This is a genomic window from Nonomuraea sp. NPDC004354, from assembly GCF_053602555.1.
In genome coordinates this window covers 755,052-870,394 of record NZ_JBSGDV010000003.1, presented here as the reverse complement: position 1 = coordinate 870,394, position 115,343 = coordinate 755,052, and the positions used below count along the sequence as shown (strand labels likewise).

The following is a 115,343-nucleotide window of genomic DNA, read 5'->3' as shown; positions in this document are numbered from 1 at the left end:
CGGCTGCCGGGTCGGCGGGCCAGTCGTACCGGGTGAGCATGCGCTCGGCGAAGGTCTCCGCCAGCGGTCCGGCCTGCGGGTCGGCGGCCCAGGTGGGGTAGCCGAGGTCCCCGCGGGCACGCCGCTGGAGTGCCTCGACGATCGGGGGAGCGGTGGCGAAGTCCATGTCGGCGATCCAGCAGGCGATGACATCGGGACCGGCGCTCGCCCATTTCAGGCCGTCCTTGGCGGGCGGGGGGAAGAAGTCGTCCACCCGATCAGTGTCACCCAGACCCGGGAAATGTCCGATGGGCCGGGATTGCCGGAAATCGAACGCATCGGTGTCGCCGAGCGTCGGAGGGTTCTGTGCGACCAGCTCGCGCCCGAGTCCGGATAGCGGGATGCCTGGAAGAGCCCTCGCACCAACGCATGAAGAGATGGCCAGTCCGTTCCCCGAACTGTGGGCTGGGGTTCGGACGCGCGCCCCTCGATGGGTACGGCTCCACCCGGCCCGTCGGCATCCGGCCGCCGACGTGCACGACTGGGCCGCCGGTCGGGTCGCTGCTCCGTGCGTAACGTCGGTCGCGGGTCGGGTGATGTTCCACCCGAAGGCGTCGCTCGCGGGTAGGAGCCGGGATCCGCGCGTGGGCATCGGCATGCGGAGGCGGCGTACAGCCAGGCGACAGGCCATTCCGGGCGTCGGCGTGCGGAAGCGACGGACACTCAAGCGACACGGCATTCCGGACTGGGCAGGGCTGTGTCGGTCCCACCGGCCAGGGCTACGCCGGCTCGATCGACCCTCGGGAAAGGTGAGGGCCGATCGAGCGGCGAGATGCGGTCAGAGGCGGCGCAGGACTGCGACGACCTTGCCGAGGACGCTGGCCTCGTCGCCGGGGATCGGGTCGTAGTTGGCGTTGTGCGGCACCAGCCAGACGTGGCCGTCCTTGCGCTTGAACGTCTTCACCGTCGCCTCGCCGTCGATCATGGCTGCCACGATGTCACCGCTCTCGGCCACCGGCTGCTGCCGTACGACCACCCAGTCGCCGTCAGCGATCGCTGCCTCGATCATCGAGTCACCCGCGACCTGGAGGAGGAAGAGGGTGCCCTCGCCGACGAGCTGCTTGGGCAGCGCGAAGACGTCTTCCACACTTTCCTCGGCGAGGATGGGGCCACCGGCGGCGATGCGACCGACCAGGGGAACGTAGGCGGCCGTCGGCCTGCTCACCTGCGACTCGACCTCGCTGGCATCGGGGTCGACCCACAGCACGGGCTCACCCGGCAGCCTCACCTCAAGGGCGCGAGGGCGGTGCGGGTCACGCCTCAGGTAGCCCTTGCGCTGCAACGCGGTCAGCTGGTGAGACACGCTGGACGTGCTGGTCAGCTGCACGGCCTCGCCGATCTCACGCATGGACGGCGGATAGCCGCGCTGCTGGACGGAGTCGCGAATCACCTCAAGGATCTTGCGTTGCCTGGGCGTCAGGCCCAGTGAGTCGCGACGGCGGACCGCAAGGTCGCTGACGCCGTTGCCGTCATTCGGCTCGCTCATGCTTTCCTCCTCGCCCGGCGGCCTGCCTCACCGGCCCACCCTTCCGGTCCGTGGTCTTCATGTCGCACACAGCGACCGTACCGCCGATGGAGATCAACTTCAAACAATTGTTCGAGTCTTCCTCGAAATCGTCGGTGACGTGGTGTACAACATCGTACGGGAGTTCGATCGACACCGTGTTCGATTCACTGATCTTTGTTTGACCTTTTCCTTGGGTCGACGGTGGCGGGAGGTCATCAGTGCGGGCGACCACGACGACAGATTCGACCGGCCAAGACGAGCAACTCACCCTGATCGCCGACATCACCAGGGAGGAGTGCGGGCGCCCTGCCGTACCAGGAGACCGGCGCCTCCGCCTGGTCCCTCCACCCCGAGGTACGGCAGGCCAGGACAAGCAGATCGGCGGACGGCCCGCGGGGCCGCGCGAGGTTGGGGGTGGACGGTTTGCCGGGTCGCGAGGGGCATCGGGCGGACAGTCCACGGGACCACGCGGGGCAGGAGGCGGGCGGTTGCGGGTCGTCCGCGACCAGGGGGTGGCGGGGCCGGGTGTGCGGGAGGGTGCGCCCGGCCCGGCAGACGACAGCACAGATACGGGGGCGGCGATGAACGGCAGGCGAGAGCGGAAGGCGCGCGCAGACGCCCGGTCGGGCGGGACGGGGCGCGGAGATGGCCGGTCGGGTGGGACGGGTCGCGGTGACGGCCGGTCCGGCGGGACGGGTCGCGGTGACGGCCGGTCGGGTGGGACGGGGCGCGGTGACGGCCGGTCGGGTGGGACGGGTCGCGGTGACGGCCGGTCGGGTGGGACGGGTCGCGGTGACGGCCGGTCGGGTGGGACGGGTCGCGGTGACGTGGCGCGTGGCGGGCGCGAGCCGCAGCGGCTCACGTCAAGGGGCAAGAGCGGCGGCCTGCGTGGCGGGTGGCGGCTTCGGGGCAGGCGGCGACCTGGCGCGATGGACGGCGGTCCTGGGAGGCCCGCGCCACAAGGGCGCGAGGCTCCCCCTGACGCCGCGCACGCGCAGGCCGGTAGGGGTCGGCCGGGCGACACGCCGACCGCGAACCTGCAGACGAAAGAACCGGGACCGGGGGCACGCCGTGTGCGGGAGGCGCTCGCACGCCCTGGACGAGCAGGGGCGACGCGTTCAAGCCGCGATGGTCAGGGGCAGTCGCTCCGGGGTCGGGCTCGCATAGGAGAGATGGCCGCGGCTTCGGCTTGGGAGAGGTGGTCGGTCTCCGGCCGGGTTCGGACGGGAGAGACGGCCGCGGCTTCGGCCTGGGAGGGGCAGCCTGTCTCCGGTCGGGCTCGCATAGGAAAGACGGTCGCGGCTTCGGCGTGGGAGGCGCAGGAGCTCTCTGGCCGGGCACGCACGGGACAGGTGGATGGGGGTTCGGGTCGCGTGGGGCAGGCGGTCGCGGGTCCGGCTCGCCGGGCGCAGGTCGTCGAGGCGGGGGCGGGGGAAAGGCCTGGAACGGTCCGCGCGCAAGAGCAACGGGCGGGTACGGGTCGTGGCAGGCGGCCGCGGTCGGGCGCGCGCCACACGCGGGGAGCGCTTCGGGTGGTCGCGCCGGAGGAGCGACAGTCGAGGAGGCAGACGGGGGAGCGACAACCAAGAAGGTCGGAGGGGGAGCGACAGGCGAGGAGGTCGGCGGCGGAGCGACAACCAAGAAAGTTGGCGGGGGAGCGACAGGCGAGGAAGTCGGTGCGGCTCACGGCGCCCATGAGGCTGACCAGGCGAGGCAGGGTCGCGGTCGTGGGGCTGTTCGCCGTGCTGTCCCTGGGCGGGTTCGTGCTCGGAGCCAAGGCGACCAACTGGGCGATGGCTCAGGAGACGACGAGTGCGGGACACGCGGGCCTGCCGTGGGTGATCGTGGAGAAGGGCGACACGCTGTGGACCATCGCCGCGGCGATCTCTCCGGGCGACGACCCCACCGCCGTCGCCGAGGAGATCAAGCGGCTCAACGGGCTGGAGAGCTCACTCATCCGTCCGGGCGGCCGGCTGTACCTCCCCGACAAAGCTCCCTGACCGACCGGCGATTCCGGACCGGAGGGACGGCAGGCGCCCGCGCGTGCGACCGACACGAACCGCCCCCGTGCCTCCCCGATCGTCGACCACCGACCACCGCCCGCCGACCACCGCCCGCCGACCACCGCCCGCCGACCGCCGACTGCCGACTCAGCGTGCACACACGAGTGCGTGACGGCATCGGACGGACGGAGCGCCAAGCCGCCGACGGCATCCCGTCGCGGTCGGGGTGGCCCGACGCCGTCTCATGGGAATGTCGGCGGCAGCCCATCAGGGCGGCGGCGATGGCATCGAAAGAGCCGCTCGCAGCCGTGGTCCGAACGGCGGTTGCCGGCCCGGAGACGGCCCGATCCACGAGCCGGCGGAGCCGACACAAGCGTTGCTGAAGGCGGTGTGCACGGAGGATCTAGCGACTGATCGCCCCATGCGTCCTGCCCTCAAGCGGCTCCCGGCTGATCGATTGTGGACACGCACACGGTAGCGTCCGCATGACGATCATGAAACGAGGACCGCTGTGACTGAATCGTCCAGGAATGCGCCGGACATGTCCCGTGCCGCCCGCTTGGCTCGCCATAGTGCAGTCTCCACCGCCCTGGGGCTGCTCGCCGACCGACGGCTGGCCGAGCTGGTGGAGGCCGCCCCACCCCTCGGAGCCGGTGTCGGCGGTCCCACCGCGCTCCTGGAGGTCGAGGGCAGGCCGGTCTTCGTCAAGCGGGTCCCCCTCACCGACCTGGAGAGGCGGCCGGAGAACACCAGGTCCACCGCGAACCTGTTCGGGCTTCCCACGTTCTGCCACTACGGGCTCGGGCTGGGGTCGGGGTCCGGCGTCTGGCGCGAGCTGGCCGCGCACGTCATGACGACCGGGTGGGTGCTCGGCGGCCACTTCGACGGTTTTCCGCTGCTGCACCACTGGCGGGTGCTGCGGGAGCCGGCCCGGATGGCGACGGCCGGAGAACAAGCGGCGTTGGAGGAGGCCGCGGCGTATTGGGAGTCCTCCCCGGCGGTGCGCGCGCGGCTGGAGGCGCTCGCGCAGGCGTCGGCCGCGGTCGTGCTGTTCCTGGAGTACGTTCCGCAGGACGTCAACCGGTGGCTGGAGGTGCAGGCCGCCCTCGGCGGCGACGCCGTCGAATCGGCGTGCTCCCTCCTGGAACGGGAACTGGCCGCCGGGGTCTCCTTCATGAACGCGAACGGGTTGCTCCACTTCGACGCGCATTTCGGCAACATCCTCACCGACGGCAGCCGCCTGTACTTCACCGACTTCGGCCTGGCGTCTTCCCCACGCTTCGAGCTCTCCGGCGCCGAGCGCGACTTCCTCCGCCTGAACGCCGGCCACGACGAGTCCTACACGGCCCGGGAACTGGTCAACCGGCTGGTGATCGCTCTGAGCCGCCCGGCTGACCGGGCGGAGCTCCTTGATCTCGTACGGCGGTGCGCCGAGGGTGACAGCCTCCCTGGCGTCCCGGAGCCGATCGGGAAGATCCTCAGACGCCACGCGCCCGTCGCCGCCGTCATGAACGAGTTCTACGGCACGTTGTTCGACGAGACCAGGACGGCACCCTACCCGGCGGCCGACATCCACCGGGCGCGCTCCGCCCTGTCCCGCTGACAGCCCGCCCGCGCGCGCCGCGGCGTCCCCGGGATGTGCCGGGTGAGGCGCGCCGGGATCGCGGACCGACCTGCCGCCGCGCTCATGCGTCATCGTGGCCGGCCACCCGGGACGACACCTGGCTGTTGTGGTCTTCGTGGGGGCGGTTGAGCAGCAGGTCGGCGGCGCGGGCGAGGACCTGGGCCCGGGTGCGGTCGCCGTGGTCGGCGGCGAGGAAGTGCTCCCCGATCGCCACGCAGAAGGCAAGCATGCTGCGGGCCTCCACCTCGTCGGGATCGGAACAGAAGGTGCCGATCATCTCCCGCAGTAGCGCCATGCGCTTGTTGTCCACCCGTCGCAAGCGCTCGGCGACCCCCTCGTCGCGCCGGGCCCAGTCCCGGACCGCGAGGTCGATGGGCAGCAGGCGGTCGTCGGAGAAGGTGAGCACGCCCGCGCGCTCGATCTTGGTTTTCGGGTCGCCGCCTTCGCGCTCGACACGGTCGATCACCTCGTCCGTGCTCTCCCGCTCCCAGGCGTCCAGCATCGCCTCCAACAGCGCGTCGCGGTCGGCGAAGGACCCGTAGAACCCGCCCTTCGTGACGCCGAGTCTCTTCGCCAGGGCCTCGACGCGGACGGCGTCCGGGCCGCCGGCGGCCAGCGCCCGCAGCCCCTCCTCGATCCACCTGTCACGCGGCGTGCGAGTTGCGCCCACGATGTGTCTCACCTCACTTCTCCACCATGTATACGCCCCCGTATAACAGGGGCTATTCTCATTTTATACGGTGGCGTATGAATGAATGGAGACACCGAGATGACCGGCGGTCATGTCGCCTTTCACCACCCGCGGCCCGGGCGCGTCGAGAAGTCCGTCGGACGCACGCACCAGACGCGCGAGACGCTTCTTCGGCCGGCTCCGGCCGCCGCTCGCGACCTGGGCGAACGCATTCCCACCCTGCAAGAGAGGCGGTCACGGCCATGAGGCTCCCCGATACCGCGCACACCCGTCGCTCCTGGCGGATCCACGAGATCTCCGGCGATTTCCGACTTGAGGACGTCTGGGCGATCCGCGCTCCCGGCGCCGGGCTGGATCACTTCCCCACGAAGCTTCGCCGTGATCCAGGCGTCGGGCGCCGGGCGAGACTCCGGCTCCTTCGGTCGCCGTTCGCGGTGCGCTGGAAACTCGGTGCCCTCTTCGAGGGGGACAAGCCCAATGCGGACATCGGGGGACAGGTCCCGTCACTACGCGACCGCCTGCCGAGCAACCTCCGCGCGGCCACACCTGGCTCAGGCGCGGGGTTCGCGCCGTTCACCCCGGTGTACGAGCTCGACGACGAATGCGCTCTCGGACTGGCGAACAAAGACCGTCCGCACGGTCACGTACCTGGGCTGGGTGGCGGGCACGAGCTGCGAACGGCGGTCCTCGTGAACCCCGGCGGCCTGGCCGGACGGCTGTACATGGTCGCTATCGCGCCGTTCCGGCACCTCATCGTCCTGCCACACTCGCTCGGCAGGCGGAACGCGCGTGGCGGGACCGTGGCCGGCCGCGTACGGCAGGCGGCGGCGCGGCCACTGTGGAAGGCGCCGTGAAAGGCGTCGCGGAAGGCGCCGTGAAAGGCGTCGCGAAAGTCTTCGTGAAAGGCGCCCTGGGAGGCACTGTGAAAGGCACTGTGGTAGGCACCGTGGGAACGCGCGACGTCCCCGAGTCCGTTCTCGCTCTCAGCTCGTTGTCCCGCATCGACTACGTCGACCACTTCACTCTCTTCACGGACGTGGACGCCACACCGGAGCAGTGGGCTCGGGCGATGTTCGGTGACGTTCCCGATGCCGCGGAGCGGCTGATCTGGTGTGGTTTCCTCGGTCTCCGCATCAGCCGAGGGCGATCGCCGGACACTGTGGCCGGATGGCGGATCGCCGAACGCGGCGACGACTGGATCCGGCTCGAGGCCGATTCCTGGTTCGTGACCGGCAACCTAGTCGTCCAGGCAGCCGATAGGCGGGTGTCGCTGGGGACGTTCCTGCGCTATGACCGCCGCCTCGGCCGTGCCGTGTGGCCTCCGCTGTCCGCCGTCCATCGCCGGCTGGCACCCGGGCTGCTCCGGGGCGCCGCGGCGAAGACAGACAGGTACCGGCTGCAGCCATGATCCACTGGGGAGATCCTGGGAGGCCGGCGAGACGCTCCGGACAAGACCGCCGGCACGGGCGGGCGCGTGACGTTGCGGGCCGATGCCGAAGGCGCCTCGCCTGCCAAGCCGTCAGGTTTCGTGTACGAGCCCTCCGTTGACCGCTCGAATCCACAGCCTCTGGTGCCATTCGTTGGCGTCAGCGGCGGGCCGGGCCGTCAGCACCGGATTCGGGCCCGTCTCGATGAGATGCAGAAGCGTCCAGGAGACGCCGTAGCAGTCGTCCGGGCCGAAGCAGGCGGCGAGTGCCTTCGCCTCCTCCGCCGTCACCGGTGCGAGGATCGCCCGGAGCTGCCTGTCGCGCCTATCGATCTGCTCTTCTTCGGCGTCCCAGTCAGGGAGGGGGCCATCGGCGATGAAGGCCTGCACTTCGGGTCTCATCCTCCAATGATCAACCGCCGCCGTCCCATGCGGGTGTACGGGTCACGCCGGCCCGACCGTGTCAGGGCGCGGCGGGATCGGCCAGCCTGGACAGCTCGACGCGTTGCAGCATCTGATGGACCAGCGTCACGGGACCTCCCTGCTTGATGGTCACGGTGGCTCGCCGTACGGTCAGGTCCCCCGAGCGCACCTCGTCGTGCTCGACCTTGTCTGCCAGCTGCGCCAGCGGCTTGCCCCCGACCTGGGCCTGCAGGGTGAACCTGGAGGTGAACGTCTGCGTCACCTCGGCGATGCGTGGCAGCACGCACACGACGTTGACCGCCTGGTCGCCCGGCCCGGCGGGACGCCGCAGGCCGACGCCGTACAGGCTGACGCCCGCCGGCTGCTGCGGCGCGAAGACGGTGGCCGTCACGACATCGCCGAGGCATTCGGCGACGGCGACGTGCTCGGGCCTGTCGTCGAGGGAGGAGCCGCCGCCACCCAGGGCGGCGGCCACGGGGGCCGCGGCCGCTCCTGCCACCAGCGCGGACCGCGTCACCACGACCTGGTTGAGCTGGGTCACCAGGCCCAACTCGGCGGTCAGCCTGGTTTGCCTGATCTCGTGGTCGGGAGCGAACGTCAGTCCTTCCTGCCCGCCGATCGTGCGCGGCTTGGCGCCGAGCGCGGTCAGCTTCTCGCTGATCGCCGCGGCGTCGAGGCCGCCCTCCATCCTGACCGCGGTGTCGGGTGGACGGCCGACGGACACCGCCCTGTCGGTCGCGAACGCCTTGATCCCCGTTCGTTCGGGCAGGAGATCGATGCGCGAGGCGAGGTCGCCGAAGCCGTACCCCACGGCAGCCAGCCAGCGCCGGTCGTCTCCCAGCCCGTCGGCCGTGACCACGCCCAGCGCGCGCCAGTGGGCCATGTCACCGTAGTCGAGGTAGGTGGCGGCGGGCCCGTCGGCGGCCAGCCGGCCCATGACCTCGCGCAGCCCGCCGCCGGGCAGCGAAGTCTCGCCTGTGGTGCCGCAGCCCGCGACGGCTAGGCAGGTGATCAATAAAAACGTGTTAATCGCGCGCATGGGGTGATCATAATCTCGCTGTCAGGGGCAGCGGGCCGGTGGCTCGGGCCCCCATGGTGCAGCAGATCGCGCCCACCAGCGCGGTCCACGCCCGACGCGTGGGCCACCCACGCCGGAAGAAGGAACCTTCGCACCCCGCCCCCGCCCGCATCTGTTCTCACCCGTCCGCATCCCGAATCCGCTTCCCACTCAGTCCGCACTCGCCCCGCATCCCCCGCATCTGCCCTCATCGCTTTGCGCCCGCCTCGTATCCGGCTCGCCTGCACTCACTCAGTTCGCACCGCCTCGCATGGGCCTCGCATCGTCAGCGCCCGCATCGCTTCGCGCCCGCCTCGTATCCGGCTCGCCCGCACTCACTCAGTTCGCACCGGCCTCGGATGGCCCTCTCATCCCAAGTGCCGCCCTCATCGCTTTGCGCCCGCCTCGCATCCGCGCCACACGTGTTCTGTGCCCGGCCCGCGTCCGCTCCGCGTCATGCGTTCCCTGGGGCTGTGGTCTGGCTCCTGCGTCTGGTTGACGGCCGTGGTCGGGCGGTAGGGCGCGGTGGAGATCCGACCGATGGGTCCGCTGGAGGCGCGTGACCGGCGGATGCGTGGGTCGCGGTGAGCTCGGCCAAGCGGCGTGGGAGCCCCGTGGAGACAGCCGCAGGAGGTGCGGGCAACTGGGCCCCGAAAATGTCGGTGCCGTCTGATGGGATGGATGCAACATCGCCGAGGCGAGCGGAGGGGCGGCATGAACATCGACGCGTGGCTGCCCTTCCTGCGGCCCTGGACCCTCCCCACGGTGCTTTTCCTGGGGGTCGTGACGCCAGGCATGTACGGCGGGCCGAGCCTGCCGCCTGTCCCGAAGGAGGAGCCGGACGCCGCCCGACCCGTGCGCGGGTGCGCGCCCCCGCCGTCGTTACGCGCGTTCCCTCTGGCGACCGGCCGCTGACGAGTCCGCACGACCTCGGCCAAGCTGGACGGCTGGACGCGGCGGCACATGGCGATCTCCGCGGACGACGGCGATACGGCGATCTCCACGGGCGACGGCGATCTCCATGGAGGGCTGGGACCTCCACGAATCACGGCGATCTCCAGGACGGTGACGGCTATCCGGCCCGCCGCGACTCCGGGGAAGTTCGGGTCGCGGACGTCGCGGCCTGATGCGACGGTAGGTCGCCGCAACCCCGCGCAGTGGTGAGGGCTCTTCCGCGCTCCCGGTGGCGGCGACGAGGCCGACAAACGGGGTCCGCGGAGGCACGGCGGGCTCGCGGAGAGAGGCACGGGCGACCCCTGATCAGCCGTCCGGGACCGTGTGCACAGGGAGGTCGCAGGAGCATCTTCGCGTCACTCGGGTGGGACACGCTCGACCTCTGATCGGCCGTCCGGGACCGCGTGCACAGGGAGGTCACACGAGCATCTCCGCGTCACTCGGGTGCGACACGCCCGACCCCGCGGGGCTGATCAGCGACTTCGATGCCGGGGGCGCCGTCAACTTGCGTTCATGCTCGCTCGCTTCTACGGTTGGACCACAACATCTAGTAGTTACACCGATGTAGTTCACCACAAATTGTGTTTCCGTGACCGCTCCATGGCAGGCCGTGGAGTGGGCGCGAGCATCTGCCGACGAGCATTTTACGAGTGGTGAGCAGGTGGCGTGTCGAGGAGGCGAAGCGTGCACTGTCCGTTCTGTCGTCACCCGGACACCAGGGTCATCGACAGCCGCTCCACGGACGACGGTGCCGCCATCAGGCGACGCCGTACCTGCCCTGAATGCGGGCGCAGGTTCACCACGCAGGAGACGGTCCTGCTGATGGTGAGCAAGCGCAGCGGAGTGACCGAGCCGTTCTCGAGAGACAAGGTGGTGGCGGGCGTGCGCAGGGCGTGCCAGGGCCGGCCTGTCACCGAGGATTCGCTCGCGCAGCTAGGGCAGCGGGTCGAGGAGGCCATCAGGGCCAAGGGTGCGGCCGAGATCCCCTCCAACGAGGTGGGCCTGGCGATCCTGGGGCCGCTGCGTGACCTGGACGAGGTGGCGTACCTGCGGTTCGCATCGGTATATCGCGGTTTCGAGAGCCTGGCGGACTTCGAGGCCGAGATCAAGCAACTGAAAGCCGAGAAGGGGGAGTCATGACGGAGACGGTCAGCGGGTCAGCGACGCGTGGGGGCAGGCGCAAGGGGCTGAAGATGAAGAGGATCTTCACCACGCCCGGTGTGCACCCTTATGACGAGATCACGTGGGAGCGCCGTGACGTCGTCATGACCAATTGGCGCGATGGCTCGATCAACTTCGAGCAGCGGGGCGTGGAGTTCCCCGACTTCTGGTCGGTCAACGCGGCCAATATCGTGACGACCAAGTACTTCCGCGGCGCTGTGGGCACCCCGCAGCGCGAGTGGAGCCTGAAGCAGCTGGTCGACCGCGTGGTCGGGATGTACACCAGGACCGCGGTCGAGAACGGCTACTTCGCCAGCGACGAGGACGTCGAGATCTTCGACCACGAGCTGAAGCACGCGCTGGTCAACCAGGTGTTCGCGTTCAACTCCCCGGTGTGGTTCAACGTGGGCACGCAGAGCCCGCAGCAGGTCAGTGCCTGTTTCATCTTGGCCGTTGACGACACCATGGAGTCGATCCTCGACTGGTACAAGGAAGAGGGTGTCATCTTCAAGGGCGGTTCGGGCTCGGGGGTCAACCTGTCCCGCATCCGCTCCTCCAAGGAGCTGCTGTCCAGCGGCGGTACGGCCAGCGGCCCGGTGAGCTTCATGCGCGGCGCCGACGCCTCCGCAGGCACGATCAAGTCGGGCGGCGCCACCCGCAGGGCCGCCAAGATGGTCGTCCTCGACGTCGACCACCCCGACATCGAGGAGTTCATCGAGACCAAGGCGCGCGAGGAGGACAAGATCCGCGCGCTCCGCGACGCCGGGTTCGACATGGACCTGGGCGGCAAGGACATCGTCTCCGTCCAGTACCAGAACGCCAACAACTCCGTCCGCGTCTCCGACGAGTTCATGCGCGCGGTCGAGAAGGGCGAGAAGTTCGGCCTGCGGGCCCGCCTGACCGGCGAGATCATCGAGCAGATCGACGCCAAGGACCTCTTCCACAAGATGGCCAAGGCCGCGTGGGAGTGCGCCGACCCGGGCGTGCAGTACGACGACACGATCAACGACTGGCACACCAGCCCGGAGACCGGCCGCATCACCGCGTCCAACCCGTGCTCGGAGTACCTGCACCTCGACAACTCCTCGTGCAACCTGGCCAGCATCAACCTGCTGAAGTTCCTGAAGGACGACAACTCCTTCGACGTGGCCGGCTTCGTCAAGCTCACCGAGCTGATCATTACGGCGATGGACGTGTCGATCACGTTCGCCGACTTCCCGACCGAGAAGATCGGCGAGACCACCCGCGCCTACCGCCAGCTCGGCATCGGCTACGCCAACCTGGGCGCGCTGCTCATGGCCACCGGCCACGCCTACGACTCCGACGGCGGCCGGGCGGTCGCCGGGGCGATCACCTCGCTGATGACCGGCGTGTCCTACCGGCGCAGCGCCGAACTGGCCGCGGTGGTCGGGCCGTACGAGGGCTATGCCAGGAACGCCGACGCCCACAAGCGCGTCATGCGCAAGCACGCCGGCGCCAACGACAGCCTGCGCACCATCGGCACCATGGACGCCAAGATCCACACCGAGGCGTCCAAGCAGTGGGCCGACTGCCTCAAGCTGGGCGAGAAGCACGGCTACCGCAACGCGCAGGCCTCGCTGCTGGCGCCGACCGGCACCATCGGCCTGATGATGGACTGCGACACCACCGGCATCGAGCCCGACCTGGCGCTGGTGAAGTTCAAGAAGCTGGTCGGCGGCGGCTCCATGCAGATCGTCAACCAGACGATCCCGCGGGCGCTCAAGCAGCTCGGCTACCAGCAGGAGCAGATCGAGGCCATCGTCGAGTACATCGCCGAGCACGGCCACGTCGTCGACGCCCCCGGGCTGAAGCGCGAGCACTACGAGGTGTTCGACTGCGCGATGGGTGAGCGGGCGATCGCGCCCATGGGCCACGTCCGGATGATGGCCGCGGCGCAGCCGTTCCTGTCCGGCGCGATCTCCAAGACCGTCAACCTGCCCGAGTCGGCGACGGTCGAGGACATCGAGCAGGTCTACATGGAGGGCTGGCGGATGGGCTTGAAGGCCCTGGCCGTCTACCGCGACAACTGCAAGGTGGGCCAGCCGCTGTCGGCCGCCGGCAAGAAGGAGGCGCCTGCCGCCGCCGAGACGCAGGAGCCCCAGGTCAAGGTCATCGAGGTCAACCGGCCCACCAGGCGCCGGATGCCCAACCAGCGCCCGAGCACCACCACCCGCTTCACCGTGGGCGGCGCGAAGGGCTACATGACCGCCTCCTCCTACCCTGACGACGGGCTCGGCGAGGTCTTCCTCAAGATGTCCAAGCAGGGTTCGACGCTGGCCGGCGTCATGGACGCCTTCTCCGTGGCGATCTCCGTCGGCCTGCAGTACGGCGTGCCGCTGGAGACCTACGTCAGCAAGTTCGTCAACATGCGCTTCGAGCCCGCCGGCATGACCGACGACCCCGACGTGCGCATGGCGACCTCGGTGGTGGACTACATCTTCCGCCGCCTGGCGCTCGACCACCTGCCCTTCGACGAGCGGGCCGCGGTCGGCATCTTCTCCGCCGCCGAGCGTACGGCGCAGCAGCGCGGTGACGACCCGGCCGTCGACAAGGAGGCGCTGGCCCAGTCGGCGCCGATCGAGGCCAAGGCCGTGGAGCCGGTCGCGCCCGCTCCGGTGCGGGAGACGACGAAGGAGCTGACGCTGGAGAGCCACCAGCGGTTCACCGCCGACGCGCCGCTCTGCATGACGTGCGGCACGAAGATGCGCCCCGCCGGCAGCTGCTACGTCTGCGAGGGCTGCGGCTCCACCAGCGGCTGCAGCTGAGGCATCCCGGCCTGACCCCATGAGGGTCTGGCCGGATGAAGGGGGAGTCCGGTCGCGACCGGACTCCCCCTTCGCCATGTTCGCCGGTGGGGCGCGTGGCTCGCCGTGACATGTTGAGCAGTCGGTGGGCGCGCCGCAAGCCGGAGCTGAGGGCGCCGCACTCGGCAGGCGCATGGACCGGGCACCAGAACGGCCGGCCGCGCCGGTCAGCGGGCGGGGGACACCAGGCCGGCGTCGTAGGCCGTGATGACGAGCTGCACGCGGTCACGGGCGTCCAGCTTGGCGAGCAGGCTGGCCACGTGCGCCTTGGCGGTGCCGGGGCTGATGTGCAGCCGGGCCGCGATCTCGGCGTTCGACAGGCCGCCTCCGACCAGGGTCAGTACTTCGCGTTCCCGCCCGGTGACGCCCGCGAGCTCGCGTGGCCGGGGAGCCGGGGCGGGGCGGCGGGTGAAGTCCTCGATGAGGCGGCGGGTGACGCTGGGCGCGATCAGGGCGTCCCCGGCGGCGACCACGTGGACGGCGGACAGGATGTCCTCCAGCGCCATGTCCTTGACCAGGAATCCGCTCGCTCCGGCGCGCAGGGAGGCGTAGACGTTGTCGTCGTCGTCGAACGTGGTCAGCATGATCACACGGCAGGCGGGAGACTCGGCGGTGAGGGTCTGGGTGGCCTCGATGCCGTCCATGCCGGGCATGCGGATGTCCATCACCACGACGTCGGGACGCAACTGCCTGGCGAGCTGGACGGCCTGGGCGCCGGTCCCGGCCTCTCCTGCGACCTCGACGTCGGGGGCGGTGTCGATGACCATGCGCAGGCCGGCCCGGATCAGCGGCTGGTCGTCGGCGAGCACGACACGGATCGTCACCGGGCCTCCGTCTGCCCGGCCTCGGCCCGTGCCCGGACGATCGCAGGTTCGGCCGCGGTCGTGAGCGGCAGCCGGGCGGTGACGCGGAAGCCGCCCTCGGGCCGGGGGCCGGCGCTGAAGTCGCCGTTCAGCAGGGCGACCCGTTCCCGCATGCCCGCGATCCCGTGCCCGCTCCCCTCGCCGGCGGCGGGGGAGGCGGCGCCGCGCCCGTCGTCGACGATGTCGATGCGCACGTCCTCGCTCCCGTAGTCGATCAGAACCCGGCAGTGGCCGGTATCCGCGTGGCGGAGGACGTTGGTCACCGACTCCTGGACGATGCGGAAGGCGGACCGGTCGACGGCGGCGGGCAGCAGGCGTGGTCGCCCGTGTCTGCGCACGTCCACGCGCACGCCCGCGGCCGTGGTCGTCCGGGCCAGCCGGTCGACGTCGGCCAACCCGGCGGCAGGACCATGCTCGGGCGAGCCGGGGTGCTCGCGGTCGGTCTCGCGCAGCACGCCGACCATCTGCCGTAGTCCCTTCAACGTCTGCCTGCTGGTGTCCTCGATCGCGCCGAGCGCCTGGCGCGCCTGCTCCGGCCGGGTGTCGATCACGCGAGCGCCCGCACCGGCCTGGATGGCGATGATGCCGATGCTGTGCGCGACCAGGTCGTGCAGCTCGCGGGCGATGCGCAGCCGCTCCTCGGTGACCGCCCGCGCCCCGGCGTGCGCGCGCAGCGCCAGGTCGTACGCGCGCCGCTGCCGGACGACCACCCCGGCCAGCCATGCGATCAGGACGCCCAGGCCGAGCAGGAACGACAGCGCGAGGAAGCCGGGCGCCCAGGCGCGCAGGCCGTGGCGCAGCAGGTCCGCCTGCCAGGTCGTCTCCTGGACGATCAGCGTGGCAGCGGCCGCGACCAGGCCCGCGCGACGCGACCGGGTGGCGGTCAGGAGGCAGACCAGGACGTCGGCCGCCGGGAACAGCGGCCACCACCGCTGCACCGGTTGTCCCAGCACCGCCGCCCCGATGGCGCCGGCCAGCAGTACCGCGAGCACCGCTTCGGGTGATCGCCGGGCCCAGGCCAGCGGAACGGCCATGGCGACGGCGAACGCCGCGTGGGAGGCGGCCACCGGGAGCAGGTCCTCGCCGTCCGTCAGCGTCATGACGTACAGCAGCGGCACCAGGCCCGCCAGCCCGCACCAGATGACGAGCGCCCGTACGCCACGGGGCAGGCGTGCCCAAAGAGGTGGTCTGGGCGTTCTGTCACGCACGCGTCGATCGTATTCGCCTGCTCAGGTGCGGGCATCGGCCCGAAGGCCTATGCCCGCGGGCCACCCGCGCAGCGCGGAAACCGGCCCGCGGACCGATGCGGCGGGGCTGTGACCTGCGTCAACGTTGGCGACGTGATCGAAGTCAATGGACTGACCAAGCGCTACGGCGCGGTGACGGCGGTGAAGGATCTCACGTTCGTCGTACGGCCGGGGCACGTCACCGGGTTCCTCGGCCCCAACGGCGCCGGCAAGAGCACCACCCTGCGCCTGATCCTCGGCCTGAACCGCCCGACCGCGGGGAGCGCCACCATCGGCGGCGGCTCCTTCGCCCGCCATCGGGCCGGGCTGCGTCACGTCGGCGCGTTGCTGGACGCCGGCGACGTCCACGGCGGCAGGAGCGCCGCCGCCCACCTGCACGCGCTGGCGGCCGGCAACGGACTGCCCCGCCGCCGGGTGGCCGAGGTGCTGGACGAGGTGGGGCTGGCCGGGGCGGCGCGCCGCCGTATCGGCGGGTTCTCCCTGGGTATGCGCCAGCGGCTCGGCATCGCCGCCGCCCTGCTGGGCGACCCGCCCGTGCTGCTGTTCGACGAGCCGATCAACGGCCTGGACCCGGAAGGGGTGCGCTGGGTACGCGGCCTGTTCCGGCGCCTGGCCGCCGAGGGCCGCACCGTGCTGGTCTCCAGCCATCTGATGAGCGAGATGGAGAACACCGCCGACCAACTGGTCGTCGTCGGCCGCGGCGAGCTGATCGCCGAGGAGAGCCTGGCCGCGTTCGCCGCCCGCGGCGCCGGCGCGTCCGTCGCCGTGCGCACGCCGGACCCCACGGAGCTGGCGGCCGTCCTCAGCTTGGAAGGCGCGTCCGTACGGCCGGACGGCGCCGACGGCCTGACCGTGATCGGTCTCAGCGCCACCCGCATCGGCGAACTGGCCCATCAGCGCCGGATCATGCTGTACGAGCTCGCCCCGCGCACCGCCTCGCTGGAGCAGGCGTTCATGGAGCTGACCGCCGACCGCGCCGACCACCGCGCCGACCAGGACGCCGCTGACCGCGCCCGCCACCGCGCCGACGCCTTGGAAGGTCGCCCGTGATGACACCGGCCCGCTTCCGCGACCTGCTCGCCGCCGAGTGGATCAAACTCTGGTCCCTGCGCTCGACCTCCTGGCTTCTCGGCCTGGGCACGCTGGCCATCGTCGCGCTCGCCGCCCAGAGCAGCCTGGACGCCTACCAGGGCTGGCCTGGCTTCACCGCCATGGAGAAGGCCAGGTTCAACCCCCTGACCGAGGCGTTCAGCGGCCTGGCCGCCTGCATGCTCATGATCGGCGCGGGGAGTCTGGGGGCCCTGACGATCGTCGGTGAGTACGCCACCGGCCTGATCCGCACCACGCTCATCGCCGTTCCCGTCCGCCACCGCGTGGTGGCCGCCAAAGTCACCGTCACCGCCACCGTCACGCTCGTCGCCGGTGCGCTCGTCTCGGCGGGCACGTTCGGCGTCAGTCACGTCATCCTGTCCGGCCGCGGCGTCGCCGTGTCGGTCGGCGACCCCGGTGTGCTGCGCGTCCTCGCCGCCAACGCGCTGCTCGCCCCGGTGTCGGCGCTGGTCGGCATGGGCATCGGCGCGCTGGTGCGGCACACCGCCGCCGCCGTCGTCAGCGTGTGCGCCGCGCTGGTGATCGTGCCCATGTTCTTCCGTCCCACCGTCCACCAGTGGGTCAACGACCTGTACGCCCTGGTCCCCTTCTACGTCTGGCGCACCTGCCTGGGCCTGCCCCAGCTCCGTGACGACCCCGCCCTGCCCACGGTGGCCGGCTCGTGGGCCGCCTTCGCGCTGTGGCCGCTCGCCGCCGCCGCCGTGACCCTGATCGTCGTCCGTCACCGCGACGTATGACCGTCCCGACAAGGAGAGATCCCATGACAGCACCGACCACCCGGGCCCGTCTGCTGGCCGTTCCGCTGACGGCCTGCCTCGTCCTGAGCGCGGCGACCTGCGCCCCGGCGGCCGCGGCGGCGTCCGGACAACCCAGCCCCACCGCCACGGCGGCCGCCGTACGGCTGGAGCTCCCACGGCCGACCGGGCCCGACCCGGTCGGCCGCGACGTCCTGCACCTGGTCGACAACAGCCGTAAGGACCCCTGGGTGCCCGAATCGGGCCCACGCCAGCTCATGGTCTCGATGTACTACCCCGCCCGCTCGGCCACCGGCGACCCCGCCCCCTACATGACCGCCGCCGAGGCCGCCTCGCTCCTGCAGCGCAAGGCCCCCGGCACCGAACTCTCTCCTGCGATCGTCAGCACCATCCGCACCCACGCCCGCACCGGTGCGTCACCCAAGCACGGCCGATATCCGCTCGTCGTCCTTTCTCCCGGCTTCGGTCTCCCGCGGGCCAGCCTCACCTTCCTTGCCGAGGAGCTGGCCAGCCGTGGCTACGTCGTCGCGCTGGTCGACCACGCCTACGAGTCCTCCGGCACCACGCTTCCCAACGGCCGGACCATCACCTGCGCCCCCCTCTGCGACCAGCCCAAGCCCCCGGAAGGAGGGCAGGCGACCATCACCAGAAACCGGACCAAGGACGTCCGTTTCGTCATCGACGAGCTGACCCGCCGGCACACTGCCTGGAAGCACGCCCGCATGATCGCTCCCCAGCGGATCGGCATGGCGGGTCACTCCCTCGGCGGTGACGCCAGCGCCGCCACCATGGCCGTCGACAAGCGCGTGCGGGCCGGGGCGAACCTGGACGGCACCTTCCACCCCGCGATCACTTTCGACCGGCCCTTCCTGCTGCTGGGCAGCCAGGCCGATCACGTTCCCGGCAAGGACCACACCTGGGACGGCAGCTGGGCCACTTCGCGCGGTTGGAAGCGCTGGCTCACCGTGGCCCGAACCAACCACCTGAGCTTCACCGATCTGTCGATCCTGCAGAAGGCGGCCGGCATGTCGGGCCCCGATGACCTGTCACCGCAACGCTCACTGGAGATCACCCGCAGCTACGTCGGCGCCTTCTTCGACCAGCACCTGAAAGGCAGGAAGCAGCCACTGCTGGGCGGTCCGTCCCCGGTCAACCCCGAGGTCGCCTTCCACAATCCCTGACCTCGCCCCGCGTTCCGACAGTTAAACCAAGGTTGACGTCACGTTAGTCTGGGGGCGTGCAGGAGCCCGCCGCGATCACCAAGGAACTCACCATCGGCGAACTGTCGGAGCGTAGCGGCGTGCCCGCCTCCGCGCTGCGCTTCTACGAGCGGGAAGGTCTCATCGCCAGCCGTCGCACCGCGGGGAACCAGCGGCGCTACCACCGCAGCACCCTTCGCAGGGTGGCCTTCATCCGGGCCTCCCAGAGCGTCGGCATGCCGTTGTCGGTGATCGGTGGCGTGCTCGCCTTCCTGCCGGCGGATGTTCCGCCCACGCGGGAGTTCTGGGTGCGGGCCTCGCAGTGCTGGAGCGAGGAGATCAACGCCAGGATCGAGAAGATGGAGCGGATGCGCGACAGGTTCACCGAGTGCATCGGGTGCGGGTGCCTGTCGTTCGAGCAGTGCGCGCTGGTCAACCCCGGTGACGCGCTGGGCGCGCAGGGGCCTGGCCCCCGCCGCCTGCTGGAGCCCTGATCCCGGCGCACTCGTCGCCGCCCGGGCCGCGGATTCCTGGCGACCGTCGGTCACGGTGACCGGCCCGCCGGATGGCGGGGCGAGGACGATATCGGCCGACCGGCGCCTCCTGCCCGACCACCGACCGGTTGCCCCCGTCGGCTGATCGCCCACGGCGTGCGTTCGGTCGGTCGTCGGGCGGGCACCGGTGATCACGGCCATGCGCCCGGTCCTGGCGTACCCCGCGATGTCCGGGTCCGGCCCGTCAAGGGCCGGACGGCGGCCGGTCAGCCGCAGTTGGTGAACGCGTTGTTACCGCCGTAGACCATGCTCGTCCTCCGGTAGCCGGTGGCCATCGAGCCGGAGAACTTCACGCACATGCCCTTGCCGTCCAGCTTCACCGGTCCGGCGTAGTACTTGAACAGCCCGGAGTCGGAGTCCTTGTGGATGTAGGGGGCGGTGTTGTTGCCGGCCGGGCGCGCCACCTGCAGCTCCACCGTGGTCCGGGTGCTCTGGCCGGCGAGCTGCGACTTGATGGTGACCGCGCAGTTCTGGCCGTTGCGGCGGTTGTACAGCAGGTAGACCGTACCCAGCTTGCCGACCGGCGCCTTGTTGACGACCGCGAAGCCGTTGCCGCAGATCCCTTCGGGGGTGTATCCGGCGGCGTTGGCGGTCGCGGGCACGGCGAGAACCCCACCCATGATCACCGTAGCCGCGAGAACAGACTTGAGCACGCTCTGTTTCCCTTCGTTGAGACTGCCGATCATCATGCCGGACAATCCCTGACAGTGGGGCCGAAACCCCGAAAATGGGGTGGTCAATTCGGCTAGGTTGCATGCATGAATATCGCGATTACCAGCGGATATGTGGTGCCTGTCGACGGTGATCCCATCGACGGAGGCACCGTGCTGATCCAGGATGGCAAGATCGTGGCGGTCGGGCGCGACGTCGAGATCCCCGAAGGCGTGCCGGTCGTCGACGCGGCGGGCGGCTGGGTACTGCCCGGCTTTGTCGAGGCGCACGGCCACCTGGGCGTTCACGAGGAGGCCGACGGATGGGCAGGCCACGACACCAACGAGATGACCGACCCCAACGGTGCCAGGCTGCGGGCGCTCGACGCCATCAACCCCGGCGACCTCGGCTTCGGCGACGCGCTGTCCGGCGGCGTCACCACGGCGGTCATCAAGCCCGGCTCCGGCAACCCGATCGGCGGCCAGACGGTGGCGGTGAAGTGCTGGGGCCGTACGGTCGAGGAGATGCTGGTCCGCGAGCCGGTGAGCGTCAAGAGCGCGCTCGGCGAGAACCCCAAGCGTGTGTACGGTGACCAGAAGAAGATGCCCTCCACCAGGCAGGGTGTGGCCGCGGTGATCCGTGACGCGTTCCGCAAGGCGCAGGACTACCGGGACAGGCGCGAGCAGGCCGAGGCGGACGGCAAGGCCTTCGACCGGGACGGCACGCTCGAGGTGCTGGTGAAGGTGTTGGACGGAGAACTGCCCTGGTGCCAGCACACGCACCGGGCCGACGACATCGCCACGGCACTTCGCCTGGCCGACGAGTTCGGCTACCGCGTGATCATCAACCATGGCACCGAGGGTCACCTGATCGCCGACCTGCTGGCCGAGCGGGAGATTCCGGTGATCATCGGGCCGCTGTTCACCAGCAGGTCGAAGGTGGAGCTGCGCAACCGATCCCTGCGCAACCCCGGCATCCTGGCGCGCGCGGGAGTGGAGCTGGCGATCACCACGGACCATCCGGTGGTGCCGATCCACTTCCTGGTGCACCAGGCGACCCTGGCGGTGAAGGAGGGCCTCGACCGGGACACCGCACTCCGGTCGATCACCGTGAACCCGGCGAGGATCATGGGATTGGACGACAGGGTCGGATCGCTGAAGCCGGGACTGGACGGCGACGTCGTCATCTGGTCGGGCGACCCGCTGGACATCATGAGCAGGGCGCTGCGGGTCTTCGTGGACGGGCGCGAGGTGTACTCCTACTCGACCGAAACCGGCGACGGCACCGTCGCCGACCCGTACTACCGCGAATCCTGAGCTGGACGGGTAAGTCCTGACGCCGGTCAGTGGTCGCCGGCGATCAGCGACCCGGCCGGGGCCGTACCGCCTCGGCGGCGTCACGGTTCGCCACCCTGGAGCGTCCGGAGCCGAGGGCGAGGGCCTGCGGCCCCGCCCTCGGCCTGGTCGTCACCCGAGGGCGTAGGCCCGTGTCGCCGTCTGGGCGACACGGGCCCGGAGGTCACCCGACGGCGTACGCCCGTGTCACCGTCTGGGCGACACGGGCCCGAAGGTCACCCGAGGGCGTAGGCCCGTGTCACGGTCTGGGCGACACGGGCCCGGTCGTCATCCGACGGCGTACGCCCGTGTCACTGTCTGGACGACGCCGTCGCCGGCGGCGTCCGTCACCGTGGCACGCAGCGAGACGAAGCCCGGCGTGCCGGGGTTGGCCAGCAGCGCGGCCCATCCTGACGGAGCGGGAATCACCGGCACCTCACGCCAGCCGGCGCCGTCGTCGAAGGACACCTCCAGCTTGAGGGATCTCACCGCGGCCTGGGCCGCTCCCGGGTTGCGCTCGATCGAGATCGGCAACCGGGTCACGGATCTCGGCGCGGCGCGGTTGAGGCTGTCGAGGCCCTTCGGCGCGTAGCGCACCGCCATCAGCGGCAGCGCCTGCTGCTTCTCCGTGGTCGCCGAACGGAAGGTCCAGACCGAGTCCACCGCCGTGGACAGTGCCGCGTACGGCACCTGCCTGCGCGCCGACGCGTGCAGCGTGTACGTGTGCTCGGCCGCCGGAAGGCGCGCCGACAGCAGGCACTGCGGCGTCTCATACTGCGTGCAGTCGGCCAGATCGGTCTTGGCGAGCACGCCGCCGCCGGTGGCCAGAGTGATCGTTCCGGTGGCCGCGCCGTCGCCGCCGGTCCGTCCGGGCGCGCCGTCCGCGAAGAGCTGGTTGGCGGCGAATCGGAGCTCGTCCCCGGTACGGCTCCCGCCCGAGGTGGCGAAGGCCGGCCCGGTCACCGCCACGTTCCAGGTTTCCTGGACGGGCCCCCGATCGAGCCGCCTTCCGGTGTCACGCACCCACGACTTGCCCGCCCTGACCTCCGTGTCCCAGACGAAGCCCGGCGTCCGGTAGTGGGTGAAGGTGCTGGGCAGAGGGACCTCGTGGGTCGGGAACTCCCAGGACATGCCCGACGCCGGGTTGCGGGCACCCGCCCAGACGGATCCCGTGGTCGCCACGCCCGCGGCCCGGTAGGTCGCGGTCAGCTTCACCAGGTCACGCGTCCGCGCGGTGTAGGAGGGATCGTCCGGAATGCCGTCGGCGTGATAGTCGACCAGGTCGTAGCGGTACGGGCTCGGCTTCACGCCCTTCTTGTGCCACACCGTGCCGGCCATGTAGTGCAGGCCGGGCTGTCGTACCGGAAGCACGAGGTAGTCGAAACCGGGAGTCATAGGAGCGGCCCATCCGAAGCCCCACGAACCATGGGCGAGAAAGACCTGGAGTGAGGGCTCAGGCGCGGCGGTCGGCTCGTCCACGGCGAACTGGATCTTCTTGGCCTTCCGCGCGTCCAGCACCACGTCCTGGTCGGCCTTGCCGACCGTCACCGGAACATGGGCGGTGGTGCCCGAGGTCTCCTCGTACACCTCGGCGTAGAGGTTCCACTGGCCGACCGGCAGCCGGACTGTACTCTTCCCGTCGGCGAGGTAGAACTTGTGCACCGCGCCGGTCTCGAGGCTGTACAGCTCTCCGGCGCCGAAGGCGGGCCTGCCGTTACTGCCGAGGCCGGTGATCGTGACGTCGTAGGACTCCGGCTCGACGAATGCACCGGCCGGCGTACGGACCACCGTGTCACCTGACCTGGCGGTGATCACCCCGGGATGGTCGCCGGGAGGCTTCCGCTCGGCGTTGATCGTCACGGTGACGGACGCCTCTCCCTTCGCCGGCACCTCCAGCCGGGCGGCCGACAGGGACAGCACGTCGCCGTCGGCGGCCAGGTCGAGGGTGACGGGAGTGTCACCGGAGTTGGCGTAGGTGATCGTCCTGGTCGCCTCCCGCTTGCCGGAATCCTTCCAGGGGAAGGCCGCCCAGGCGCTGCCCGGCAGGGCCACGACCTGCTGTGCCAGCGCACGGACGACATCCACTCGGCCCGCGCCCTGGTCGTACGGCCCGGCGTCCGCGATGGGGGTGGCCGAGCCGATCAGCGCCGCCTTGAGCCGCGCACCGTTCCAGTCGGGGTGGCGCTGGGCGAGGATCGCCGCCGCCCCGGCCACGTGGGGGGCGGCCATCGACGTGCCGTTGTAGGAGATATAAGGCCCGTCTGCCTTGCCGGCCGCCGCGGCGGCCGTGATGTCCACGCCGGGAGCGGTGACGTCCGGCTTGATCGCGTGGTCGCCCTGGCGGGGACCACGGCTGGAGAACTCGGCCATCCGGTCGGACTTGTCCACCGCGCCGACGGTCAGCGCGGCCTCCGCGCTGCCGGGGCTGCTGATCGTTCCAGGAGTCGAGCCGCTGTTGCCGGCGGAGATGACGAACAGCGCGCCGGTTCTCTCCGACAGCGTGTTCACCGCCTGCTCGATCGGATCGACCTCCGGCGTGTCGGGGCTGCCGATGCTCATGTTGATGACCTTGGCCTTGACCTGGACCGCGGCCCACTCCATGCCCGCCAGCAGCTGCGACTCGGTGATGTCCTGCTCGCCGACCTTGCCGACCGCGAGTCTGGCGCCCGGCGCCACACCCCGGTACTTCTCCCCGGCGCCGGCGACGATGGAGGAGACGTGTGTGCCATGGCCGACGTTGTCGCGGATGTCCGGGGTGTCGGTGAAGTTGCGCGACTGGGTGACCACCTGCTTCAGGTCCGGGTGGTCGGGGTCGTAGCCGCTGTCCAGCACCGCGACGGTGACGCCCGCCCCGGTCAAGCCCTGCTTCCACGCCTCGGGCGCGCCGATCTGCGCGGCGCTGCGGTCCAGGGTGAACGGGCGGCGCCCGTCCAGCCACAGCTTCGTCCGGCCCGCCGCGAGCGCCCGCGGCCCGGCGACCAGGTCCTTCCACGCCTTGGCCGCATCAGCCTTGGTGACGCGCAGTGCCGTCATGCCGACGGTGCCCAGCCATGCGGTCTGCCGTGCCGCCCGCGGCGTGGATGCGGCTCTCTGGGGCGACTGGCTGATCAGCGGGATGTCGGCCCGGAAGGCGTCGCCGTAACGCCACTGCAGCAGCTGCGTGACGTCGAACAGCCGCTCGTCCAGGACCCCCTGGGCGACCAGCGGCATCGCGTCGGAGGGAAACACGTACAGGTGCCCGTCACGCCGGCGGGTGTGGTACGTGACCTGCCGGTCCGGCCCCGGTTCCACCCGGTGGCTCTGTCCGGTCACCACGACCCGGTCGCCGGTGATCAGTGTGACGGCGCCCTCGGGCGCGCTGTCGTCGAGCCGGGCGCCTCCCCGGTCGGGCGACGGTGACGCCTGGAGCGCCGGCGCCTGGAACGTGGTCATGCCGATCGATCCGGCCAGGACGGCGGCCATCAGTCCACTGCTTAAGTTCATGCTTTCCTCTCCGTCCGAAAGACGATCTACCTCTCTGTTGGTTTCGTACGGAGCAAAAGTTCACGGCCTGGGCCGCCAAGAGCTTCCGACGCCATGAGCTGCGGCGTCGCCGGCCGATGAGTGCGCAGGCCGGCTTGAGGAAGGCCCCGTGGACGTCGGCGCGCACCTCCCAGCGGATGCGCGGGCGCCGGAAGAGGATGCGGCAGGGCGCTCGACGTAGTTCGCTCAGGCCGAAGCCGCGTTCGATGCCGCGGCGGGCCATCAGCGACCGGATCGGCAGCCGGCGGACCAGGTGGCGCCTTCCGCCGGACGCCCTCGATCGGCAGCGGGCGGGCCGGCCTGCGACCCCCTTCCGACGCCTCGATCGGCAGCGAGGCGGGCCGGCCTGCGACCCCCTTCCGGCGCCCTGTTCTGCGAGGAGTCCGTCGCGGCGTGGGAGAAGCCGAGCGCGCCGGCCGCCCGGACCCGATCCAGCAGGACCTCGTGCGGCTGCCGCCACACCCGTCCGGGCCGAGGCGTCGGGGTGGGGAGGCCTGGCTGGGCTGAGGCGTTGAGATGGGGCAGGCCTGGCCGGGCAGCGGCGTCGGGGCGGGGGAGGCCTGGCCGGCCAGCGCCGTCGGGGCGGCGTGGGCAGGTGGTGAGAGGGCCCGTAGCCCCGGTCAACCTGCAGACGGAGACGGGAGATCCACGAAGAGGCCCGGCCGGCCGGTGATGGGCGCGGCGGGCTAGTGGTCGGTACGGCGGGCGCGGTGCAGGCGGACCTTCTCCCGGTTCCCGCACCGCTTCATCGAGCACCACTGCCTGGTGCCCGCGTTCGACCGGTCGGCGAAGCGGATCCCGCAGGTAGGCGAGGCGCACACCCGCACCTGGCGCAGGTCCGGCCCGCCGATCAGTTCGACGGCGTCGCTGGCGATCTCGGCCAGGGCCGCCACCACGGGATCGGCCGGCGGGAGCCGTGCGACGGACAGGTCGGGAGCCAGCTGGACCAGGGCAGGCTGCCGGCGCGCGGCCCACCGGTTGATCGGCTCGGGGAAGCCGCTCTCGCCCGCGATGGCCGCGTCGAGGCACCGGCAGATGGCCTCTCTCAGCTCCCGCGCCTCCATCAGCATCGTCGTCCCCGCCACCGCCGACTCCTGCGGGCTGGTGCCGAACGGCAGGTCCTCGGGCAGCCCGAGCCATTCCAGCAGGTCCTCGGGCTGGAGCAGCAGCTCCCGGCCGCCCGTCTTGCGGTCTCGATAGGTATTGACGAAATCCAGTGCCGGACGCCCGCCGTCCCACACCCAGTCTCGCGCTCGCATGCCTCTAACCATATGATGGGGTTAACCCTGTAACCACATGATGGAGTTACGCCATGGTGGAGTCACGGATGGCCGCGGTCGGCGACCTGCGCATGCACTACCTGATCGAAGGGGAGGGGCCACTGCTGATGCTGCTGCACGGGTGGCCGCAGAACAGCCACTGCTGGCGTCACCTCATCGCCCCGCTCGCCGAGCACTTCACGGTCGTGGCGCCCGATCTACGCGGTTACGGGCTGACCGACAAGCCGCGCACCGGGTTCGACAAGCGCACGATGGCCGCCGACGTGCGTGAGCTGGCAAGGCAGCTCGGCTACGAGAGGGTCTCGCTGGTCGGCCACGACAGGGGAGGGCGGGTCGCCCACCGCTACGCCCTCGACCACCCCGACGAGGTGGAGCGCCTGGTCGTCATGGACATCATCCCCACCAGGGAGATGTGGCGGCGCTTCGACATGAAGACGGGCATCGCGCTCGGCACCTGGCACTGGACCTTCCACCTTCAGCCCGACCTGCCCGAACGGCTCGCGGAAGCCGACGTCCGCGGCTATCTCGGCTACTTCTTCGAGAAGTGGACCGTCCAGCGGGCCGCGCTCGACGTGGAGGAGTACTACCGGGCCTTCTCGCAGCCCGGGGCGCTGCGGGCCGGCTTCGACGACTACCGCGCCTCCTTCCCTGACGACGCGGCGCACGACGACGCCGACTACGACGCGGGCAAGCGGCTGGAGATGCCGGTGCTCGCGCTGTGGGGTTCGGCGGGGCTGCCTGCCCGGGTCGGGGTCGAGGAGGTGTGGCGCGACTACGCCCGCGACGTGCGTGGGGCGGAGATCCCCGACTGCGGCCACTTCCTGGCCGAGGAGCGCCCCGACGTCGTGCTGTCGCACCTGCGCGACTTCCTGAAGGTGTAGCCGACGACTTCCTGAAGGTGCAGCCGACGGCGATCCGGCCCCGGCGCCACGCCAGGCATCGTGGCCGAGCCCCAAGCCAGGGCGAGTCCGGCGGTCGTGGGTTGCGGTTGTGCGTGTGGTCGGATCGGGCGTTGGGATCGGGTGTGGTTTTCGGGCCGGGGTGAGTGGGGGTCGTGGTCGTGGGTTGCGGTTGTGCGTGCGGTCTGATTGGGCGAGAGGGCGTTAATGAGAAATGTCCGCGAGGTCCCAGGTTCGGATGCTGCCGTCGCTGCCGCCGGAGACGGCGATTGGTTTGCCTTTGAGCATGGTCACCGCGACCCCGCTGACGGCACCGTGGTGGCCGGGGAGGGGAGACAGGAGCGGTTCCATCGTCCGCGGGTCCCACACGATCACCGTGCCGTCGTCCTGCCCGGTCACCAGCACCGTCCGGGATCCGACGCGCGTGACGGCCATGGCGGTGGAGCGGATGCTCAGAGCCTTGCCATACGGTTCGCCCGTTGTGGCGTCCCACAAGCGGATGCCGCCCCATCCGGGGGCGTATTTGCGCTGGAAGAAGACGATGGTCTTGCCGTCGACCTGCCCGATCGCCAGAGATTCGGCCTCGCCGCCGCTCGCGATCGGCTTGCCGATCGGTTGGCCGGTGGCCTGGTCCCACAGCTCTATCTGCTTGCCGGAGGCGGTGGCGGTGATCCGGCTGCCAACCGCGACGGCATCCACTCCCGTCGCGTCGACCTGGCGGGGATGGCTTCCCGCCGACAGATCCCAGAGTGCGGCTCCGCCGTCCTGCGTCGCGACGGCCACGACGGAGCCATCCGCCGAGAGCTGGGCAGGTCCGTCGGCGGATGCGACGAAGATCCTTGTCCTGTCCACCCGTTTGCCCGTCGCCGCGTCGCGGGCCACCAGCCCATGCTCGATGTCCGCGTAGACGATGACCGGCTTCCCGTCCCGCGTGGCCGTGGTCATGGGCGCGTGCTCGACGCACGAGCAGGAGATGGGCGCGCGGAATGGCTTGTGCGTGGCCAGATCCCACATGCGGATCGTGTCGTCGTCGCCTGTGGTCACGGCTACGGCCTTGCCTCGCACCTTGGTCACCGCGAGTGTTTCGACGTCCCCGCCGTAGCCGAAGAACGGCTCGCCGCGTTGTCTGCCCGTGCGCAGGTCCCAGATCGTCAGCGTCCCGTCGGGATCGCCGATGACCAGGATCGGCGTGGTGCCGTAGGTGCCCACCGCCGCTACGTGATCCAGGAGATCGTCGCTGCCCCAGCCGTGGCCGATGAGTTCGCCGGTGGCCAGGTCGGCGACCCGCAGGGTGCCGTCCCCTGCGAATATCGTGACCGTTCTCCCGTCGAGCTCGCGTAACTCGACGGGGGAGAACTCGCCCTTGTGTCTCACCTCGGTGACAGCACCGGTGGCGAGGTCCCAGCGTTCCATGTGGCCGTAGAAATCGCCGTCGGTACCGGTGACGACTGCGACGCCACCCTGGATGGCGATGCTGCTGATGTACTCCATCGATGTCACTTTGGCGGTGGCCAGAGCCTTGCCCGTCGTCAGGTCCCATGAACGGAGGACCCCATCCTCGTCCCCGGTGACGGCTACGGTGGTCCCACCCAGTCGCCCGATCGCCCCGGCCCTGGGTTCGGCCTCATGCCCCTTCAGCGGGGCGCCGACCGCGTAGCCGGTGGTCAGGTTCCAGAGCTGGAGCTCGAAGGGGAACTCGCCTTCGGTCAGCGCGACATGCTGACTGTCGTGGGAGCCGACGGCCAGCAGATTGGTATCGATTTGGGTCACGATCGGTGGGGTCAGCGGGCGGCGCGTGCCGAGGTCCCACGCGCGCAGGGTGCCACCGCTCACGACCGCGATGTCCTTGCCCTCCCAGTGGTGCAGCTCGACGTGGTTCACGCCGCCCTGACCCGCGGGGATGGGCTCGCCGATGAGCTTGCGCGTGGCGAGATCCCAGACGCGAAGCAGGTCGTCGTGGCCACCCGTGACGATCACCGGCTTGCCGTTCACCGAACCGACCGCCGGGGAAACAGCCCGGTTGCTGTGCCCGTACATGGCGGGCCCGAGCTGACGGCCGGGTACGGGCGCCGCGTGCGTGGTGATCTCCGGGATCGCGGGGGGCGATGGGGTGGGTGCCGTGCGAGGGTCCGCGCTGCAGGCGCCGGCAAGGGTGAGTAACCCGAGCGCGATCGTCAGTGCCTTGAACGATGCCACCCGAACCCTCCCCGCGATGGCATATCACCGCTGATGGCCGTCTGTCGGCCCATCTTCCCGCGGGGCGACCAGAGGATCAATGGAGGGGAAGAGTCACCAGTTTCGGGCGGTGCCCATGACGTGCAGCAGGGCATCGCGGCGTCCGGCGAACGTGGCCTGCGCCATGCCTTCCCGCTCGGCCCGGATGTGAAGCATGGCCAGCTCGGTCGCCGCGTGCTGGTAGTCCGACATGGCGCGGGACCGTCCAGCCTTCTTGGCCCAGGTGCGCGCGTGCCTGCGCGCCTTCAGCGAGCTGAGCATGCCGATGTCCTGCTGCGTGAGGACACCGGTCGGCAGGTAGCCGGGCAGGACACTGCCGATCTTGGCGAGTACCCGCCTGCGTTCGGTAAGGATCACCACCACGAGTACGACGATCACCGTGAACTCCAGCAGGTAGACTCCGCCCAGCGCGCGAACGCCGCCCAGCGTCGCGGCGCCGTTCCAGAGGCCGTGCAGCAGCACGGCGGCCAGGTAGCCGAGCGGGATGGCCAGCCACCTGGCCGGGTTTCGCCTGGTGGCCGCGTAGGCGACGCCGAGCCCGATCATCGAGGTGTAGACGGGGTGGCCGAGCGGCGAGACGAGGCCGCGCAGCACGAACACGCCCATCGCGTCGTCGGCCCCGCCCTCCATCAAGGCGATCGCGTAGTAGCCGACGTTCTCCACGAGCGCGAAACCGAGCCCCGCCATGGCGGCGTAGATGATGCCGTCGGTCAGCCCGTCGATCTCCTTCCGCCTGCGCAGGAGGAGCAGGAGTGCCGCCCCCTTCAGGCCTTCCTCGGTGACGGGGGCCAGGACGACGGTGCCGATGTCGTTGACCACCGTCTCGCCGTACCCGGCGCGGCGGAAGAGCTCCTGGCCGGCCATGCTCAGGATGACGGCCAGCACGACGGCCACTCCCGCGCCCCAGACGAACGCGAAGGCGAGATGGAGCCTGGGTTCGGGCTCCAGCCGGTCGAGCGCGAGCACGGCGCCGAGCAGGATGGGCAGGGGCGCCACAGCCATGAGCGCCGCCAGGCCGAAGCCCGAGGGTTCGTTGGACATCAGCATCAGGGCCAGCATCAGCAGCGCGCAGATGCCCGAGACCACGAGGCCGATGATGAGAGCTTTGCTGGGGCGCGGTGAGAGCACCGCGGGGCGTGTCACACCAGTCACGCTCTCACATTGAGCTGTCGCGATAGACGGATAGTTGACGCGTGCTTGCGGGCCCTCACAAGGGGTCCCTCCCAAGCACCCCTGGAGGGGTCGGGTACGGCGCGGCTACGGCTGGTCGGCGGCGGCCGGAGGGCGGAGCATCGCGTGGATCCCCACCGCCATCGCCAGGGTGATCCCCGCGACGGCCCATACGACGACCTGGAACGCCGCGGCGAGCTGGGGGCCGCCGCCGGGGCCGCCCGCCGCGATCGTGTTGGCCAGTTCCGCGTCGCCGACCCTGGCGTGGACGAGGCTGACCAGCGCCGAGCCGTACACCGCGATGACGATCGCCTCGCTGCCGATCCGCAGCGTGTTGACGAAGCCGGCGGCCATCCCGGCCCGCTCGGGTTCCACCATGCTCATCGCCAGCCCGTCGCCGACGCCGAAGCCGAGGCCCGCGCCCACCCCGACCAGCAGCAGCGGCGCGACGGGCGGCGCCGCGTCCGTCGTCGCGAGCCAGGCGTTGCCCGCCGCGAACAGCACCACCGCCACGGTCACCAGCGTCCTGGCCGGCACGCCCCTGTTCAGCAGCCAGCCGCCGACCGGCGGGGCGATCAGCACGGGGGCGGTCATCACCAGCATCCACAGGCCCGCCTGCTGGGGAGATGCGCCGTGGACGCCGGCGAAGTAGGTGGGCAGGTAGGTCAGCAGCGTCACCATGCCGAAGCTGGTGGCGACGGGCACGAGGCTGAGCGCGAGGAAGCGCCGGTTGCGCACCAGTGTGAGGTCGAGGACGGGGTGGGGGCTGCGCCGTTCGACGGCCGCGAAGGCGACGAGAAGCGCCGCGGCCGCGGCCAGCAGACCCAGTACGACAGGATCTCCCCAGCCCGCCTGCGGTCCCTGGACCACCGCCACGGTCAGCAGCCCGAGACCGGCGACGAACGTCACCGCGCCCTTGACGTCCACCTGCGGACGGCGCGGGGCGCGCGATTCCCCGATGAACGGGATGCCGGCCAGTGAAAGGGCCAGGATCAGCGCGTTCGACAGGAAGATCGCCCGCCAGCCGAGCCCGCCGACCAGCCAGCCCGAGATCGTCGGGCCGAGCGCGAGCCCGATGCCCGCGACAGTGCCGAGCAGTGCGAAGGCCCGGGTTCTGGCCGGTCCGTCGAACGCGGTGGCCAGGATCGCCGCGCCGCCGGCCATCACGCCCGCGGCGCCGACGCCGGACAGCGCCCTGGCCGCGTCGAGCAGCCAGATGCCGTCGGAGAGGGCGGCCACCACCGACCCGGCGGCGAAGATCGCGGCTCCGGTCGCGAACACCCTGCGGCGGCCGAACAGGTCGGCCAGCGAGCCCGCGACCAGGGTGAAGGAGGCGAAGGTGAGGTTGTAGGCGTTCATCACCCACTGCAGCGGGGCGCCCGCCGCGCGCAGGTCGGCGCCGATTCCGGGCAGCGCGACGGCCGCGCCGGAGATGGACATGGGGACGACGAGGAAGCCCAGCAGGACCACGGCCATGGTCAGGGCGGGGCTCGAGGAGCGCGTTTGAATTGCCACTCGGCAGAAAATGCCACTGAGTGGCGTTAGCTGTCAATCGGCACTTTTGCGTTAGGGTGATCGCATGGATCTACGCGAGCTGCCGCTTCGGGAGCGCAAGAAGGCCCGCACGAGGCAGGCGCTGACAGAGGCGGCGCTGCGGCTGTTCACCGAGAAGGGGTTCGACCACACCACGCTCGACGAGCTCGTCGACGCCGTGGAGGTCTCCAAGCGGACCTTCTTCCGCAACTTCCCGAGCAAGGAGGACGTCGCCCTGGCGGCCGACACCGAGCTGTGGTCGACCTTCCTGGACGAGGTCGACGCGATGGAGGTGGCGGGGCTGGTGCTCGACGCCTTCAGGACGGCGCTGCGGGTGAGCCTCGAGCGGATGGACGAGGGATGGGGCGCCAGGTTCCTGGCCACCAGGGCGCTGTGCGCGGTGACCCCGGCGGTGCAGGCGCACAGCCTGCGCTACTGCGACCAGACGACGCAGGCGGCCTTCGCGAGGATGGGCGCGCGGGCGGGGTTCGACGCCGAAGACGTACGGCTGAAGCTGGTGATCGAGGTCGCGATCGCGGCGTGGCGGCACGCGGCGCTCAGCTGGACGGCCGACGGCGGGCCGGGCGGGCTCGCGGGACTGCAGGAGCGCCTCGACACGGCCTTCGCCGCCATCCCCGACAGCATCGCGCTGACCGGGGCGAACGCCGACCGGTGAGGTGGCCGGCCGTAGGGGGTGTCGCGCGGCGCGATGCGGCGGCCCGGAGCGCCCGCGCCGCAGGAGGGTCCGGCCGTGCTGACGGACGGTGGGTGTCGCGCGGCGCGGCGATCCAGGGGCCCGTGTGTTGGGTGGGGTGCGGTCCTGGGTGCCGGATGGTCAGAGGTGGCCGAACGGTGGGGTCGGGTGGGCGACCCGGTGGTGGCGATGGTGGCGGCATGGTCGAGGATGGGCACGCCAGAGCCGTCCGGCAGAGGGGATCACATGGACTGGGCCGAGATCACGTCCGAGGAAGAGCTGCGCGACCTGCTGGGCGAGGTGATGCCCAGGGCCGCAGCCAAGGATCGGTTCGCGCTGCACGAGCGCGACAAGGAGTGGCTGGCCAACTCCCCGTTCTGCCTGATCTCCACCGCGGCCGCCGACGGCACGTGCGACGTCTCGCCCAAGGGTGACCCGCCCGGCTTCACCCACGTCATCGACGACACCACCATCGCGATCCCCGACCGTCCCGGCAACCGCCGGGCAGACGGGTTCCTCAACATCCTGACCAACCCGCACGTCGGCCTGCTCTACCTGGTGCCGGGGCGGGGCGAGACGCTGCGCATCAACGGCAGGGCCAGGCTGGTGAGGGAGGCGCCGTTCTTCGACGAGATGATCGTCAAGGGCCATCGGCCGCGGCTGGCACTGGTCGTGGAGATCGAGCAGATCTTCTTCCACTGCGCCAAGGCGTTCCTGCGCTCGACGCTGTGGAAGCCGGAGACGTGGCGGCCCGACGCCATGCCGTCCCACGCGGCGATCCTGAAGAGTGTCCAGAAAGTGGAGGAGTCCCTCGAAGAGCTGGAGCGCTACTACGGGGACTCCTACCAGGAGAAGCTGTACAAGTCCTAGGCGGCGGACGGGGGTCCCGAGGGTAGCCGGATCACGTTGCGGCCGCTGTATGCGCTCAGGTCGACGACCGTGGTGTCGGTCTGGGTGTGGTTGCGGCGGCCGGTCTTCCTGATGTCGCGGACCTTGTGTCGCGCCACCCGCGGCGGCACCGCCTCAAGCCTCGTGTTCACTGAGCCCCCCGGCGTGATGTTTTTGTTACATCACATTACTTACAGATTGCCCCATAAGTCCCATGTAAAGATCGCGTCAGTACGGAAGCCGTCGTCCGGACGGCGACCGCAGGTCCAGGTCCTGAGGCCGGCTCGGCTGGCGCTTGGACGGTGTCTTGACGATCCTGGTGCGTCGCATGGTCTGCCCCCTTCGGTTGTCCCCACAGTGCACCCGGCCGCTTGACAGCGGCTTGGCGAGCACTTGCGGCCCGCCGACCAGGTCGTCTCCACGCCGCGCAAGCCCCGAGCAAGCCCGGACGGGCACCACCCTCAGGTCCGGGCGGGCCCGGCGTGGACACAACCGGCGCGAGCACCCCGCACGCGCACCGCAACTTCGCGACAGGGAAGGGCATCTAACCCCCCGTGAATGATCCAGCGCGCATCGGTGGTTACTGGCTGGCCGGACGGCTCGGCGAGGGTGGCCAGGGCGTCGTCCACGAGGCATACGACGGCGAGGGCCACAGGGTCGCCATCAAGGTGCTGCACACCGTCGACGCGCGAGGCCTGGCCAGGGAGGCGACCGCGGCCCAGCGGGTGGCCTCGTTCTGCACGGCCCGGGTCCTGCACGTCGAGACCGAGGGGCCGCGGCCGCACATCGTCTCGGAGTACGTCCAGGGCCCGAGCCTGCGTGCGGCGGGCCGCCTGTTCGCGGGCGACGACCTGTACCGGCTCGCGACCGCCGTGGCCACCGCGCTGACCGCCATCCATGACGCGGGCGTGATCCACCGCGACCTCAAGCCGGACAACGTGCTGCTCAGCCCCGACGGGCCGCGAGTGATCGACTTCGGCATCGCACGGACCGCGGAGATGTCGCTGACCAGGAGCGGTGAGGTCGCCGGCACTCCCAGCTACATGGCCCCGGAGATCTTCACGGGCCAGCGCGCCACGCCGGCGGTGGACGTGTTCGCATGGGGCGCGGTGGTGCTGTTCGCCGCGACCGGCGAGGACCCCTTCCGCGCCGACCACCTCGGCGGCGTCATGCACAGGGTGCTGTCCTCGCAGCCGGACCTGAGCGTCCTGCCGGAACGGCTGGCCCCGCTGGTGGCCGCGGCGATGGCCAAGGATCCGGCCGCCCGGCCGACCGCCCGCGACCTGCTGCTCGCGCTGGTCAGCGCTCCGGTGGCCGGTACCGGGGAGCTGCTGGCGGCCGGCAGCCGCTCGGCCATGGGCCTGCACGTGACGGGCGAAGCCGATCCCGCGCTCGGCACGATCGCCGAGGACGCCTACGGAGGGCTCGGGCCGCGGGAGCGCGAGCTGGTCCCCGAGGTGTTCCTGCGGCTGGTCGCCGTGGACGAGGACGGCCGCGAGACCGTCCGCTGGACGCCCAGGTCGGAACTGCTCGACGGCGGGCGGGACGAGCCGGTCGAGAGGATCCTGCGCGCCTTCTCCTATCTCGTCACCGAGAGGGACGGCATGGTCGCGCTCTCGCGTCCGGCGCTGCTGCGGGCGTGGCCGAGGCTACGCGGGTGGGTGGACTCCGACAGGGCCGGCCTCGCCGTCCTGACCGAGCTCAGCGCGGCCGCAAGGCAGTGGGCCGACCACGGCCGCCGCGACGGCGACCTGCTGCAGGGCAGCCGCCTGGAAAGCGTGCTGAGCTGGGCCGCGACGGGGCGCAAGCACGTCACGCTCACCCCGACGGAGCGCGACTACCTGCGCGCGGGCACCGAGCTGACCAGGAAGCGGGCCCGCAGGCGCAGGCTGACCACCGCGGCGCTGGCCGGCCTGCTCGCCGTCGCGCTGGTGGCGGGCGGGCTCGCGGTGTGGCAGGCCCGGCGCGCCGACGCCCAGCGTGACGCGGCCACGGCCAGGAACGTCGCGATCGAGGCGGCGGCGCTGCGGGCGGGCGATCCGGTCAAGGCGATGCTGCTGACGCTGGCCGCCTGGCGGGTCTCGCCCGGTGTCGACACGCGCTCGGCGCTGGTGTCGTCCTACCAGCAGAGCGAGGTGGCCGCCTTCCACGACCCGCCGGTCGACGGGGTGGCGCTGCGCACGCTCACCCATGACGGGCGCTTCCTGGTCAGCGTGAGCGAGAGCGGCGTGGCGGTCCACGATCTGCGTTCCGGCCGCAGGACGCGCGGCTGGGCCGTACCGGGGATCGGCGGCGAGTACCTGTTCGACGTGTCGGTCAACGGCAGCGGGCGGCGCGTCGCCGTGACGACCGACAAGAGGATCACCGTCTGGGACGTCGCCACGGGACGGCTGGTGGCGCAGAAGGCGATGCCCGAGGGGTCGGGCGGACGCGGCGCCGACTACGGCGACAGCGAGTCCACGCTGGCCGTCAGCCTCACCGACTCGCTGATCTACCTGTGGGACCACGACAGGGGCCGCACGTTCGGCGGCATCCGCGCGCGGGATTCCTTCACGGGCGGCGACCCGCTGGTCGACAGGACCGGACGGCTGCTGCTCGTGCCGGGCGATCCGCCCTTCTCGGCGCTGCGGCTGCCCGCGTGGACCAGGGACGACAGGCTGACGGCCGCCTGCAAGGACCAGCCGCACGCGGCGGCGTTCACCGCCGACGGCACGATGCTGGCCTGCGCGGGACGGGAGATCCAGCTCGTCGACCCCGCGACGGGCAGGCGGCTGCCGCTGCCCGGCGGCGAACACGAGTTCTGGCCCGCGGCGCCGGCGTGCGAGCTGTGCGACGCGGCCGTCAAGGGCCTGCGTTTCAGCCCGGACGGCCGCTACCTGGCCGCGTTCGCCGACCGGTCGCTGCGCGTCTGGGAGGTGGCCGACCAGCGGCAGGTCCTCGCCTACCAGGCCGAGGGCGAGCTGACCGACGCCCGCTTCGACGGCGACGTCCTGCGCTACCTGCTCGACGACACCGTCGTCACGCTCGACCTGCGGCCGCGGGTGAGCGGTTTCCGCACCACCGCCGCCCAGTGGGGCACCGAGCTGAGTCCCGACGGCAGGTGGGCCCTGACCAGGCCGGACGAGAACACGATGGAGCTGTGGGAGCTGGCCGCCCGCCGCAGGGTGTGGCGGATGCGCGCCTCCGGCCGGCCGGTCTTCGACCAGCAGGGCGAGCGGCTGCTCACCATCCCCGAGAGCGGCCGGATGACGCTGTGGGACCTCAGGACGCGGCAGCGGCGGTGGTCGGCGCCCGTGCCCTTCGACAGGCCCGCCGTCCAGGCGGCGTTCACGCGCGACGGCCGGACGCTGGTCCTCACCACCGCCCTCACGGAGACGGACATCAGGATGAGCCGCGTGGACGCGCGCACCGGCCGCGGGCTGGGCACGTCCGCCACACGCGCCGCCGGCGGCGTCCTCACCCCCGACGGGAAGCGGCTGGCGGGCACCGACGGCAGGTTCCACGACGTGGCCACCGGCAGGCCGATCGGCGCCGGGTTCGGCACGGGGGTCGTCGCCGTCAGCGACCAGTCGACGATGGCCGTCAGCGGCGACCGCACCGGCCGGATCGCGCTGCGCCGTCTCGACGGCCAGGCCGCCGCCTCGCCGATGCTGAGAGGCGCGGTCGAGCGGGTCGCGCACATGACCTTCTCTCCTCAGGGTGACCTGCTGGCCACCGTGGGCGACGACCCCGGCACGCTCCAGCTGTGGGACGTGCGGGCCCGGCGGCGGCTCGGCGGCCCGGTCAGCGCGTACGCCGAAGGGCTGCCCGGCGAGGGCGGCCTCGCCTTCAGCCCCGACGGGAAGGCGCTGTACGTCGCCGAGCACGCCGGCCTGATCCACGAGTTCGTGGTGGACCCCGAGCGCATGGCCGGCGCCCTCTGCGAGCGGGCGGGACGCGAGCTGACCGAGCGGGAATGGCGAGAGTCCTTCGAGCAGGTTCCCTATCGCCAACTTTGCAGCTCCTGAGAGCATCCAACACGCCATGGGGGATGCGCTGATCGACGGGGACCCGCAGCGGCTGGGCGGCTACTGGCTCGCCGGACGGGTCGGGGAGGGCGGCCAGGGAGTCGTCTACGAGGGCTACGACGCCCAGGGCGAGCGGGTGGCGATCAAGGTGTTGCGCGGCGACCCCTCGACCCAGCCCCGTCTGGCCAAGGAGGCCGCGGCGGCCCGCCGCGTCCCGGCCTTCTGCACCGCCAGGGTGCTGGAGGCCGACCTGGACGGCCCGCGGCCGTACATCGTCTCGGAGTACGTCGAGGGCCCGAGCCTGCGGCAGGCGGGCCGCGTGTTCGCGGGCGACGAGCTGCACCGGCTGGCCACCGCCATGGCCACCGCGCTGACCGCCATCCATGACGCGGGCGTCGTGCACCGCGACCTCAAGCCGGACAACGTGCTGCTCGGCCCGGACGGGCCGCGCGTCATCGACTTCGGGGTGGCCCGCACGCTGGAGATGTCGCTCACCTCGGCGCAGCTGCTGGCGGGCACGCCCAGCTACATGGCGCCGGAGGTGTTCTCGGGCGAGCGGGCCGGCACGGCCGCCGACGTGTTCGCCTGGGGTGCCACCGTGCTGTTCGCCGCGACCGGGCAGGACCCGTTCCGTGCCGACTCGCTGGGCGCGGTCATGCACCGCGTGCTCTCCCACGAGCCCGACCTGTCGATGCTGCCGGGCCCGCTGCGGGCGCTGGTGGGCGCCGCGCTCGCCAAGGACCCCCGGCAGCGGCCCACCGCCAGGGAGCTGCTGCTGGGGCTGGTCAGCGGGGACGGCCTCGACACCGCCAGGCTGCTGGCCCAGGGCGTGGGCTCGGCCGCGGCCATGGCGGCCCACGGCGGCCGGCCGGCCGCCGACCCCGCGCTCGGCACGCTCGCCGAGGACGCCTACGCCGCGCTCGGCCCCGCCGAGCGGGAGCTGGTGCCCGAGCTGTTCCTGCGCCTGGTGACCGTCACCGAGGACGGCGATCTGGCCGTACGGCAGGCCGCCCGCGCCGAGCTGCCCGACGGCATCGAGCCGGTCCTGCGGGCGTTCGCCTACGTGGTGTCCGGTGGCGACCCCGTCAGGCTGCTGCGTCCGGCTCTTCCGCTGGCCTGGCCGCGGCTGCGCGCGTGGATCCAGGCCGACAGGGACGGCCTGGCCGTGCACCGGCGCATCGCCGCCGCCGCCACGAGCTGGGCCTCCGGCGGGCGCAGGGACGCCGACCTGTTCCACGGCAGCACCCTGGACGCCGCTCAGCGCTGGGCCGCGACGGGCCGCAGGAACATCACGCTCACCCCTGCCGAGCGCGACTTCCTGGAGGCCGGCTCGGCGCTGGTCAGGCGGAGGGGGCGCAGGGTCAGGGCCGTCTCGGTCGCGCTGGCCGTCCTTCTGGTGCTCGCGGTGGCCGCGGGCGGCTTCGCCGTCCAGCAGAGCAGCCAGGTGGCCGAGCAGCGCGACGTGGCCGAGTCGGGACGGCTGGCGGCGCTGGCCGACTCGGTCCGGGCGAAGGACCCGGTGCTGGGCATGCTGCTCGGCGTCGCCGCGCACGACGTCGCGGCCACGCCGCAGGCGATGGCGGCGATGTACCGCGGTCTCACCTCGGCGGCCACCCGGTCGTTCACCGACCCGGCCGCTGTGGCGGTCAGGGTGCTCGGCGCCGACGGCCACCGCCTGTTCAGCGCCTCCGACGGCGAGGTGAGGGTGTGGGACACGCGCACCGGCCGCAGGACGGCCGCCTTCCGGCACCAGGAAGGCGACGTCATCGGGATGGCGGCCAGCCCGTCCGGCCGCACGCTCGCGATCGCCACCGACAAGGAGGGGGTCATGCTGTGGGACGCGGCGACGGGCGCCGCGCGCCGGCCCCGCTACCGGCTCTTCGAGGGCGCGGAACAGATCGACTTCGCCGTGTCGTACAGCGCGTCCGAGGACGTCGTGGTGGTGCGGGTGGGGCAGGGCGCCACGTTCTGGAACACCCGCACGGGAGCGAAGACAGGTGTGCCCACGCTCGGCGGGAACCTGGAGGTGACGCCCGACGGCAGGACGGCGGTGTACACGCTGATGGGTTCCGAGCTGCGCCGCCAGACGTTGCCCGGCGGGCGGGCGGCCACGTTGTCGCGCTGCCCGCGGCTGTGCCAGGACTTCGCCCTGAGCCCGGACGGCGCGAAGGCGGCCGTTCCGGGGCCTGAGGAGGACATCCAGCGTCTGGCCGTCAGCACGGGCAAGGAAACGGACATCAACCTGAGCGGCTGGAAGGGCGGCGCCATCTCCTGGAGCGGGGACGGCAGGCTGATCGCCGCACTGGGCGACAACGGGCTGCAGGTGTGGCGGGCCGGCGACGCCACGATGGTGCTCGACGAGCCCGTCCCGCCCGGCGCCGACCACCTGGCCTTCGATCCCGACGGCCGCACGCTGCGCTACCTCGCCGGTGACACCGTGGTCGGCGTGCCGCTCGATGCGCGCCCGCGCCGCGGCCCGAGCGGGGAGCTGATCAGCCCCGACGGCGGCCGCCTGCTGGCCGGCCGCACGGTGCGCCACCTGGCCACGGGCCGGACGGTCACCCTGAAGGACGAACCCCAGTACCCGCGGGTCTTCAGCGGCACGGGCGCGGCCGTCGCCACGGGCGGCGACGAGAGCGTCTCCGTCCACGACACCGAGACCGGCCGGAGGCTGGCCGAGTTGCCCATGCGCGACGAGGCGCCCCAGGGCCTGGCCTTCAGCCCCGACGGCGCCCGCCTGGCCGTCTCGGCGCAGACCTTCGTCAGCCTGGTCGACCTGAAGAGCGGCAGGCAGATCTGGCGGGCGCCGTCGAACATGGCCGACGAGCTCGCCTTCACCCCTGACGGGCGCCACCTGTCGGTCGGCGACGGCTTCCTGGACGCCGCGACCGGGCGCCCGGCCACCCCGCGGCCGCTCGGCGCGGTGGTGCGAGGGCTGGGCTTCTCCGCCGACGGCACCGTCTTCGGCTGGCCCGACGGCTCGGCCCGCATGGCCTTCTGGCGGCGGGGGACGGCGGGGCCGTCCTCGGCGCCGCTGCGCGACCTGCCCGTCAACCCGGAGCTGACGTTCTCGCCGGACGGCTCGCTCGTCGCCGTCACCGCCATGGACGGGGTGCGGGTGTACGACGTGGCCTCCGGGGTGGTGATCGTCACGGTCAAGGATCCCTCGATCAGCCAGGCGCGGTTCGCCGCGGGCAGGCTGCTGGCGCTGGTCGACGGGAAGCTGGCCGAGTACCCGCTGGACCCGGCCGTGGTGGCGGCGCGGGTGTGCGCGCGGGCCGGGCGGTCGCTGAGCGAGGCGGAATGGGCGGTGTACGTGCCGGGCCTGCCGTACCGGCGGGTGTGCGGGAGGTGAGAGGCGGATGTGCGGCAGGTGAGAAAGGAGCGGCGCCGGGCGACCCGCCCGCATACGCTACGGCCATGACGCTGATCGACGCTCACGCCTTCCCGCTCGCATGACCCTGGCCAGGCTCGTCGCCGTCTGCGCGGCCTGGGGGGTGTTCTGGGGGTCGTGGTCGGCGTTGCTGCCTGCCGTACAGGCCCAGGTCGGGGCGAGCGACGCCGATCTCGGCGTGGCGCTGGCCGGTGTGCCCGCCGGCGCCATCCCGGCGATGGCGCTCACCAGCAGGCTGGTCAGGGGCAGGGAACGCGCGGCGCTGGCCGTCACCACCGTGCTGTTCGCCGTCGCGGTGTCGCTGGTCGGCCTCGTCGGCAGCCCCCTGGCGCTGGGGCTGGCGCTGGTCGGGCTCGGCGCGACCAGCGGGGCGTTCGACATCGCGCTCAACACCGCGACCGGCAGGGCCGAGCGCGAGTCGGGGCGCAGGCTCTTCCAGCCCGTGCACGCCGCCTTCCCCGTCGCCGTGATCGTCGCCGCCCCGGCCACGGGGCTGGCCCGCTCCCTCGGGTACGGCCCCGCGCAGGTGCTGGCCGTCGTCGCGGTCCTGGTGCTGGCCTGCGCGGTCTTCGCCGCCGGCCTCGCGCTCGGCCGGGGCGTCCAGCCGGTCGCCGAGTCCGGGCGGCACGGCGCCTGGCGGCACGCGGTCGTGCTCGGCGCGCTGGCCGCGGGGGCGCTGGTCATCGAGAACTCCGTCGAGCAGTGGTCCGTCCTGCTGCTGGAGGACCATCTGGCCGCGCCCACCCTGCTGGCCAGCGCGGCGCCCGCCGTCTACATGGGCGCGCTCACCGCGGGCCGGCTGGCCGCCCAGGCCCTTCCCAGGCTGGGTCTGCGCACGCTCTACCTCGTGGCGGGACTCGGCGGCGGGGGCGGGATCGCGCTGGCGGGGCTGGCCCCTGTGGCGTGGCTGTCGCTGGCCGGGTTCGGGCTGACCGGGCTGGCGCTCGGGCCGCTGGTGCCGGCCATGCTGAGCAGGGCCGCGGTGGGCGACGAGGACGGCGCGTTGGTCTCGGCCGTGTCCACCTTCTCCTATGCGGGGTTCGTCGCCAGCCCGCTGCTGGTCGCGGCGCTGTCGGCGGCCTTCTCCCTGCCCGTGGCGCTGGCGCTGCTCGGGGTGCTGGCCGTCCCGCTCCTCGGTAGATATTTGACCGATCGTTCTCGATAAGGCATATTCAAGACCACTCGTTCTAGAAAAGGGAGTGGTCATGCGTTTCAAGGGCAAGGTCGTGCTCGTCACCGGAGGCGGCTCCGGCATCGGGCGGGCGAGCGCCCAGGCGTTCGCCGGCGAAGGGGCCACGGTGGTAGTGGCGGGCCGGAGCGTCGAGCCGTTGCTGGAGACGGTGCGACTCGTGGAGGAGGCCGGCGGTACGGCCGGCCACGTGCGGGCCGACGTCACGCGCGCCGCCGACGCCGAGGCGATGGTCGCCGAGGTCGTGGCGAGGTACGGCCGGCTCGACGTCGCCTTCAACAACGCCGGCGTCTTCGCCGGGGGCGCGGTCACCGACCTGGACGAGCGGACATGGGCGCACGTCATGGACGTCAACGTGACGGGCGTGTGGCTGTCGATGAAGTACGAGATCGAGCACATGCGCCGCAACGGGGGCGGCGTCATCGTCAACACCGCCTCCAACCTGGGCGCCCACAAGAGCTACGCCGGACTGGCCGCCTACATCACCTCCAAGGCGGCGGTGAGCGCGCTGACCAGGGCCGCGGCGCTGGAGTACATCGGGGAAGGCGTCCGCATCAACGCCGTCAGCCCCGGCCCCGCCGAGACGGCGATGTCGCTGCGGCCGGGCGAGAGCGAGGCCGAGCGGGCCGAGCGGATGAAGTCGGCGCTGCCGCTCGGCAGGGTGGGCACGCTGGAGGAGATCGCGGGAGCCGTGCTGTACCTGGCCTCGCCCGAAGCCGGTTTCGCCGTGGGCACCGACCTGGTGGTCGACGGCGGCGCCTCCGTCTGACCGCCACCACGTAGATCATCGGCCAAGAGTCGGCGCGGAGGACGAATGCATTCCTCCCTCGGGGTATCTCCGCTGAAGTAACCCCGGGATCGGAGGACCGACATGGCCGTCTGCGAAGTGTGCGGGAACGACTACGACATGAGTTTCGAGGTGCACGCCCAGGGCGCGGTGCACACCTTCGACTCCTTCCAGTGCGCCATCCAGGCGATGGCCCCCATCTGCGAGCACTGCGGACAGAAGATCATCGGGCACGGCGTGGAGGCCAACCGCCGCTGGTACTGCTGCGCCCACTGCGCCCGGCAGGAGGGGGCGACGGCGATCGTCGACAGGGTCATGGCGGGGACGTCCGCTTAGGTGGACACTGGCCTTGTGTCCGACTTTGACGTACTGGTCGTGGGCTCGGGCCCTGGCGGGCAGAAGGCCGCCATCGCCGCCGCCAAGCTCGAACGACGCGTGGCCGTGGTCGAACGCCGCAACATGATCGGCGGCGTGTGCATCAACACCGGCACCATCCCGTCCAAGACGCTGCGCGAGGCCGTGCTCTACCTGACCGGTCTCAACCAGCGGGAGATGTACGGCCAGAGCTACCGCGTCAAGGACGAGGTCACCGTGGGCGACCTCGGCATCCGCACGCAACACGTGATCGGGCGCGAGGTCGACGTGATCCGCAGCCAGCTGTCACGCAACCACGTGGCCGTCCTCAACGGGACGGGCCGCTTCGTCGACCCGCACACCGTCAGCGTCGTCGACGAGCACGGCAACGACGTCAAGGTCACCGCCGACAAGATCGTCGTCGCGGTCGGCACCAGGCCCGCGCGTCCCGCCTCCGTCGAGTTCGACGAGCAGACCGTCATCGACTCTGACGGCATCCTCAACCTGCCGTCGGTGCCCGACTCGCTGGTCGTGGTCGGCGCGGGCGTCATCGGCATCGAGTACGCCAGCATGTTCGCCGCGCTCGGCACCAAGGTCACGGTCGTCGAGCGGCGCGAACGCATGCTCGACTTCTGCGACCTGGAGATCGTCGAGGCGCTGAAGTACCACCTGCGCGACCTGGCCGTCACCTTCCGCTTCGGCGAGACCGTCGCCGCCGTCGAACGCCGTCCCCGCGGCGCGATCACCCTGCTGGAGAGTGGCAAGAAGATCCCCGCCGCGACCGTCATGTACTCGGCGGGACGCCACGGCATGACCGACGACCTGGGGCTGGCGGCCGCCGGCCTGACCGCCGACGACCGCGGGCGCATCACCGTCGACGCGGTCTACCGTACGGCGGTGCCGCACATCTACGCCGTCGGCGACGTCATCGGCTTCCCCTCGCTGGCGGCGACCTCCATGGAACAGGGCCGCATCGCCGCCCACCACGCCTGCGGCGAGCCCCTCGGCGGCCTGTCGACCCTGCAGCCCATCGGCATCTACACCATTCCCGAGATCTCCTTCATCGGGCAGACCGAGGACGAGCTGACGCATTCGCACGTGCCGTTCGAGGTCGGCATCTCCCGCTACCGCGAGCTTGCCCGCGGCCAGATCATCGGCGACACGTACGGCATGCTGAAGCTGCTGGTCTCGCCCGAGGACCGGTCGCTGCTGGGCGTGCACGTGTTCGGCACGGGGGCGACGGAGCTGCTGCACATCGGGCAGGCGGTGATGGGCTGCGGCGGGACGATCGACTACCTGGTGGACGCGGTGTTCAACTACCCGACGCTGGCCGAGTCGTACAAGGTGGCGGCGCTGGACGCGATGAACAAGCTGCGCAGGGTGGCGAAGTTCGAGCTCTGAGCGAGAACGGCACGCGACAGGAGAATGTCGGCGGCGGCGTGACGGAGTCTGTCAGGGTATGGCTTATGGATCTCCATGACGCCAAGCGGCTGGCCCGGGCGCTCGACGAGCTCATCACGACCGCGCGCCAGACGATCAGCGAGGAGAGGGAGCCGCCCGAACTGGTGACCCGGGTCACCGCGCACCTGGGGTGCGATCTGCGGCACATCGTCAACGTCGCCGAGAACCTTCCGGGCTGGGAGCACGTCAACCTCCAGCGCGGTGTGGACTCCTACCTGGCCGCGCACAGCCCGCAGGCCGAGTGGTTCGGCATCGCCGGGCACGGCCGCGAGCACGAGGACATCGTCAACATGCTGGCCGGCGCCGCGCGTGGCTGGGAGCGGTACGAGCCCGGCGCGGTGGACTACGCCACGGCGGCGGTGGGGCCCGACGAGACCACCGAGGTCGTCTCGCTCGGCCTCGTGCTCGCCCGCTCTCCCGACGGCGCCCCGGTGGTGGTCGGCCTGCGCGGGGCACGGGAGCACACCCCGCAGTGCCGGCTCGTCGTGCTGGCGAAGGACCGGCCGAGCGCCACCCGCGCCCGCGACGAGATCTCGCGGCGCATGCGCGAGAACGACGTCTACCAGGGGCAGGTCCTGTCGTTCGAGTGGAGCGAGCATCGCGGCAACGACCTGGTGACGTTCCTGCCCCGGCCCCGCATGACCGCCGATCAGGTGATCCTGCCGGGTGACGTGCTGGCCACGATCGAACGGCACATCGTGGAGATCGGGGAGCACGCCGTACGGCTGCGCGCCAACGGCCAGCACCTCAAGCGCGGCCTGCTGCTGCACGGGCCGCCCGGCACCGGCAAGACCCACACCGTCCGCTACCTGATGGGCCGGATGCGCGACTGCACCGTGATCGTCATGACCGGCTCGGCGATCAGGTACGTCACCCAGGCCGCGGGGCTGGCCAGGCGGCTGCAGCCGGCGATCGTCGTCCTGGAGGACGTCGACCTGGTCGCCCGCGACCGCTCCTACACCGCCGACGGCAACCCGCTGCTGTTCGCGCTGCTCGACGCGATGGACGGGGTGGGCGCCGACGCCGACGTGACGTTCGTGCTCACCACCAACCGCGCCGATGTCCTGGAGCGGGCCCTGGCCGACCGGCCCGGACGGGTCGACCTGGCCGTCGAGATCCCCAAGCCGGACGCCGGAGGCCGTGCCGCCCTGCTCCGGCTGTACGCCGGGGACCTGCGCCTTGAGGCCGACCTGGAACCGATCGTGGCCAGGACGGAGGGCGCCACCGCGTCGTTCTTCAAGGAACTGCTGCGCCGTGCCGTTCTCGCCGCCCTTCCCGGGAGCGGCACGGCGACCGTGCCCACGCTCACCGGCGCGCACCTCGGCCGCGCCCTCGACGACATGCTCGACGAGCGCGCGGCACTGACCAGGGCCCTGCTCGGCTCGGGTGAGCGCGTCCACCACCCCGGCGCGGACGACGACGAGCCGTTCCCCGAGCCCGCGCCTTACCTGCCGGGCCTGCCGGGCGGCCCGCATCCCGGCTCGACCGTGGGTTTCCACGACTTCTGATCCGCCGCCCCGCCGGGGGCGCGGCGGCAGGGCGGGCGGCGGGGACGAGCAGGCCGCGTGCCAGGATGGCGGCATCGCCCGAGACACGGGAAGGAGCGTCCATGACCGACCGCTTCGAGACCTTGATCGACCGGCAGATCCGCGAAGCGCAGGAGCCCGGCGAGTTCGACGACCTGCCGGGCGCCGGCAAGCCGCTGCCGAACAGGGACGAGCTGAACGACGAGCTCTGGTGGGTGAAGCGCAAGCTCGCCGGCGCCCGCCGGGGCGGCGGGTCCTGACGTCGGGGTCGGCGGATTGGTCGGCGGGCGCCGGCTGCGGCATGATGGGGCCAGCCTGGCCGATCGTCGGAGGCTGATCTTGATCTCTTCCTCAGCGGGCCCGCGGCCCGCCGACTTCACCGACGTCAGGGCGACCAACCTCGCCGTCGTCCTCCGCTTCGTGCGTGACAAGGCGCCGTGCTCGCGGGCCGACATCGCCGCCTCGACCGGGCTCAACAAGGCGACCGTGTCCAGCCTGGTCGCCGACCTGATCGAGCGGCGGCTCGTGCGCGAGGTGGGCCTGACGGAGAACCGCGTCGGACGGCCGGCCACCATGCTGGTCCTGGACGGCTCGCCGTACGCGTCGGTCGGCCTCGAGGTCAACGTCGACTACCTCACCGCGGTCGCGGTCGACCTGTCGGGGGAGCGGCTGCTGTCGTGGCGGCGCTCCTTCCCCGGAGCGACGGCGACCGCCGCGCAGGCCGTGTCCGCGGTCGCCGCTCTCACCAGGCGGGTCATCAGCCGCATGAGCCGCGACCGGCGGCAGGTACTCGGCGTGGCGGTCGCCGTTCCCGGCCTGATCGGCACCAGCGGCACGGTCGTGGTGGCGCCCAACCTCGGCTGGCGCGAGGTGGACCTCGCGGGTGACTTGGCCACGGCGCTCCGCGACCCCGGCTTCCCCATCCAGGTCGAGAACGACGCGAACCTCGCGGTCCTGGCCGAGCACCGGTTCGGTCCGCTGAGCGGCACGCCGAACCTGGTCTACCTGACCGGCGAGGTGGGCGTCGGCGCCGGTGTCGTCCTCGACGGACGGCTGCGGCGCGGCGGCCAGGGCTTCAGCGGGGAGATCGGGCACATCCAGATCGACCCCGAGGGGCCCGCGTGCCGCTGCGGCCGTACCGGCTGCCTCGAGGCGGTCGCCGGCATCGGGGTGTTCGTCTCGGCCACCGACCCCGCGGAGGTGGAGCCGGAGATCCGGGAGGTCGTCCGCCGGGCGAAGGCGGGCGACCGGCCGACCCTCGACCTGCTCGCCAGGGTCGGGCGTGACCTCGGCAGGGGCATCGCGATCGTCACGAACCTGCTCAACCCCGAGGCGGTCATCCTGGGCGGCTACTACGTGCCGCTCGCCCCGTGGCTGCTGCCCGCGGCCACGGCCGAAGCCTGCGACCGCACCCTCGCCGGCGACCTGGGCGGGTGCCGGATCGTCGCCTCCACCCTGGGGTACGGCGCGGCGGCCCTCGGCGGGGCGGCGCGCGTCCTCGACTCGGTCGACTCGGGCCGCCTCCCCGCCCTCCAGGCCTCGTGACCCCCGGACGGCGATACGCCCGGGGGTATCCAGAGGTCATGGGCCGGCCTGCCGTACGGCGTTTCGGAGGTCAGGCGCCCGGGGCGGGTCGGCGCAGGCGGGTCATGGCGGCCTCGACGTCGGCGCCGCCCGCCCGGTTGTAGGGCAGCCTGGACAGCAGCATGCCCATGGCGCAGGTGTCGGTGACGGCGGCCACCGCCAGGCCCGTCCCGACGAGCCCGGCCACGACCACCGCGGCGGGGATCCAGAGGCTCGCCACGACGGAGGCGACCACGATGGTCCCCGCGACGAGGCGGACCTGCCGCTCCAGCGCCCAGCGTGGCCGGCCGCGGTTGACCGGCGCGCCGGAGGCGATCCAGGCGTTCATGCCGCCGTCCAGGACCACGACGTCGGCGGGCCCGGCGCCGGCGAGCGCCGTTCCGGCACGTTCGGCGCGGCTGCCGGACTGGCACACGAGGAGCAGGCGGCCGCCCGCGTCGGCGACGATGCGCCGCCGGTGGGCCTCCACCTGGTCGAGGGGCAGGTTGACGGCGCCGTCGATGTGCGCGGAGGCGAACTCGGCCGGGGTACGGACGTCCACGACGAGGACGCCGGGGTCGGCCGCGACCAGCGCTCGGGCGGAGGCGGCGTCGATACGTGACACGGGGTTTCTCCTGTTCTGTCGAAGGTGGGGCGCGGGCGTCAGGCGCTCGCGCGCGTCTCCAGCGCGGCTGCGACCTCACGGACGCCGGCGCCGGTGAGCGCGATCGCCCGGTAGCCCTCGCCGGCGAGGCGGCCTGCCGCGATGCTCGCGCGGCGTCCGGAGACGCAGGCGACCAGCACCGGTCGTGCCGGGTCGAGCTCGCCGGGAACGCCCAGGGTGAACAGCTCGGGCAGGAAGCGCTCGGCCGCGCCCTCCAGCCGCTTCTCCTCCCGCTCGCCGGGCATCCGCACGTCCAGCAGCTGGGCGTCCGGCTGGGCGGCCCGCTCGACGAAGGCGTCGAGCTCCAGCAGCTCGTAGGTCTGCGTGGCGGCCTCGCCGAGGTCGCGGACGACGCCCTGGACGGTGTCGACGCCGATCCTGGCGAGCTGGGTGACGGCCTCGGCGACGTCCTGCCCCGGCTCGGCGACCAGCGTGATCGGCTCCTGGTGGGGCAGCAGCCACCCCGCCCAGCTGCCGAAGTCCTCGTCCAGCTCGATGCCGACCGAGCCGGGCAGCATGCCGAGCGCCTGTGCCCGGCGGGGCCGCAGGTCGACCACGTGAGAGCCGGCGGGGATGTCGGCCACGCCGAGATCGGGAACCGCCACGGACGGCATGGGCGGCACGCCGAACGTGTTGGCCGGCCCCATGTGCGCGTAGAAGGCGGGGATGGGCATGGGGTGGGCCAGCAGTTCGTCGGCGAACCTCTCGGGCTCGTCGATGGTCAGGAGCGGGTTGCCGGCGCGTTCGGCCCCGATGGTGGAGGTCAGCCGGCCGGCGCCGGTGGCCGTGCAGAAGGAGCCCTCGCCGTGCGTGGGGTACAGGCCGACGCCGGGCGGCAGGGCGGCCAGGCGGTGCAGCGAGCGGTGCTGCATGCGGGCCAGCGTGCGGGCGCGCTCGGGGCCGAGCAGGTCGGGACGTCCGGCCGAGGCGACCAGCAGGCTGCCGCCGGAGAACACCGCGACCGGCTCGCCGTCGACCAGCACCAGGTAGCTGGTGTGCTCGGGAGTGTGGCCAGGGGTGTGGACCGGGCGGATGGTCAGGCCCGTCCCGCCGTCGATGTCCTCCAGGTGGAAGGCGGGGGTGTGCCGGTAGGCGGCCGCCGCGGCGGCGGGCAGGACCAGCTCGGCGCCGGTGCGCAGGGCGGCCTGCTCGGCGCCGGAGACGTAGTCGTTGTGCAGGTGCGTCTCCAGCACGAACCGCAGCTCCACGTCGCGCACGGCGGCGGCGCGCAGGAAGCGGTCGATGTCGCGCTGGGGATCGACCAGGACGCCGCGGCCCTCGTGCGACAGCAGGTAGGTCTGGTCGCCCAGGCCGGGCGTACGGAACGACGTGATCTCCATCCCGTCTCCTCTCTGATACCCCTGGGGGTATCCTTCGGGCAAAAAAGTGCGGCCGCGGGCGCGCGGCCGCCGGGCTAGGCGAGGGCCAGGAAGAGCTTCTCCAGCTCGCTGACGCTCATGGGGGGCTGGTCGCCGCGGTTCTGGGCGTCCTGGCAGTGGCGCAGGCCGGTCGCGACGATCTTGAAGCCGGCCCGGTCCAGGGCCTTGGAGACGGCGGCGAGCTGGGTGAGCACCTTCGTACAGTCCTCGCCCGCCTCGATCATCGCGATCACCCCGGCCAGCTGGCCGTGTGCCCGCTTCAGCCGGGTCAGCGCGTCGCCGACCATGCCCTCGTTCAGCTCCATGCTTCGACTATACCCCCGGGGGCATCCGGCAAGGCAAATCGGAGCCGATGGGAGGCTTCGGTGATCCGGATGATTAGGTTAGGCTCACCTTAGTGCGAACCCCCGCGCGCGACGACCGGAGGAACCCCGGGTGCCCTGCGAAGGCCGTGACGTCCTGCGACGTGCCATCACCGGACAGTGGAGACAGACCGCGAGCGGAGCGCTGCTCGCCGCGAGCCATCAGACCGGCGAGGCCCTGGTCCCCGTCGTGGTCGGCGTGGTGATCGACCAGGCGATCTCCGGCGGTGACGGCGGTGCGCTCGCCGGCTGGATCGCCGTCCTCGCGCTCACCTTCGCCGGGCTGTCGTTCAGCTACCGCTTCAGCGCCCGCGCCGCGGAGAAGGCCGCCGAGCTGGCCGCCCACGAGCTGCGCCTGGCGCTGACCAGCCGGGTACTGGCGCCAGGGGCGGGCGCCGAGACCGGCCGGCTGCCGGGCGAGCTGGTCTCCGTCGCCACCTCCGACGCCAAGCGGGTGGGCGCCGTCAACGTCGCCCTGACCGCGGGCGTCGCGGCCCTGGCCGGGCTGGTGGCCGGCGGCGTGGCGCTGCTGATGGTGTCGGTACCGCTCGGCCTGCTGGTCCTGCTGGGCGTCCCGCCGCTGCTGGCGCTGGCGCACCTGCTCGGCAAGCCGCTGGAACGGCGCAGCGGCGCCGAGCAGGAACGCGCCGCGCGCGCCTCGGGCGTGGCGGCCGACCTGGTCGCAGGACTGCGGGTGCTCAAGGGCATCGGCGCCGAGCGGGCGGCGGTCGACAGGTACCGGCGGACCAGCCGCGACGCCCTGGCCGCGACCGTGCGGGCGGCCAGGGCGCAGGCCTGGCACGACGGCGGCATGCTGATCCTCACCGGCGTCTTCCTCGCGATCGTGGCGCTGGTGGGCGGGCGGCTGGCCGCGCAGGGCGACATCAGCGTCGGCCAGCTGGTGGCGGCGGTCGGGCTGGCCCAGTTCCTGCTCACCCCGCTGTCGATCCTGGCCTGGGCCAACGGCGAGCTGGCCCAGGGCCGGGCGTCGGCCGCCAGGATCGCCTCCGTGCTGGCCGCGCCGCCGGCGGTGGCGGGGGGCTCGCGCGAGCTGCCCGAGGTCGTGCGCGGCGGGCTGGTGATCAAGGACGTCTCCCACGGCGCCCTGCGCGGGCTGAGCGCCGAGGTGGCGCCGGGGGAGCTGCTGGGTGTCGTCACGACCGACCCGGCGGTGGCCACAGCGCTGCTGCAGGTGCTCGGCCGGACGGCCGACCCGGGGTCGGGCACCGTCGAGCTGGACGGGGTGCCGCTGTCGAGCGTCGAGCCCGCACGGGTGCGCCGGGCGATCGTGGTGGCCGCGCACGACGCGGACCTGTTCGAGGGCACCCTGCTGGACAACGTCGCCGCGGCCGCGCAGGATGACGCCCTCCTGCCGGAGGACGTCGCCGCCGCCCAGGGTGACGGCCTCCTGCCGGAGAAGGGCGCCACCGCTCAGGGTGACGGCCTCCTGCCGGAGAAGGGCGACGCCGCCGCGCGGTCCGGCCACGGCCCGGTGTCCCGTGCCGTGGTCTCGGCGATGGCGGCGGCGGCCGCGGACCAGGTCGCGGCGGCGCTGCCGGACGGCGCGCACACCCTGCTCACCGAGCGCGGGCTGTCGCTGTCGGGCGGCCAGCGCCAGCGGGTGGCGCTGGCCAGAGCGCTGGCCGCCGCCCCTCCGGTGCTGGTCCTGCACGACCCGACCACCGCGGTCGACGCGGCCACCGAGGCCGCGATCGCCCAGGGGATCAGGACGGCCAGGGCGGGGCGCACCACGGTCATGGTGGCCACCAGCCCGGCGCTGCTGGCGGCGGCCGACAGGGTGATCTTCCTGGACGGTGACCTGGTGACGGACGGCACCCACGCCGACCTCGTCCAGGAGCACGAGACCTACCGGGCGGCGGTGCTGACGTGACGGCCGCGAAGAGCGAGCAGGCGACGACGGAGGAGGCGCGGCACGTGACCGCTGAGGAGAGCAGGCCCGCGCCCGGCGGCGCCCCGGCGAAGGGCGGGGAGCGCGAGCTGCTGCCCACCGCCACCGCGGCACGCACCAGGGCGGCGGTGTGGCGGCTGGCCCGCCCGCACCGGGTCACCGCGTTGGCCGGCTTCGCCGTCCTGATCGTGGCGACCGGCGTCGGCCTGCTCACCGCGCCGGTGCTCGGCCACATCATCGACCTGGTCGTCCAGGGCAGGCCCGCGGACGCGGTCACCGAGCCGGTCGTCTGGCTGGTGGCGATCGCGGCCGGCCAGGGCGTGGCGAGCGCCGTCGGCGTCTCGCTCGTGGCCAGGCTGGGCGAGGGGATGCTCGCCACCCTGCGCGAACGCTTCGTCGACAGGGCGCTGCGGCTGCCCCTGGAGCAGGTCGAGCGGGCCGGCTCCGGCGACCTGACCGCCCGCGTCACCGGCGACGTGGCGGTAATCACCAACGCGGTCCGCGACGCGCTGCCCGCGCTGGCCCGTTCGCTGCTGACGATCGTCCTGACCCTGGCCGGCATGGCGGTCCTCGACTGGCGCTTCCTGCTCGTCGCGCTGCTCGCGGTGCCGATCCAGGCGCACACGCTGCGCTGGTACGTGCGCCGCGCCGTCCCGCTGTACGCGGCGCAGCGGGTGGCCGTCGGCGCGCAGCAGCAGCAACTGCTCGGCACGGTCGGCGGCGCGCCGACCGTCAGGGCGTTCGGGCTGGCCGAGCGGCACGTCGGCCTGGTGGGGGTCGGCTCGCGGGCCGCGGTCGACCTGGCGGTGGCCGGGGTCAGGCTGGTCACCCGGTTCTACGCCAGGCTCAACCTGGCCGAGTGGGTCGGGCTGTCGGCGGTGCTGGTGACCGGCTTCCTGCTGGTGCGCGGCGGCGGCGTCACGGTCGGTACGGCAGGCGCCGCCGCGCTGTACTTCCACAGCCTGTTCACCCCGATCAACATCGCGCTGGGCCTGGTCGACGACGCGCAGGCGGCGGGGGCGGGCCTGGCCAGACTGGTGGGCGTGGTGGAGGCCGCCCCCGCGCCCGCCCCGCCGCTCGCCTCGGGCACGGCCGCGCCTGAGGTGCGCGTCCGTGACGTCGGGTACGCCTACCGCGGCGGCCGTCCGGTGCTGCGCGGGGTCTGCCTGGACATCGCCGCGGGGGAGACGGTGGCGCTGGTGGGCGCCAGCGGGGCGGGCAAGACCACGCTGGCCAAGCTGATCGCGGGCATCCACCCGCCCGGCAGCGGCTCGATCGGCGTCGGGGGCGGGGGCCGCGACGTCGCGCTGCTCACCCAGGAGGTGCACGTCTTCGCCGGCCCGCTCGCCGACGACCTGCGGCTGGCCAAGCCGGACGCCGAGGAGGCCGAGCTGGTCGCCGCGCTCGACCGTGTCGGCGCGCTGGCGTGGGCGCGGGCGCTGCCGGAGGGGCTCGGCACGGTGGTGGGCGACAGCGGCCACCGGCTCACCGCGGCCCAGGCCCAGCAGCTGGCGCTGGCCCGGCTGGTGCTCGCCGACCCTCCGGTGGTGGTGCTGGACGAGGCGACGGCCGAGGCGGGCAGCGCGGGCGCGAGGGCGCTGGAGGCGTCGGCGGCGGCCGCGATCGAGGGCAGGACCGCGCTGGTCGTCGCCCACCGGCTCACCCAGGCCGCGGCCGCGGACCGCGTCGTGCTGCTGGAGGAGGGCCGGGTGGCCGAGACAGGCACGCACGACGAGCTCGTGCGGGCCGGCGGCCGCTACGCGACCCTGTGGGCCGCCTGGTCCGGCCACCGCCAGGGGTGACCGGACCAGGCCGGCGGGTCAGTCCTGCCTCGTCGCCTCGACGAGGCTGCGGGGGCGCAGGTCGGTCCAGTGGGTCTCCACGTACTCCAGGCACGCCTCCCGCGTCTCCTCACCGAACACCACCCGCCACCCGGCGGGCACCTCGGCGAACGAGGGCCACAGCGAGTGCTGCTCCTCGTCGTTGACCAGCACCAGGAATCGGCCGTCCCGGTCCTCGAACGGGTTCGTGCTCATGCGTTGCTCCTCACTTCGGTGTGCAGAATGCGGACCAGCTCGTCCGCCATGGACTGGATCGTGGCCCGGTCGAACAGGTCGGTCGCGTACTCCAGCAGGCACTCCACCGGACCGTCGCCGCGCGGCTCGAAGAAGCTCAGCGTCAGGTCGGCGTTGAGCGCTCCCGTCGGCACGTGCTCGAAGGCGAGCTCGCCGGTGTCGGCCTGCTCGTGATGGACGATCATCACCTGCGGCGGCCGCAGGCCCAGCGCCCTGGCCACCCGGTCGAACGGCACGTCCTGCCGGTCGAGCGCGGCCAGGTCGGTCTCCCTCACCCGGGCGAGCAGCTCGCGGAAGGCCGGCTCGCCGGAGGTGTCGGTGCGCAGCACCACGGTGTTGAACAAGCAGCCGACCAGGCCGGTCAGCTCCTCCTCGGTACGGCCCGCGACCAGCGAGGCGATCGGCAGGTCGGTGCCCGCCCCCCGCCGGGTGAGCAGCGTCGCGAACGCCGCGTGGAGCACCATGAACATGCTGGTGCCGCTCTCGGCGGCGACCGCGTCGATGGCCGCGTGCAGGCCGGCGTCGAGCGTGACGCCGACGTGGTCGCCCCGCACCCCCTCACCGGCCCGGTCGTACGGCAGCGCGACGGCGCGCGGCATGCCGTCCAGCGCCTGCCGCCAGTGCTCGAGCTGGGCGCCGTCGGTCACCTCGTGCGCCCACCGCGTGTAGTCGGCGTAGCCGACCGGCAGCGGCTCCCACGCCGGGGCGGCGCCCCGCCGCCGGGCCGCGTAGGCGGCGGCGAAGTCGCGCAGGAGCGGCACCACCGACCACTCGTCGACGGCGAGGTAGTGCATGGTCAGCAGCAGCGCCCGCGCGCCCCAGCGGTCGGTGAGCAGCCTGGCCCGCAGCGGCGCGCGCCCCTCCAGGTCGGCGGGTTCGCCCGCCAGCGCGTGCAGTCCCTCGTCCAGGTCGGGCACCTCGACGTGTTCCAGCCACTGCGCGGCCGGCACCTGGACGAGCCCGCCGTCCCCGCGGACGACGGCCGTGCGGAGCGGCTCGTGACGCGCTGCTACGTCGGCGAGCGCGGCGGCCGCGGCGCCTGGATCGGGGGAGCGGAGCGCGAAGGCCATGTCGTGCGGCCGCCCGGCCCCCGTCCTGGCGTGCTGCCACTCCTGGGGCGGCGCGGCGGGCAGCTCCCGCCGGCGCAGCCTGGCCCGCTCGCCGAGATCCCTCTCGTCGAGGCGGGCGGCCAGCTCGGCGACGGTGGGCGCGTCGAAGACGGCCCGCAGCGTGAGCCGGGCGTCCAGCGTCGTGCGGATCCTGCCGAGCAGCCGCATGGCCGACATCGAGTGGCCGCCGAGCTCGAAGAAGTTGTCGTGGACGCCGACCTGGGGCAGGCCCAGCACCTCCGCGAACAGCTCGGCGAGCGCGTGCTCCCGCCCGGTGCGCGGGCGGGTGGCACCGGTCAGCGCCGACCAGTCGGGCGCCGGCAGCGCGGCCCGGTCCAGCTTGCCGTTGGGCGTCAGCGGCAGCGGCCGGTCGAGCACCACCACCGCGGACGGCACCATGGCCGGGGGCAGCAGCGCCGCGACGTGCGACCGCACCTGGGCGGGGTCGAGCGGGCCGCCCGCCGCGACCGCGTAGCCGACCAGGCGCGGCTCGGGACCGCTCGTGTCGGTGACGACGGCCGCCTGGGAGATCATCGGGTGCCTGGTCATCGCGCCGGCGATCTCGCCCGGCTCGATCCTGAACCCGCGGATCTTGACCTGGTCGTCCGCCCTGCCGAGGAAGTCGAGGTTGCCGTCGGCGCGCCAGCGGGCCCGGTCGCCGGTCCGGTACATCCTGGCGCCGGGCGGGCCGTACGGGCAGGCCACGAACCGCTCGGCGGTCAGGCCGTGCCGTCCGAGATAGCCGCGCGCCAGCCCGCGCCCGGCGATGTAGAGCTCGCCGGCCACCCCAGGCGGCACCGGGCGCAGGCGCTCGTCGAGCACGTAGGCGCGGGTGTTGGGGTCGGGCACGCCGATCGGCACCGCTCCCGCCCAGCCCGGTTCGGCCGCCCACAGCGTGGAGTTCACCGTCGCCTCGGTCAGCCCGTAGGCGGCCAGCAGGCGCAGCCGGCCCGCCCAGCGCTCGATCACGTCCGGCGGGACCGTCTCGGTGCCGACCAGCACCGTGCAGCCCTCGGGCGGCTCGCAGCCGGCCGGCAGCGCCGCCACCAGCGACGGCGGCAGGATCGCGTGGGTGATCTCGTGCTCGGTCATGAAGCCGGTCAGCTCGTGGCCTGGCACCCTGGCCGCGTCGGGGACGAGCACGAGGCTGCCGCCGTGGCACAGGGCCATGCTCAGCTCGAAGGCGGTGACGTCGAACCCGATCGAGGCGAAGTGCAGCACCCTGCTGTCGGGGGTGAGCCCCATGCGGTCGACGGCCGTGGCGACCAGGCTGCCGATCCCCTCGTGCGTGACGACCACGCCCTTGGGGCGTCCGGTCGAGCCGGAGGTGTAGATGACGTAGGCCGCCTGGTCGAGCGCCACCTCCGGGTAGGCGGGTGCCCGCCACCGCCCGTCGGGCGCGTCGCCGAGCAGCAGCACGTCCAGGCCCTCGACGGGCTGCGCGGCCACGACCACCTTCGCCCCCGAGTCGCCGACCATGTACGCCAGGCGGTCGGCGGGGTGGGCCAGGTCGAGGGGCAGGAACGCGGCACCGAGCTTGAGCGCGCCGAGCATCACCGCCACCATGTCCACCGAGCGCGGCACGGCCACGCCGACCACGCTCTCCTCCCGCACGCCGTGATGGGCGAGCATCGCCGCCATCCGGTCGGACAGGGCGTCGAGCTCCGCGTAGCCGACCGAGCGGTCCCCCTCGACCACCGCCACGGCGCCGGGGCGTTCGGCGACCCTGCGCAGGAACATGCCGTGCAGGGTCTGCTCGGCCACCTCGCGGTCGGTCGCGTTGAAGCCGGTGACGACCAGCTCCCGCTCCCGCGGGGTGAGCACGTCGATGTCGGCGACCCTGACCGACGGGTCGGCGGCGACCGTCCCGACCAGGCCGGCGAGCCGCGCCCCCATGGCCGCCACCGTGGACCGGTCGAACAGGTCGGCGCGGTACTCGACGACGCAGGAGATCGCCTCGTCCTCGACGAAGCTGAACACCAGGTCGAACTTGGCGGTGCTCGCGGACACCGGCGCGGGCAGCACCTCCAGGCCCGCCAGCGCGAAGTCGTCGGCGCCGCGGTTGCGGTAGCCGACCATCACCTGGAACAGCGGGTTGCGGCCGGGCGAGCGGACCGGGTTGAGCTCCTCCACGACCGCCTCGAACGGCACGTCCTGATGGGAGAAGGCGGCCAGGGCCCGCTCCCTGACCCGCGCGACCAGCTCGGCGAAGGTCGGGTCGCCCGACACGTCGGCGCGCAGCACGAGCGTGTTGACGAAGAAGCCCACCAGGTCGTCCAGCGCCTCGTCGGCGCGGCCGGAGACCGGCACGCCGAGCGGCAGGTCGGCACCGGCGCCGAGGCGGTGCAGCAGGGCCGCGACCGCCGCGTGGCAGACCATGAACATGCTCGCGCCCGAGCGCTGGGCCAGCCGCCGCAGCCGCCGGCTGTCCTCGGCGCCGAACTCGACCCGCAGCTCGCCGCCCGCGGCCGCCGGCGCGGGGTGCGGCCGGTCGGTGGGCAGCTCCAGCCGCTCGGGGGCGCCGCGCAGCGTCTCGGCCCAGAAGGCCAGCTGGCGGGCGGCCACGCTGTCCGGGTCGGTCCGCTCGCCGAGCAGCCGCCGCTGCCAGAGCGTGTAGTCGACGTACTGCACGGGCAGCGGCTCCCACGCGGGCGCCCTGCCCCCGCGGCGGGCGGTGTAGGCGGCCGACAGGTCACGCAGGAACGGGCCGTCCGACCACTCGTCGGTCGTGATGTGGTACAGCAGCAGCGCCACCACGTGATCGCGCGCGCCCAGCCGGACCACGGTGGCCCGTAGCGGCAGCTCGGCGGCCAGGTCGAACGGCCGGGCGACGACCGATTCCAGCGTCGGCTCCAGCGTCGCCGCCGTGGCCTCGACCACCTCGACGACGGGGACCGCCTCGGCCGCCGGCACCACCCGCTGGAAGGGGCGGCCCTCCCGCTCGACGATCAGCGTGCGCAGCGCCTCGTGCCGGGCCGCCAGATCGGCCAGCGCGGCCCGCAACGCCTCGACGTCGAGCTCGCCGCGCAGCCGCATCACCAGCGGGAAGTTGTAGAGCGCCGACGGCCCTTCCAGCTGCTCGATCAACCAGAGCCGGCGCTGCGCGAACGACAGCGGCGGCTCGGCGGGCCGGTCGGCCGCGGCCGTCAGGGCGGGCCTGGCGTCCTGCCCGCCGACCCTGGCGGCCAGCTCGGCCACGGTCGGCGCCTCGAACAGGTCGCGGATCGCCAGCTCGGCGCCGAGGGCCGCGCGCGCCCTGCTGACCAGGCGGGTGGCCAGCAGCGAGTGGCCGCCCAGGTCGAAGAAGTCGTCGTCGATCCCGACGCCCGTCACGCCCAGCAGGTCGCCGAACAGCTCGCACAGCACCCGTTCGCGCGCCGTGCGGGGCGGGCGGCTCTCCTGACCGCCGCTGAGGGCGGGTGCGGGCAGCGCGCGCACGTCGAGCTTGCCGTTCACGGTGAGCGGGAGCCGGTCCACCGCGACGAGCGCGGCGGGCACCATGTAGCCGGGCAGCCGCTCCTTCAGCGCCGCCCGCACCACCGCGAGGTCCGCGCCCTCCTCGCGCGGCACGACGTAGCCGAGCAGCCGGCCGCCGTCGGCGACGACCGCCGCGTGGGAGACCAGCGGGTGTTCCTCCATCGCCGCCGCGACCTCGCTCGGCTCCACCCGGTAGCCGCGGATCTTCACCTGGTCGTCGGTGCGGCCGAGGAAGTCGATGACGCCGTCGGGGCGCTGCCGTACCAGGTCGCCCGTGCGGTACATCCGCTCACCCGGCGCGCCGAACGGGTCGGCGACGAAGGCCGCGGCGGTCAGTCCCGGCCTGCGGTGGTAGCCGCGGGCCAGGCCCACGCCCGCGATGTACAGCTCGCCCGGCGTGCCGGGCGGCACCGGGCGCAGCGCCGCGTCGAGCACGTACGCCGTCGTGTTCCAGATCGGCCTGCCCACGGCGGGTGTCGCGCTGTCGTCCGTGGACGCCCCGAGCGTGTTGATCGTGTACTCGGTGGGCCCGTACAGGTTGTAGCCGACGGTGCCCTCGCTGTCGCGCAACGCCGTCCACACCGTCTCGGAGACGGCCTCGCCGCCCAGCAGCACCAGCGGCGGCCGGTGGCCGTCGAGCAGGCCCTGGTCGATCAGGTGGTGGGCGTAGGTGGGCGTGACGTTCACGACGTCGACGCGCTCCCTGTCGCAGTAGGCCACCAGGGCCTCGGCGTCGCGGCGCAGGTTCTCGTCGCAGACGTGGACCTCGTGCCCCTCCACCAACCACAGCAGCTCCTCCCACGACATGTCGAAGGCGAAGGAGACGGTGTGGGCGATGCGCAGCCGCCTGCCGCCCGCGGCGGCGACGGCCGGCCCGAAGATGGCCTCACGATGGTTGAACTGCATGTTCGTCAGGCCGCGGTACGGCGTGACGACGCCCTTCGGCCTGCCGGTCGACCCGGAGGTGTAGATGACGTAGGCGGGATGCTCGAGCCGGTACGGCAGGCCGCGGGCGAAGCCGGGCCGCTCGGCGTCGGACGGCACGCCCGCCGGCAGCGCGGCCAGCCGGGCGGCGGTCGCCGGGTCGTCGAGCAGCATGCGCGGCACCCCGGTCTCGGGCAGCGCCACCGATCCCGTGGTCACCACGCAGACGGGCGAGGTGTCCTCCAGCATGAAGGCCAGCCGCTCCGCCGGGTACTCCAGATCCAGCGGGAGGTAGGCCGCGCCGGTCTGCAGCACGGCGAACAGCGCCGCCACCATGTCGGCCGAGCGCGGCAGCGCCAGCGCGACCACCCGCTCCGGCGCCGCGCCGTGCTCCAGCAGCAGCCTGGCCAGCCTGTCGACGCGGGCGTCGAGCTCGGCGTAGGTCCAGCGTTCGGCGCCGAAGACGAGCGCCACCTCGCCGGGGGTGCGCGCGGCCTGCTCCGACAGCAGCTCGGCCACCGTCACCGGGGGCAGCGGCCGGGCCGGTGCCGCCTGCCGCCGCTCGCCCTCCAGCAGCAGGTCCACGGTGCCGACCAGCGCCCGCGGCGCCGCCACCAGGCGCCCGAGCACGGTGGTGAACCGGTCGAGCACCCGGCCGGCCTCGGCGCCGCCGACCACGTCGGGGCGGTACGACAGCGTCACGCGCAGGCGGGCGCCCTGGGTCACGATGAGCGTCAGCGGGTAGTGCGTGGCGTCGACCGCCGACACGTTCACGATCCCGTGCCGGCCGGTGAACTCCGCCATCCGCTCCTGCCCGCCCGCCTCGCGCAGCACGAAGAGGGTGTCGAAGAGCCGCCGGTGGCCGCTCTCCCGATGCAGCTCGCCCAGCCCGACGTGCTCGTACGGCATCAGCGCCACGCGCTCGTCCTGCACCCGCCGCGCCAGCTCGAGCACCTGCTCGCGCGGGTCGAACCCGATCCGCACCGGCACCGTGTTGAGGAACATCCCGATGACGTTCTCCACGTCGGGCACCGCCACCGGCCGGCCGGCCACCGCCGCGCCGAACACCACGTCGTCGCGGCCGACCGTGGCCGCGAGCACCAGTCCCCAGGCGAGGTTGAGCAGCGTGTTGAGCGTCAGTCCCGTCTCGCGGGCCAGCGCGCGCAGGCCCTCGCCCAGCTCCGCGGGCAGTACGACGTCGAGGTTCACCGGGATCTCCGGGCGCAGGCCGTCGTCGGCCGGCCGTACCAGCGTCGGCTCCTCCAGCCCCGACAGCGCCGCGCGCCAGGCGGTCAGCGCCTCGCCCGCGGGCTGCGTGGCCAGCCAGGCCAGGTAGTCGCGGTAGGTGCCGGCGGCGGGCGCCGCCGCGGCGTCGCCGAGGAGCTGTTCGAGCACCAGCCAACCCGACCAGCCGTCCCACAGGATCAGGTGGTGGCTCAGCACCAGCAGGTCGCGCTCGCCGAGGCGGATCAGCAGCAGCCGCATGAGCGGCGGGGCGGCCAGGTCGAACCGGGTGGTCCTGTCCTCGGCCAGCAGCTCGGCGACCATCCGGTCGCGCTCCTCGCACGGCAGCGCCGACAGGTCGATCTCGCGCAGCGGCGGCTCCACCCCGGCGCCGATGAACTGCACGGGACGCGACAGCCCTTCGGCGGTGAAGCCCGCCCGCAGGCTCGGGTTGCGGGCCAGCATCGCCGCGCACGCCGCGCGCAGCCGGTCGGCGTCGACGGGCCGCGCGAACTCGAAGACGTCCTGCGAGGTGTAGACGTCGACGGCGGCGGTGTCGTAGCTGGAGTGGAAGTGGATGCCCTCCTGCAAGGGCGACAGCGGCCAGACGTCCTCGACCGGGACGGGGCAGACGCGCCGCACGCTCTCGTGCTCCTCGGCGGTCAGCGTTATCAGCTCGGCCGCCCCGTGCTCCTCCGCGGTGGCTTCCATGGTGGCCTCCGCGGTGGCCTCCATGGTGGCCTCCGCGCTGGCCGCCAGCGCGGCGGGCGTCCGGCAGGTGAAGACGTCCCTGGGGCTGACCGCCAGGCCCGCCTTCCTGGCCCGGCCGGAGACGGCGATCGAGGCGATGCTGTCACCGCCGAGGGCGAAGAAGTCCTCGTCGAGGCCCGCCTCGGTGCCGAGCACGGCGGTGAAGATGTCGCAGAACAGCCGTTCCCGCTCGGTCCGCGGTGCCCGCACGGCCCGCGGCGCCACCTCGGGAACAGGCAGGGCGCCGCGGTCCACCTTGCCGTTCAGCGTCAGCGGCAGCCGCTCCAGCGTCACCACCGCGCTCGGTACCATCGGCGGGGGCAGCGCGGCGGCCAGCGCGGCGCGCAACCCCGCCCCGTCGAGGCGGGCGCCCCGCTCGGGGACGGCGTAGCCGACCAGGCGGGTGGCGCCGCCGTGGTCGCGGGCGACGACCACGGCCTGCGCGACGCCGTCCAGGGCCGCCAGGCGCGCCTCGACCTCGCCGAGCTCGACGCGGTTGCCGTGGATCTTGACCTGGTGGTCGGTCCTGCCGGTGTACTCCAGGGCCCCGTCGGGGCGCAGCCGCACCAGGTCGCCCGTGCGGTACATGCGCGTGCCCGGCGGGCCGAACGGGTCGGCGACGAACCGCTCGGCGGTAAGCGCCGTCCTGCCGTGGTAGCCGAGGGCGAGCTGCGCGCCGCTGATGTAGAGCTCGCCTTCGGTCGCCGGGCGCAGGCAGACGTCCAGGACGTACAGCCCGGTGTTCCAGACCGGCCCGCCGATTGGCACGGCCGTGTCGCGGTCCGTGCCGCTGTCCGTGCCGCTGTCCGTGCCGCGGTCCGTGCCGCCGTCTGTGCCGCCGTCTGTGCCGCCACCTTCGTCGCCGTCCCACCAGGTGACCTGGACGGTCGCCTCGGTGGGCCCGTAGCAGTTGTCGACGGGGACGCCGGTCAGCTCCCGCCAGCGGCGGGCCAACCCCGCGGTCAGCGCCTCGGCGCCGCCGAAGACCCTGCGCAGGCTCGCAGCCCAGCCCGGATCCCGCGTGACCTCGTCGGTGGACAGGAAGGCCCTCATCATCGAGGGCACGATGTCGAGGACGGTCACCCCGTGGTCCCTGACGAGCCCGGCCAGGTAGGCCGGATCGACGTGCCCGCCGGGCTCGGCCAGCACCACGGCGGCGCCGGAGCACAGCGGCCAGAAGATCTGCCACACCGAGGCGTCGAAGCTCGCCGACGCCTGCTGCAGCATCCGGTCGGTGCCGTCCATGGCGAACAGGTCCTGGGCCCACGCCAGGTGGCCGACGATGGCGCGGTGCGTGACCACCACGCCCTTGGGCCGGCCCGTCGAGCCCGAGGTGTAGATGAGGTAGGCGGGGTCGTCCGGCGCGGGAGCGCGCAGCGGGCCCCCACCACCGTCGGGACCGCCCTCGCTGCCGCCGGCGCCACTACGGGTGCCGCTCTCGGCGCCGCTCAAGGGGCCGCGGAATGGGTCGCTCGAAGGGCCGCTCAAAAGATCGCTCGAGGGGTCGCTCAAAGGGTCGCTCGAAAGATCGCTCGCGGGGCCGATCGAGGGGCCGCCGACCAGGACACGCTCCACCCCCTCGTGCTCGGGGAAGGACCCGTCGGTGACCACCACGCGGGCGCCGCAGTCGGCCAGCATGTACGCCAGCCGCTCGGCCGGATGGTCGAGGTCCAGCGGCACGTAGGCCGCGCCCGCCCGCAGCACGCCGAGCACGGCGGCCGGCAGGTCGGGCGAGCGGGGCAGCGCCACGGCGACGAACCCGCCCGGAGCGACGCCGCGTCGCGCCAGCCGTACGGCGAGCGCCTGCGCCCTGCGGTCCAGCTCGGCGTAGGAGACCTCCTCCTCGCCGAAGATCACCGCGGTGGCGTCGGGCGTCGTGGCCGCCTGGGCGGCGAACGCGGCGGCCAGCGTCGTGGGCGGTACCTCACGGGGCCCGCCCAGCAGGCGCGCCTGCTCGAGCTCGACCAGGTCGAGCCGCCCCACGGGGCGCTCGCCGGCGGTGACCAGCTCCTCCAGCAGGTGCCGCAGCGCCCGCGCCACCCGCGCGGCGGCGCTGGCGCCGATGGAGTGGTCGAGCCTGAAGGTGGTCCGCCGTCCCGGCACGACGGTCAGCGACAGCGGGTAGTGGGAGCCGTCGCGGACGTCCACGCCCGCGATCGCCCCCATGTCGCCCTCGACGGGATAGTTCTCGACCGCCACCAGCGTGTCGAACAGGGTGCCCCACCCGGTGATCCGCTGGATGTCGGCCAGGCCGAGGTGCTGGTGGTCCAGCAGCCGCGCCTGCGCGTCCTGGAGCCCGGCCAGCAGGTCGGCCGGACGGTCGCCGGGGCGCCAGGCCAGCCGTACGGGGATGGTGTTGACCAGCAGGCCGACCATCGACTCGACGCCCTCGACGGCGGCCTGCCGGCCCGAGACGGTGCTGCCGAAGACGACGTCGTGGCGGCCGGTCAGCCGGCCCAGCAGCAGCCCCCACGCGCCCTGCACGAGCGTGCTCAGCGTCAGCCCGCGCGCCCGTGCCCAGCCGGCCAGGTCCGCGCCGGCCTCGAAGGTGATCTGGCCGGGCGCGCCGGCCCCGTACCGCGGGCCGAGCAGTGTCGGCTCGTCGAGCCCTTCCAGCGCCCGACGCCAGGCCCGCCCCGCCGCCTCGTCGTCGCGGTCGCGCAGCCAGGTGAAGTAGTCGCGGTACGGGGTGACCTCGCCGAGGTGTTCATCCAGCAGCTCCCGCAGCATGATCGGCACCGACCAGCCGTCGGCGACCAGGTGGTGCAGGGTCAGCACCAGCGTCCGCCCGTTGACCAGGGCGGCCCTGAGCAGCGGCGGCGCGGCCAGGTCGAAGGGCCGGGCCCGCTCCCGCGCGGCGATCTCGTCGACGTCGGCGCCGGTGACCTCCGCCCACGGGACCGTGACCCGGCCGGCCACGTACTGCACGACCCTGCCGTCGGCGCGCTGCAGGAACCCGGCGCGCAGCGGCGCGTGCCGGTCCACCAGGCGTTCCACCCGGCGGCGCAGCGTGGCGGGCTCGACGGGTCCGGCCAGCTCGACGACCTGCTGGACGGTGTAGACGTCGGGGTCGGACAGCGAGTGGAAGTACAGGCCCTGCTGGAGCGGCGTCACCGGCAGGACGTCCTCCAGGTCGCGGGGCAGCGCGTCGATCTCCTCCTGGTCGAGCGTGACCAGGGGGAAGTCGGACGGCGTGTGCCCGCCCGCCGCCGGCCCGGCCACGTGGGCGGCGATCCCGCGCAGCGCCTCCAGCCAGGCGCCGGCCAGCTCCGCCACGTCGGCCCGGTCGAGGACCCCTTCGGGCCACGACCAGGTGGCGCTCAGCTCGGGCCCGGACGCGCCGTCGCGGACGATCGCGTTGACCTCGAGGTGATGGGTCAGCGGCATGCCGGGGTCGCGCCCGGCCGACAGCGGCTCCGCCCCGGCGGCCGGCTCCCAGTCCGCGCCGCCGTCCGCCCTGAACCGGCCCAGGTAGTTGAACAGCACCTCCGGTGTCGGCAGGTCGCCCAGCGCGCCCCGCAGCAGCCCGAAACCGAGACCGGCCGACGGGACGGCGCGCAGTTGCTCCTTGACCCGCCCGAGCGCCCTGCCCACCCCCGGGCCGCCGGCGCGGAACTCCTCCCACGCCACGTCGCCGCCGTCGATCCTGACGGGGAACAGGCTGGTGAACCAGCCGACCGTGCGGGTCACGTCGGCATCGCCCGCCACCGCGTCCTGCTCCCGGCCGTGCCCCTCCAGGTCGACCAGCAGGCCGCCGGCGCCCTGACGGCGGGCGAAGGCCGCCGCCAGCGCGGTCAGCAGCACGTCGTTGACGGTGCCGTGGTAGGCGGCCGGGGCGTCGGTCAGCAGTGGCGTCGTCCCGTCGGGGGGCAGGACGACGGTCAGCCTGCGCTCGCGCGCGGCCGTGTCGGTCGCGGGGTCGAGGGGCCGCAGCCCGAGCGACGGCACCGGCCCGGCGAGCGTCCGCCGCCAGACCTGCTGCTCCGCCTGCCGCGCGGGGGTCGGCGCGTCCTCGGCCAGCAGCCGCGACCAGCGCGCGAACGAGGTGCCGACCGGCGGCAGCTCCACCGGCTCGCCCGCGGCCACCGCCCGCGCGGCCTGGGCCAGGTCGGACAGCAGGATGCGCCAGGAGACGCCGTCCACCACCAGGTGGTGCGCCACCAGCGACAGCCGCCGCTCGTCCGGCGACCACACCGCCTGCAGCATCACGCCCGCCGCCGGGTCCAGCCGGCCGACGGCGGCCTCGACCCCGTCGCCGGCCACCAGGCCGCCCGCCTGGACCGTGCCGGGCGGCGGCACCTCCATGTGCCAGCCGTCCTCGCCGCGCAGCAGCCGGGCGCGCAGCATGCCGTGATGGTCGAGGACGGCCTGCAACGCCCCGGTGAGCTGGCCCTCGTCCAGATCGTCCGGCACGCGCACGGTCACCGACTGGTGGAAGCCGTCGATCGGCCCGCCCACCTCCCGCAGCCGGCCGACGATCGGCGTCTCCGGCACCAGGCCGACGCCCGCGTCATGAGCCTGCTCGGGTACGGCCTGGCCGCGCCCCCGCGCCAGCGCGGCGACGGTCCTGTGCTGGAAGACCTCCCGCGGCGTGATCGCGAGACCCGCCCGCCTGGCCTTGTTGACCAGCTGGATCGCGACGATGCTGTCGCCGCCGAGCTCGAAGAAGCTGTCGTGCGCGCCCACCGACGGCAGCCCGAGGACCTCGGCGAACAGCCCGGCCAGCACGCGCTCGGCGGGGGTTTCGGGGGCGGTGTCGCCCGCCTGCGCCGTCCACTCGGGCGCGGGCAGCGCCTTGCGGTCCAGCTTGCCGTTCGGCGTGAGCGGCAGCGGCCCGTCGAGCACCACGATCGTGCCGGGCACCATGTACTCCGGCAGCGCGCCGGCCGCCAGCCGCCGCAGGTCGGCGGGGTCGAGGCCGCCGTCGCCCGTCACGTAGCCGACCAGCCGCCTGACGCCCCGGTGGTCCTCGACGGCGGCGACCGCCGCCTGGGCGACCGCGGGGTGGCTCATCAGGACGCTCTCGACCTCGCCGGGCTCGATGCGGTACCCGCGGATCTTGAGCTGACCGTCCTCGCGGCCGAGGAAGTCGATGGTGCCGTCGGCGCGCCTGCGGGCCCGGTCGCCGGTGCGGTACATCCGCTCGCCCGGCGCGCCGAACGGGTCGGCGACGAACCGCTCGGCGGTCAGCCCCGGCCTGCCGAGATATCCCCTGGCCAGGCCGAGGCCGCCGACGTACAGCTCGCCGGTGACGCCGGGCGGCAGCGGGCGCAGCGCCGCGTCGAGGATGTGGCAGCGGGTCCCCGGGTCCGGCACGCCGATCGGCACGGGGCCCGCCCAGTCGCGCTCGGCGAGCCAGAGCGTGGAGTTGACCGTGGCCTCGGTCAGGCCGTAGGCGGCCACGACCCGCATGCGCTCGCTCCAGCGGGCGACCAGCTCGGCGGGGACCGTCTCGGTGCCGACGACCAGCACGCCGTCCTCGGGCAGCGCGCACCCGGCGGGCAGCGCCGCCACCAGCGACGGCGGCAGGATCATGTGGGTGACCCGGTGCTCGGCCAGGTAGCCGGTCAGCTCCTCGCCGGCCACGCGCCGCTCGGACGGCACGACGACGACGGTGCCGCCCACGCACAGCGACATCACCAGGTCCCAGACGGCCACGTCGAAGCCCACGGAGGCGAACTGGGCGACCCTGCTGGAGGAGTCGACGCCGAGCCGTTCGACGGCGGTGGCGATGAGGGCGCCGACGCCCTCGTGGGAGAGCACGACGCCCTTCGGCCGGCCGGTCGAGCCGGAGGTGTAGATGACGTAGGCGGCCCGGTGCAGCGCGCCCTCGGGCGGGTCGGTGTCGGCCGCCTGCGGGAGGGCGTCCAGAAGCAGGCGGGGCAGCTCCAGGTCGGCGGCGTGGCCCGAGACCGTGACGAGCAGGCGGGCACCGGCGTCGGCCACCATGAAGGCCAGCCGGTCGGCCGGCTGGTCGGCGTCCAGCGGGAGGTAGGCGGCGCCCGCCTTCATGACGCCGAGCAGCGCCACGACCAGGTCGGCCGAGCGGGGCAGCGCCACCGCGACGACGTCCTCGGCGCCGACGCCCTGCGCGCGCAGCGTGTGGGCGAGCCGGTTGGCCCTGGCGTTCAGCTCGCCGTAGGTCAGCCGCTCCGACTCGCAGATCACGGCGAGCCTGCCGGGCGCGTGCGCGGCCTGCCGTTCGAACGCCGCCGTCCACGAGATCTCCGGCAGGTCGCCGGGCAGGGGGACGAACGGGGGCACGGGCGCCAGGTCGATGCCGCCGAGCGGCGTGTCGGGCCGCTCGGCCAGCGCCTCCAGCGTCAGCAGGAGGCGCCGCTCGTGCTCGGCGAGCGCCTCGGGGTCGCACACCGCGGCGTCGGCGTCGAGGTCGATCCGCAGCCCCTGGCCCGCGGGCCGGTCGTAGACGGCCACGGACAGGTCGCCGACCGGCCCGAGGGACAGGTGGTGGATGACGCAGTCGCCGTCGCCGAACCTGATCCCCTCGTGGTACGGCATGACGTTCACGGTGGGCCCGATCAGCGAGCGCAGCCCTTCGACGCGGCCCAGCTCCCTGGCCAGGTCCTCGCCCCGGTAGCGGGCGTGCGCGCCCAGCGACCCGACCTCCTCGGCCACGGCCGCGACCAGTTCGGCACCCGTGGTCCAGGGGCTGACGGCGAGCCTGAGCGGCAGCACGTTGGACATCAGGGCGGGGGAGTCCTCGCCGTGGAGCCTGCCCGCGACGGGCAGGCCCAGCACCAGGTCACGCTCGCCGCTCGCCCGGTGCAGGTAGGCGGCCACGGCCGCGATGGCCAGCCGCGACAGCCGGGTGCCCAGCGCGGCCGCCGCCGCGCGCAGCCCGTCGGAACGCTCCGGCGACAGCTCCACCGTGCGGCGCAGGACGCCGCCGGCCTGGGCGGGCGGGCACTCCACCAGCCTGGCAGGCTCGTCGGGCAGGCCCGCCAACCTGCCGTGCCAGTACGCGGCGTCGGCCGCGTGCCCGGCGGAGGCTCGGTAGCCGGCGTCGGCCGCCACCAGCGCGGGCAGCGACCAGTCGACGCCTGCGTCGGGGCCGCCGCCGTACAGGGCGGCCACGCGCTGGATGAGGCGCAGCATCCCGGCGCCGTCGGTGACCAGGTGGTGGTACCGCTGGTACCACCACAGCCGGCCGTCGCCCAGCCTGAGCAGCGCGTGGGCGAACATCGGCCCGCGGGCCGGATCGACGGTCCGCGCGAGGTCGGCCGCCACCCACGCCCGCGCGTCCGCCTCCGCCAGGTCGAGGACCGGCAGCGGCCAGTCGCCCGCGGGCCTGGTGATCTGGACAGGGCCGGCCTCGTCCTGGGCGAACACCACGTGCAGGCTCTCCGCCTCGGTCACGGCCTGCCTGATCGCCCCGGCCAGCCGCGCCACGTCGGCCGCGAGCTCCACGTAGCCGCCGATGGTGTAGGCCGGGCTGTCCGGCGCTAACTGCTGGGCCAGCCAGATTCCGGTCTGGGCTCCGGTCAGCGGAAGTACGGACATCTGGCTGCCTTTCACGTCACTCTGCGGGAATCAGGGTGGGCCGGGCCGGCCGGGGATCACTTCTTGAGAAGCGGCACGATCTGGTCGATGGCGTAGGGGATGCTCAGCACCGTGTTGAAGGAGAGCGCCGCGCCGATCGGCGGGTCCTGGTAGGTCAGGAAGAGGTCGCGGCCCTGCCTGGCGACCTTCAGCTGCTTGTAGACGCTGTCGTTCCTGATCCGCTCCCACGGCTGCTTGCCGGTGGTCAGCCAGACGAGGCGGTCGACCTCCAGCAGGCTCAGCCCCTCGGAGCCGAACTCGGCCACGTTGGACGTGCCGGCCTGCCTGGTGATCTCCTCCGGGACGGTGAAGCCCAGCTCGGCCAGGAACGCCGACTTGGGGTCGCCCTTCTGGAAGGCCGAGTACTGCCCGGCCTTGAAGCTGTCGGCGGCGACGGCCGTCAGCCCCTTCCACTGCGGGTTGTCGGCCCGGACCTTCGCGAACCGGTCGGCGATGCCGGCGATGAGCCTCCTGGCCGTGTCCTCCTCGCCGAGGGCGCGGCCGGCCAGCAGCGTCATCTCCTGCCACGGGGCGCCATAGGGGTCGAAGCCCTTCGGCTGGGCGACGACGGGAGCGATCTGCGACAGCTTGTCGTAGTGCTCCTTCTGGATGCCGGAGTACATGGCGAAGATGAGGTCGGGCTTGAGCGCGACCAGCTTCTCGAACTTGACGCCGTCCTCGCGCAGGCCGAGCACGGTGGGTTCGGTGCCGCCCCACCTGTCCTTGGTCCAGGGCCAGTCGGAGAACGGGCTGCGCTGGAACCAGTCCACGACGCCGACCGGCTTGAAGCCGAGCGCGAGGACGGGCTCGTGGTCGCTCAGGCCGATGGTGACGATCCGCTCGGGACGCTTGGCGATCTCGGTCGTGCCGTACATGTGCTCGACCTTCACCGGGAAGGCCGATCCGGCCGCCGGGGCGGACGAGGCGGGGGCGGGCTCCGCCGTACCGGCCGGGGTGGGGCTGCCGCAGCCGGCGGCGACGGTCAGCGCCAGTGCGGCGAGCACTGTCGAGAGACGCTTGGACATAGTTTCCTCTTCCGGATCTGAAGTGTCACCGGCACGCAGACTAAGGTAAGCCTTACCTATCTTCAATCGCCGGAAAAGTCTTGCGCGAGGCGAATGAGTGAGGTATGCCTAACCTAAAAAGCGAACGATCGGATCTTCGTGACACAGCAGAGAACCGCCGCGGCACGGCGGCCGCTCCTGATCGCGGCGAGCGCGGGGGTCCTGGTCGTGCTCTGCGCGCTGTCCCTGGCCGTCGGCAGCAGGGCGATCCCGCTCGGCCAGGTCTGGACGGCCCTGGCCGATCCGGCCGCCGTCGACCCCGAGGTCGCGGCCATCGTCGGCGGGACGCGGCTGATCCGCACCCTGGTCGCCGTGCTCGCCGGAGCGGCCCTCGGCCTGGCCGGAGCCGTCATGCAGGGGCTGACCCGCAACCCGCTGGCCGATCCCGGCCTGCTCGGCGTGAGCGCGGGCGCCGCCTTCGGCGTCGTGGTCGCCGCGGCCGCGCTCGGTGTCAGCGGCCTGCTGTCGTCGGTCTGGTTCGCCTTCGGCGGCGCGGCGGTCGCCAGTGCCGTGGTCTACCTGCTGGGCAGCAGGGGCAGAGGCGGCGCCGCGCCGGTCAAGCTCGCCTTGGCGGGCGTGGCCGTGACCTACCTGCTCGACTCGCTGACCGGCGGCATCGCGCTGACCGACCCCGAGGCGCTCGACCGCTACAGGTACTGGTCGGCCGGCTCGCTGACCGGGCACGACGGCGGGACGCTGCTGGTGCTCCTGCCGTTCCTCGCCTGCGGCGCCGTGCTGGCGCTGAGCACCGCGCCCGCGCTCAACAGCCTGTCCCTCGGCGACGACGTCGCCGCCGCCCTCGGCCGCGGCCTCGTGTCCGTACGGCTGCGCGGTGCGCTCGCGGTGACCGTGCTGACCGGGGCGACCGTGGCGGTCACCGGACCGATCGTCTTCGTCGGGCTCGTCGTCCCGCACCTGGTGAGAATCGTCACCGGCCCGGACCACCGCTGGCTGCTGCCCGCCTCGATGCTGCTGGCGCCCTGCCTGCTGCTGGTGGCCGACATCCTCGGCCGCGTCGTCGTGCGCCCCACCGAGCTCGACGTCAGCCTGGTGGCCGCCTTCCTCGGCGCGCCGTTCTTCATCGCCATGGTCCGCCGCCGCAGGCTCGCGGAGCTGTAGCCGATGCCCGGACCGCATCTCACGCGCTCGCGCGACCGCCTGGCCTTCCGGGTGGACCGGCCCGCCGTCTCCGGCGTGCTGCGCCCCAGGCTCGTGCTGACCTGGCTGCTGCTCGCCCTCGTGACGCTCGCCGTCCTCTGCCTGGCCGTCGGCGCGGGCGCGGGCGACTACGCGCTTGCGCCCGCCGCCGTCGTCCGCGCGCTGGCGGGGGAGGGGGAGCGGGCCGACCTGTTCGTGGTGTGGGAGCTGCGGCTGCCCAGGGCCGTGGTGGGTCTGCTGGCCGGGGCCGCCCTCGGGCTGTCGGGCGCGATCTTCCAGGCCGTCACTCGCAACCCGCTGGCCAGCCCCGACATGCTGGGCATCACCCAGGGCGCGGGCGCCGCCGTCGCCGCGGGCATCGTGCTCGGCGCCGGCGCCGGTCTGGGGCTCCAGTGGCTCGGCCTGGCGGGCGCCGTCGCCGTGGGCGTGCTGATCTACCTGCTGGCCTGGAAGCGCGGCACCACCGGCTACCGGATCGTGCTGGTGGGCATCGGGGTCAGCTGGATGTGCGTCAGCCTCACCTCCTACCTGCTGAGCAGGGCGGAGCTCCACCAGGCGCAGAAGGTGCTGGGCTGGCTGGTCGGCAATCTCAACGACCGGGGGTGGGCACAGGCGGGGCCGCTTGCCGTGACGCTCGCCGTCCTGCTGCCCGCGGTGCTCCTGCTGGTACGGCTGCTGAGGACGCTGCGCCTGGGCGACGACGTGGCCGGCGGGCTCGGCACCCCCGTGCAGCGCACCCGCCTGGCCCTGCTGCTGTGCGCCGCCGCGGCGGCCGCCTTCGCCACCGCCGCGGCCGGGCCGATCCTGTTCGTCGCGCTGGCCGCGCCGCAGATCGCCCAGCGCATGGCCCGCACCGCAGGCCCGCCCGCGACCGCCTCGGCTCTCACGGGCTCGGTGGTCGTCCTGGTCGCCGATCTGGTCAGCCAGCGCCTCATGGCCGACTCCGTGCTGCCCGTCGGGGTGGTGACGGGCGTGCTCGGCGCGCCGTTCCTGTTGTGGCAGCTCAGCCGGGCCAACCGGCGGGGCACGGGAGGATGAGACACGTGACGTACCCGTCGCTGCGGGCCAGCGGGCTGACGCTCGCCTATGACGACCGCGTCGTCGTCGACGGCCTTGACCTGGAGATCCCGCAGGGCAGGATCAGCGCCGTCATCGGCGCGAACGCCTGCGGCAAGTCCACGCTGCTGCGCGCCCTGGCCCGGCTGCTGGCCCCCCGCGACGGCGCGGTGCACCTGGACGGCCGCGCCATCCACACCATGCCCACCCGGCAGGTCGCCCGGCGCCTCGGCATCCTGCCGCAGTCGCCCGTCGCGCCCGAGGGGCTGACCGTCACCGACCTGGTCGGGCAGGGCCGCTCACCGCACCAGACCTGGTGGCGGCAGTGGTCGTCGGCCGACCAGGACGCGGTCACGCACGCGCTGGTGGCCACCGGCATGCTCGAACACGCCGACCGGCCGCTGGACGAGCTGTCCGGCGGCCAGCGGCAGCGGGCCTGGATCGCCATGGCGGTCGCCCAGGGCACGCCCGTGCTGCTGCTCGACGAGCCGACGACCTACCTCGACCTGGCCCACCAGATCGACGTCCTCGACCTGGTCGTCGACCTCAACCGCCACCAGGGCCGCACGGTCGTCATGGTCCTGCACGACCTCAACCAGGCCTGCAGGTACGCCGACCAGCTGATCGTGATGAGGGCCGGGCGCGTCGTGGCGGAGGGGCCGCCCGCCGACGTGATCGACGCCGAGCTGGTCGAGCACGTCTTCGGCATGCGCTGCCAGGTGGCGGCCGACCCGGTCAGCGGAACCCCGCTGATCATCCCGATCGGCCGCCACCACGACGGCGGCGTCAGCGCCGGCCCGCGTAGGAACGCGCGCGGCTGATCGAGTGGACGATCTCGCCCACCCGCACGGCGGTGTTCGACAGCAGCGTCGAGGTGATGCCATGGGTGTGCTCGGTGGCGCCCTGCACGTAGATGCCGCAGCGCATCGCCTCCGTCGTGGCGACGCGGTAGTCGCGCTCGATCCGCAGGCCGCCGTCCGGCAGCCGCAGGCAGTGCTCGCCGGCCTCGCCCAGCAGCGTCAGCGGGTCGCCGGGACGGTAACCGGTCGCGTAGACCAGCAGGTCGGCCTCCAGGACCGTGCGCTCTCCCGTCGGCAGGAACTCCACCGTCACCCGGGGCCCTTCGGCGACCTCCACCACCCGGGAGGCGTTGAGGATCCGCAGCCGCTCCACGCCGCGCACCTTCTCCTGGTAGTGGCGCCGGTAGAGCTCGTCGATGAGCTCCAGGTCGACCACCGAGTAGTTGGTGGAGGCGTGGTAGTCCAGCAGCCGCCGCTTCACCTCGTCCGGCGCGGTGTAGAAGTGGTCGACGGCGGCGGGGTCGAAGATGCGGTTGGCGAACGAGCTGTCGTCGGCGGGCGTGTAGCCGTACTTGGCGAAGACGGCGCACACCTCAGCGCCGGGGAAGGTGCTGTGCAGGTGGTCGGTCACCTCGGCCGCGCTCTGGCCCGCGCCCACCACGACCACGCGCCGCGGCTCGCGCAGCGTGGGCAGCCGGTCGAGGAGCTCCTCGCTGTGCCAGACGCGCTCGTCGCTCACCACGCCCGGCGGCAGCACCGGGTCCAGGCCCGCGGCGATCACCACGTTCCTGGTCCTCCTGGTGGTCAGCTCGTCGGAGCAGCCGCCCTGGCGTACCACCACGTCGAGGTACTCGATCACGCCGTCGACGGTCACGGGGGTGACGGCGACGACCTCGGACCGGTACTCCACCTGGTCGGCGAAGGAGGCCGCGGCCCATTCGAGGTAGTCGTGGAACTCCAGGCGCGAGGGGAACATCGTCTTGTGGTTGATGAAGTCGACCAGCCGGCCCTTGTCGCTCAGGTAGCTCAGGAAGCTGAACGGGCTGGCCGGGTTGCGCATGGTGACCAGGTCCTTCAGGAAGGACACCTGCATCGTCGTGCCCTCCATCAGCATGCCGCGATGCCATCCGAAGGCCGGCTGCTTCTCGAAGAAGACCGCGTCGAGCGGGGCGTGTTCCCGTAACGCGATGGCCAGGGCGAGATTGGAGGGACCGAAACCGATGCCCACGAGATCGTGGACGTGGTGCTCCGACGAGGGCATTGATGACCTTCCATGGTTAGGTTAGCCTCTCCTAATTAAGGCGAGCCTAACCTTTTCCGATCCCCCCTACAAGGAGACGCCATGCGGGTCGTGATGTTCGGCTACCAGACGTGGGGCCACCGCACGCTGCGAGCGCTGCTGGACTCGGGCCACGAGGTGGCCCTCGTCGTGACGCATCCCAAGAGCGAGCACGCCTACGAGCGGATCTGGGGCGATTCGGTCGCCGACCTGGCCACGGAGCACGGTGTCCCGGTCCTGGTGCGCGACCGGCCAGGCGACGAGGAGCTGATGACCAGGCTCAAGGAGGCCGACCCCGACCTCGTCGTCGCCAACAACTGGCGCACGTGGATCCCGCCGGAGATCTTCGCCCTGCCCCGTCACGGCACGCTCAACGTGCACGACTCGCTGCTGCCGGCCTACGCCGGGTTCTCCCCGATCATCTGGGCGCTCGTCAACGGCGAGAAGGAGGTCGGCGTCACCGCGCACATGATGGACGCCGACCTGGACGCGGGTGACATCGTGCTCCAGCGCGCCGTACCGGTGGGCCCCGACGACACCGCCACCGACCTGTTCCACCGCACGGTCGACCTGATCGGCCCCATCGTCGCCGAGTCGCTCGAGCTCATCGCCTCCGGCCGGACGGACTGGACGTCGCAGGACCGCTCGAAGGCCAGCTTCTTCCACAAGCGCTCGATCGAGGACAGCAGGATCGACTGGACGTGGAGCGCCGAGGAGATCGCCCGGCTGGTCCGCGCCCAGTCCGACCCGTACCCCAACGCCTTCACCCACTACAACGGCACGCGCATCAGGGTGCTGCGCGCCTCGGTCTCCCGGGGCAGGTACGGCGGCACGCCCGGCAGGGTGTTCATCCGCGAGGGCGACGGCGTGGTCATCGTCGCCGGTGCCGACGCCCGGCGCGGCCGCAGCCAGGGCCTGGTGATCGAGCGGGTCCGCACGGACGACGACGTCGAGCTGCCCGCGACGGAGTTCTTCACGACGATGGGCGGCTACCTCCGCTAGGACCGTCCGCCGGGGCTCAGGGTCTGTCCGCCGTCGCGCGGCCGGCCTGCTCCGGCTGCGCCGGCGTCATGGGATGGGCGGCCTCGGTGCGCAGGCCGTCCAGGAAGAAGGACAGGCACCGCCGCCAGGCCTGGGGTGCCACCCCCGTCGACTCCCTGATCACCTGCGACATCGCCCAGACCAGCGTCGCCACGTCCTGTGCCGTGAAGTCGGCGCGCAACTGCCCGCTTCGCCTGGCCCGCTCGATGACCTGGTCCACGTCCCGCAGGCCGCGGTGGCAGGCGTCGCTCACCTCGGAGGTGCTGGGGAAGCGCCGGGCGAGCGCGTCGTTGAGCCCGCGGTCCTCGGCCTGTAGCGCGAAGAGCCCTTCCAGGAAGCCGGCGAAGCCGTTCCACGGATCGGGGTCCTCCAGGGCCGCGGCGGCGATCCGGTCCAGGGCCGCCAGCCGTTCGGGGAAGATCGCGTCGAAGAAGGCCTCCCTGGTGGGGAAGTGGTTGTAGAGCGTCCCGATGCTGACCCCGGCCGTGCGGGCGATCTCTTCCAGCGGCACGTCGAGGCCGCGTTCACCGAACAGCTGGGTCGCGGTGACCAGCAGCTTGTCGCGGTTGCGTGCGGCGTCGGCGCGCAGGGGTCGTGATCCCGTGGCCATGTTTCCCATCCCATTAACTCGAGGGCGCCCTCAGATTATGTTACCGTCGACATAACCTGAGGGCGCCCTCGAGTTATTTGTCACTGCGACTCGGAAGGCAGCACTGTGTCCTTTTCCACGTCTCAAACCGCCCGCGGGACGGCTGTGGTCATCGGGGTGGGGCCCGGCCTCGGGCTGTCCGTCGCCCACCGCTTCGGCCGCGAAGGCCACACCGTCGCCCTGGTCTCCCGTACCGGCGCCAGGCACGCGGGGTACATCGCCGGCCTGGCCGAGGAGGGGATCGAGGCCGCCTCCTTCCCCGCCGACGTCCGCGACGGCGACCAGCTCCGCTCGGCGCTGGAGGCCGTCACCGCGCGGTACGGCGGCATCGACCTGATCTACTACGGTCCCGGCGCGATCGACGGGCCCCGGCCCAGGCCGATCACCGAGGCCGACACGGCCGGGGTGCGGGAGGCGATGAGCTGGGTGTACCCGGCCATCGACGTGACCGGCACGGTGCTGCCCGGCATGATCGAGCGCGGCGCGGGCGGGCTGCTGTTCGCGGGCGGGCTCAGCGCCGCCGTGCCGATGCCCGCGCTCGGCGACCTGGCCGTCTCCTCGGCGGCGCTGCGCAACTACGTCCTGACCCTCAACGCGGGACTGGCGGGAACGGGGGTCTACGCCGGGATGCTCACCATCGGCGGGCTGATCGAGCGCGGCGACATCCACCAGCTGGTCACGTCGCAGCCGGAGCAGTTCGGCGACGTGGGGGACAAGACGCTGAACCCCGACGCCATCGCCGACGCCGCGTGGCAGATGTACACCACGCGCGACCGCGCCGAGACGACGTTCAGCGCCTTCGCCTGACCCGATACCCGCGGTCGGCCCGCACGTCCCCGCGTGCCGCCCGCATGTCCCCGATGCCGCCCGCACGTCTCCGCGTGCCGCCCGCACGTCCCGGCGCTCGGCCCGCACGCACGTCCTTGTGCGGGCCGACCGGGCTCAGCCGGCCCGCCTGCGGGCCAGCAGGTGGGCCTGCGGGAAGCCCCTTTGGGCGTCCTCCTCCGGGGCCGACACCAGCCGGGCCACCTCGGCGATCCCGGCCTCGCGCAGCAGGCCCGCGATCCGGTCGGGCGGCCACCGGTAGGCCGGGGTCACCTTGTGGTCGAACATCTCCGCCGGCCCCGCCGGATCCTCGTGGGCCTGGAAGGAGACGAGCAGGTGGCCGCCCGGAGCCAGCACCCGGCCGAACTCGGCGAAGATCTCCGGCAGCCGCTCCGGCGGGGTGTGGATGATCGAGTACCGGGCCAGGATCCCGGCGAGGGAACCGTCCGTCAGATTGAGGGCGTCCATCGAGCCCACCTCGAACCGCAGCTCCGGGTGCGCCCGGCGGGCCAGCGCGATCAGCTCCGGCGACAGGTCGACGCCGAAGGCGGGCAGCCCGCGATCGTGCAGCTGCGCCGTCACGTGGCCGGGCCCGCAGCCGAGGTCGGCGACCGGCCCGCCCCCCGCCGCCCGCACGACGTCGGCGAACACGGCGATCATGGCATGGTCGAAGGTCAGGGTCGGGAACACCGTGCTGTTGAACTCGGTGTACGGAACGGCGGCCAGGTCGTAGGCCGCGCGGGTGGCGCGAAGGAAGTCCGGTTCGATCACGGGTGACCACCGTAGTCCTCCGGGGCCGCGGCCGAGGCCTTCCCGGACGGCCGCCGCGGCCCCGAGGCGGCGGGCCGTCAGACGAGTGCCGCTCCGCTGAGCCTGCGCGCGTGCTCCCTGGCCGCGGCGTGCGCGGCGGCCTGAGAGGCGGCCGCCGCCTCCCGCAGCGGCGCCATCGCGGGCGTGGTCTCGGCCAGCGTCAGCTCGGCGGTGATGACGTGGAGGTCCAGGCCGAACACCTCGGTCAGGATCTTGCGCAGGTAGGGGTCGGCGAAGTCCCAGCCCTCCCTCGGCGTGCCGGGGCCGTACGCGCCGCCGCGCGACAGGACGAGCGTCGCCGGACGGCCGGCGACGGGACTGTCGGCCGGGCTCATCCCGAACGTCCGGCCGGGGATCAGGACCTGGTCCAGCCACGCCTTGAAGGTCGACGGGGCGCCGAAGTTGTACATCGGCACCGCGAACAGGTACGCGTCCGCCTCCAGGAGCTCGCGCACCAGCGCGTCCTGCAGGAAGGAGGCCGTCGCCTGCTCGGCGTCGTGGTCCTGGGCGGGGGTGAGGCGGGCGCTGATGCCTGAGGCCGTCAGGTGCGGGATCGGCCGGGAGCCCAGGTCGCGGTAGGCGACGGTGCCCTCCCACGCGTCCTTGAACGTCTCGGCCACCCCGCGGGAGACCGAGCCGGCGGGTACGGCGGAGGCGTCGATGTGCAGCAGATGAGCCACGATGATCCCTTTCGTCTGTTGAAAAGATAATCTGTGAGACAGATTGTCTGTCCATCGGCTTATCTGTCAAGTGAAGTAACATCGGGCCATGAAGACTGAGCACGGGCTCCCCGCCGGATTCGACACCAACCTGGGGTGGCTCATGGGACAGGTCTTCCACGCGCACCTGACGGCCGCGCAGCACGCGCTCGCCGATTTCCCCGGTTCCCAGCGCGGCTACATGGTGGTCCACGCGGCGGTCAACGGCTGCGCCCGCAACCAGATCGACATGGCCAACCAGCTGGGCCTCGACCGCACCGTGATGGTCTATCTGGTCGACCAGCTCGTGGCCGCGGGGCTGGTCGAGCGCATGCCCGACCCCAACGACAGGCGCAGCAGGGTCATCGTCGCCACCGACGCGGGCAGGGCCAGGCTCGAGGAGGCCGCGCGGGTGCTCGGTCTGGTCGACGAGCACGTGCTGCGCGCGCTCGACCCCGACGAGCGCGGGCGCTTCCGCGACATGCTCCGGCGTCTGGCCGCCCACCATCTGGCCAACGGCGGCAACGAGCACGACGCCTGCGTGGCCGCCGAGGCCGTCGCGGACAAATAGGGATATTTCCCTACATCGTGCGCGTGGCTCATCGCTACGCTCATGACCTCGTGAAGAGCACCCCCATGGGCCGCTGGCTGCCCGCTTTCCTGCTGCTCGCCCTCATCTGGGGCAACAGCTTCTTTTTCATCAAGGTGGCCGTCGGCGCCCTGCATCCCCTCCAGATCTCCTTCGGTCGGATGGCCATCGGCGCGGCGACCCTGCTGGCCGCCCTGGCCGTCAGCCGCAAGGCGCTGCCACGCGATCCGCGCCTGTGGGGACACTTCCAGGTGGCCTCCGTGGTGCTCACCACGCTGCCGTTCACCCTCTTCGCCTACGGCGAGCAGTACGTCTCCTCGGTCGTGGCCGCCATCTGGAACGCCACCACCCCGCTGTGCACGCTCGCCTTCACGCTGCTGCTGCGCACCGAGAAGCCGAACGCCGGCAGGGTCGCCGGGCTCGGCCTCGGATTCGCGGGCGTCATGGTGGTGCTCGGCGTGTGGCAGCCCATGGACGGCGGCCAGCTCGGCGGCAGCCTGGCCTGCTTCGGCGCGGCCCTCTGCTACGGCATCGGCGGCTCCTACCTCGGCCGTTTCGTCACCGGACGCCGCACCGAGGCGCCCGTCGTGCTCGCCACGGGGCAGCTGATGAGCGGCACCCTCCAGCTCGCGGTGATCACCTCGCTGGCGGGAGTGCCGCTGGTCGACCTGTCCGCGCCGCCCGCGGTCTGGTGGAGCATGCTCGGCCTCGGCGGGCTCGGCACCGGCGTCGCCTACCTGCTGCTGTACGGCGTGCAGGCCAGGGCGGGGGTGACCACCACCTCGACGGTGACCTACCTGCTGCCGGTGTTCGCGGTCGTGTCGGGGGTGCTCGTGCTGGGGGAGGGCCTCACCTGGAACCAGCCGGTGGGCGCGGTGGTGATCCTGCTGGCCATCGCGATGACCCAGGGGATGGTCCGCCTCGGCCGTACCCCGGCCGCCGCGGCGCCCCGGACCGAACCCGAACCCGAACCCGAACCCACGATCCCCTCCAGGACGTGATGGCGTGCACCGGCCGCGACGGGAAACGACCCATGGGTTCCTTGAGCGGCCGGACGCCGTCGTGGTCGCAGCACCTGGGCGCATGGACGGCGAAGAGGAGGACCTGGTCCGGGCGGTATCCGCCCCGACGGCGGTTACGGCGGGATCGCCTCGATCGCGTCCCGCAGGCGGTGCAACGCCGGCCCGAGCTCGCCCAGTGGTGGCGTGCCCAGCGCCAGCCGGAGCGCGCGGGGACGGTAAGGCCCGGTGGCGAAGGCGTCGGCGGTGGACACGAGGATCCCTTCCTCCGCGAGCACGGCCGTGACGTGGTCGGGACGCTGGTGCGGCGCCAAGCCGAGCCATACCACGTAGGACGCCGGGTGTGCCGTGACGTCCATGCCGGCGAGCGCGGCGCGGGCGATGTCCTGCCGGGCGGCGGCGTCCTGGCGACGGGCCTTCTCCAGCTGCCCGACCGTGCCGTCGGCGATCCAGCCGGTGGCGAGTGCGGTGATGAGTCCCGGCGCGCCCCAAGCCGCCACGCGCAGGCTCCTGGTGACGGCCCGGACGTGCCGGTCGGGGACCACGGCGAAGCCGAACCGCAGGCCGGTCGCCACGTTCTTCGACAGGCCGGCGACGTAGCAGGTGCGTTCGGGGGCCAGGGCCTGCAACGGAGGGGGCGGTGCGGCCTCGAGGAACGCGTACGTGCCGTCCTCGACGATCACGCAGTCGCAGGCGCGGGCTGTGGCGACGAGGCGGGCGCGCTGGTCTCGGTCGAGCACCCAGCCGAGTGGGTTGTGCACGGTGGGGATCGCATAGATCGCGCGGACGGGCCGCGTACGGCACAGCCGGTCGAGCGCGTCGAGGTCCGGACCCGTCGCCGTCACGGGGATCGGAGCGAGGTCGAGGCCGTGCGCCGAGGCGAGAGCCGTGATGCCGGGATAGGTGAGCGCGTCGACGGCCAGGACGTCGCCGGGCCGGGTGAGCGCGCGGAGCACGGTGTCGAGCGCCTGCTGGGTTCCGCTCGCCAGCAGGACGTTCGCCGGCACGGTGTCGATCCCGCGGCCGAGCAGGTAGGTGGCCACGATCGCCCGGTGATGCCCGCGCCCGCCCGGCGGGTCCTGCCGGAGCAGCGACTCCACCTCGCCCGACGTCGCAAGGGCGCGCAGGGCCAGGCGCAGCAGATCGGCCTGCCCGTCGGCCAGCGGCTGATTGAACGACAGGTCGGCCACGCGCGGCACCGGCAGAGCGCGCGATGGCTCCAACCCGTCGTAGCCGGACAGGACCCGGACGAACGTCCCGCGCCCCGGCTCGCCGACGACCAGCCCCATGGCGGCCAGCTCGGCGTAGACCCGGCTGGCCGTGGCCAGCGCGATCCGCCGCTCGCGAGCCAGATCGCGGTGCGTCGGCAGGCGGGTACCGGCGGGGAGCACGCCGGAGCGGATCGCCGCGACGTACTCGTCGACGACGGCCCTGTAGGACGGTGGCCGCATACCGGACCTTGTATCTAGGACAATAAGTGGATCGGTCCTAGATTATGGCTCCTAACCTCGGTGCGTCCACGCGCGAGCGAACGGAGCCCAGGTATGACCGTCCACATCCACCAAGACGACCATCTCGTCACGATCACCATCGATCGGGAACGGAAACTCAACGCCCTGGATTACCCGACGATCGATGCGCTGCTGGCCGCGCTCGACCGCATCGAGTCCGACGACCGCGCCCGCGCCGTCATCGTGACCGGCGCCGGCCACAGGGCGTTCAGCGCGGGCGCGGACATCCCTTCTCTCGCGCGGAGCATCGCGGGCGGGAGCGAGCGCGCCCTGCGCGAGATCGTCCGGCGTGGCCACGGGCTGACCCGGCGGATCGAGGAGTTCCCCAAGCCGGTGATCGTCGCGGTCAACGGCCTCGCCTACGGCGGCGGTTGCGAGATCGTCGAGGCCGCCCCGCTCGCGATCGCGGCCGAGCACGCGATGTTCGCCAAGCCCGAGATCACCCTCGGCTTCCCTCCGCCGTTCGGCGGCTCCCAGCGGCTGCCGCGCCACGTCGGACGCAAGCGCGGCCTGGAGATGATCCTGACCGGCGACCCGATCCCGGCCGCCCGCGCCGCCGAGATCGGCCTCGTCAACGCCGTCGTACCCGCCGACGACCTCCTCGACGCCGCACGGAACCTGGCCGCCCGGATCGTCCGGCACGCGCCGACCGCCGTGGCGGCCTGCCTGCGCGCGGTCACCCGGGGCGTCAACCTGCCGATCGACGAAGGGCTCGCGGTCGAGGCGGCCTGCTTCGCCGCGACCGTGCCCACCGACGGCGTACGGACCGGGCTGCGCCGGTTCCTCGACCGCTCCGCCGTGTCCGGCTAGCCCGCAGGAGACACACCGCGGCGACCGTGTTCCGCGACTGTCCCTGGAATGTCGCGCGAGCACGGCGAAGCGACGGCCGAACGGCCGGCGTCATGCGAGTGACGGTCGTGTCAGGACCCGGCGAGGACGCGCGCCACGTACTCCTGCGACGGCGGCCCGAAGCGGGCGAACACCTCGCCTATCGCGGCGTGCAGGGCGGGCAGCCCCCAGTCGTCAGGCAACAACTCCTGCGGTAGCGGGGGCGCCCGCAGGGTGTCCACCAACGCGCCCCCGAACAGCCGGATGTAGGCCGCCAGCGCTGCGCCGTTCGGCTCGACAGGTGTCATCGGCTCCCGGGCGGCGGCTCGCAGCCGAACGGCGTGCTCGTGGAAGCGGCTGTTCAGTTCGCCCAGTTCCCAGGCGCGATGGGCGACGTCGGCCGCGTCCGCCGTCGACAGCCCGACGCGTCCGTAGTAGACGGTCCCCGCGGGCGGCTGGCCGCCCAGTTCCTCCAGCAGGTGGGCGCGGCGGTCGGCCGGTGAGATCAACACGCCTGGCTGCATGAGCCCGTAACGGGCGAGGGTGGCGGCGCGGCGCAGCCGGTCGCGGTAGGCGCGCTGGGACTCCGGGACGGTGTAGAAGACCGCGTGGAAGTAGCCGTCCCAGACCGGCGGCGGCCCGGCTCGCCGGTCCCGGGCCCGCCGGAAGTCGGCCAGGAAGTTCCCGGCCAGGTGGTAGTCGGCCCCCCGGCCGCGCGGCGTGGCGGCGAGCAGGCCGTCACGCCGCATCCGGGCGATCAGCGAACGCGCCGCGCCCTCGGTCAGTCCCACGTCGGTGAGGAGCCGTGTCAGGACGGTTCCGGGTAGCTCCTCGCGGCCCGCCACCCCATAGAGGAACGGGACAAGTCCAATGTTGGCACCGCGTGAGACATTTGCCGGACCCTGCTGACCTGTTACGCTTTTGCTCACGTTCGTGAGCTTAGTCGACATATGACGAGTGGGGATCGAGATGACACACAACAAGGCGCAGGGCGGCAGAGGTGGGGCGGTGCTGGTGAATCTCGTCCCCTCGATCCTGTTCGGCGTGGTCCTGCCGTTCGTGACCTACGGGATGCTGACCGACCGCGGCTTCGCCCCGGTCACCGCGCTGCTGCTGGCCTCGCTGTGGCCGGTCGGGGATCTGGTCCTGTACCTGGCGGTCAAACGGCGGGTGGACGAATTCGGACTGATGATGCTGGTCCTGCTCCTGCTCGGCGCGCTGAGCGCGGTCGCCTACAACACGACCGAGCTGTTCTTCGTCAAGGACTCGGCGATCACCGGGCTGCTGGGGCTGACGTTCCTGGGCAGCCTGGCCCTGCGCCGGCCGATCATGTTCTATCTGGGCCGCAAGTTCGGCACCGACGGCACGCCCGAGGGTCTCGCCGCCTGGAACGGCCTGTGGCAGTACCCCGGCTTCCGCCGCACCCAGTACCTGATGACGACGGTGTGGGGGGTGAGCTTCCTGCTGGAGGCGATCGTGCGCATCCCCCTGACCTATGTGCTGCCGACCGCGACGATGCTCCTGGTCAACAACGTGCTGCCGATCGCGGTGGTGGCGGCGTTGGTGACATGGACGATCTTCATGGCGAAACGGGGCCGTGCTCGCTCGGCCGCCGCGACGGCGGCCATGACGATCGAGAAGCAGCAGAGCACGGCCCCGATGCCCGCCGGACCCCAGTCGGCCGAGGGCTGACCCGACGGATCGCGGTTGTCCAGCTGTGATGGCGGGCGGTAGGCGGCCGGGACCGCTTACCCGGCCGGGTCGACGCGCTTCCGTGACCGGCCGCGCCCGCCCTTGGTGCCGTCGGTGGCCTTCCGGCCCGCCACGAGGGTGTCGCCCGGCAGCGGCGGCTCGACGGCTTCGGACCCGGAGGAGCGGCCCGGTCGCGGATGCGGCGCGGTGTCCTCGCCGGCCCCGCCGTCCCCACCCGCCGCCAGAGACGCCGGCGGGGATGACGCAGGGGGAGGCACCGGGGACGGCGCCGCGGGCGCGGCGGACCTGGATGCCCGTCCCGGCGCCACGGCCGCGGGACCGCTCGCGCCCGCCGCGCTCACGCCGTGCTCGCGAAAGGTCTCGGAACCGCCCGAACCCTCGCCGTCACGGGCCCCCGCACGATCACGCTGGTCACGGGCCTCCGCCCGGTCACGCACGATCTCGTGGTCACCGATCACCTCGCGGTCACGGCCGGTCTCGCCGTCCCGGCCGGACTCGCGGTCGCGGGCGGTCTCGCCGTCCCGGCTGGACTCGCGGTCGCGGGAGGTGCCGGGCTCGCGCAGGGCGTCGATGACGGAGTCGGCCTCGTTGTCGGCCGCGAACTCGTCGGCCGCCTGGGCCTCCCGGCGTCTGATCACCACCATGTGGTCCACCGAGATCCGCCCCGCTCCCGTCACCGCCAGCAGGACGGACGCCGCGCCCAGCGCCACGACCAGGTTGGTGTCGACCGGGTTCAGCGGCCGGGCGACCAGGAAGACGGCCAGCGTCTCGGCGAACAGCAGCAGCCCCAGCACCGGCGTGAACAGCCCGGCCACCAGCAGCGCGCCGCCGATCAGCTCGGTGAGCATGGTGATCGCCGCCCATGCCCCCGGCGCGGGGGCGCCCTGGGCGGCGAACTGGGCGCCGGTGGCGGTCAGGCCCACTTCGAGCTTGTGCCAGCCGTTGGCGAAGAAGAGCCCGCCGACCCCTAATCTGGCGGCGAGCGTGGCGAGATCGTGGAGGGTCCGTCTCACGGTATTCCTGTGACCTGAGCGGGTCATTCCAAACCTCGGTCACGCCGGATGAGCACGGCCACGGCGGCCGAGGTTGCGGCGAGCAGGACCACGGAGACGATGATCGTCGTGTGCAGGGCGTGGACGAACGCCCACCGCGCCGCCTCGAGCAGCGCGGCTCCCGCCTCGCCGCCCGTCTGCCTGGCCACGTGCGCCGCGGCGGCCATCGACTGGCGCGCCTGCTCCATGGCCTGCGCGGGCACCCCCGTAACGGTGGGCACGCCCGGCGCGTAGACCACCGCGGTGATCGTGCCGAGGACGGCGACGCCGAGCCCGGCGCCGAGCTCGTAGGCGGTCTCCTCGATGGCGGCGGCGCCGCCCGCCCTCGACTCCGGCGCGGCCGACATGATCGTGTCGGAGGCGGCCAGCAGCGCCACCTGCAGTCCGAAGCCGATGCCGACGAAGCAGACCGCCAGCAGGAACGAGTGGGGCTCCACGCCCCACGCCAGGGTCGGCGTCAGCGACACCGCCACCAGCGCGAGACCGCCGCTCATCGTGGCCCGCATGCCGACCCTGCGCAGCACCGCCGCGGCGGCCAGCCCTCCGGCGATCGCCGACAGCACCAGCGGCAGCATCCTGAGCGCCGCGCCCAGCGGGCTGTCGCCGAGGACCAGCTGCAGGTACTGGGCGAGCATGAGCTGCAGCCCGACCAGGGAGAAGACGCCGAGCAGCACGCCCGCCACGCCGGTGGCGAACGCCCTGTCCCTGAAGAGGCCGACGTCGAGCAGGGGATACGGCAGGCGCCGCTGCCGCCGTACGAACCACGCGAGCAGCGCCGCGCCCGCCAGCAGCACGGCGACGGCGCCCGGGTGGCCGGAGCCCGCCTCCTTGATGCCGAAGGCGACGGCCAGGATGCCCAGCACGGACAGGACCGCGCTGGTGGCGTCCCACGGACGGCCCGTGCGCTCCCGCGACTCGGGCAGCAGGAGATGGGCGGCGGGCAGCAGGGCCAGCAGGATGGGCACGTTGATCAGGAAGACGGCGCCCCACCAGGAGTGCTCGACCAGCAGCCCGCCGATCAGCGGGCCGATGGCCGCGCCCGCGGCGGCCACCGCGCTCCAGACCCCGAGGGCGATCGCCCGCTCGCGCCGGTCGGTGAAGACCTGGCGGATGATGGACAGGGTGGCCGGCATGATCATCGCGCCGCCGACCCCGAGCAGGGCTCGCGCGAGGATGAGCGTCAGCGGGGTCGGCGCGAACGCGGCGCCCGCGGAGGCCAGGCCGAACACCACGTATCCCCACAGGACCAGGCGTTTTCGGCCGTAGCGGTCGCCGAGCGTGCCGAACATGATCAGCAGGGGGGCCACGACCAGCGAGTACGCGTCGATGATCCACAACAGCTCGACGGAGGACGGCTCCAGCGCCGCCGTCAACGCGGGGACGGCGATGTGCAGCACCGTGGCGTCCACGGTGATGAGGAGCAGGCTGAGGCAGAGCAGGACCAGAATTGACCAACGGTTGGTCCCGCGCGCCGTTTCGGCCCGCCGCACACCTGGCGCGCTCTGCAGGATCGTCATGCGACGTCCATGACAGGTTCGCCTCGGTCATGGAACATGCGTGGCAGCTTAGGCGATGTCCGGCACGTGGCACACCCGGATCGACTGATCACATGGAGTGGTTCCACCTCTCTAGTGAGATACAGCCATATGTCCTGATCTATCGCAACGACCTGCGCGAACGGATCATGGAGCGGTGGGGAGCGACGGCGAGGAACCGGATTCCGCTGCCGGATGGTGCGCCGTCGCTCTCGCCCACCTGTCCGCCGAGCGCCCCGAGGCCGCGCTGGAGGCCGCGCGGCGAGCCGTCGCCCTCGAGCCCGCCGACGAGTGGCCGCACCGCCTGGCCAGCCTCGCCCTCGAACGGCTCGGCGGCGACACCGAGGCCGTACGGGAGGCGGAGCGCGCCGTGCGGCTGGCGCCAGGCTCGTGGCAGGCGCGGCTGCGGCTCGGCGCCGCCCTGCGCCGCGTCCCCGGGCGCTGGCGCGAGGCCGCCGACAGCGCCGCGGCGGCGGCCCGGTTCGCCCCGGAGGCGCCCGAACCCCATGCCATGGCCGGCGACCTGGCGCTGCTGCGCGGCGAGCATCGACGCGCGGCGGCCGCCTACCTGGCCGCGCTGCGCAGGAACGGCGCGCACGCCCCCGCCCGCGTGAACCACGGGCTGGCCCTCCTGCGCTGGGACCCGCCGCGCGCCCACCACGACCCCGCCTGGACCATCGACCCGCGCGAGACCGGCCGGGCCAGGCGCGCCCTCGAGGTCTGGTCGCGCCAGGCCCGCCTGCTGTCCGCCGTCGCCACCGCCGCCTCGGGCCTGCTGGTGGTCACCGGTCCGGTCCCTGCCGCGCCGCTGGGACTGGTCGGCATCATCGCCCTCGTCCTGGTGGGCGCGGCGAGCGTCCGCCAGGCCCGCAGGGTGCGGATCTGGTCCGTCGTCCCCGTCATGCTCGGCCGCGACCGGTGGTTCGGCCTGTCGGTGGCGACGGCGGGCATCACCGTCCTCGCCTACGCCGCCTCCCTGCTCGTGCCCCTCGCCGACCCGCTCTGGGCGGGGCTGGCGGGAATCGTGCTGCTCAACGCGCCCGTGCTGGCCGTCCTGCGCGTGCTGTCGGAGGCCTGGCGCGGCAGGCCGGTGCTCGCCCTGGCCCAGATGTCGGCCGCCTACGGCGAGCGCGCCGCGCGCCGGGACGTCGCCGTCGCGCTCTGGATCGTGCTGGTCAGATCCTGGTCCGCGCTGGCGGCGCTGGCGGCGGCCGCCATGGTGGCCCAACCCGCGGCGGGGCTGGCCGCGCTCGCCCTGCCGTACCTGCTGGCACGGGTCAGGCGGCGCGGAGGGCTGGCCGGTCTGGCCGCCTCGGGCGCCGACAGGTGGCTGGTGGCGGCGGTCGCGCTCACGCTGACCGCCGCGCTGGCCTGTGCGGCCGGGGGAGCGGCGAGCCTGGTGACCGTGCTCGTGCCTGGCGGCGAGCAGGTGGGCGCGTGGGCATGGCGCCTGGTGCTCGGCGCGCTGGCCGCGGCGGCCGCGGTGTTCGGGCTGCGCGCGGCACGCGCCTGGTGGCGCGGCGCGCCGGGCCCGTGGCGGGCCGCCCTGATCATGGCGGAGCCGGTCATGGAGGGGGCGGGCCCGCCGGTGCGGCTCACCCCGGAGACGATGAAGGCCGTCACGTCCTCCCGTGAGATCGTGCTGGCCTGCGCCGACCCCCTCGGCCCCCGCGCGCTGGCCGTCGGCGCCGTCACCTCCGTCACCGCCTCGGGCGAGCTGCGGCTGATCGCCGGAGCCGAGGCGTGGGAGGCGGTCGAGCGCGACCCGCGCGTCGCCCTGTTCGCCGCCGACGCGGCGCACCGCCGCCTCTGGGCGGAGATCCGCGGCGTCGCCCTGCCCGACCCCGAATCGGACGTGCTGCGCGTGACGCCCCAGCAGGTCCTCGTGGGCGAGTTCCCCGGACGGCACCAGCGCCGGTAGCGGCACTCCGAATCGCCGCGTCCACGCGCGCCGTATAGCGCGGCGGCGACGTCTGTGCGGTATAACCGGGGTCGAACCGGGGAGGCGTGATGCGGGACTCCGACAGGACTCGCTCTGCGGGGCGGGCCGCGGCGCGAGATCTGTTTGAACAGGTACGGCTGCGCTATTTCCGCCTCCCGCCCGCCATACGCAGGGTGATGCACGTCGGCGTCCTGGTCGGCGCGGTCGGTCTGGCGGCCGCCATGGGCTGGGACCTGTTCAAGACCTTCCTCGTCACGCTCGTCCTGCTCGGTTTCGTCGCGCTCACCCTGCGCTTCCCCCGCGCCGCCGCCACCGCGCTCGTGCTGCTGGGATGGGCCTGCCTGCTGCCGGTGTTCGTGATGCTGTTCCCCGCGCCGTCCATGGCGCCCACCCTTCTCATGGTGCTCGCGCTGCCCGTCGCGGCCGGCGCGCACCTGATCCGCTGGGTGCCGCCCTGGGTGACGGCGCTGATGGCGCTGCTTCCCGCGGGCGCGCTGGCCGCCGCGCTGTCTCCCGTCTCCGACGGCATCGCGGTCTGGGCGTCGTACGGCGCGGCCGCCGCCGTCCTCGTGCACCGCTTCGTCCTGGCCCGCAAGGCCCGCGCCGACCTGGTGGCGGAGGAGCCCGTCCGGGTCAGGGCGCGCGAGGCTCAGCCGGGCCATCCGCAGCACGCCGACAGGGCCGCGCCGCCGCCGCCGATCTCGGTGGAGGACGCGCTGGCCGAACTGGAGGGCATGGTCGGCCTGGCCCCGGTGAAGGAGCAGGTCCGCTCCATCGCCGCCTCCATCGAGGCCTCCAGGCTGCGCGCCGAGGCCGGATATCCCGCCGACCGGCCGACCAGGCACTTCGTCTTCGTCGGGCCGCCGGGCACGGGCAAGACCAGCGTCGCCCGCTCGGTCGCCAAGATCTTCTACGCGTTCGGCCTCCTCGAGACGCCCTACGTGGTCGAGGCGCAGCGGGCCGACCTGGTGGGGGAGTTCCTCGGCGCGACGGCGATCAAGACCAACGAGCTGGTCGACCGGGCGCTGGGCGGGGTGCTGTTCATCGACGAGGCCTACAGCCTCATCAACTCCTCGGAGGGGCAGCCCGACAGGTTCGGCGCGGAAGCCGTACAGACCCTGCTGAAGCGGGCCGAGGACGACCGCGGGCACCTGATCATCATCCTGGCGGGCTACGAGCAGGAGATGACCTCCTTCCTGGCCTCCAACCCGGGGCTGTCGTCGCGGTTCGCCACCAGGGTCCGCTTTCCCAGCTACTCGCCCGCCGAGCTGCTGGAGATCACCGACCTGCTGCAGAAGCGGCGCGGCGACCGGCTGGCCGCCGAGGCCAGGCCCGCGCTGCTCGGCCTGTTCGAGGACGTCCAGCGCCGCGGCCTGGTCGACGAGCTCGGCAACGCGCGCTTCGTGCGCAGCCTGGTCGAGGCCGCCGCGCAGGCCCGCGACGTGCGCGTGGTCGGGGCGGGCGGCACGCCGAGCACCGAGGACCTCACGACCACGACGGTCGCCGACGTCACCAAGGCCTTCAACGAGCTGACCGCCCGCTTCCGCGGCTACACCGCCACGCCCACGCTGGAGGAGGCGCTGGCCGACCTCGACCGCATGGCCGGCCTCGAACCCGTCAAGCGGCAGGTCCACGCCATCGCCGCCCAGCTCCAGGTGTCCCGCATGCGGCAGGAGCGGGGGCTGCCCACGCCGCCGCAGATGCGGCACTTCGTCTTCGTCGGCCCGCCCGGCACAGGCAAGACCACCGTCGCGCGCGTCATCGGCCGCATCTTCGCCGCGCTCGGCCTGCTGGCCCGGCCCGACGTGGTCGAGGCGCAGCGCGCCGACCTGGTCGGCCAGCACCTCGGCGCGACGGCGATCAAGACCAACGAGCTGGTCGACCGGGCCCTGGGCGGGGTGCTGTTCGTCGACGAGGCCTACGGCCTGGTCAACCCCGGCTACGCGGGCGGCGACGCCTTCGGCGCGGAGGCCGTCCAGACGCTGCTCAAGCGGGCCGAGGACGACCGCGACAGGCTGGTCGTCGTCCTGGCCGGTTACGAGCGGGAGATGGACCGCTTCCTGGCCACCAACCCCGGCCTGGCCAGCCGCTTCAACCAGAAGGTCGCCTTCCCCAGCTACTCGCCGCGCGAGCTGTCCGAGATCGCCGTGCTGCTGGCCGAGCGCTCGGGCGACCACTTCGACGAAGCGGCCCGCACCGACCTGGACGAGGTCTTCACCTGGGTCTGCGGCGAGCGCCTCATCGACGGCCTGGGCAACGGCCGCTTCGCCCGTTCCCTGTTCGAGCGGGCCGCCATGCGCCGCGACGTACGGCTGGCCGCGCTGGGCCAGGCCGCCAGCGAGTCGGAGCTGACCACCATCACCAGCGACGACGTGCGCGCCGCCGTCGACGAGCTCGCGGGACGCTGACCTCCTCCATATCGATCGCAGGGTGTATCTGTTTGGCTACGATCGGTGATGATGGCGGGGCTCATGTCTCGGGCCCCCGCGTCCATCTGGTCAGCCGGTCTGGGGCGGGAACGTTCCAGGCGGCGTATCGCGCCGCCGGGACGGCCCTCCCGCCTCCGGTGCCGCCCGCCACCACGCCGCCGCGCCCGAGGCGATCCAGGAGGAACAGTGAGAACATCCCGGCTCGTCGCGCTCATGGCCGTGGCAGGTGCGGTGGCCCTGGCGGCCTGCTCGGGTGGCGAACCGGCCGCCGGAGGGCCACCAGGGCACAGGGCGGCCGCGGTCAAGGCCTTCGACATCAACCCCGTCGACCGCGCCCGCGTCAAGGACGGCGGCACGCTGCACTGGGGGATCGGCCAGTACCCGGCCCAGTGGAACGTCCACCACGTCGACGGCGGCCTCATCGACGCCAAGAACGTCGTCGACGCCCTCATGCCCATCCCTTTCCGCAGCGACGAGAAGGCGGTCGTCAGCGCCAACCCCGACTACCTCCTCGGCGGCGAGGTCACCGCCACCGCCCCCCGGCAGGTCGTCACGCTGACCCTCAACCCCAAGGCCCACTGGTCCGACGGCAGGGCCATCACCTGGCAGGACTACCAGGCCCAGTGGAAGGCGATGAACGGCGCCGCCGACGGCTTCCGCGCCGGCTCGACCACCGGCTACCGCGACATCGCGTCCGTCGCCAGGGGCAAGGACGACTTCGAGGTCGTCATCACCTTCGCCAACCGCTTCGGCGACTGGCAGTCGCTGTTCACCCCGCTCTATCCGAGGTCCACCAACGGCTCGGCGGAGACCTTCAACCGCGGGTGGGTGAACCGCATCCCGGTCACCGCGGGGCCGTTCAGGTTCCAGGCTCTCGACAGGACCGCCAAGACCGTCACCCTCGTGCGCGACCCGGCGTGGTGGGGCGAGCGCGCCAAGCTCGACCGGATCGTCTTCCGCGCCATGGACGCCGACGCGCTGGTCGGCGCCTTCGCCAACGGCGAGATCGACACCTTCGACATCGGCCCGTCCGCCCCCGGCTACGCCCGGTCGAAGGCCACCCGGGGCGCCGTCGTACGGCGGGCCGCCGGTCCCGACTTCCGCCACATCACGATGAACGGCCAGAGCGCCGTGCTCGCCGACGCCGGCGTGCGCCAGGCCATCGCCATGGCGATCAACCGCCGCGCGATCGCCGAGTCGGACCTGCGGGGCCTCGACTGGCCGGTCACGCTGCTGGACAACCACTTCCTCATGAACACCCACGAGGGCTACGAGGGCGGCGCGGGACGGGTGGGCGACCACGACCCGGAGCGGGCCAGGGCGGCCCTCGACGCGGCGGGGTGGAAGCTCAAGGGGCAGACACGCGTCAAGGACGGCAAGGAGCTGAACCTGCGCTTCGTCATGCCGGCGGGCTCGCAGCTGACCAAGTCGGAGGGCGAGCTGGTGCAGCACATGCTGATCCGGCTGGGGGTGAAGGTGACGCTGCAGGCGGTGCCGGCCGACGACTATTTCCCGAAATACATCATTCCCGGCAATTACGACATAACGGCTTTTTCATATCTCGGGACGCCGTATCCGGTTTCCAGCGGGTACGGCACGTACGCCGACGCGACGACCGACGCCAAGGGCGCCCGGCAGTGGAACGCGAACGTGGCCCGCATCGGATCACCCGAGATCGACCTGGCCATGCAGCGGGCCACGGAGGAACTGGACGCCGGCAAGGCCCGCCAGGCCACCATCCTGGCCGACCGGCTGATCTGGGACGAGGTCAACGTCCTGCCCCTCTACCAGCGGCCGCAGATCGTGGCGACGAAGGCGGCGCTCGCCAACATGGGGGCGCGGGGGTTCTACGACCTGAGATACCAGGACATCGGCTTCACCTCCTGACTTGCCGCGCCTGGCGCCCCGCCCTTCCCGGGGCGGGCGTCCGGCGGCATGCCGTACCGGCCGGCGGTTGTGTCGGTGGCGCCGTGTAGAAGTGGATCCGTGAAACTGACCTGGCCCCAAGTCCTCTCCTGGCGACTGCGCCGCCAGTTCGTCGCCGCCGCCGACGGCCCCGGCGCGGTGGAGATCGCCCGCAGGCTCTGCGGCCTGCAGAACCAGGTCGCCTCCTCCACCCGGCAGGCCGTCGCCGTCCGCAGCGCCACCCCCGACCCCGGGCAGCTCGATCGTGCCCTCTGGCAGGACCGCACCCTGGTCAAGACCTGGATCATGCGCGGCACCCTCCACCTCGTCCCCGCCGAGGACCTGCCCGACTACTGCGCGGCCCTCAGCACCCTGCGCTTCTGGGAGAAGGGGTCGTGGCAGCGCGGCCACGGCGTCACCCCGGCGGAGACCGAGGCGATCATCGACGCCGTCCCCCGGGTCCTCGGCGGCGCCCCCCTGACCCGCGACGAACTGGTCGAGGCCGTCGTCGACCGCACCGGCGACGACCACCTCCGCGAGGCCCTGACCTCGGGCTGGGGCGTGCTCCTCAAACCGCTGGCCCGCCTCGGCGAGCTCTGCTACGGCCCGCCGCGCGAGGGCAGGGTGACGTTCACCGCCCCGCGCGCGTGGCTGCCGTCATGGCCCGCCGCGCTGCCCTCCTTCGAGGAGGCGGGCGTACGGCTGGCGCGCGCGTTCCTCGCCGCCCACGGCCCCGCCTCGCCGGAGGCCTTCGACACCTGGCTGTTCGGCGGCGTGGCCAGGAAGGGCGTGCTCAAGGGCTGGTTCCGCGACCTGGCCCCCGAGCTCACCGAGGTCGACGTGGAGGGCACTCCGCTGCTGGCCCTCACCGAGCACCTCGACGACCTGGCGGCCACCGAGCCTTCGCAGGCCGTGCACCTGTTGCCCGGTTTCGATCAGTACATCCTGGGCGCGCCCCGATCCCTGGAGCCGCTCATCCCCGCCGGCGTCAAGTCCAAGGTGAGCCGGGCGGCGGGGTGGATCTCGCCGGTCGTCATCTACCAGGGCCGCGTGGCGGGCGTCTGGGAGAGCAAGGACGGCGAGCCGGTTCTCGAGCTCTTCGAACCGGTCCCCGAGCAGCCGCTCGCCGCGGCCGTCGCCAGGCTGCGGGCCGCCACCGCGCAGGATCCCGGCGCCTGACGAACCGGGAGGCGACCAGCCGTCGGGGAAGAGGGCGGCGCGCCGAAGGGGCCCTGGTCCGCGGCCCCGGCCGGGTCAGCGCCGCACGAGCCTGAAGGTGAGCGCGTCGCCGGGACGGGCCTGGGCGGCGACCGGCAGATCGGCGTCCAGCACGACGCCGATCACCGGGTACCCGCCGGTCGGCGGATGGTCGGCCAGGAAGACGATCGGCTGCCCGCTCGGCGGCACCTGTATCGCCCCCGTCACCACGCCCTCGCTCGGCAGCTCGCCCCGGCGGGCCCACTCCAGGACGGTGCCGCGCAGCCGTACGCCGACCCGGTTGCTGTCCTGGGTGACCTCGTAGGGCCGGGCGCACAGCCCGGCCAGCGCGCCGGGCGCGAACCAGTCGTCGCGCGGCCCGGCCAGCACGCGCAGCACCGGCGGCGGCAGCGCCCCCGCGGACGCGTGGTCGGCGCGGATCGGCGCGAGCGCGCCGGTGGCGCCCACGGGCAGCCGCGTGCCCGCCCGGAGCGGCTCGGGCCCGAGCCCCGACAGCGAGTCGGTCGAGCGGCTGCCGAGCACGGGCTCCACGTCGATGCCGCCGCGCACGGCCACGTACGTCCGCAGCCCCGCGGCGGGCGCGCCGACCCGCAGCTCGGCGCCCGGCGGCAGCCAGAAGGGCACCGCCATCCCGTGCGCCCCCGTCCCTGAGACCACCGTCAGCGGGCAGGCCGCCCCTGTCACCGCGATCCACGCGCCGCTCAGGAAGCGGAGCCTGGCGCCGCCGAAGGTCAGCTCCAGGCCCGCGCTGCCCTCGGGGTTGCCGACCAGGCGGTTGGCCAGGCGCAGGCCGGCGGCGTCGGCGGCCCCGGAGCGGGGCACGCCCAGGTGCGCGTAGCCGGGCCGGCCCAGGTCCTGCACCGTGGCGTAAGGCCCGGGGGCGAGCACCTCGATCATGTCGCCTCGAAGCGTACCCGGGTGCCGGGCGGCAGCAGCGACGGCGGGTCGGCGCGGACGTCCCACACCCGCAGCGACGTGCGGCCGAGCAGCCGCCACCCGCCGGGCGAGGCCGTGGGGTAGACCGCCGCGTAGGGACCGGCGATCGCCACCGAGCCCGCGGGCACCGACGTGCGCGGCGTGGTCAGGCGGGGCACGTGCAGCACGGGGTCCAGCCCCGTCAGATAGGCGAAGCCCGGCGCGAAGCCCAGCCAGCCGGCCACCAGCTCGGTGCCCGTGTGCCTGGCGATCACCTCGGGCACGGTCAGGCCCGTCTCGGCGGCGACCGACGGCAGGTCCGCCCCGTCATAGACGACGGGAATCGTCACCACCTTCTCGGACAGCGCCGGGGAATCGCCGCCGGCAGAGGCGAGCTCGGCCAGTTCGGACAGCCGGGCGCGCAGCCGCGACTGGTCGCCGCCCCTGGCCACCACCAACACCGTCTCGGGCCCCGGCACGATCTCCTCGACCTCGGCCGGCCGTTCGGCGCGCAGCAGCGCGTTCAGCCGGTGGGAGGCCGCCAGCGACCCCGTCTCCACCAGCAGTCCGTGCTCTCCGGCGGGCCTGACCAGGCTCATGCGAAGGACTGGATGGCCACCCCGGCCTCCAGGAGGCCGTCCCGTACGGCACGCGCCAGCCGTACCGCGTCGGGGGTGTCGCCGTGGACGCACACCGACCGCGCCTTGACCGACACCTCCGAGCCGTCGATCGCGGTCACCGTGCCGTCCACGGCCATGCGCACCGCCCGCGCCGCCACCTCGCCGGGGTCGTGGATCACCGCGCCCTCCTCGCGGCGCGAGACCAGCGTGCCCGCCGGCGTGTAGGCGCGGTCGGCGAACGCCTCGGTGACCGTGGGGACCCCCGCCTCGGCCGCCGCCGTGTGGACCACCGAACCGGGCAGGGTCAGCACGGGCAGGCCGGCGTCGTAGTCGAGCACCGCGTCGACCAGCGCGGCGGCCTGCACGGGGTCACGCACGACCCGGTTGTAGAGGGCGCCGTGCGGCTTGACGTAGGCGACCCGGCCGCCCATCGCCCGAGCGATCCCGTCGACGGCGGCCAGTTGATACAGCACCTCGGCGCACAGCTCCTCCGGCTCGACGTCCATCTCCCTGCGCCCGAAACCGGCCAGGTCACGGTAGGACACCTGCGCCCCGATGGTCACCCCCCTGTCGACGGCCGCGGCGCAGGTGCGCCTGATCGTCACGGGGTCGCCCGCGTGGAAGCCGCAGGCGACGTTGGCCGAGGTGACGATGTCGAGCAGGGCGAGATCGTCACCGAGCCGCCAGATGCCGAAGCCCTCTCCGAGGTCAGCGTTGAGGTCGATCACCATAGGTCATGACGCTACAGGCCGTCGGGGATGTCCGCGATGTCATCCAGCGCGGACGCGAGCTCCTCGGGGTCGGCGCCGATGCGCTCGACGATCTCGATGAGGACGTGGAGCACCTCGTGCCGGTCGTGGCCCAGGTCGAGCAGCCGCTGCGCCGCCTCCCACAGCTGCGGCGGATCGCCCTCCCACAGCCGCGTGGCGATCTCCTCGTGCCAGGCCAGGTGCTGCTCGTCGATCTCGCCGACGTGGTCGATCTCCAGCAGGATGCGCCGGTCGGCCTCGTCGGCGGGGTTGAGCGTGTCGAGGTCGATGTCGCCGTGCCTGCCCTGCAGGATCGGGAACGCGAACACCCGCCTGGCCAGCGCCGACAGGTCGCCGTCCGGCAGCAGCCGCTCCATCAGCGCCATGTCGAGCCCGAAGGAGGCCGGATCGCGGTAGGCGTCGGGGAAGCGGGCGGTGGCCTCCCACACCCCGTCGAGCGTGGCCGCGATCCCCTGCTCGGGCAGCCCGGTACGGCGGGCGGCGAACCGCACCCACGCCGCCAGCACGTGCGGCATCGCCTCCTGCTCGGCGTGGCTGAGCATGACCTTGCGCGGCAGCCAGTCGAGCAGGAACGTCTCGCACTTGGTGGGGCTGACCCGCAGCGGGCGGTCGAAGTCCTGCTCGCAGCCGTAGTCGATGATGTGGTCGGCACAGCGTGAGGCGGCCGACGGGTCGGACAGGTGCTCGGCCGCGTCGGAGGCCAGGAACTCGGCGGCCAGCATCGCCCTGCGTTCCCTGCTGTAGGGCGCCTCGCTGTGCAGCGGGGCGGGCCGCCTGCGTCCCGGCGGCAGCGCCTTCAGCCTGGACCTGGCGAAGGCGTGGTAGGCGCTGTAGCTGTCGCTGACCGGCGGCGGGTTCTTCGGCTCGCGGGTGGCCCGCATCGCCGACTCCAGCAGTGCCCTGGCCTGCTGCGGCTCGACCTCCTCGAACAGCAGCATCGGGTTGGCCTCCGCCTCCGCCCGGGCCTCGTCGAGCAGCTTGTCGACGTGGGTGGAGACCCACGCGTCGCGGGCCATGCCCGACATGTTGTAGTCGACGACCATCACGAGCGCGTGGCGGTCCTGCGGGTGGGCGGCCGCGGCGTGGGCGCCCTCGGTCCGCTCCTCGCTCCACCGGTAGCCGAAGGTGCAGATCACGGTGTCCTGGTCGCCGTAGGCGTCGCGCGAGACGTAGCACCCGGTCGGCTTCACCGCGCCGACCCTGTCGGCCCATCCCGGCCTGGCCACCCCCGACTCCATCATCGCCAGCGCCGCGCCCTCGGCCTTGGCGCCCTGGCGGGCCGTGCCCAGGTAGGCCAGGCAGATCAGCAGCGTCAGCGACGCGGGCGTGCCCGCCTTGGCCGCGTAGTCGACCAGCCCCTCGCCCAGGACCTGCTCGACGTCGCCCCCGCGCACCCTGCGGCCCCACCAGGCGCCGACCATGTCGGAGACCATGAGTTCGGCGTCGAGGGGACTGCGGACGGCCAGCAGCTCGCGGGCCGCCTGCACCATCTCGGCGAACACGTCGTCAGGCGGAGTGCTCTCCCTTGGGTCTCGTCGGTGTCGGCGCACGCCCTCCACTCTCTCGCATTCCAGGCGGAAACGGTGCGTTTACCAATGAGAAACCGTGCTTGACCGGCCGTCGCCGTCCGCCAGACGAAAGCAGGCCGGGTCTTGATGTTATCGGGGCGGGCGCGGCGGCGGCGCGGAGTTGACGATGGCGAGCAGGTGCTCGCGGGCTATCCGCTCGACGATGTCGGGCGTGGCCTCGATGCCGAGGTGCTCGACGCAGGCGAGAGCGTCGGCGACGCAGCGGTCGACGGTCTCGATGGGCACGGTCAGGAATTCGGCGGCCAGGCGCAGGCTCACCGGTTCCCGTATGAGTCGAGTGGCCAGTGCGAGCATAGGAGTGAGATTCCTCTGGAGCCACGGGGCAAAACCCCAAGAACGGTCAAGCTGGGGAGTGCGTTCCCATTCCACCGGTTCTCGGGCAGCTGTCAACCCTCTGTGGCGCCTGTGTTCGCTTCTTGGAAGTTCCTTTCATGCGAAGCTGGTTCCATGCGCATCCAGCTCGCCCAGCGGACGGAGGCCGACGAGCTGCTCGGCCGCAGTCCGCTCGCCCTGCTCGTCGGCATGCTGCTCGATCAGCAGATCCCGATGGAGTGGGCCTTCTCCGGCCCCTACACGATCTCGCAGAGATTGGGCCACGAGCTGACGGCCGAGGAGGTGGCGGCCTATGATCCAGAGGCGTTCGCGGCGGTGCTCGCCGAGAAGCCGGCCGTCCACCGCTACCCCAAGTCCATGGCCGAACGGGTGCAGCGGCTGGCCGCCTACCTCGTCGAGCACTACGACGGCAGGCCCGAGCTGCTGTGGGCGGACGTCAGCGACGGCAAGGAGCTTCTCAGGCGGCTGCAGGACCTGCCCGGGTACGGCAAGCAGAAGGCCCAGATCTTCCTGGCCCTGCTGGGCAAGCAGCTCGGCGTCCAGCCCGACGGCTGGCGCGAGGCCGCGGGACTCTACGGTGAGGAGGGGTCGTTCCGCTCCGTGGCCGACGTCGTCGACGGCGAGAGCCTGGAGAAGGTGCGGGCCACCAAACAGGAGGCCAAGAAGGCGGCCAAGGGCAAGTAGCCTGATCTTGCTGCGCACAGTGGAGCGACTTTGACAGGATGCGTTGACCGTATGGCGGCCGGGGCTTCCGTCCGTGCATGCCCATCGCCGATGATGTACAGCAGAATCCGGTCGCCCGGAGCTGCGCTACACCGATACACAGTTATGGAGATGTGCCGCGTGGGAGACCCTGGCACGCGACGGAGGTGCCGACCATGAGCGCCGAGACCTCCGTGCCCCGTCCCCGGGAGTCGGGTGTGGACATCTCAGACTCCGGCCTGTTCAAGGGCCTGATGTCCGAGGCGGAGTTCGCCTTCGCCTTCTTCGACCCCGAGGGGCGCTTCGACCGGGTCAACGAGGTGTTCAGCGATGTCGTCGGCGTGCCCGCGGACCGGTTGCCGGGCCGTACACCCGCCGAGACCCTCACCGCCGACCTCAGCCGGCTGATCACCCACGCCGTGCAGGGCGTGGTGGAGAGCGACGCTCCGGTCGCCGAGGGCCGCGTGCGGGTGCGCTCGGGTGAGGGCGACACCAGGCACTGGTCGCTGTCGTTCTCGCCGGTCCACGACGAGCAGGGTGAGCTGCGCGCCGTCGCGCTCATCGGCGCCGACGTCACCGAGAGCCGCCAGACCGAGGAGGACCTGCGGCGCAGCGAGGAGCGCTACCGCTCCCTCGTCGAGGCGCAGTCGCAGCTGGTGTGGATCACCTCGCCCACGGGCGCGGTGGTCGAGGACGCGCCGCAGTGGCGCGCCATCACCGGCCAGGGGCTGGAGGAGTACCTGGCGCACGGCTGGCTGGAGGCCGTCCATCCCGACGAGCGCCAGCACACCGAGGAGGTGTGGAAGGAGGCGCTGCGCGGCCGCACCATGTTCGAGTGGAACTACCGCGTCCGCACGAGAGCCAGCGGCTACCGCCACTTCGAGGTGCGGGCCGTGCCGATCATCCGGCACGGCCGCGTCGTGGAGTGGGTGGGCGCCAACACCGACGTCACGCCGCAGCGCGAGGCCGAGGAGATGCGCGGCAGGCTGACCGACCAGCTCGGCGCCGCCGCGCTGCGCACGGCCAGGCTGCAGGGCGCCACGGCGATGCTGGCCGAGGCGCTGACGGTCGAGCAGGTGGTGCAGGTCATCATCGACGTCGGCCGTACGGCACTGGCCGCCGACCGCTCGGCGGTGGCGCTGCTCGACCTCGACAGGGCCGTGCTCAAGCTGGTCAACGGCGGCGGCGTGCCCGAGGTGCCGGGCGCCACCGGCGAGGACGTGCCGCTGTCGCACTCCAGCGTCCTGACCATGGCCGTCAACAGCAGGCGCCCGGTCTTCGCCGAATCGCCCGAGAGCCTCAAGGCCCAGCTGCTGGACGCCGGAGGCGACGAGGACGTCCTGACGGCCTTCCTGGCCCACAGCGACGAGCGGGCCTGGGTCGGACTGCCCCTGCTGGCCGCCGGGCGCGCCCTGGGCGCGCTGCGCTTCTCCTTCACCAGGCCGCAGAAGATCTCCCAGGAGGACGGCGTCTTCCTCGAGGCGCTGGCCGGCCAGTGCGCGCTGGCGGTCGAGCGGGCCACGCTGTTCGAGCGCGAGCACCGCACCGCCGAGACGCTGCAGCGCAGCCTCCTGCCCGACCGGCTGCCGGTGGTCAAGGGCCTGGTGCTGGCCCAGCGGTTCCGTTCCGGCAGCCGCCACGTGCAGGTCGGCGGCGACTGGTACGACGCGTTCGTGCTGCAGGACGGCAGGGTCGCCGCGGTCGTCGGCGACGTCATGGGCAAGGGCGTCAAGGCCGCGGCGGGCATGGGCCGCATCCGCAACGCGATGCGTGCCCTGGCGCTGACCAACCCGCCGCCCGCGGCCGTGCTGACGGGGCTCGACAGGGTCTTCGACGCCACCGAGGAGGAGGAGCAGGTCACCACGCTGGCCTACATGGTCGTGGAGCCCGGCACCGGCGAGGGCACGCTGGCGCTGGCCGGCCACCCGCCACCCGTGCTCATCTCGCCGCAGGGCAGCGCCATCCTGTGCGACGCCGAGCCCGGCACGCCGCTCGGCTGGCCCACCTCGCGCCGGCAGTTCCGGTTCGTGGTGCCGCCGGGGCACACCGCCGTGCTCTACTCCGACGGCATGGTGGAGAACCGCAAGCGCGGGCTGGACGCGGGACTCGCGGAGCTTTGCTCGGTTGTGACCGAAGCGCCACACGAAGTCGTAAACAATCCGCACATGCTGCTTGATTTCCTTGTAGATCGCATGTTGTCCGGCTACGAACAGGACGATGACGTCACGGCGCTCGCGATTCACGTTCCCGCAGCCACGAAGAGTGACTGAATGAAACAGTCATAAGGGTTGCTTTCGGGTATCAGTGCACCGCTTCCGTACGCACTACTGTTCCGGTCGGCCTAGGGTGGAGGTCAACCGCCGGGAGGTGGCCGTATGGAGTGCCGGGTCGTGCCAGAATGCTGGATGGTCCGTTTGCGCTCCGCACGGCCGCACCGATCTCCTAGAGAGGCATAGCCCCCCAGCGGGCATCTGGGTCCATTGTCGCCACGCGTTCGTTCGAGAGGTGTTCGTGTCGCCTGCAAGTTCGACTCGCTCGAAGCCATCAGAGCTGAACGAGCCCGTCATTCAGCGACTGCTCGAGCGTGGGCGCTCGCAGGGGTTCCTCGAGTCCGAGGATGTCCGTCAGGCCTTCGAGGAGGCGGACATCCCCATGTCGCAAGCCGCGGGGGTCCTGCGGACGCTCAGCAAAGAGGGCGTCGTCGTCCGGCTGACCGCCGCTGACTCGGCGGCTCCGAAGAAGTCTCGTGGTCCAGCAAAGCGCCGTACCGCTGCCCCCGTCAAGACGAGAACCGCAGCGGCCGCAAAGGAGCAGCAGCCGGAGACCGTGACCGCGGTCGTCGCCGCTGAGGCAGCCTCCGCAGAGCGGCCCGCCGCGAAGAAGGCCGAGCCCGCCAAGAAGGCCGCCCCTGCGGCCCGCAAGGCGGCAGCGCCTGCCAAGAAGGAAGGCAAGGCCGAGGCGCCCGCCAACGGGCCCGCACCGACCAAGCCGAAGGCGCCCGAGGGCGTCGACGAGGACGACATCGACCTCGAGGGCGACGTCGAGCTCGAGGACCTCGAAGACCTGGAGGTCGACGAGGTCGAGGTCGAGGTCGAAGTCGAGGCCGACGAGGAGCCCGACGAGGAGCCCAAGCCCGAGACCGTCGCCACCAGCGACGACGAGGTGCTGATCCTCTCCGACGACGACGATGACGCCCCCGTGGCGCAGGTCGCCGCCGCCGGCGCCACCGCCGACCCCGTCAAGGACTACCTCAAGCAGATCGGCAAGGTCCCCCTGCTCAACGCCGAGCAGGAGGTCGAGCTGGCCAAGCGCATCGAGGCGGGCCTGTTCGCCGAGGAGCAGCTCGGCGGCGGCGAGGTCGACCAGCTGCCCGTCGACGTCAGGGCCGAGCTCGAGTGGATCGCCGAGGACGGCCGCAGGGCCAAGAACCATCTCCTGGAGGCCAACCTCCGGCTGGTGGTCTCGCTGGCCAAGCGCTACACCGGGCGCGGCATGCTGTTCCTGGACCTGATCCAGGAGGGCAACCTGGGCCTGATCCGCGCGGTGGAGAAGTTCGACTACACCAAGGGTTACAAGTTCTCCACCTACGCCACGTGGTGGATCCGCCAGGCGATCACCCGCGCCATGGCCGACCAGGCGCGGACCATCCGCATCCCGGTCCACATGGTCGAAGTGATCAACAAGCTGGCCAGGGTCCAGCGGCAGATGCTGCAGGACCTCGGCCGCGAGCCCACGCCCGAGGAACTGGCCCGCGAGCTGGACATGACGCCCGAGAAGGTCGTCGAGGTCCAGAAGTACGGCCGCGAGCCCATCTCGCTGCACACCCCCCTCGGTGAGGAGGGCGACAGCGAGTTCGGTGACCTCATCGAGGACTCCGAGGCCATCGTCCCGGCCGACGCCGTCAGCTTCACGCTGCTGCAGGAGCAACTCCACTCCGTTCTCGACACGCTGTCGGAGCGGGAGGCGGGCGTCGTGTCGATGCGGTTCGGCCTCACCGACGGGCAGCCGAAGACGCTGGACGAGATCGGCAAGGTCTACGGGGTGACGCGCGAGCGCATCCGGCAGATCGAGTCGAAGACGATGTCCAAGCTTCGTCACCCGTCGCGTTCACAGGTTCTGCGCGACTACCTGGATTAGGTGTCGCGCGAGAAGGGGGTACGGTCCTTGCGGGCCGTACCCCCTTCCGCTTGTCCGGCGAAGTCTGTCAGGTGACGTCCACGTCGATCCGGCCGGGGGAGAGCCGCACGGCGTAACCCAGGTCGGTCAGCACCTTGGCCAGCTCGTCGGGCGTCGCCGGGTCGGCGGCGCTCTCCAGCAGCCGCCGGGCGATCTCGCCGCGGGTCGCCTTGGCCATGTGGCTGACGACCTTGCCGTCCCGCAGCACCCGCACCGCGACCCCGCGCGCCCCCGCCTTCCACGCGCCCGCGTACGTGGCCGAGCGCATGTCGACGGCCAGCCCGTCCAGCCGGTCCAGCTCCTTGCTCACCAGCGGCCGCCAGAACGTCGCGAGGGCGCCCATCGGCGGCAGGCTGACCCCCATGGACAGCCGGTACGGCGGCACGCGGTCGGTGATCCGCAGCACGCCCCACAGGCCCGAGAAGATCACCACAGCCCGCTCCGCCCTGGCCCTGGCCTCGGCGTCCAGCGTGGCCAGACCGAGATTGTCGTAGAGGACGCCGGTGTAGAGCTCGGCGGCCGGCAGCGTGGCCGCCGTCTTCAGCGCCAGGTTCTTGTCCAGCTCGGCGGCCTGGCCCTGGCTGAGGCCCAGCACGTCGAGGGCGTCGCGGCGCTTGGCGGCCTTGATGAGGGCGTTCGTCACACGGGTGCGCGGCCTGGCGAGGCTGGGGAAGGACAGGTCGCCGACGGCGGGACCGGTGCCGTGGGCGGCCTTGCCCTCGGACGGCGGGAGCAGAATGAGCACGGGTACGGGTTTACCACCTGGGCGGCTGACGTGCGACGTCACGCCCAGAGGGGAGTCTGCCGGAGACTGCCGGGACGTTGGACGCCGGCTGAGTCTGCCGGAACCGATTTCGCGCGGGCTGGAGCCGAATTGGAGCCGGTTGAACCTGCCGGAGTCGGCTGGGGCTGCTTGGAGCCGGCCGGAGCCGGTTGGGTCTGCCGGAGTCGGTTGGGGCCGCTTCGAGCCGGCCGGAGCCGGTTGGGTCTGCCGGAGTCGGTTGGGGCCGCTTCGAGCCGGCCGGAGCCGGTTTGGCGCGGGCTCGAGCCGGGTCGGAGGGCTGAGCCTGCCGGAGTCGGCTGAGGCCGCTTGGAGCCGGCCGGTGCCGACTTGGTGGAGCGGGCTGGAGTCGGTTGGAGTCGGCCCGAGTCGGCTGGAGTGGGTCTGCTGGAGAGGCGTGTCCGGGCGGGAGGGCGGCGGTGACCGCGGCGGGGCCGGGCGCGCGTGCCGTACCGGACGGGCGCCGCTAGGCTGCCGGGATGGATCTCGACCTGCTGATGGACCGGGCGTGGCCCGCGCTCGAGCGCGTCGAGCTGGACGGCTGGACCCTCCGCCACGCCGAAGGGGTGACCAAGCGGGCCAACTCGGTGCTGGTGACGGGCATGCCCGCCGACCTCGGCGGTGCCCTCGAGACCGCGGAGGCCTTCTACGCCGGCCGCGGCCTGCCCGCCGTCTTCTCGATCGGTTCGCGGGCGACGGATCTCGACGCCGTGCTGGAGGAACGCGGCTACCGCGTGGTCGACCCCGTGCACAGCATGGTCGCCCGCACGCCGCTCGGCGCTCCCGCCCACGAGGTGCGCGTCGAGAGCGCCCCGTGGCAGGGCTGGCTGGAGTCGTGGTGGGCGGTCGACGGCCGCTACGGCGACGGGCTGGAGGCGGCCGCGAAGATCTGCGCGGGCGTGCCCGCCTGGTACGCGGCGGTGGAGGAGGACGGCGTGGCGCTGGCCGTCGGCCGCGGCGTGCCGCAGGGCGACACGCTGGGCGTCTACTGCATGGCGACGCTTCCGCGGGCCCGCCGCCGTGGGCTGGCGCGCAGCGTGCTCAGGGCGCTGGTACGGCACGCGGGGTCGGCTTCGGCCTACCTGGTGGTCACGGCCGCCAACGAGGCGGCGTCGGCGTTCTACCGCGGCGAGGGGTTCGAGATCCACGGCGGCTACCACTACCGGGTCCGGTGAGGCACACGTTCCGGGTCCGGTGAGGCACACGGCAAGACGCCGGCAGGACACCGGCCGCTCGGCAGGTCGCGCCGTAGGAGCCGGCCGTTCGGTGGGGTGCCGGAGGGGGTGGCGTGTGGGCGTCGGCGCCTTCGGTCACGGCGGTGGCCTGACGGGCGAGCCGTGAGGAGCGGGGCGCTTGCCAGGGGGCGGATGCCGGTCTCTTGTCGCGGGCGCAGTCACCCGTGAGAAGGCGCAGGCGACGGACCCGGAACACCGGGCCGCCGCCTGCGCTTCATGCCGTATGTGGTTATGTCAGCAGACGAAATGCCGGTCAGCGTTCGTCGGGAGATGCGGATGTGGGGGTTGCGCTGAGCCGAGCCGACTCGTCCAGGATTTCGGCGCCCTTCTCACGCAACACGGCCACGTGCTGACGCCCGTGGTGGGCGCAGAACAGCAGCTCCCCGCCGACAGGCAGGGTCGCGCGAATGTAGGCCTGGGCGCCGCAACGGTCGCAACGGTCGAGGGCCGTCAGCGGCTTAACGGGGGCGAGAGCTCCAGTCACGTATCGCCTTTCGGGTCACCCCCGCCGAAGCGAGGATCTGGCGTCAGTCACTTGAGACAACATCTAACCGGACCTGGACGTTCCCAATCACGGCCTCGCTACGCCCAGAGCGGAATATGGCCCAAGGTAACGTCTGACGCGCCGTTGGTAACGCCAAACGTCGCCTGATGGCAAGCTTGTACGCGCACAGGCGGGAAGAACGGTAAGCTACGCACACGTGTTCGATGCATGACCAGAGGAGCTGGAGTGACGGTAGCGGAGGCGGGTTACACAGCTCGTCACCTGTCGGTGCTTGAGGGCCTCGAGGCGGTCCGCAAGCGCCCTGGGATGTACATCGGGTCCACCGACAGCCGCGGTCTCATGCACTGCCTCTGGGAGATCGTGGACAACGGCGTCGACGAGGCGCTGGCCGGCCACTGCACCCGCATCGAGGTCGAGCTCCACGACGACGGCTCCATCGAGGTCCGCGACAACGGCCGCGGCATCCCGGTCGACATCGAGCCCAAGTCGGGGCTCCCCGGCGTCGAGCTCGTCTACACCAAGCTCCACGCGGGCGGCAAGTTCGGCGGCGGCTCCTACGCCGCCTCGGGCGGCCTGCACGGCGTGGGCGCCTCCGTGGTCAACGCGCTGTCGTCCCGGCTCGACGTCGAGGTCGACCGCGGCGGCCAGATCCACCTGATCAGCTTCAGGCGCGGTGTGCCCGGCGTGTTCGACGGTCCGGGGCCCACCGCCAAGTTCAAGAAGAAGTCCGGCCTGCGCGACGGCGGCAAGCTGCGCGCCGACGCCACCGGCACCCGCGTCCGTTTCTGGGCCGACAAGCAGATCTTCCTGCCCGACGCCGAGGTCTCGATCGACGAGATCCACGTACGGCTGCGCCAGACCGCCTTCCTCGTGCCGGGCCTCACGCTCGTCCTCATCCACGAGGGCAAGACCGAGGAGTTCCGCTTCGACGGCGGCATCTCCGAGTTCACCGAGTTCCTCGCCCGCGACGAGGCGGTCTGCGAGGTCCTGCGGATGCAGGGCGTCGGCCACTTCCACGAGACCGTGCCCGTCCTCGACGACCAGGGCCACATGACGCCCACGGAGGTGCAGCGAGAGCTGTCCGTCGACGTGGCGATCCGCTGGGGCAAGGGCTACGACTCCACCGTCCGCTCCTTCGTCAACGTCATCGCCACCCCCAAGGGCGGCACCCACATCACCGGGTTCGAGCGCGGTCTGGTCCGCACACTCAACGAGCTGCTGCGCGAGACCAGGCTGCTGAAGAACGGCGACGACCCGGTCACCAAGGAGGACATCCTCGAGGGCCTGACCGGCGTGGTCACCGTTCGCGTGCCCGAGCCGCAGTTCGAGGGGCAGACCAAGGAGGTCCTCGGCACCTCGGCCGCCACCCGCATCGTCTCCCATGTCGTCTCGCGTGAGCTCAGGGAGCTGTTCGCCAACCCGCCCCGGCGGGCCAAGCAGCAGTTGCGGGCCGTACTGGAGAAGATCGTCGCCGCTGCCAAGGCGCGCATCGCCGCCCGCGAGCACCGCGACAACCAGCGCCGCAAGAGCGTGCTGGAGAACTCCGCGCTGCCCGCCAAGCTGGTCGACTGCCGCAGCGACGACGTCGACCGCAGCGAGCTGTTCATCGTCGAGGGAGACTCCGCGCTCGGCACGGCCAAGCTGGCCCGCGACTCGGAGTTCCAGGCGCTGCTGCCCATCCGCGGCAAGATCCTCAACGTGCAGAAGGCCTCCGTGGCCGACATGCTGAAGAACGCCGAGTGCGCCGCGATCATCCAGGTGGTCGGCGCGGGCTCGGGGCGCAGCTTCGACCTCGACGCGGCCCGCTACGGCAAGATCATCCTGATGGCCGACGCGGATGTCGACGGCGCGCACATCCGCTGCCTGCTGCTGACCCTCTTCCACCGCTACATGCGGCCGATGGTCGAGGCGGGGCGCGTCTTCGCCGCCGTGCCGCCGCTGCACCGCATCGAGCTGACCAACCCGGGGCGCGGGCAGGACAAGTACATCTACTGCTACTCCGACGCCGAGCTGCACAAGGTGCTGCGCGATCTCGAACGGCGCGGCAAGCGCTGGAAGGATCCGGTGCAGCGCTACAAGGGTCTGGGCGAGATGGACGCCGACCAGCTGGCCGAGACCACGATGGACCCGCGCCACCGCATCCTTCGCCGGGTGCGCATCGAGGACGCCGAGGCGGGCGAGCGCATCTTCGACCTGCTGATGGGCAGCGATGTGGCGCCGCGCAGGGAGTTCATCGTGAGCAGCGCCGCCGAGGTCGACCGCGACCACATCGACGCCTGAGCCGCATCGGACCGGCCGGCTGCGGCTAAGAGGTCGCGCAGACAGGCGTGCTGGTGCTACCCCGGCAGTAAGACGGGCACAGGTCCTGGCGATCATGGAGTTGCGACGCTCTGTGACCACCGGGGAGACCTGTGCCTGTACTTCCATCATGGCTGGCCGAACCACTCCGGGACCGATTCGCCGCTCTGTTGCCCGAGCGGCCGACCTGCGCGGCGACTCATCCGCTGGGCTGCCACCGCCCACGCATCACCGACCGGATCGTCTTCAACAAGATGCCGCAGCTCCTGCGATTCGGCTGCTCCTGCCAGGCGATCGCCGACACGACCTGCTCGGCCACCACGGTCCGGCGACGAGTGGATCCGGCGCGCCACCGTCGTCGGCGCATTCTTCGGCCTCGCCGACACGATCATCACCGTGCGCGGTCTGATCCGGCAGGCATGGACGACTCACCGCTGGGGCGGACGCCCGAATCGCCGACCATGATCGCACCCCTGCCCGTACGGCCTCCTACAGCCCTGGGTAGAAGCCCGGAGAGCCCAGTTGCTCGAACCAGCTCGGTGGCTCAGGCGCGGTGAACGCGTTGGCCATCGCGTCCAGCCAGGCGGCGAACGTGGGGAAGTCCGGGGTGGAGTTGGCCAGGTCCTCCCAGTCCCCGCCCTCAACGTAGCGTGCGCGCCCTTCCTGATCGTCGTAGTGGTGGTAGTAGACCGGGTATTCGCCGTCTGCGTCCGGCTGGGTGACATCGAAGCACCAGACCGCCTCGTTGTCTGCGTCGGCGAGGGCGAAGCCGACCAGATGGTTGGTGGACAGCCACCGGCCGTCGCCGCGGTCCACCTGCTCGGGCATATGCACGAGATCGGAGTTCAGCTCAACGATGGCATCGTCACCGACGACGACGAACTCGATGTACCTGTTGGATGAGACGTCCCAGCGCTTACCGGCAAAGGTGTTGTGCTCGGCGAGGAAAGCCCGGTAGCTGGGCGGAGCCGTCCAGTCGACGGTTCCGAAATGGGGCTTCAGCCCTGTCTCGCGGTCGCGGACGGCTTCGGCGGAGGCGGGCTCCGACGCCGTGATGATGACCGTTCCGGATTCGGCGGCGCGGCGAAGGATTGCCAGATTCTCGTGTATCGACATCGTGGTCCTTGATCGGGTGATCGTACGGCTACGTGGGCGTGGCTCGACAACTGTAGGTGCCTGATCGTGGTCGATGACAGCGGTCGGCGGGATCCGTGGAACTACACAAGGCGATGATGTGTCCGATTACGCAACGTCACGTTCGAGACCTCGGCAGCCCGGGTGGGCAAGTCCTGACCCAGCCCGCAGACAGCCTCCATTCGCACCAATCCGCGTGGCCTCTAAGCTGGTTCGATGGCCGAGATGCGGTACCTGCTCACCTCGGCCGCGCGGATCTGTGCCGTCTGGGCGCCGCTGGGGCCTTCCCCTCGGAAGCGTTCGAGGTCCTCGTCGGTCTCCCAGCGCTCGTAGACGTTGATCCGGTCGGGTTCGAGCAGGTCGGGCGACAGGGCGAAGTCGAAGCAGCCGGGGGCCGACCTGGCCTGCTCCATCACCTCGCGGCAGTCGGCCAGGTAGGCGTCGCGGGCGTCGGCGGCCACGTAGAGCTTGCCGGAGATGATGACCACGATGTTCTCCTCGCCTTCTGTGGGGAGCTGTTCAGATTTCTCGTGAGCCGGTGCGCTTTCTAAGGGGCGGCCCCTGACCCTTCAGCCGATGCGATCCTCGGGAAAACGGTCTCCGTGCCCCGGAGGTCCTGTCGCCCGCCCCGCCGATCGCCCGGACCGGGCCGCCGGTTTTGCGCCGGGGGATTGGTCGGTCGTCGCCCACAGGGCTGAACGCCGGACCGCCGGGCTGCGCCCGCGCAACGGCCCGGCCGTCACCGGATGGCCAGGCTGGTCGTCCGCCGTCGCGCAGTCCGCCTCGGCCACTCCACGGACACCTGCTCGTCATCCGGCGTGGGGCAGCATCCCTGCTGGTCAACCGGTGTGGGAGAGGCCGCTCTGCTCGTCGTCCTCGCAGGCCTCTCGGCGAAGTTGCTCGGCGCGGTGGTGATGCCATTCGGCGTCGCCGATGTGTGCGGCGGCCAGCATGTCGTGCAGGTCGGCGGTGCGGCGGTGGGCGCGGGCGGCCTGGCGATAGCCCTCGTGAGCCGCCGCCTCGGCGCATGCGGCGTGGTGGGCGGCCTGCACGGTGCGCGCTGCCGCCTCGCGGGCCTGCCGGACCGTGGATCCGCGCGCCCATCCGCCGACCGGATTCCGCTCCAGCTCCTGCAGGCGTTGGGCGATCTGCTCGGCGCGCTCACCGGCCTGCCGAGCCCGCTCGCGAAGTTGCCGAGCCCGCTCACGTGAAGCTTCGACGCGTTCTTCAACCTGGTCGGCCATAGCTGCGCCATACCCTGCCGACCAGCTGATCCACCGCGCCTCGAGTACCTGCGCATGCGTGCGGGAGGGCACCGCGTGGCGGGGGTCGGGTCCGGAGCGTCGAGCCACTGCGGCCCGCCCGCTGCGGCCGGTCCTGCCGCGTGTGCGGGGTCTTTCCGGTTGTCGTGTCTGGTGTAGCCGGTTCTCGGATGCCGGTCATGTCATCCCGGGACGCGCGCCTGGTACGGCGGGTCCTGGTGTCAGCCGTCAGTTCGGCGGCGCGCCCGACGATGGACACGTGCCCAGCCAACGACGCGGCGGGCACGACATCCCGTCGGCAACCAAGACCCCTGCCCACCGGTGAGGGCACGGTCTGACCCTGGGACTCGAGGTCCGGAGGGTGGGAGTGCTCACTCACCAGTGGCTACAGGCTCCGAGTCTGCCCGATCGGCTGGCCCGGTGGTTCCCGTCAGGGAAGTTCGACCGGCATCAGTTTGCCGGTGTGGACGTCGTAGATGGCGCCGCCGATCGGCATGCCGGCGGGCAGGAACGGGCTGGTCCTGATCCTGGTCAGGTCGTGGCGGAGCGCCGCGTCCTGGTCGGGGACCGTGTGGAATTCCAGGCTCCTGGTGTCGACACCGCGTGCGGCGGTCAGGCTGTGCACGTCGGTGTCGGTGACCTTCGCCATGCCGCAGTCGGTGTGCGGCATGACCAGCACCCGCTCCACCCCCAGGAGGTACACCGCGAGGACGAGGGTGCGCAGGACGTCGTCGGTCACTCTGGCGCCCGCGTTGCGAAGGATCTTGGCATCTCCTGCGCGCAGGCCGAGCAGCCCCAGGGGGTCGATGCGGGAGTCCATACACGTCACCACGGCCAGGCCGCGCGCTGCCGTACCGGTGAGGCCGGAATAGGCGAACGTCCGCGCGTACGTCTCGTTCGCCGCGAGCAGGTCATCGAACGCAGTCATGTCTCGATGATTCCGCATGACCGTTTCGTGAAGGTTTCCGGGTCCTGGTTGGCGAGCAAGTTGGCGAACGCCCCACCATCGTTGCTCACTTTGCGTGATGATGTTGTAGCCCACCGTGTGTGATCTAAGAGGGTGACGTGAGTAGGACCGAATCACTCGCCGCGTACCTGCGCGATCAGGGGCGACGGCGGCTGGACCGGGTCGAGGTGTCCGACGACGGGCGCAACGCCAGATGCGCGCTCGCGCTGCTCGACGCGGCCGCCTACGTGGGGAGCCTGCCCGAGGACGATCCGCTCATCGAGATGCTGGAGAAGGCCGGATGTTTCGGGCCGCTGGGGTTCGACGAGTTCTCTCCTGGAGAGGAGGGGGCTCGCTTCATCCGCGAGTGGGCGGGCAGCGAGCCCTATGAGCTCCTGCTGGCCCTGCCCGCCGTCGCCTCCGCCTGACTCCGGGGCTGAGGGTCGCGCCTGATCCACGCGCCGGCACGGGCACCCCTTCTTCAGCTCGTGCCGCCCTGCCCTCAGCCCCGGTCGCACGCCTCCGCCGTCGGGGTGGAGCCCCGGGCACCCGTCCTAGGCCCGTGTCGGGTGACCACGAGGCCCGTGCCGCCTGCTCAGCGTGGGATACACCTCTCCTGCAGCCCATGCCGCCTGCCGTCGGCCCCGGGCTCGGCGTCGCCGTCGGGCCGCCGCATGAGAACCGGCCGGCCGGGCAGGGAAGTCGCATGGCAGGAATCGCACGGATGCGTTCGACCGTCATCGACTGCGCCGACCCTCGGGCTCTGGCTGCCTTCTACGCCCAGCTGATCGGCTGGGAGATCACCGGTGACGACGGCGACTGGGTCGTCGTCAGCGACGGCGGGCGCTTCCCCCGGCTCGCCTTCCAGCAGGTCGACGACCACCGCCCGCCGGCCTGGCCGGGCGCCGAGATGCCGCAGCAGTTCCACATCGACGTCACCGTCGACGACATGGACAAGGCCGAGGCGCAGGTCCTCGCGCTGGGAGCGACCAAGCACGAGTTCCAGCCGAGCGAGGAGGACGACTTCCGCGTCTTCCTCGACCCGGCCGGGCACCCGTTCTGCCTGTGCGTCGCCGACGACGGCTGAAACCAGCCCGCCCGGCCCCCACCGGTCAGGCGACCGGCGGTCCATCTGCGGTCGCCCGGAGGCAGGTCAGGAGACCGGCAGCCAGGACGCGACCGCCGTGGGCCCGGTCAGTGACCGGAGGCGGGAGCGTCCTGGGGCCGGTCGGGCGACCGGCGGTGCGGTCAGAGCCACCTGGGGCCGGTCAGCGGGCCGCCTGGATCAGGAGGTCCACCGCCTTCCGTAGGTTCCCCGCCGCCAGCTCGTGGTCGGCCTGCGCCTGCAGGTCCGTACGGCGACCGCCGGCCTGAGCCACGTCCCTGGCCACCGACACCACCGCGTCGTCCTGCGCGAACGTGTCGCTCCTCGACCGTTCGAGCAGCGTCGCCGCCACGCCGAGCGAGGCCAGCACCACGCGTGCCTCGCGCACGCTGCCGTCGGCGTTCCAGTGGCGGGAGCCCAGCGCCACCCCGAGCGCCGTGGCGGCCGCGCGGGAGCCGCCGTCACCCCTGGCCAGCTCGTCCCGCACCGCCTTGAGCCTGGGCCGGGCCGGGTCGGTCCGCAGTCCCCAGCCGTAGGGGAAGAGCGGGTCGTAGGCGGCGTCACCCACGTTGATCGGCAGCTGCTCCGCCGTACGGAACCAGGTGAAGGGCAGCCTGCCGGTGTACGGCACGGCCCCGAACAGCGGGTCGCTCACGCCCGCGCCCTCGGAGCCCGGCAGCCAGGAGGCGACGAGCGCTTCCACGCCGGACAGCTCGCCCAGCGCCAGCGGCCGTCCCGACACGACGAGCACGACGCACTTCAGCGCCCCGCAGACTTTGTCGACGGCCGCCCGGTCGGCGGGCGACAGGTCGAGCGTGCGGCCCTGGCGGCCGACGTCGCCGAAGCCCTCGGCGTACGGCCGCTCGCCCACGACGACCACGCCCACGTCGTGTCCCTCCAGCGGCGCGGAGGCGTCGGCGGAGTGGGTGACGGCGGCGGCACGGGCGCGGATGCCCTGCAGGATCGTGGTGCCCTGGGTGATCGGCCCCGGCGAACCCTGCCAGCTGATCGTCCAGCCGCCCATCTGGTTGCCGAGGTCGTCGGCGTTGGAGCCGGCGACGTAGACCTTCGCCGAGGGCCGCAGCGGGAGGAGACCGCCGTCGTTCTTGAGCAGCACCTGCGAGGCGGCGGCGGCCGTGCGTGCCACGGCGCGATGGGCGGCCGAGCCGACGTCGGGCAGGCCGTCCCTGTCGGCGTAGGGGCGTTCGAACAGGCCCAGCTCGAACTTCTGGGTGAGGATGCGCGCGACCGCGTCGTCGATCCGCGACCGCGCCACCCGGCCCGCGGTCACCTCGGCGGTCAGCGCCTCGACGAAGGCGGTGTAGGCGTACGGCACCATGATCATGTCGAGGCCGGCGTTGACGGAGGTGCGCACGTCGCTCGCCTGGTCACCGGGGATCTGGTCGATGGCCTGCCAGTCGCTGACCACGAAGCCCTTGAAGCCGAGCTGTCCCTTGAGCACCCCGGTGATCAGCTCCTGGTGGGCGTGCATCTTGGTGGCGCCGACGCTGGAGAAGGACGGCATGACGCTGCCCACGCCGCGCCTGACCGCCTCGGCGAACGGCGCCAGGTGGACGGCCTCGAGCTCGGCCCGGTCGCCGGTGTAGACCCCCTGGTCGATGGTGTAGTCGGCGGTGATCGAGGAGCCGTAGGCGGTGCCGCCGTCGCCCACGTAGTGCTTGGCGGTGGCCAGCACGCCCTTCTTGCGCAGGCCCGTCACGATCGCGGCCATGCGCGAGACCAGCGCGGGGTCCTCGCTGAAGGACTCGTAGGCCCTGCCCCAGCGGTCGTCGCGGGAGACGCACAGGCACGGCGCGAAGTCCCACGGGATGCCGGTCGCCTTCACCTCCTCGGCCGTGATCGCGCCCGTCCTCTCGACGAGCGCCGGATCGCGGGTGGCGCCCAGACCGGCGTTGTGCGGGAAGATCGTGGCGCCGACCACGTTGTTGTGGCCGTGGACGGCGTCGACGCCGTAGATCAGCGGGATCTGCAGCCTGGTCTGCCGGGCGCGCAGCTGGTAGCCGTCCACCATGTCCGCCCAGCCCTCGGGGGTGTTGGTGGCGGGCGCGGAGCCGCCGCCCGACAGCAGCGAGCCCAGCAGGTACGTGGCGATGTCGTCCTGCTTGGCGAGCGCGCCGCGTTCGGCCTGGGTCATCTGGCCGACCTTCTCGGCGAGCGTCATGCGCCCCATCAGGTCGGCGACGCGCTGCCTGACGGGTCTGCGGGCGTCGAGGTACGGCAGGCCGTGGGCGTCGATCACCACGACGGCGTCGTCGGCGGGCGGTGAGACGCCCTCGCCGGACAGCACGATCGGGATGGTCTCGGCCACCTCGGGGTCGGCGTCGGCCTTCGTGGCGACGGTGAAGGTCTTCGTGGTCCCGGCGGGCGAGCCCGCGGGGAACACCAGCGTCCCCTCCACGGGCGTGTAGTCCGATCCGGGTGTGGCCGTGCCCGATCCGGTCGCGTAGCGGACGGTCAGGTCCGTCGCGGGCA

Annotated in this window: 86 protein-coding genes and 1 pseudogene (2 of these 87 cut by a window edge); 47 read left to right on the top strand and 40 right to left on the bottom strand. The window is 72.5% G+C overall.

The window, feature by feature from the left end:
* Together ACWENQ_RS14655 and lexA are read right to left on the bottom strand one after the other, a co-directional pair.
* Positions 1 to 253 carry the start of a MalY/PatB family protein gene (locus tag ACWENQ_RS14655; protein WP_452414503.1) on the bottom strand. 851 nt of this gene lie to the left of the window's left edge, so the window shows 253 of its 1,104 coding nt (coding positions 1-253); the start codon lies at positions 251 to 253; the stop codon falls past the left edge of the window.
* A 564-nt stretch (positions 254 to 817) separates the two neighbouring features.
* Positions 818 to 1,525 (bottom strand): transcriptional repressor LexA, encoded by a 708-nt coding sequence (lexA, locus tag ACWENQ_RS14650; RefSeq protein WP_354916687.1) that lies wholly within the window; start codon positions 1,523 to 1,525, stop codon positions 818 to 820.
* Positions 1,526 to 3,240: 1,715 nt separating this feature from the next.
* On the opposite strand from lexA, the gene ACWENQ_RS14645 reads away from it, so the two are divergent.
* Together ACWENQ_RS14645 and ACWENQ_RS14640 are read left to right on the top strand one after the other, a co-directional pair.
* Positions 3,241 to 3,546, top strand: a complete 306-nt coding sequence (locus ACWENQ_RS14645) for a LysM peptidoglycan-binding domain-containing protein (RefSeq protein WP_449927770.1) — start codon at positions 3,241 to 3,243, stop codon at positions 3,544 to 3,546.
* A gap of 544 nt (positions 3,547 to 4,090) precedes the next feature.
* Positions 4,091 to 5,152, top strand: coding sequence for a serine/threonine protein phosphatase (locus ACWENQ_RS14640; protein WP_452414502.1), 1,062 nt, complete (start codon positions 4,091 to 4,093; stop codon positions 5,150 to 5,152).
* Positions 5,153 to 5,234: 82 nt separating this feature from the next.
* Here ACWENQ_RS14640 and ACWENQ_RS14635 read toward each other — a convergent pair whose 3' ends face one another.
* Positions 5,235 to 5,855, bottom strand: a complete 621-nt coding sequence (locus tag ACWENQ_RS14635) for a TetR/AcrR family transcriptional regulator (protein WP_449927774.1) — start codon at positions 5,853 to 5,855, stop codon at positions 5,235 to 5,237.
* 14 nt (positions 5,856 to 5,869) lie between these two features.
* On the opposite strand from ACWENQ_RS14635, the gene ACWENQ_RS14630 reads away from it, so the two are divergent.
* Positions 5,870 to 6,718: a DUF2867 domain-containing protein gene (locus ACWENQ_RS14630; RefSeq protein WP_452414500.1), complete on the top strand. Its 849-nt coding sequence runs from the start codon at positions 5,870 to 5,872 to the stop codon at positions 6,716 to 6,718.
* Positions 6,715 to 7,272 carry a hypothetical protein gene (locus ACWENQ_RS14625; RefSeq protein ID WP_452414498.1) on the top strand — a complete coding sequence of 186 codons (558 nt, stop codon included), beginning with the start codon at positions 6,715 to 6,717 and terminating at the stop codon, positions 7,270 to 7,272. The genes ACWENQ_RS14630 and ACWENQ_RS14625 overlap by 4 nt, the downstream gene beginning before the upstream one ends.
* Before the next feature lie 111 nt (positions 7,273 to 7,383).
* Here ACWENQ_RS14625 and ACWENQ_RS14620 read toward each other — a convergent pair whose 3' ends face one another.
* A complete protein-coding gene (locus ACWENQ_RS14620; protein ID WP_452414497.1) occupies positions 7,384 to 7,692 on the bottom strand; it encodes a hypothetical protein in 309 nt (102 codons plus the stop codon).
* A 61-nt stretch (positions 7,693 to 7,753) separates the two neighbouring features.
* Positions 7,754 to 8,752, bottom strand: a complete 999-nt coding sequence (locus ACWENQ_RS14615) for a hypothetical protein (RefSeq protein ID WP_452414495.1) — start codon at positions 8,750 to 8,752, stop codon at positions 7,754 to 7,756.
* A 732-nt stretch (positions 8,753 to 9,484) separates the two neighbouring features.
* Between ACWENQ_RS14615 and ACWENQ_RS14610 the strand changes: the two genes are divergently transcribed.
* The 3 genes from ACWENQ_RS14610 (at position 9,485) to ACWENQ_RS14600 (ending at position 13,671) form a co-directional block, all read left to right on the top strand.
* Complete coding sequence (locus tag ACWENQ_RS14610; protein WP_449927783.1) at positions 9,485 to 9,685, top strand: hypothetical protein; 201 nt, start codon at positions 9,485 to 9,487, stop codon at positions 9,683 to 9,685.
* Between the two features lie 723 nt (positions 9,686 to 10,408).
* Positions 10,409 to 10,864 carry a transcriptional regulator NrdR gene (gene nrdR / locus ACWENQ_RS14605; protein WP_354922901.1) on the top strand — a complete coding sequence of 152 codons (456 nt, stop codon included), beginning with the start codon at positions 10,409 to 10,411 and terminating at the stop codon, positions 10,862 to 10,864.
* On the top strand, positions 10,861 to 13,671 hold the full coding sequence (locus ACWENQ_RS14600) for a vitamin B12-dependent ribonucleotide reductase (protein WP_354922904.1): 2,811 nt from the start codon (positions 10,861 to 10,863) through the stop codon (positions 13,669 to 13,671). Before nrdR ends, ACWENQ_RS14600 begins: the two co-directional genes overlap by 4 nt.
* A gap of 206 nt (positions 13,672 to 13,877) precedes the next feature.
* Here ACWENQ_RS14600 and ACWENQ_RS14595 read toward each other — a convergent pair whose 3' ends face one another.
* Together ACWENQ_RS14595 and ACWENQ_RS14590 are read right to left on the bottom strand one after the other, a co-directional pair.
* Positions 13,878 to 14,534, bottom strand: coding sequence for a response regulator (locus tag ACWENQ_RS14595; protein ID WP_449927786.1), 657 nt, complete (start codon positions 14,532 to 14,534; stop codon positions 13,878 to 13,880).
* Positions 14,531 to 15,781, bottom strand: coding sequence for a sensor histidine kinase (locus ACWENQ_RS14590; protein WP_452414494.1), 1,251 nt, complete (start codon positions 15,779 to 15,781; stop codon positions 14,531 to 14,533). Before ACWENQ_RS14590 ends, ACWENQ_RS14595 begins: the two co-directional genes overlap by 4 nt.
* A gap of 132 nt (positions 15,782 to 15,913) precedes the next feature.
* Between ACWENQ_RS14590 and ACWENQ_RS14585 the strand changes: the two genes are divergently transcribed.
* From ACWENQ_RS14585 to soxR, 4 genes are read left to right on the top strand one after another with little or no spacing between them, the layout of a single operon-like run.
* The gene (locus tag ACWENQ_RS14585; RefSeq protein WP_452414493.1) at positions 15,914 to 16,870 is read left to right on the top strand and encodes an ATP-binding cassette domain-containing protein; all 957 of its coding nucleotides are present in this window, start codon (positions 15,914 to 15,916) and stop codon (positions 16,868 to 16,870) included.
* Positions 16,870 to 17,667, top strand: coding sequence for a hypothetical protein (locus ACWENQ_RS14580; protein ID WP_452414491.1), 798 nt, complete (start codon positions 16,870 to 16,872; stop codon positions 17,665 to 17,667). Before ACWENQ_RS14585 ends, ACWENQ_RS14580 begins: the two co-directional genes overlap by 1 nt.
* 23 nt (positions 17,668 to 17,690) lie before the next feature.
* Complete coding sequence (locus tag ACWENQ_RS14575) at positions 17,691 to 18,866, top strand: alpha/beta hydrolase family protein (RefSeq protein ID WP_452414489.1); 1,176 nt, start codon at positions 17,691 to 17,693, stop codon at positions 18,864 to 18,866.
* Between the two features lie 56 nt (positions 18,867 to 18,922).
* On the top strand, positions 18,923 to 19,378 hold the full coding sequence (gene soxR, locus ACWENQ_RS14570; protein WP_449927796.1) for a redox-sensitive transcriptional activator SoxR: 456 nt from the start codon (positions 18,923 to 18,925) through the stop codon (positions 19,376 to 19,378).
* A gap of 266 nt (positions 19,379 to 19,644) precedes the next feature.
* On the opposite strand, the gene ACWENQ_RS14565 is transcribed toward soxR, so the two are convergent.
* Positions 19,645 to 20,127 carry a hypothetical protein gene (locus ACWENQ_RS14565; RefSeq protein WP_449927798.1) on the bottom strand — a complete coding sequence of 161 codons (483 nt, stop codon included), beginning with the start codon at positions 20,125 to 20,127 and terminating at the stop codon, positions 19,645 to 19,647.
* A 69-nt stretch (positions 20,128 to 20,196) separates the two neighbouring features.
* Here ACWENQ_RS14565 and ACWENQ_RS14560 point away from each other — a divergent pair, with 69 nt between their 5' ends.
* Complete coding sequence (locus ACWENQ_RS14560; RefSeq protein ID WP_449927800.1) at positions 20,197 to 21,405, top strand: amidohydrolase; 1,209 nt, start codon at positions 20,197 to 20,199, stop codon at positions 21,403 to 21,405.
* 306 nt (positions 21,406 to 21,711) lie between these two features.
* Here ACWENQ_RS14560 and ACWENQ_RS14555 read toward each other — a convergent pair whose 3' ends face one another.
* Both ACWENQ_RS14555 and ACWENQ_RS14550 read right to left on the bottom strand, forming a co-directional pair.
* Entirely contained in the window at positions 21,712 to 24,906 is a 3,195-nt protein-coding gene (locus ACWENQ_RS14555; protein ID WP_452414488.1) for a S8 family serine peptidase, read from the bottom strand.
* Between the two features lie 725 nt (positions 24,907 to 25,631).
* The gene (locus ACWENQ_RS14550) at positions 25,632 to 26,204 is read right to left on the bottom strand and encodes a CGNR zinc finger domain-containing protein (RefSeq protein ID WP_452414486.1); all 573 of its coding nucleotides are present in this window, start codon (positions 26,202 to 26,204) and stop codon (positions 25,632 to 25,634) included.
* A 53-nt stretch (positions 26,205 to 26,257) separates the two neighbouring features.
* Between ACWENQ_RS14550 and ACWENQ_RS14545 the strand changes: the two genes are divergently transcribed.
* On the top strand, positions 26,258 to 27,106 hold the full coding sequence (locus ACWENQ_RS14545; RefSeq protein ID WP_452414485.1) for an alpha/beta fold hydrolase: 849 nt from the start codon (positions 26,258 to 26,260) through the stop codon (positions 27,104 to 27,106).
* 222 nt (positions 27,107 to 27,328) lie between these two features.
* On the opposite strand, the gene ACWENQ_RS14540 is transcribed toward ACWENQ_RS14545, so the two are convergent.
* The 3 genes from ACWENQ_RS14540 to ACWENQ_RS14530 form a co-directional block, all read right to left on the bottom strand.
* Positions 27,329 to 29,320, bottom strand: coding sequence for a hypothetical protein (locus tag ACWENQ_RS14540; protein ID WP_452414484.1), 1,992 nt, complete (start codon positions 29,318 to 29,320; stop codon positions 27,329 to 27,331).
* A 93-nt stretch (positions 29,321 to 29,413) separates the two neighbouring features.
* Positions 29,414 to 30,511 carry a PrsW family intramembrane metalloprotease gene (locus ACWENQ_RS14535; RefSeq protein WP_452414483.1) on the bottom strand — a complete coding sequence of 366 codons (1,098 nt, stop codon included), beginning with the start codon at positions 30,509 to 30,511 and terminating at the stop codon, positions 29,414 to 29,416.
* A gap of 105 nt (positions 30,512 to 30,616) precedes the next feature.
* Entirely contained in the window at positions 30,617 to 32,044 is a 1,428-nt protein-coding gene (locus ACWENQ_RS14530) for an MFS transporter (RefSeq protein WP_452414481.1), read from the bottom strand.
* A gap of 64 nt (positions 32,045 to 32,108) precedes the next feature.
* Between ACWENQ_RS14530 and ACWENQ_RS14525 the strand changes: the two genes are divergently transcribed.
* Positions 32,109 to 32,738: a TetR family transcriptional regulator gene (locus tag ACWENQ_RS14525; protein ID WP_449927814.1), complete on the top strand. Its 630-nt coding sequence runs from the start codon at positions 32,109 to 32,111 to the stop codon at positions 32,736 to 32,738.
* A 264-nt stretch (positions 32,739 to 33,002) separates the two neighbouring features.
* Positions 33,003 to 33,626, top strand: coding sequence for a pyridoxamine 5'-phosphate oxidase family protein (locus tag ACWENQ_RS14520; protein WP_449927816.1), 624 nt, complete (start codon positions 33,003 to 33,005; stop codon positions 33,624 to 33,626).
* Here ACWENQ_RS14520 and ACWENQ_RS14515 read toward each other — a convergent pair.
* Positions 33,623 to 33,796 carry a hypothetical protein gene (locus ACWENQ_RS14515; protein ID WP_354905199.1) on the bottom strand — a complete coding sequence of 58 codons (174 nt, stop codon included), beginning with the start codon at positions 33,794 to 33,796 and terminating at the stop codon, positions 33,623 to 33,625. The two genes, ACWENQ_RS14520 and ACWENQ_RS14515, sit on opposite strands and share 4 nt — an antisense overlap.
* 402 nt (positions 33,797 to 34,198) lie before the next feature.
* Between ACWENQ_RS14515 and ACWENQ_RS14510 the strand changes: the two genes are divergently transcribed.
* The 9 genes from ACWENQ_RS14510 (at position 34,199) to ACWENQ_RS14470 (ending at position 47,907) form a co-directional block, all read left to right on the top strand.
* Complete coding sequence (locus ACWENQ_RS14510) at positions 34,199 to 37,651, top strand: WD40 repeat domain-containing serine/threonine protein kinase (protein WP_452414479.1); 3,453 nt, start codon at positions 34,199 to 34,201, stop codon at positions 37,649 to 37,651.
* Between the two features lie 16 nt (positions 37,652 to 37,667).
* Positions 37,668 to 41,006, top strand: a complete 3,339-nt coding sequence (locus tag ACWENQ_RS14505) for a protein kinase domain-containing protein (RefSeq protein ID WP_452414478.1) — start codon at positions 37,668 to 37,670, stop codon at positions 41,004 to 41,006.
* Between the two features lie 100 nt (positions 41,007 to 41,106).
* Positions 41,107 to 42,210 carry a hypothetical protein gene (locus ACWENQ_RS14500; RefSeq protein WP_449927822.1) on the top strand — a complete coding sequence of 368 codons (1,104 nt, stop codon included), beginning with the start codon at positions 41,107 to 41,109 and terminating at the stop codon, positions 42,208 to 42,210.
* 40 nt (positions 42,211 to 42,250) lie between these two features.
* Entirely contained in the window at positions 42,251 to 43,003 is a 753-nt protein-coding gene (locus tag ACWENQ_RS14495; RefSeq protein ID WP_452414476.1) for an SDR family NAD(P)-dependent oxidoreductase, read from the top strand.
* Between the two features lie 102 nt (positions 43,004 to 43,105).
* On the top strand, positions 43,106 to 43,357 hold the full coding sequence (locus ACWENQ_RS14490; protein WP_354905185.1) for a hypothetical protein: 252 nt from the start codon (positions 43,106 to 43,108) through the stop codon (positions 43,355 to 43,357).
* A 15-nt stretch (positions 43,358 to 43,372) separates the two neighbouring features.
* Complete coding sequence (gene sthA / locus ACWENQ_RS14485) at positions 43,373 to 44,776, top strand: Si-specific NAD(P)(+) transhydrogenase (protein WP_449927825.1); 1,404 nt, start codon at positions 43,373 to 43,375, stop codon at positions 44,774 to 44,776.
* A gap of 65 nt (positions 44,777 to 44,841) precedes the next feature.
* Entirely contained in the window at positions 44,842 to 46,344 is a 1,503-nt protein-coding gene (locus ACWENQ_RS14480) for an AAA family ATPase (RefSeq protein WP_452414474.1), read from the top strand.
* Between the two features lie 101 nt (positions 46,345 to 46,445).
* Positions 46,446 to 46,622: a DnaJ family domain-containing protein gene (locus ACWENQ_RS14475; RefSeq protein WP_452414473.1), complete on the top strand. Its 177-nt coding sequence runs from the start codon at positions 46,446 to 46,448 to the stop codon at positions 46,620 to 46,622.
* A gap of 79 nt (positions 46,623 to 46,701) precedes the next feature.
* Positions 46,702 to 47,907, top strand: coding sequence for an ROK family transcriptional regulator (locus ACWENQ_RS14470; protein WP_449927830.1), 1,206 nt, complete (start codon positions 46,702 to 46,704; stop codon positions 47,905 to 47,907).
* Between the two features lie 70 nt (positions 47,908 to 47,977).
* On the opposite strand, the gene ACWENQ_RS14465 is transcribed toward ACWENQ_RS14470, so the two are convergent.
* The 3 genes from ACWENQ_RS14465 to ACWENQ_RS14455 all read right to left on the bottom strand — a co-directional run bounded on the left by ACWENQ_RS14465 (position 47,978) and on the right by ACWENQ_RS14455 (position 50,273).
* Positions 47,978 to 48,550 (bottom strand): rhodanese-like domain-containing protein, encoded by a 573-nt coding sequence (locus ACWENQ_RS14465; RefSeq protein WP_452414472.1) that lies wholly within the window; start codon positions 48,548 to 48,550, stop codon positions 47,978 to 47,980.
* Positions 48,551 to 48,588: 38 nt separating this feature from the next.
* Complete coding sequence (locus ACWENQ_RS14460; RefSeq protein ID WP_452414471.1) at positions 48,589 to 49,929, bottom strand: MBL fold metallo-hydrolase; 1,341 nt, start codon at positions 49,927 to 49,929, stop codon at positions 48,589 to 48,591.
* A 74-nt stretch (positions 49,930 to 50,003) separates the two neighbouring features.
* Entirely contained in the window at positions 50,004 to 50,273 is a 270-nt protein-coding gene (locus ACWENQ_RS14455) for a metal-sensitive transcriptional regulator (protein WP_354905167.1), read from the bottom strand.
* A 130-nt stretch (positions 50,274 to 50,403) separates the two neighbouring features.
* On the opposite strand from ACWENQ_RS14455, the gene ACWENQ_RS14450 reads away from it, so the two are divergent.
* Both ACWENQ_RS14450 and ACWENQ_RS14445 read left to right on the top strand, forming a co-directional pair.
* Positions 50,404 to 52,221: an ABC transporter transmembrane domain-containing protein gene (locus tag ACWENQ_RS14450; RefSeq protein WP_452414470.1), complete on the top strand. Its 1,818-nt coding sequence runs from the start codon at positions 50,404 to 50,406 to the stop codon at positions 52,219 to 52,221.
* Positions 52,218 to 54,041: an ABC transporter ATP-binding protein gene (locus tag ACWENQ_RS14445; protein ID WP_452414469.1), complete on the top strand. Its 1,824-nt coding sequence runs from the start codon at positions 52,218 to 52,220 to the stop codon at positions 54,039 to 54,041. The genes ACWENQ_RS14450 and ACWENQ_RS14445 overlap by 4 nt, the downstream gene beginning before the upstream one ends.
* 18 nt (positions 54,042 to 54,059) lie before the next feature.
* On the opposite strand, the gene ACWENQ_RS14440 is transcribed toward ACWENQ_RS14445, so the two are convergent.
* Genes ACWENQ_RS14440 through ACWENQ_RS14430 form a run of 3 tightly spaced genes read right to left on the bottom strand, consistent with a single transcriptional unit; the run spans position 54,060 to position 70,383 of the window.
* Positions 54,060 to 54,275: an MbtH family protein gene (locus ACWENQ_RS14440; protein WP_354905160.1), complete on the bottom strand. Its 216-nt coding sequence runs from the start codon at positions 54,273 to 54,275 to the stop codon at positions 54,060 to 54,062.
* The gene (locus ACWENQ_RS14435) at positions 54,272 to 69,319 is read right to left on the bottom strand and encodes an amino acid adenylation domain-containing protein (protein WP_452414468.1); all 15,048 of its coding nucleotides are present in this window, start codon (positions 69,317 to 69,319) and stop codon (positions 54,272 to 54,274) included. The genes ACWENQ_RS14440 and ACWENQ_RS14435 overlap by 4 nt, the downstream gene beginning before the upstream one ends.
* 56 nt (positions 69,320 to 69,375) lie before the next feature.
* Positions 69,376 to 70,383: an iron-siderophore ABC transporter substrate-binding protein gene (locus tag ACWENQ_RS14430; protein ID WP_452414466.1), complete on the bottom strand. Its 1,008-nt coding sequence runs from the start codon at positions 70,381 to 70,383 to the stop codon at positions 69,376 to 69,378.
* A gap of 138 nt (positions 70,384 to 70,521) precedes the next feature.
* Here ACWENQ_RS14430 and ACWENQ_RS14425 point away from each other — a divergent pair, with 138 nt between their 5' ends.
* From ACWENQ_RS14425 to ACWENQ_RS14415, 3 genes are read left to right on the top strand one after another with little or no spacing between them, the layout of a single operon-like run.
* Positions 70,522 to 71,541, top strand: coding sequence for a FecCD family ABC transporter permease (locus tag ACWENQ_RS14425; RefSeq protein WP_452414465.1), 1,020 nt, complete (start codon positions 70,522 to 70,524; stop codon positions 71,539 to 71,541).
* A 3-nt stretch (positions 71,542 to 71,544) separates the two neighbouring features.
* Positions 71,545 to 72,618 (top strand): FecCD family ABC transporter permease, encoded by a 1,074-nt coding sequence (locus tag ACWENQ_RS14420; RefSeq protein WP_452414464.1) that lies wholly within the window; start codon positions 71,545 to 71,547, stop codon positions 72,616 to 72,618.
* Entirely contained in the window at positions 72,615 to 73,457 is an 843-nt protein-coding gene (locus tag ACWENQ_RS14415; RefSeq protein WP_449927850.1) for an ABC transporter ATP-binding protein, read from the top strand. Before ACWENQ_RS14420 ends, ACWENQ_RS14415 begins: the two co-directional genes overlap by 4 nt.
* On the opposite strand, the gene ACWENQ_RS14410 is transcribed toward ACWENQ_RS14415, so the two are convergent.
* Complete coding sequence (locus ACWENQ_RS14410; protein WP_452414462.1) at positions 73,423 to 74,697, bottom strand: lysine N(6)-hydroxylase/L-ornithine N(5)-oxygenase family protein; 1,275 nt, start codon at positions 74,695 to 74,697, stop codon at positions 73,423 to 73,425. The genes ACWENQ_RS14415 and ACWENQ_RS14410 overlap by 35 nt on opposite strands.
* An 81-nt stretch (positions 74,698 to 74,778) precedes the next feature.
* Between ACWENQ_RS14410 and ACWENQ_RS14405 the strand changes: the two genes are divergently transcribed.
* Positions 74,779 to 75,717, top strand: a complete 939-nt coding sequence (locus ACWENQ_RS14405) for a methionyl-tRNA formyltransferase (protein ID WP_452414460.1) — start codon at positions 74,779 to 74,781, stop codon at positions 75,715 to 75,717.
* Positions 75,718 to 75,733: 16 nt separating this feature from the next.
* Here the strand turns inward: ACWENQ_RS14405 and ACWENQ_RS14400 are convergent, their stop codons facing one another.
* Positions 75,734 to 76,366: a TetR/AcrR family transcriptional regulator gene (locus tag ACWENQ_RS14400; protein WP_452414458.1), complete on the bottom strand. Its 633-nt coding sequence runs from the start codon at positions 76,364 to 76,366 to the stop codon at positions 75,734 to 75,736.
* 144 nt (positions 76,367 to 76,510) lie between these two features.
* On the opposite strand from ACWENQ_RS14400, the gene ACWENQ_RS14395 reads away from it, so the two are divergent.
* Entirely contained in the window at positions 76,511 to 77,212 is a 702-nt protein-coding gene (locus tag ACWENQ_RS14395; RefSeq protein ID WP_449927858.1) for an SDR family NAD(P)-dependent oxidoreductase, read from the top strand.
* A gap of 135 nt (positions 77,213 to 77,347) precedes the next feature.
* On the opposite strand, the gene ACWENQ_RS14390 is transcribed toward ACWENQ_RS14395, so the two are convergent.
* Both ACWENQ_RS14390 and ACWENQ_RS14385 read right to left on the bottom strand, forming a co-directional pair.
* Positions 77,348 to 78,001 carry a class I SAM-dependent methyltransferase gene (locus ACWENQ_RS14390; protein WP_449927860.1) on the bottom strand — a complete coding sequence of 218 codons (654 nt, stop codon included), beginning with the start codon at positions 77,999 to 78,001 and terminating at the stop codon, positions 77,348 to 77,350.
* 77 nt (positions 78,002 to 78,078) lie between these two features.
* Positions 78,079 to 78,720 (bottom strand): FMN-dependent NADH-azoreductase, encoded by a 642-nt coding sequence (locus ACWENQ_RS14385; protein WP_354905137.1) that lies wholly within the window; start codon positions 78,718 to 78,720, stop codon positions 78,079 to 78,081.
* A gap of 88 nt (positions 78,721 to 78,808) precedes the next feature.
* Here ACWENQ_RS14385 and ACWENQ_RS14380 point away from each other — a divergent pair, with 88 nt between their 5' ends.
* On the top strand, positions 78,809 to 79,309 hold the full coding sequence (locus ACWENQ_RS14380; RefSeq protein WP_452414456.1) for a MarR family winged helix-turn-helix transcriptional regulator: 501 nt from the start codon (positions 78,809 to 78,811) through the stop codon (positions 79,307 to 79,309).
* 50 nt (positions 79,310 to 79,359) lie between these two features.
* Positions 79,360 to 80,328 carry a DMT family transporter gene (locus ACWENQ_RS14375; protein ID WP_452414454.1) on the top strand — a complete coding sequence of 323 codons (969 nt, stop codon included), beginning with the start codon at positions 79,360 to 79,362 and terminating at the stop codon, positions 80,326 to 80,328.
* A 134-nt stretch (positions 80,329 to 80,462) separates the two neighbouring features.
* Here ACWENQ_RS14375 and ACWENQ_RS14370 read toward each other — a convergent pair whose 3' ends face one another.
* Positions 80,463 to 81,797, bottom strand: coding sequence for an aminotransferase-like domain-containing protein (locus ACWENQ_RS14370; protein ID WP_452414452.1), 1,335 nt, complete (start codon positions 81,795 to 81,797; stop codon positions 80,463 to 80,465).
* A 93-nt stretch (positions 81,798 to 81,890) separates the two neighbouring features.
* Here ACWENQ_RS14370 and ACWENQ_RS14365 point away from each other — a divergent pair, with 93 nt between their 5' ends.
* Positions 81,891 to 82,667 (top strand): enoyl-CoA hydratase-related protein, encoded by a 777-nt coding sequence (locus ACWENQ_RS14365; RefSeq protein ID WP_452414450.1) that lies wholly within the window; start codon positions 81,891 to 81,893, stop codon positions 82,665 to 82,667.
* 110 nt (positions 82,668 to 82,777) lie between these two features.
* Here the strand turns inward: ACWENQ_RS14365 and ACWENQ_RS14360 are convergent, their stop codons facing one another.
* The gene (locus ACWENQ_RS14360) at positions 82,778 to 83,635 is read right to left on the bottom strand and encodes a hypothetical protein (RefSeq protein ID WP_449927871.1); all 858 of its coding nucleotides are present in this window, start codon (positions 83,633 to 83,635) and stop codon (positions 82,778 to 82,780) included.
* A gap of 19 nt (positions 83,636 to 83,654) precedes the next feature.
* Here ACWENQ_RS14360 and ACWENQ_RS14355 point away from each other — a divergent pair, with 19 nt between their 5' ends.
* Positions 83,655 to 84,377 (top strand): VC0807 family protein, encoded by a 723-nt coding sequence (locus ACWENQ_RS14355; protein WP_452414448.1) that lies wholly within the window; start codon positions 83,655 to 83,657, stop codon positions 84,375 to 84,377.
* A 56-nt stretch (positions 84,378 to 84,433) separates the two neighbouring features.
* Here the strand turns inward: ACWENQ_RS14355 and ACWENQ_RS14350 are convergent, their stop codons facing one another.
* Both ACWENQ_RS14350 and ACWENQ_RS14345 read right to left on the bottom strand, forming a co-directional pair.
* Positions 84,434 to 85,411 (bottom strand): DoxX family membrane protein, encoded by a 978-nt coding sequence (locus ACWENQ_RS14350; protein ID WP_452414447.1) that lies wholly within the window; start codon positions 85,409 to 85,411, stop codon positions 84,434 to 84,436.
* Positions 85,412 to 85,434: 23 nt separating this feature from the next.
* On the bottom strand, positions 85,435 to 86,967 hold the full coding sequence (locus ACWENQ_RS14345) for an MFS transporter (protein WP_452414445.1): 1,533 nt from the start codon (positions 86,965 to 86,967) through the stop codon (positions 85,435 to 85,437).
* Between the two features lie 175 nt (positions 86,968 to 87,142).
* On the opposite strand from ACWENQ_RS14345, the gene ACWENQ_RS14340 reads away from it, so the two are divergent.
* The 4 genes from ACWENQ_RS14340 (at position 87,143) to ACWENQ_RS14325 (ending at position 94,440) form a co-directional block, all read left to right on the top strand.
* A complete protein-coding gene (locus ACWENQ_RS14340) occupies positions 87,143 to 88,906 on the top strand; it encodes a hypothetical protein (protein WP_452414443.1) in 1,764 nt (587 codons plus the stop codon).
* A gap of 197 nt (positions 88,907 to 89,103) precedes the next feature.
* Positions 89,104 to 91,335 carry an AAA family ATPase gene (locus tag ACWENQ_RS14335; protein WP_452414441.1) on the top strand — a complete coding sequence of 744 codons (2,232 nt, stop codon included), beginning with the start codon at positions 89,104 to 89,106 and terminating at the stop codon, positions 91,333 to 91,335.
* A 207-nt stretch (positions 91,336 to 91,542) separates the two neighbouring features.
* The gene (locus tag ACWENQ_RS14330) at positions 91,543 to 93,243 is read left to right on the top strand and encodes an ABC transporter family substrate-binding protein (protein WP_452414440.1); all 1,701 of its coding nucleotides are present in this window, start codon (positions 91,543 to 91,545) and stop codon (positions 93,241 to 93,243) included.
* Positions 93,244 to 93,342: 99 nt separating this feature from the next.
* Positions 93,343 to 94,440, top strand: coding sequence for a winged helix DNA-binding domain-containing protein (locus ACWENQ_RS14325; protein WP_452414439.1), 1,098 nt, complete (start codon positions 93,343 to 93,345; stop codon positions 94,438 to 94,440).
* A gap of 75 nt (positions 94,441 to 94,515) precedes the next feature.
* Here the strand turns inward: ACWENQ_RS14325 and ACWENQ_RS14320 are convergent, their stop codons facing one another.
* From ACWENQ_RS14320 to ACWENQ_RS14300, 5 genes are all read right to left on the bottom strand, one after another.
* A complete protein-coding gene (locus tag ACWENQ_RS14320) occupies positions 94,516 to 95,376 on the bottom strand; it encodes a 5-oxoprolinase subunit C family protein (RefSeq protein ID WP_452414438.1) in 861 nt (286 codons plus the stop codon).
* The gene (locus ACWENQ_RS14315) at positions 95,373 to 95,993 is read right to left on the bottom strand and encodes a 5-oxoprolinase subunit B family protein (protein WP_452414437.1); all 621 of its coding nucleotides are present in this window, start codon (positions 95,991 to 95,993) and stop codon (positions 95,373 to 95,375) included. Before ACWENQ_RS14315 ends, ACWENQ_RS14320 begins: the two co-directional genes overlap by 4 nt.
* Positions 95,990 to 96,745, bottom strand: coding sequence for a LamB/YcsF family protein (locus ACWENQ_RS14310; RefSeq protein ID WP_354905105.1), 756 nt, complete (start codon positions 96,743 to 96,745; stop codon positions 95,990 to 95,992). Before ACWENQ_RS14310 ends, ACWENQ_RS14315 begins: the two co-directional genes overlap by 4 nt.
* 11 nt (positions 96,746 to 96,756) lie before the next feature.
* Positions 96,757 to 98,274 (bottom strand): hypothetical protein, encoded by a 1,518-nt coding sequence (locus tag ACWENQ_RS14305; protein WP_354905238.1) that lies wholly within the window; start codon positions 98,272 to 98,274, stop codon positions 96,757 to 96,759.
* Between the two features lie 168 nt (positions 98,275 to 98,442).
* The gene (locus ACWENQ_RS14300; RefSeq protein WP_354905103.1) at positions 98,443 to 98,631 is read right to left on the bottom strand and encodes a hypothetical protein; all 189 of its coding nucleotides are present in this window, start codon (positions 98,629 to 98,631) and stop codon (positions 98,443 to 98,445) included.
* 189 nt (positions 98,632 to 98,820) lie between these two features.
* On the opposite strand from ACWENQ_RS14300, the gene ACWENQ_RS14295 reads away from it, so the two are divergent.
* The 3 genes from ACWENQ_RS14295 to ACWENQ_RS14285 all read left to right on the top strand — a co-directional run bounded on the left by ACWENQ_RS14295 (position 98,821) and on the right by ACWENQ_RS14285 (position 103,545).
* The gene (locus ACWENQ_RS14295; protein WP_449927891.1) at positions 98,821 to 99,390 is read left to right on the top strand and encodes an HhH-GPD-type base excision DNA repair protein; all 570 of its coding nucleotides are present in this window, start codon (positions 98,821 to 98,823) and stop codon (positions 99,388 to 99,390) included.
* A 194-nt stretch (positions 99,391 to 99,584) separates the two neighbouring features.
* Entirely contained in the window at positions 99,585 to 101,678 is a 2,094-nt protein-coding gene (locus tag ACWENQ_RS14290) for a SpoIIE family protein phosphatase (protein ID WP_354905099.1), read from the top strand.
* A 241-nt stretch (positions 101,679 to 101,919) separates the two neighbouring features.
* The gene (locus tag ACWENQ_RS14285) at positions 101,920 to 103,545 is read left to right on the top strand and encodes an RNA polymerase sigma factor (RefSeq protein WP_449927893.1); all 1,626 of its coding nucleotides are present in this window, start codon (positions 101,920 to 101,922) and stop codon (positions 103,543 to 103,545) included.
* 67 nt (positions 103,546 to 103,612) lie between these two features.
* Here ACWENQ_RS14285 and ACWENQ_RS14280 read toward each other — a convergent pair whose 3' ends face one another.
* Positions 103,613 to 104,329: a YaaA family protein gene (locus ACWENQ_RS14280; protein WP_452414435.1), complete on the bottom strand. Its 717-nt coding sequence runs from the start codon at positions 104,327 to 104,329 to the stop codon at positions 103,613 to 103,615.
* 515 nt (positions 104,330 to 104,844) lie between these two features.
* Between ACWENQ_RS14280 and ACWENQ_RS14275 the strand changes: the two genes are divergently transcribed.
* Positions 104,845 to 105,540, top strand: a complete 696-nt coding sequence (locus ACWENQ_RS14275) for a GNAT family N-acetyltransferase (RefSeq protein WP_452414434.1) — start codon at positions 104,845 to 104,847, stop codon at positions 105,538 to 105,540.
* A 313-nt stretch (positions 105,541 to 105,853) separates the two neighbouring features.
* On the opposite strand, the gene ACWENQ_RS14270 is transcribed toward ACWENQ_RS14275, so the two are convergent.
* On the bottom strand, positions 105,854 to 106,084 hold the full coding sequence (locus ACWENQ_RS14270; RefSeq protein WP_354905090.1) for a DUF7455 domain-containing protein: 231 nt from the start codon (positions 106,082 to 106,084) through the stop codon (positions 105,854 to 105,856).
* 228 nt (positions 106,085 to 106,312) lie between these two features.
* Between ACWENQ_RS14270 and ACWENQ_RS14265 the strand changes: the two genes are divergently transcribed.
* Complete coding sequence (locus ACWENQ_RS14265) at positions 106,313 to 108,385, top strand: DNA gyrase/topoisomerase IV subunit B (protein WP_452414433.1); 2,073 nt, start codon at positions 106,313 to 106,315, stop codon at positions 108,383 to 108,385.
* Positions 108,386 to 108,516: 131 nt separating this feature from the next.
* Positions 108,517 to 108,744 (top strand): annotated as a pseudogene (locus tag ACWENQ_RS14260) (IS5/IS1182 family transposase); the annotation flags it as partial.
* Between the two features lie 148 nt (positions 108,745 to 108,892).
* On the opposite strand, the gene ACWENQ_RS14255 reads toward ACWENQ_RS14260, so the two are convergent.
* The 4 genes from ACWENQ_RS14255 to ACWENQ_RS14240 form a co-directional block, all read right to left on the bottom strand.
* On the bottom strand, positions 108,893 to 109,519 hold the full coding sequence (locus ACWENQ_RS14255) for a hypothetical protein (protein WP_452414432.1): 627 nt from the start codon (positions 109,517 to 109,519) through the stop codon (positions 108,893 to 108,895).
* Between the two features lie 221 nt (positions 109,520 to 109,740).
* Positions 109,741 to 110,025: a putative quinol monooxygenase gene (locus tag ACWENQ_RS14250; RefSeq protein WP_449927903.1), complete on the bottom strand. Its 285-nt coding sequence runs from the start codon at positions 110,023 to 110,025 to the stop codon at positions 109,741 to 109,743.
* Between the two features lie 351 nt (positions 110,026 to 110,376).
* The gene (locus ACWENQ_RS14245) at positions 110,377 to 110,781 is read right to left on the bottom strand and encodes a hypothetical protein (RefSeq protein WP_452414431.1); all 405 of its coding nucleotides are present in this window, start codon (positions 110,779 to 110,781) and stop codon (positions 110,377 to 110,379) included.
* Between the two features lie 448 nt (positions 110,782 to 111,229).
* Entirely contained in the window at positions 111,230 to 111,727 is a 498-nt protein-coding gene (locus tag ACWENQ_RS14240; RefSeq protein WP_354905077.1) for a beta-class carbonic anhydrase, read from the bottom strand.
* Between the two features lie 137 nt (positions 111,728 to 111,864).
* Between ACWENQ_RS14240 and ACWENQ_RS14235 the strand changes: the two genes are divergently transcribed.
* Together ACWENQ_RS14235 and ACWENQ_RS14230 are read left to right on the top strand one after the other, a co-directional pair.
* Positions 111,865 to 112,173, top strand: a complete 309-nt coding sequence (locus ACWENQ_RS14235) for a hypothetical protein (RefSeq protein ID WP_354905074.1) — start codon at positions 111,865 to 111,867, stop codon at positions 112,171 to 112,173.
* A gap of 278 nt (positions 112,174 to 112,451) precedes the next feature.
* Complete coding sequence (locus ACWENQ_RS14230) at positions 112,452 to 112,832, top strand: VOC family protein (RefSeq protein ID WP_449927907.1); 381 nt, start codon at positions 112,452 to 112,454, stop codon at positions 112,830 to 112,832.
* A 181-nt stretch (positions 112,833 to 113,013) separates the two neighbouring features.
* Here ACWENQ_RS14230 and ACWENQ_RS14225 read toward each other — a convergent pair whose 3' ends face one another.
* On the bottom strand, positions 113,014 to 115,343 hold the 3' portion of the coding sequence (locus tag ACWENQ_RS14225; RefSeq protein ID WP_452414429.1) for a glycoside hydrolase family 3 N-terminal domain-containing protein. It continues 676 nt past the right edge of the window; 2,330 of the gene's 3,006 nt are visible here — the last part of the coding sequence; its start codon lies off the right edge, out of view; it ends in the stop codon at positions 113,014 to 113,016.

Excerpts from the sequence above, each read along its gene's own strand:
- ACWENQ_RS14490 (WP_354905185.1), top strand. The coding sequence starts at position 43,106 with ATGGCCGTCTGCGAAGTGTGCGGGAACGACTACGACATGAGTTTCGAG.
- ACWENQ_RS14575 (WP_452414489.1), top strand. The coding sequence starts at position 17,691 with ATGACAGCACCGACCACCCGGGCCCGTCTGCTGGCCGTTCCGCTGACG.
- ACWENQ_RS14640 (WP_452414502.1), top strand. The coding sequence starts at position 4,091 with ATGTCCCGTGCCGCCCGCTTGGCTCGCCATAGTGCAGTCTCCACCGCC.
- ACWENQ_RS14610 (WP_449927783.1), top strand. The coding sequence starts at position 9,485 with ATGAACATCGACGCGTGGCTGCCCTTCCTGCGGCCCTGGACCCTCCCC.
- ACWENQ_RS14560 (WP_449927800.1), top strand. The coding sequence starts at position 20,197 with ATGAATATCGCGATTACCAGCGGATATGTGGTGCCTGTCGACGGTGAT.
- ACWENQ_RS14545 (WP_452414485.1), top strand. The coding sequence starts at position 26,258 with ATGGTGGAGTCACGGATGGCCGCGGTCGGCGACCTGCGCATGCACTAC.
- ACWENQ_RS14520 (WP_449927816.1), top strand. The coding sequence starts at position 33,003 with ATGGACTGGGCCGAGATCACGTCCGAGGAAGAGCTGCGCGACCTGCTG.
- ACWENQ_RS14400 (WP_452414458.1), bottom strand. The coding sequence starts at position 76,366 with ATGGCCACGGGATCACGACCCCTGCGCGCCGACGCCGCACGCAACCGC.
- ACWENQ_RS14255 (WP_452414432.1), bottom strand. The coding sequence starts at position 109,519 with ATGTCGATACACGAGAATCTGGCAATCCTTCGCCGCGCCGCCGAATCC.
- ACWENQ_RS14290 (WP_354905099.1), top strand. The coding sequence starts at position 99,585 with ATGAGCGCCGAGACCTCCGTGCCCCGTCCCCGGGAGTCGGGTGTGGAC.
- ACWENQ_RS14435 (WP_452414468.1), bottom strand. The coding sequence starts at position 69,319 with ATGTCCGTACTTCCGCTGACCGGAGCCCAGACCGGAATCTGGCTGGCC.
- ACWENQ_RS14410 (WP_452414462.1), bottom strand. The coding sequence starts at position 74,697 with ATGCCCTCGTCGGAGCACCACGTCCACGATCTCGTGGGCATCGGTTTC.
- ACWENQ_RS14430 (WP_452414466.1), bottom strand. The coding sequence starts at position 70,383 with ATGTCCAAGCGTCTCTCGACAGTGCTCGCCGCACTGGCGCTGACCGTC.
- ACWENQ_RS14455 (WP_354905167.1), bottom strand. The coding sequence starts at position 50,273 with ATGGAGCTGAACGAGGGCATGGTCGGCGACGCGCTGACCCGGCTGAAG.
- ACWENQ_RS14505 (WP_452414478.1), top strand. The coding sequence starts at position 37,668 with ATGGGGGATGCGCTGATCGACGGGGACCCGCAGCGGCTGGGCGGCTAC.
- ACWENQ_RS14315 (WP_452414437.1), bottom strand. The coding sequence starts at position 95,993 with ATGAGCCTGGTCAGGCCCGCCGGAGAGCACGGACTGCTGGTGGAGACG.
- ACWENQ_RS14420 (WP_452414464.1), top strand. The coding sequence starts at position 71,545 with ATGCCCGGACCGCATCTCACGCGCTCGCGCGACCGCCTGGCCTTCCGG.
- ACWENQ_RS14440 (WP_354905160.1), bottom strand. The coding sequence starts at position 54,275 with ATGAGCACGAACCCGTTCGAGGACCGGGACGGCCGATTCCTGGTGCTG.
- ACWENQ_RS14245 (WP_452414431.1), bottom strand. The coding sequence starts at position 110,781 with ATGGCCGACCAGGTTGAAGAACGCGTCGAAGCTTCACGTGAGCGGGCT.
- ACWENQ_RS14275 (WP_452414434.1), top strand. The coding sequence starts at position 104,845 with ATGGATCTCGACCTGCTGATGGACCGGGCGTGGCCCGCGCTCGAGCGC.
- ACWENQ_RS14310 (WP_354905105.1), bottom strand. The coding sequence starts at position 96,745 with ATGGTGATCGACCTCAACGCTGACCTCGGAGAGGGCTTCGGCATCTGG.
- ACWENQ_RS14415 (WP_449927850.1), top strand. The coding sequence starts at position 72,615 with ATGAGACACGTGACGTACCCGTCGCTGCGGGCCAGCGGGCTGACGCTC.
- ACWENQ_RS14345 (WP_452414445.1), bottom strand. The coding sequence starts at position 86,967 with ATGACGATCCTGCAGAGCGCGCCAGGTGTGCGGCGGGCCGAAACGGCG.
- lexA (WP_354916687.1), bottom strand. The coding sequence starts at position 1,525 with ATGAGCGAGCCGAATGACGGCAACGGCGTCAGCGACCTTGCGGTCCGC.
- ACWENQ_RS14600 (WP_354922904.1), top strand. The coding sequence starts at position 10,861 with ATGACGGAGACGGTCAGCGGGTCAGCGACGCGTGGGGGCAGGCGCAAG.
- ACWENQ_RS14240 (WP_354905077.1), bottom strand. The coding sequence starts at position 111,727 with ATGACTGCGTTCGATGACCTGCTCGCGGCGAACGAGACGTACGCGCGG.
- ACWENQ_RS14620 (WP_452414497.1), bottom strand. The coding sequence starts at position 7,692 with ATGAGACCCGAAGTGCAGGCCTTCATCGCCGATGGCCCCCTCCCTGAC.
- ACWENQ_RS14365 (WP_452414450.1), top strand. The coding sequence starts at position 81,891 with ATGACCGTCCACATCCACCAAGACGACCATCTCGTCACGATCACCATC.
- ACWENQ_RS14615 (WP_452414495.1), bottom strand. The coding sequence starts at position 8,752 with ATGCGCGCGATTAACACGTTTTTATTGATCACCTGCCTAGCCGTCGCG.
- ACWENQ_RS14565 (WP_449927798.1), bottom strand. The coding sequence starts at position 20,127 with ATGATGATCGGCAGTCTCAACGAAGGGAAACAGAGCGTGCTCAAGTCT.
- ACWENQ_RS14630 (WP_452414500.1), top strand. The coding sequence starts at position 5,870 with ATGTATACGCCCCCGTATAACAGGGGCTATTCTCATTTTATACGGTGG.
- ACWENQ_RS14555 (WP_452414488.1), bottom strand. The coding sequence starts at position 24,906 with ATGAACTTAAGCAGTGGACTGATGGCCGCCGTCCTGGCCGGATCGATC.
- ACWENQ_RS14525 (WP_449927814.1), top strand. The coding sequence starts at position 32,109 with ATGGATCTACGCGAGCTGCCGCTTCGGGAGCGCAAGAAGGCCCGCACG.
- ACWENQ_RS14500 (WP_449927822.1), top strand. The coding sequence starts at position 41,107 with ATGACCCTGGCCAGGCTCGTCGCCGTCTGCGCGGCCTGGGGGGTGTTC.
- ACWENQ_RS14230 (WP_449927907.1), top strand. The coding sequence starts at position 112,452 with ATGGCAGGAATCGCACGGATGCGTTCGACCGTCATCGACTGCGCCGAC.
- ACWENQ_RS14370 (WP_452414452.1), bottom strand. The coding sequence starts at position 81,797 with ATGCGGCCACCGTCCTACAGGGCCGTCGTCGACGAGTACGTCGCGGCG.
- ACWENQ_RS14320 (WP_452414438.1), bottom strand. The coding sequence starts at position 95,376 with ATGATCGAGGTGCTCGCCCCCGGGCCTTACGCCACGGTGCAGGACCTG.
- ACWENQ_RS14305 (WP_354905238.1), bottom strand. The coding sequence starts at position 98,274 with ATGGTGCAGGCGGCCCGCGAGCTGCTGGCCGTCCGCAGTCCCCTCGAC.
- ACWENQ_RS14360 (WP_449927871.1), bottom strand. The coding sequence starts at position 83,635 with ATGTCGACTAAGCTCACGAACGTGAGCAAAAGCGTAACAGGTCAGCAG.
- ACWENQ_RS14265 (WP_452414433.1), top strand. The coding sequence starts at position 106,313 with ATGACCAGAGGAGCTGGAGTGACGGTAGCGGAGGCGGGTTACACAGCT.
- ACWENQ_RS14550 (WP_452414486.1), bottom strand. The coding sequence starts at position 26,204 with ATGCGAGCGCGAGACTGGGTGTGGGACGGCGGGCGTCCGGCACTGGAT.
- ACWENQ_RS14480 (WP_452414474.1), top strand. The coding sequence starts at position 44,842 with ATGGATCTCCATGACGCCAAGCGGCTGGCCCGGGCGCTCGACGAGCTC.
- ACWENQ_RS14495 (WP_452414476.1), top strand. The coding sequence starts at position 42,251 with ATGCGTTTCAAGGGCAAGGTCGTGCTCGTCACCGGAGGCGGCTCCGGC.
- ACWENQ_RS14335 (WP_452414441.1), top strand. The coding sequence starts at position 89,104 with ATGCACGTCGGCGTCCTGGTCGGCGCGGTCGGTCTGGCGGCCGCCATG.
- ACWENQ_RS14460 (WP_452414471.1), bottom strand. The coding sequence starts at position 49,929 with ATGGAGATCACGTCGTTCCGTACGCCCGGCCTGGGCGACCAGACCTAC.
- ACWENQ_RS14405 (WP_452414460.1), top strand. The coding sequence starts at position 74,779 with ATGCGGGTCGTGATGTTCGGCTACCAGACGTGGGGCCACCGCACGCTG.
- ACWENQ_RS14580 (WP_452414491.1), top strand. The coding sequence starts at position 16,870 with ATGACACCGGCCCGCTTCCGCGACCTGCTCGCCGCCGAGTGGATCAAA.
- ACWENQ_RS14645 (WP_449927770.1), top strand. The coding sequence starts at position 3,241 with ATGAGGCTGACCAGGCGAGGCAGGGTCGCGGTCGTGGGGCTGTTCGCC.
- ACWENQ_RS14380 (WP_452414456.1), top strand. The coding sequence starts at position 78,809 with ATGAAGACTGAGCACGGGCTCCCCGCCGGATTCGACACCAACCTGGGG.
- ACWENQ_RS14295 (WP_449927891.1), top strand. The coding sequence starts at position 98,821 with ATGCGCATCCAGCTCGCCCAGCGGACGGAGGCCGACGAGCTGCTCGGC.
- ACWENQ_RS14355 (WP_452414448.1), top strand. The coding sequence starts at position 83,655 with ATGACACACAACAAGGCGCAGGGCGGCAGAGGTGGGGCGGTGCTGGTG.
- ACWENQ_RS14475 (WP_452414473.1), top strand. The coding sequence starts at position 46,446 with ATGACCGACCGCTTCGAGACCTTGATCGACCGGCAGATCCGCGAAGCG.